The sequence below is a fragment of the Marininema halotolerans genome (assembly GCF_900116235.1).
Classification (GTDB): domain Bacteria; phylum Bacillota; class Bacilli; order Thermoactinomycetales; family DSM-45169; genus Marininema; species Marininema halotolerans.
In genome coordinates, this window is record NZ_FPAA01000006.1 from 1 (window position 1) to 115,343 (window position 115,343).

At 44.6% G+C, this 115,343-nt stretch carries 102 protein-coding genes, 3 riboswitches and 2 other annotated features (1 of these 107 running past the window's edge); of the genes, 71 read left to right on the forward strand and 31 right to left on the reverse strand.

Annotated features, from left to right (window positions below; all coding sequences use genetic code 11):
• A partial coding sequence (gene sigK, locus CHX35_RS08910) for an RNA polymerase sporulation sigma factor SigK (RefSeq protein WP_091836737.1) occupies positions 1-510 on the reverse strand: 510 nt, incomplete at its 3' end.
• Positions 511-869: 359 nt separating this feature from the next.
• On the opposite strand from sigK, the gene CHX35_RS08915 reads away from it, so the two are divergent.
• From CHX35_RS08915 to CHX35_RS08940, 6 genes are all read left to right on the forward strand, one after another.
• Positions 870-1,448, forward strand: a complete 579-nt coding sequence (locus CHX35_RS08915) for a sulfurtransferase TusA family protein (protein ID WP_091836739.1) — start codon at positions 870-872, stop codon at positions 1,446-1,448.
• Positions 1,449-1,471: 23 nt separating this feature from the next.
• Positions 1,472-2,623 carry an MBL fold metallo-hydrolase gene (locus tag CHX35_RS08920; RefSeq protein ID WP_245838714.1) on the forward strand — a complete coding sequence of 384 codons (1,152 nt, stop codon included), beginning with the start codon at positions 1,472-1,474 and terminating at the stop codon, positions 2,621-2,623.
• A 4-nt stretch (positions 2,624-2,627) separates the two neighbouring features.
• Positions 2,628-2,858 (forward strand): sulfurtransferase TusA family protein, encoded by a 231-nt coding sequence (locus CHX35_RS08925; RefSeq protein ID WP_091836743.1) that lies wholly within the window; start codon positions 2,628-2,630, stop codon positions 2,856-2,858.
• A gap of 45 nt (positions 2,859-2,903) precedes the next feature.
• On the forward strand, positions 2,904-3,380 hold the full coding sequence (locus CHX35_RS08930; protein ID WP_091836745.1) for a DsrE/DsrF/DrsH-like family protein: 477 nt from the start codon (positions 2,904-2,906) through the stop codon (positions 3,378-3,380).
• Between the two features lie 17 nt (positions 3,381-3,397).
• The gene (locus CHX35_RS08935) at positions 3,398-4,174 is read left to right on the forward strand and encodes a sulfite exporter TauE/SafE family protein (protein ID WP_091836747.1); all 777 of its coding nucleotides are present in this window, start codon (positions 3,398-3,400) and stop codon (positions 4,172-4,174) included.
• A 184-nt stretch (positions 4,175-4,358) separates the two neighbouring features.
• Positions 4,359-4,625 (forward strand): metal-sensitive transcriptional regulator, encoded by a 267-nt coding sequence (locus tag CHX35_RS08940; protein WP_091836748.1) that lies wholly within the window; start codon positions 4,359-4,361, stop codon positions 4,623-4,625.
• Positions 4,626-4,707: 82 nt separating this feature from the next.
• On the opposite strand, the gene CHX35_RS08945 is transcribed toward CHX35_RS08940, so the two are convergent.
• The 9 genes from CHX35_RS08945 to CHX35_RS08980 all read right to left on the reverse strand — a co-directional run bounded on the left by CHX35_RS08945 (position 4,708) and on the right by CHX35_RS08980 (position 12,612).
• Entirely contained in the window at positions 4,708-6,516 is a 1,809-nt protein-coding gene (locus tag CHX35_RS08945; protein ID WP_091836750.1) for a sigma 54-interacting transcriptional regulator, read from the reverse strand.
• A gap of 95 nt (positions 6,517-6,611) precedes the next feature.
• A complete protein-coding gene (locus tag CHX35_RS08950; RefSeq protein ID WP_091836752.1) occupies positions 6,612-6,824 on the reverse strand; it encodes a CbtB domain-containing protein in 213 nt (70 codons plus the stop codon).
• A gap of 13 nt (positions 6,825-6,837) precedes the next feature.
• Positions 6,838-7,422 carry a hypothetical protein gene (locus CHX35_RS08955; RefSeq protein ID WP_091836754.1) on the reverse strand — a complete coding sequence of 195 codons (585 nt, stop codon included), beginning with the start codon at positions 7,420-7,422 and terminating at the stop codon, positions 6,838-6,840.
• A complete protein-coding gene (locus tag CHX35_RS08960) occupies positions 7,419-7,976 on the reverse strand; it encodes a hypothetical protein (protein ID WP_091836756.1) in 558 nt (185 codons plus the stop codon). The genes CHX35_RS08955 and CHX35_RS08960 overlap by 4 nt, the downstream gene beginning before the upstream one ends.
• Positions 7,977-8,107: 131 nt before the next feature.
• A riboswitch (cobalamin riboswitch) is annotated at positions 8,108-8,292 on the reverse strand.
• A gap of 128 nt (positions 8,293-8,420) precedes the next feature.
• Positions 8,421-8,543, reverse strand: coding sequence for a hypothetical protein (locus CHX35_RS18015; protein ID WP_281252073.1), 123 nt, complete (start codon positions 8,541-8,543; stop codon positions 8,421-8,423).
• Positions 8,544-9,040: 497 nt separating this feature from the next.
• A complete protein-coding gene (locus CHX35_RS08965) occupies positions 9,041-10,105 on the reverse strand; it encodes an alkene reductase (RefSeq protein ID WP_091836757.1) in 1,065 nt (354 codons plus the stop codon).
• Positions 10,102-10,602: an Rrf2 family transcriptional regulator gene (locus tag CHX35_RS08970; protein WP_091836759.1), complete on the reverse strand. Its 501-nt coding sequence runs from the start codon at positions 10,600-10,602 to the stop codon at positions 10,102-10,104. The genes CHX35_RS08965 and CHX35_RS08970 overlap by 4 nt, the downstream gene beginning before the upstream one ends.
• An 84-nt stretch (positions 10,603-10,686) precedes the next feature.
• The gene (locus CHX35_RS08975; RefSeq protein ID WP_091836761.1) at positions 10,687-10,890 is read right to left on the reverse strand and encodes a hypothetical protein; all 204 of its coding nucleotides are present in this window, start codon (positions 10,888-10,890) and stop codon (positions 10,687-10,689) included.
• Between the two features lie 261 nt (positions 10,891-11,151).
• Positions 11,152-12,612: a catalase gene (locus CHX35_RS08980; protein ID WP_091836763.1), complete on the reverse strand. Its 1,461-nt coding sequence runs from the start codon at positions 12,610-12,612 to the stop codon at positions 11,152-11,154.
• A gap of 327 nt (positions 12,613-12,939) precedes the next feature.
• Here CHX35_RS08980 and CHX35_RS08985 point away from each other — a divergent pair, with 327 nt between their 5' ends.
• Complete coding sequence (locus CHX35_RS08985; protein WP_245838715.1) at positions 12,940-14,613, forward strand: serine hydrolase domain-containing protein; 1,674 nt, start codon at positions 12,940-12,942, stop codon at positions 14,611-14,613.
• A gap of 31 nt (positions 14,614-14,644) precedes the next feature.
• Here the strand turns inward: CHX35_RS08985 and CHX35_RS08990 are convergent, their stop codons facing one another.
• Positions 14,645-15,394 carry a YheC/YheD family protein gene (locus CHX35_RS08990; RefSeq protein ID WP_091836767.1) on the reverse strand — a complete coding sequence of 250 codons (750 nt, stop codon included), beginning with the start codon at positions 15,392-15,394 and terminating at the stop codon, positions 14,645-14,647.
• A 288-nt stretch (positions 15,395-15,682) separates the two neighbouring features.
• On the opposite strand from CHX35_RS08990, the gene CHX35_RS08995 reads away from it, so the two are divergent.
• From CHX35_RS08995 to leuS, 7 genes are all read left to right on the forward strand, one after another.
• A complete protein-coding gene (locus CHX35_RS08995) occupies positions 15,683-16,201 on the forward strand; it encodes a YqeG family HAD IIIA-type phosphatase (RefSeq protein ID WP_091836769.1) in 519 nt (172 codons plus the stop codon).
• A complete protein-coding gene (gene yqeH, locus CHX35_RS09000; RefSeq protein WP_091837066.1) occupies positions 16,201-17,304 on the forward strand; it encodes a ribosome biogenesis GTPase YqeH in 1,104 nt (367 codons plus the stop codon). The genes CHX35_RS08995 and yqeH overlap by 1 nt, the downstream gene beginning before the upstream one ends.
• 61 nt (positions 17,305-17,365) lie before the next feature.
• Positions 17,366-18,217, forward strand: coding sequence for a shikimate dehydrogenase (gene aroE / locus CHX35_RS09005; protein ID WP_091836770.1), 852 nt, complete (start codon positions 17,366-17,368; stop codon positions 18,215-18,217).
• Between the two features lie 13 nt (positions 18,218-18,230).
• On the forward strand, positions 18,231-18,854 hold the full coding sequence (locus tag CHX35_RS09010) for a nicotinate-nucleotide adenylyltransferase (RefSeq protein WP_091837068.1): 624 nt from the start codon (positions 18,231-18,233) through the stop codon (positions 18,852-18,854).
• Positions 18,835-19,404 carry a bis(5'-nucleosyl)-tetraphosphatase (symmetrical) YqeK gene (yqeK, locus tag CHX35_RS09015; protein WP_425435320.1) on the forward strand — a complete coding sequence of 190 codons (570 nt, stop codon included), beginning with the start codon at positions 18,835-18,837 and terminating at the stop codon, positions 19,402-19,404. Before CHX35_RS09010 ends, yqeK begins: the two co-directional genes overlap by 20 nt.
• A gap of 17 nt (positions 19,405-19,421) precedes the next feature.
• Positions 19,422-19,763 (forward strand): ribosome silencing factor, encoded by a 342-nt coding sequence (gene rsfS / locus CHX35_RS09020; protein ID WP_091836772.1) that lies wholly within the window; start codon positions 19,422-19,424, stop codon positions 19,761-19,763.
• 82 nt (positions 19,764-19,845) lie between these two features.
• Positions 19,846-20,095: a binding site (T-box leader), on the forward strand.
• A gap of 56 nt (positions 20,096-20,151) precedes the next feature.
• Positions 20,152-22,617, forward strand: a complete 2,466-nt coding sequence (gene leuS / locus CHX35_RS09025; protein WP_091836774.1) for a leucine--tRNA ligase — start codon at positions 20,152-20,154, stop codon at positions 22,615-22,617.
• Positions 22,618-22,754: 137 nt separating this feature from the next.
• On the opposite strand, the gene comER is transcribed toward leuS, so the two are convergent.
• On the reverse strand, positions 22,755-23,576 hold the full coding sequence (gene comER / locus CHX35_RS09030; RefSeq protein WP_091836776.1) for a late competence protein ComER: 822 nt from the start codon (positions 23,574-23,576) through the stop codon (positions 22,755-22,757).
• A 124-nt stretch (positions 23,577-23,700) separates the two neighbouring features.
• Between comER and CHX35_RS09035 the strand changes: the two genes are divergently transcribed.
• Both CHX35_RS09035 and cls read left to right on the forward strand, forming a co-directional pair.
• Positions 23,701-24,354 carry a helix-hairpin-helix domain-containing protein gene (locus CHX35_RS09035; protein WP_091836778.1) on the forward strand — a complete coding sequence of 218 codons (654 nt, stop codon included), beginning with the start codon at positions 23,701-23,703 and terminating at the stop codon, positions 24,352-24,354.
• A gap of 88 nt (positions 24,355-24,442) precedes the next feature.
• Positions 24,443-25,930, forward strand: coding sequence for a cardiolipin synthase (cls, locus tag CHX35_RS09040; protein ID WP_091836780.1), 1,488 nt, complete (start codon positions 24,443-24,445; stop codon positions 25,928-25,930).
• 364 nt (positions 25,931-26,294) lie between these two features.
• Here cls and CHX35_RS09045 read toward each other — a convergent pair whose 3' ends face one another.
• The gene (locus tag CHX35_RS09045; RefSeq protein WP_281252076.1) at positions 26,295-27,497 is read right to left on the reverse strand and encodes an ornithine--oxo-acid transaminase; all 1,203 of its coding nucleotides are present in this window, start codon (positions 27,495-27,497) and stop codon (positions 26,295-26,297) included.
• Positions 27,498-27,759: 262 nt separating this feature from the next.
• Positions 27,760-27,871, forward strand: a riboswitch (SAM riboswitch).
• A 187-nt stretch (positions 27,872-28,058) separates the two neighbouring features.
• On the opposite strand from CHX35_RS09045, the gene CHX35_RS09050 reads away from it, so the two are divergent.
• The 4 genes from CHX35_RS09050 (at position 28,059) to CHX35_RS09065 (ending at position 31,525) form a co-directional block, all read left to right on the forward strand.
• Positions 28,059-29,231 carry an aminotransferase class I/II-fold pyridoxal phosphate-dependent enzyme gene (locus tag CHX35_RS09050; RefSeq protein WP_091836784.1) on the forward strand — a complete coding sequence of 391 codons (1,173 nt, stop codon included), beginning with the start codon at positions 28,059-28,061 and terminating at the stop codon, positions 29,229-29,231.
• Positions 29,232-29,236: 5 nt separating this feature from the next.
• A complete protein-coding gene (locus CHX35_RS09055; protein WP_091836786.1) occupies positions 29,237-30,418 on the forward strand; it encodes an aminotransferase class I/II-fold pyridoxal phosphate-dependent enzyme in 1,182 nt (393 codons plus the stop codon).
• Between the two features lie 86 nt (positions 30,419-30,504).
• Positions 30,505-31,062 carry a dCTP deaminase gene (gene dcd, locus CHX35_RS09060; RefSeq protein WP_091836788.1) on the forward strand — a complete coding sequence of 186 codons (558 nt, stop codon included), beginning with the start codon at positions 30,505-30,507 and terminating at the stop codon, positions 31,060-31,062.
• A 214-nt stretch (positions 31,063-31,276) separates the two neighbouring features.
• Positions 31,277-31,525: a thioredoxin domain-containing protein gene (locus tag CHX35_RS09065; RefSeq protein ID WP_091836790.1), complete on the forward strand. Its 249-nt coding sequence runs from the start codon at positions 31,277-31,279 to the stop codon at positions 31,523-31,525.
• Positions 31,526-31,617: 92 nt separating this feature from the next.
• Here the strand turns inward: CHX35_RS09065 and CHX35_RS09070 are convergent, their stop codons facing one another.
• Positions 31,618-32,436 carry a YitT family protein gene (locus tag CHX35_RS09070; RefSeq protein ID WP_091837071.1) on the reverse strand — a complete coding sequence of 273 codons (819 nt, stop codon included), beginning with the start codon at positions 32,434-32,436 and terminating at the stop codon, positions 31,618-31,620.
• A 275-nt stretch (positions 32,437-32,711) separates the two neighbouring features.
• Between CHX35_RS09070 and CHX35_RS09075 the strand changes: the two genes are divergently transcribed.
• The 6 genes from CHX35_RS09075 to CHX35_RS09100 all read left to right on the forward strand — a co-directional run bounded on the left by CHX35_RS09075 (position 32,712) and on the right by CHX35_RS09100 (position 43,554).
• Positions 32,712-35,069 (forward strand): transglycosylase domain-containing protein, encoded by a 2,358-nt coding sequence (locus tag CHX35_RS09075; protein ID WP_091836791.1) that lies wholly within the window; start codon positions 32,712-32,714, stop codon positions 35,067-35,069.
• 140 nt (positions 35,070-35,209) lie between these two features.
• A complete protein-coding gene (locus tag CHX35_RS09080; protein WP_091836793.1) occupies positions 35,210-37,648 on the forward strand; it encodes a DNA internalization-related competence protein ComEC/Rec2 in 2,439 nt (812 codons plus the stop codon).
• 56 nt (positions 37,649-37,704) lie between these two features.
• Positions 37,705-38,823: a carbohydrate kinase gene (locus CHX35_RS09085; RefSeq protein WP_176391993.1), complete on the forward strand. Its 1,119-nt coding sequence runs from the start codon at positions 37,705-37,707 to the stop codon at positions 38,821-38,823.
• Entirely contained in the window at positions 38,810-39,733 is a 924-nt protein-coding gene (locus CHX35_RS09090) for a pseudouridine-5'-phosphate glycosidase (protein WP_091836797.1), read from the forward strand. Before CHX35_RS09085 ends, CHX35_RS09090 begins: the two co-directional genes overlap by 14 nt.
• A gap of 415 nt (positions 39,734-40,148) precedes the next feature.
• Positions 40,149-42,404 carry a ribonucleoside-triphosphate reductase, adenosylcobalamin-dependent gene (nrdJ, locus tag CHX35_RS09095; protein WP_176391994.1) on the forward strand — a complete coding sequence of 752 codons (2,256 nt, stop codon included), beginning with the start codon at positions 40,149-40,151 and terminating at the stop codon, positions 42,402-42,404.
• Positions 42,405-42,564: 160 nt separating this feature from the next.
• Positions 42,565-43,554, forward strand: a complete 990-nt coding sequence (locus CHX35_RS09100) for a reverse transcriptase domain-containing protein (RefSeq protein ID WP_091836800.1) — start codon at positions 42,565-42,567, stop codon at positions 43,552-43,554.
• Between the two features lie 91 nt (positions 43,555-43,645).
• Here the strand turns inward: CHX35_RS09100 and CHX35_RS09105 are convergent, their stop codons facing one another.
• The gene (locus CHX35_RS09105) at positions 43,646-44,320 is read right to left on the reverse strand and encodes an NAD(P)H-binding protein (RefSeq protein ID WP_091836801.1); all 675 of its coding nucleotides are present in this window, start codon (positions 44,318-44,320) and stop codon (positions 43,646-43,648) included.
• Positions 44,321-44,495: 175 nt separating this feature from the next.
• Between CHX35_RS09105 and CHX35_RS09110 the strand changes: the two genes are divergently transcribed.
• From CHX35_RS09110 to CHX35_RS09130, 5 genes are all read left to right on the forward strand, one after another.
• Positions 44,496-45,047, forward strand: coding sequence for an RNA polymerase sigma factor (locus tag CHX35_RS09110; RefSeq protein ID WP_091836803.1), 552 nt, complete (start codon positions 44,496-44,498; stop codon positions 45,045-45,047).
• Positions 45,044-45,817: an anti-sigma factor gene (locus CHX35_RS09115; protein ID WP_091836805.1), complete on the forward strand. Its 774-nt coding sequence runs from the start codon at positions 45,044-45,046 to the stop codon at positions 45,815-45,817. Before CHX35_RS09110 ends, CHX35_RS09115 begins: the two co-directional genes overlap by 4 nt.
• A gap of 17 nt (positions 45,818-45,834) precedes the next feature.
• A complete protein-coding gene (gene holA, locus CHX35_RS09120) occupies positions 45,835-46,863 on the forward strand; it encodes a DNA polymerase III subunit delta (RefSeq protein WP_091836806.1) in 1,029 nt (342 codons plus the stop codon).
• A 98-nt stretch (positions 46,864-46,961) separates the two neighbouring features.
• Positions 46,962-47,579: a DUF3885 domain-containing protein gene (locus tag CHX35_RS09125; RefSeq protein WP_140413584.1), complete on the forward strand. Its 618-nt coding sequence runs from the start codon at positions 46,962-46,964 to the stop codon at positions 47,577-47,579.
• A gap of 426 nt (positions 47,580-48,005) precedes the next feature.
• Entirely contained in the window at positions 48,006-49,544 is a 1,539-nt protein-coding gene (locus tag CHX35_RS09130; protein ID WP_091836810.1) for a peptidase G2 autoproteolytic cleavage domain-containing protein, read from the forward strand.
• 266 nt (positions 49,545-49,810) lie between these two features.
• Here CHX35_RS09130 and CHX35_RS09135 read toward each other — a convergent pair whose 3' ends face one another.
• Entirely contained in the window at positions 49,811-50,296 is a 486-nt protein-coding gene (locus tag CHX35_RS09135; RefSeq protein ID WP_091836811.1) for a hypothetical protein, read from the reverse strand.
• A gap of 601 nt (positions 50,297-50,897) precedes the next feature.
• Between CHX35_RS09135 and CHX35_RS09140 the strand changes: the two genes are divergently transcribed.
• The 3 genes from CHX35_RS09140 to CHX35_RS09150 all read left to right on the forward strand — a co-directional run bounded on the left by CHX35_RS09140 (position 50,898) and on the right by CHX35_RS09150 (position 52,660).
• A complete protein-coding gene (locus tag CHX35_RS09140; protein WP_091836813.1) occupies positions 50,898-51,350 on the forward strand; it encodes a VOC family protein in 453 nt (150 codons plus the stop codon).
• A gap of 205 nt (positions 51,351-51,555) precedes the next feature.
• Positions 51,556-52,089: a hypothetical protein gene (locus CHX35_RS09145; RefSeq protein WP_091836815.1), complete on the forward strand. Its 534-nt coding sequence runs from the start codon at positions 51,556-51,558 to the stop codon at positions 52,087-52,089.
• Positions 52,090-52,180: 91 nt separating this feature from the next.
• The gene (locus tag CHX35_RS09150; protein ID WP_091836817.1) at positions 52,181-52,660 is read left to right on the forward strand and encodes a 2-thiouracil desulfurase family protein; all 480 of its coding nucleotides are present in this window, start codon (positions 52,181-52,183) and stop codon (positions 52,658-52,660) included.
• A gap of 159 nt (positions 52,661-52,819) precedes the next feature.
• On the opposite strand, the gene CHX35_RS09155 is transcribed toward CHX35_RS09150, so the two are convergent.
• Both CHX35_RS09155 and CHX35_RS09160 read right to left on the reverse strand, forming a co-directional pair.
• Positions 52,820-54,886: a HelD family protein gene (locus tag CHX35_RS09155; RefSeq protein WP_245838717.1), complete on the reverse strand. Its 2,067-nt coding sequence runs from the start codon at positions 54,884-54,886 to the stop codon at positions 52,820-52,822.
• Between the two features lie 75 nt (positions 54,887-54,961).
• Positions 54,962-56,272, reverse strand: coding sequence for an alkaline phosphatase (locus tag CHX35_RS09160; RefSeq protein WP_091836820.1), 1,311 nt, complete (start codon positions 56,270-56,272; stop codon positions 54,962-54,964).
• Between the two features lie 720 nt (positions 56,273-56,992).
• On the opposite strand from CHX35_RS09160, the gene CHX35_RS09165 reads away from it, so the two are divergent.
• Positions 56,993-57,862, forward strand: coding sequence for an ETX/MTX2 family pore-forming toxin (locus CHX35_RS09165; protein ID WP_091836822.1), 870 nt, complete (start codon positions 56,993-56,995; stop codon positions 57,860-57,862).
• Between the two features lie 329 nt (positions 57,863-58,191).
• Here the strand turns inward: CHX35_RS09165 and CHX35_RS09170 are convergent, their stop codons facing one another.
• Positions 58,192-58,692 carry a CcdC family protein gene (locus CHX35_RS09170; protein WP_425435324.1) on the reverse strand — a complete coding sequence of 167 codons (501 nt, stop codon included), beginning with the start codon at positions 58,690-58,692 and terminating at the stop codon, positions 58,192-58,194.
• A gap of 208 nt (positions 58,693-58,900) precedes the next feature.
• Positions 58,901-59,125, forward strand: a binding site (T-box leader).
• Positions 59,126-59,170: 45 nt separating this feature from the next.
• On the opposite strand from CHX35_RS09170, the gene trpS reads away from it, so the two are divergent.
• Positions 59,171-60,154: a tryptophan--tRNA ligase gene (gene trpS / locus CHX35_RS09175; protein ID WP_091836825.1), complete on the forward strand. Its 984-nt coding sequence runs from the start codon at positions 59,171-59,173 to the stop codon at positions 60,152-60,154.
• 301 nt (positions 60,155-60,455) lie between these two features.
• Positions 60,456-61,841 (forward strand): esterase/lipase family protein, encoded by a 1,386-nt coding sequence (locus tag CHX35_RS09180; RefSeq protein ID WP_091836826.1) that lies wholly within the window; start codon positions 60,456-60,458, stop codon positions 61,839-61,841.
• Between the two features lie 114 nt (positions 61,842-61,955).
• On the opposite strand, the gene CHX35_RS09185 is transcribed toward CHX35_RS09180, so the two are convergent.
• A complete protein-coding gene (locus CHX35_RS09185; protein ID WP_091836828.1) occupies positions 61,956-62,402 on the reverse strand; it encodes an SRPBCC family protein in 447 nt (148 codons plus the stop codon).
• A gap of 612 nt (positions 62,403-63,014) precedes the next feature.
• On the opposite strand from CHX35_RS09185, the gene CHX35_RS09190 reads away from it, so the two are divergent.
• The 8 genes from CHX35_RS09190 to CHX35_RS09225 all read left to right on the forward strand — a co-directional run bounded on the left by CHX35_RS09190 (position 63,015) and on the right by CHX35_RS09225 (position 75,061).
• Positions 63,015-65,828, forward strand: coding sequence for a 2-oxoglutarate dehydrogenase E1 component (locus tag CHX35_RS09190; protein ID WP_091836830.1), 2,814 nt, complete (start codon positions 63,015-63,017; stop codon positions 65,826-65,828).
• Positions 65,829-65,858: 30 nt separating this feature from the next.
• Positions 65,859-67,139: a 2-oxoglutarate dehydrogenase complex dihydrolipoyllysine-residue succinyltransferase gene (odhB, locus tag CHX35_RS09195; protein ID WP_091836832.1), complete on the forward strand. Its 1,281-nt coding sequence runs from the start codon at positions 65,859-65,861 to the stop codon at positions 67,137-67,139.
• A 117-nt stretch (positions 67,140-67,256) separates the two neighbouring features.
• Positions 67,257-67,880: a LysE family translocator gene (locus tag CHX35_RS09200; RefSeq protein WP_091836833.1), complete on the forward strand. Its 624-nt coding sequence runs from the start codon at positions 67,257-67,259 to the stop codon at positions 67,878-67,880.
• Positions 67,881-67,998: 118 nt separating this feature from the next.
• Positions 67,999-69,312 (forward strand): APC family permease, encoded by a 1,314-nt coding sequence (locus tag CHX35_RS09205; protein ID WP_091836835.1) that lies wholly within the window; start codon positions 67,999-68,001, stop codon positions 69,310-69,312.
• 215 nt (positions 69,313-69,527) lie between these two features.
• A complete protein-coding gene (lepB, locus tag CHX35_RS09210) occupies positions 69,528-70,043 on the forward strand; it encodes a signal peptidase I (protein WP_091836837.1) in 516 nt (171 codons plus the stop codon).
• A gap of 108 nt (positions 70,044-70,151) precedes the next feature.
• Positions 70,152-70,778 (forward strand): NUDIX hydrolase, encoded by a 627-nt coding sequence (locus tag CHX35_RS09215; RefSeq protein ID WP_176391995.1) that lies wholly within the window; start codon positions 70,152-70,154, stop codon positions 70,776-70,778.
• 127 nt (positions 70,779-70,905) lie between these two features.
• Complete coding sequence (locus CHX35_RS09220; protein WP_091836840.1) at positions 70,906-72,135, forward strand: aminopeptidase; 1,230 nt, start codon at positions 70,906-70,908, stop codon at positions 72,133-72,135.
• A gap of 238 nt (positions 72,136-72,373) precedes the next feature.
• Entirely contained in the window at positions 72,374-75,061 is a 2,688-nt protein-coding gene (locus CHX35_RS09225) for a S8 family serine peptidase (protein ID WP_091836842.1), read from the forward strand.
• A 43-nt stretch (positions 75,062-75,104) separates the two neighbouring features.
• Here the strand turns inward: CHX35_RS09225 and fni are convergent, their stop codons facing one another.
• Positions 75,105-76,148 (reverse strand): type 2 isopentenyl-diphosphate Delta-isomerase, encoded by a 1,044-nt coding sequence (gene fni, locus CHX35_RS09230; protein ID WP_091836844.1) that lies wholly within the window; start codon positions 76,146-76,148, stop codon positions 75,105-75,107.
• Between the two features lie 185 nt (positions 76,149-76,333).
• On the opposite strand from fni, the gene CHX35_RS09235 reads away from it, so the two are divergent.
• From CHX35_RS09235 to CHX35_RS09260, 6 genes are all read left to right on the forward strand, one after another.
• Complete coding sequence (locus tag CHX35_RS09235) at positions 76,334-76,939, forward strand: TetR/AcrR family transcriptional regulator (protein WP_091836845.1); 606 nt, start codon at positions 76,334-76,336, stop codon at positions 76,937-76,939.
• A 56-nt stretch (positions 76,940-76,995) separates the two neighbouring features.
• Entirely contained in the window at positions 76,996-77,307 is a 312-nt protein-coding gene (locus CHX35_RS09240; protein WP_091837073.1) for a DMT family transporter, read from the forward strand.
• Between the two features lie 202 nt (positions 77,308-77,509).
• The gene (locus tag CHX35_RS09245) at positions 77,510-78,151 is read left to right on the forward strand and encodes an SDR family oxidoreductase (protein WP_091836847.1); all 642 of its coding nucleotides are present in this window, start codon (positions 77,510-77,512) and stop codon (positions 78,149-78,151) included.
• 180 nt (positions 78,152-78,331) lie between these two features.
• Positions 78,332-79,396: an MBL fold metallo-hydrolase gene (locus CHX35_RS09250; RefSeq protein ID WP_245838718.1), complete on the forward strand. Its 1,065-nt coding sequence runs from the start codon at positions 78,332-78,334 to the stop codon at positions 79,394-79,396.
• A 120-nt stretch (positions 79,397-79,516) separates the two neighbouring features.
• On the forward strand, positions 79,517-80,926 hold the full coding sequence (locus CHX35_RS09255; RefSeq protein WP_091836849.1) for a SpoVR family protein: 1,410 nt from the start codon (positions 79,517-79,519) through the stop codon (positions 80,924-80,926).
• An 80-nt stretch (positions 80,927-81,006) separates the two neighbouring features.
• A complete protein-coding gene (locus CHX35_RS09260; RefSeq protein ID WP_091836851.1) occupies positions 81,007-81,576 on the forward strand; it encodes a beta-class carbonic anhydrase in 570 nt (189 codons plus the stop codon).
• 55 nt (positions 81,577-81,631) lie between these two features.
• Here the strand turns inward: CHX35_RS09260 and CHX35_RS09265 are convergent, their stop codons facing one another.
• The 6 genes from CHX35_RS09265 to CHX35_RS09290 all read right to left on the reverse strand — a co-directional run bounded on the left by CHX35_RS09265 (position 81,632) and on the right by CHX35_RS09290 (position 92,563).
• Entirely contained in the window at positions 81,632-86,458 is a 4,827-nt protein-coding gene (locus tag CHX35_RS09265) for a WIAG-tail domain (RefSeq protein WP_176391996.1), read from the reverse strand.
• A 332-nt stretch (positions 86,459-86,790) separates the two neighbouring features.
• Entirely contained in the window at positions 86,791-87,264 is a 474-nt protein-coding gene (locus tag CHX35_RS09270; RefSeq protein ID WP_091836854.1) for a GNAT family N-acetyltransferase, read from the reverse strand.
• Positions 87,246-88,589 (reverse strand): YheC/YheD family endospore coat-associated protein, encoded by a 1,344-nt coding sequence (locus tag CHX35_RS09275; RefSeq protein WP_091836856.1) that lies wholly within the window; start codon positions 88,587-88,589, stop codon positions 87,246-87,248. Before CHX35_RS09275 ends, CHX35_RS09270 begins: the two co-directional genes overlap by 19 nt.
• Before the next feature lie 16 nt (positions 88,590-88,605).
• On the reverse strand, positions 88,606-89,988 hold the full coding sequence (locus CHX35_RS09280) for a YheC/YheD family endospore coat-associated protein (RefSeq protein ID WP_176391997.1): 1,383 nt from the start codon (positions 89,986-89,988) through the stop codon (positions 88,606-88,608).
• On the reverse strand, positions 89,985-91,103 hold the full coding sequence (locus CHX35_RS09285) for a YheC/YheD family endospore coat-associated protein (protein ID WP_176391998.1): 1,119 nt from the start codon (positions 91,101-91,103) through the stop codon (positions 89,985-89,987). The genes CHX35_RS09280 and CHX35_RS09285 overlap by 4 nt, the downstream gene beginning before the upstream one ends.
• A complete protein-coding gene (locus CHX35_RS09290; protein ID WP_176391999.1) occupies positions 91,103-92,563 on the reverse strand; it encodes a YheC/YheD family endospore coat-associated protein in 1,461 nt (486 codons plus the stop codon). The genes CHX35_RS09285 and CHX35_RS09290 overlap by 1 nt, the downstream gene beginning before the upstream one ends.
• Positions 92,564-92,825: 262 nt before the next feature.
• On the opposite strand from CHX35_RS09290, the gene CHX35_RS09295 reads away from it, so the two are divergent.
• From CHX35_RS09295 to ligD, 11 genes are all read left to right on the forward strand, one after another.
• Entirely contained in the window at positions 92,826-93,284 is a 459-nt protein-coding gene (locus CHX35_RS09295) for a hypothetical protein (protein ID WP_091836863.1), read from the forward strand.
• A 173-nt stretch (positions 93,285-93,457) separates the two neighbouring features.
• Entirely contained in the window at positions 93,458-93,868 is a 411-nt protein-coding gene (locus tag CHX35_RS09300) for a hypothetical protein (protein ID WP_091836865.1), read from the forward strand.
• A 365-nt stretch (positions 93,869-94,233) separates the two neighbouring features.
• The gene (locus CHX35_RS09305) at positions 94,234-94,581 is read left to right on the forward strand and encodes a YlbF/YmcA family competence regulator (protein ID WP_176392000.1); all 348 of its coding nucleotides are present in this window, start codon (positions 94,234-94,236) and stop codon (positions 94,579-94,581) included.
• 45 nt (positions 94,582-94,626) lie between these two features.
• The gene (locus CHX35_RS09310; protein WP_091836868.1) at positions 94,627-95,316 is read left to right on the forward strand and encodes a metal-dependent hydrolase; all 690 of its coding nucleotides are present in this window, start codon (positions 94,627-94,629) and stop codon (positions 95,314-95,316) included.
• Between the two features lie 182 nt (positions 95,317-95,498).
• Positions 95,499-95,774, forward strand: coding sequence for a hypothetical protein (locus CHX35_RS09315; protein WP_091836870.1), 276 nt, complete (start codon positions 95,499-95,501; stop codon positions 95,772-95,774).
• 132 nt (positions 95,775-95,906) lie between these two features.
• On the forward strand, positions 95,907-97,220 hold the full coding sequence (locus CHX35_RS09320) for a DRTGG domain-containing protein (protein ID WP_091836871.1): 1,314 nt from the start codon (positions 95,907-95,909) through the stop codon (positions 97,218-97,220).
• A gap of 184 nt (positions 97,221-97,404) precedes the next feature.
• Positions 97,405-98,619: a quaternary amine ABC transporter ATP-binding protein gene (locus tag CHX35_RS09325; RefSeq protein ID WP_091837076.1), complete on the forward strand. Its 1,215-nt coding sequence runs from the start codon at positions 97,405-97,407 to the stop codon at positions 98,617-98,619.
• Entirely contained in the window at positions 98,600-100,330 is a 1,731-nt protein-coding gene (locus CHX35_RS09330; RefSeq protein WP_091836873.1) for an ABC transporter permease/substrate binding protein, read from the forward strand. The genes CHX35_RS09325 and CHX35_RS09330 overlap by 20 nt, the downstream gene beginning before the upstream one ends.
• 236 nt (positions 100,331-100,566) lie before the next feature.
• Positions 100,567-101,394 carry a non-homologous end joining protein Ku gene (gene ku, locus CHX35_RS09335; protein WP_091836875.1) on the forward strand — a complete coding sequence of 276 codons (828 nt, stop codon included), beginning with the start codon at positions 100,567-100,569 and terminating at the stop codon, positions 101,392-101,394.
• 31 nt (positions 101,395-101,425) lie between these two features.
• A complete protein-coding gene (locus tag CHX35_RS09340; RefSeq protein ID WP_176392001.1) occupies positions 101,426-102,337 on the forward strand; it encodes an ATP-dependent DNA ligase in 912 nt (303 codons plus the stop codon).
• Between the two features lie 40 nt (positions 102,338-102,377).
• Positions 102,378-103,283, forward strand: coding sequence for a non-homologous end-joining DNA ligase (gene ligD, locus CHX35_RS09345; RefSeq protein WP_091836879.1), 906 nt, complete (start codon positions 102,378-102,380; stop codon positions 103,281-103,283).
• 47 nt (positions 103,284-103,330) lie between these two features.
• Here ligD and CHX35_RS09350 read toward each other — a convergent pair whose 3' ends face one another.
• From CHX35_RS09350 to CHX35_RS09365, 4 genes are all read right to left on the reverse strand, one after another.
• A complete protein-coding gene (locus CHX35_RS09350) occupies positions 103,331-103,648 on the reverse strand; it encodes a YtpI family protein (RefSeq protein ID WP_091836880.1) in 318 nt (105 codons plus the stop codon).
• Between the two features lie 73 nt (positions 103,649-103,721).
• Positions 103,722-103,952, reverse strand: a complete 231-nt coding sequence (locus tag CHX35_RS09355; RefSeq protein WP_091836882.1) for a YtzJ family protein — start codon at positions 103,950-103,952, stop codon at positions 103,722-103,724.
• A gap of 53 nt (positions 103,953-104,005) precedes the next feature.
• A complete protein-coding gene (locus tag CHX35_RS09360; protein WP_091836884.1) occupies positions 104,006-104,530 on the reverse strand; it encodes a hypothetical protein in 525 nt (174 codons plus the stop codon).
• A 4-nt stretch (positions 104,531-104,534) separates the two neighbouring features.
• A complete protein-coding gene (locus CHX35_RS09365) occupies positions 104,535-104,867 on the reverse strand; it encodes a YtrH family sporulation protein (RefSeq protein WP_091836885.1) in 333 nt (110 codons plus the stop codon).
• 174 nt (positions 104,868-105,041) lie between these two features.
• On the opposite strand from CHX35_RS09365, the gene CHX35_RS09370 reads away from it, so the two are divergent.
• The 9 genes from CHX35_RS09370 to cobA form a co-directional block, all read left to right on the forward strand.
• Positions 105,042-108,542: a DNA polymerase III subunit alpha gene (locus CHX35_RS09370; protein WP_091836887.1), complete on the forward strand. Its 3,501-nt coding sequence runs from the start codon at positions 105,042-105,044 to the stop codon at positions 108,540-108,542.
• Between the two features lie 52 nt (positions 108,543-108,594).
• Positions 108,595-109,107: a phosphatidylglycerophosphatase A family protein gene (locus CHX35_RS09375; RefSeq protein ID WP_245838719.1), complete on the forward strand. Its 513-nt coding sequence runs from the start codon at positions 108,595-108,597 to the stop codon at positions 109,105-109,107.
• A 134-nt stretch (positions 109,108-109,241) separates the two neighbouring features.
• Positions 109,242-109,343: riboswitch (SAM riboswitch) on the forward strand.
• 38 nt (positions 109,344-109,381) lie between these two features.
• Entirely contained in the window at positions 109,382-110,140 is a 759-nt protein-coding gene (locus CHX35_RS09380; RefSeq protein WP_091837078.1) for a phosphoadenylyl-sulfate reductase, read from the forward strand.
• A 17-nt stretch (positions 110,141-110,157) separates the two neighbouring features.
• A complete protein-coding gene (locus CHX35_RS09385) occupies positions 110,158-111,237 on the forward strand; it encodes a sulfate permease (RefSeq protein WP_091836890.1) in 1,080 nt (359 codons plus the stop codon).
• 72 nt (positions 111,238-111,309) lie between these two features.
• Complete coding sequence (sat, locus tag CHX35_RS09390) at positions 111,310-112,458, forward strand: sulfate adenylyltransferase (protein ID WP_176392013.1); 1,149 nt, start codon at positions 111,310-111,312, stop codon at positions 112,456-112,458.
• Positions 112,459-112,470: 12 nt separating this feature from the next.
• Positions 112,471-113,064 carry an adenylyl-sulfate kinase gene (gene cysC, locus CHX35_RS09395; protein WP_091836892.1) on the forward strand — a complete coding sequence of 198 codons (594 nt, stop codon included), beginning with the start codon at positions 112,471-112,473 and terminating at the stop codon, positions 113,062-113,064.
• A 36-nt stretch (positions 113,065-113,100) separates the two neighbouring features.
• Entirely contained in the window at positions 113,101-114,732 is a 1,632-nt protein-coding gene (locus CHX35_RS09400) for a nitrite/sulfite reductase (RefSeq protein ID WP_091836894.1), read from the forward strand.
• A gap of 11 nt (positions 114,733-114,743) precedes the next feature.
• Positions 114,744-114,962: a DUF3906 family protein gene (locus CHX35_RS09405; protein ID WP_091836896.1), complete on the forward strand. Its 219-nt coding sequence runs from the start codon at positions 114,744-114,746 to the stop codon at positions 114,960-114,962.
• Positions 114,963-114,995: 33 nt separating this feature from the next.
• Positions 114,996-115,343, forward strand: the 5' end (the start) of a protein-coding gene (gene cobA / locus CHX35_RS09410) for a uroporphyrinogen-III C-methyltransferase (RefSeq protein ID WP_091836897.1). 423 nt of this gene lie beyond the right edge of the window; only the first 348 of its 771 coding nucleotides appear in the window; it begins with the start codon at positions 114,996-114,998; its stop codon lies off the right edge, out of view.

Below are 115,343 nucleotides of genomic sequence, written 5' to 3' on the forward strand. Positions count from 1 at the left end.
GTATATTTTACGTTTTTCAATCTTCATTTGCACCAATTCAACAATCTCATCGCGCTCGGTACCCAGTACATCGATGAGGGTAATCTCATTTCCTTCCTTATCGGTACCAATCGGGTCATGGAGGGAGACATCTTTTCTTGCTTTCTTAAGCGAACGCAAGTGCATGAGAATTTCATTTTCAATACAACGAGCGGCATAGGTGGCGAGTTTGGTTCCTTTGTTGGGCTGATACGATTCGATGGCTTTAATCAGGCCAATGGTACCGATTGAGATGAGGTCCTCGGTGTCTTCGTTGGTGTTTTCGAATTTTTTAGTTATATGGGCGACGAGACGGAGATTATGTTCGATCAGTTTGTTCCTTGCTTGACGGTCTCCTTGGGCCATCAGTTTCAAACATTGTTCTTCATCCTTCTCATTCAGTGGCTGGGGAAAGGCGTTGTTCTTGATGTATGCGACAAAGGTCCAGACTTCACGGAACAGGATGGCAAGGGTTGTGATCAAACCAGGCACAGTTGCCGTCACCTCCGCTCTAGTTTGCCGAAAATCAGGTGTTACCAGCATATGAGCGAAAAAGGGGGCGTGTGCCTGTTCGGTAGCGAAATGAACCAACCCTAATTATTGGAGGGTGGTAACCCTCTTATTTTAATGCTGTTGAGGATTGATCCTCTTTATATAAATGGAGGATCGATGGTTGTGTACCAGAGCCCCTTTTTTAACATTCCCGTTGACAAAACCAAGTTCCCCACGTACTATATACCCATAGGGGTAATGGTAAGTTATTTTAACACAGACGTAAATGGTCCGTGTATTTTTTACCCTTCTCAATATACCTATACGGGTATATGTAAATTAAGAAAAGGAGGGACAATATGTCCATCAAAGTGGATGTGCAATTAAATTGCCAAGGCCTTTCCTGTCCCATGCCGATCCTTCGTACAAAGAAGGCGATGGATCATATGGAGCCAGGTCAAGTGCTGGAATTACAAGCGACTGACCCGGGCTCTTATGCGGATATTCAAGGATGGGCGAAGAATACCGGCCATCAATATCTAGGGACGAAACAGGAAAAAGACGTTTTAAAACATTACCTGCGCAAAGCGAAGCCGAGTGAATTCATAGCAGAACATCAACATCCCCACAGAATTGAGAATGAAGAGTTGGCACGGTTGCTTGAGCAAAAGGAAGCGCCATTGTTAATTGATGTGCGCGAACCCGCTGAATACGCGTTTGGTCATATTCCAGGAGCGATTTCTATGCCCTTTGCACAACTCGGATCGCGTCTAGAGGAACTTCCCAAAGAAAAGCGGATCTATGTGATTTGTCGTACGGGTAACCGGAGCGATATGGCGGCGAAAGAGTTCACCGAACATGGATTTGTCGATGTGGTGAATGTAGTTCCAGGGATGTCCCAATGGGATGGAGCAATCGACTCCGAAACCAACGGATAAAAATGGAGAGGAGAGCCGAGGAAATGAAAAAGATGACAGCTCAAGAGGTCGCTAGCAAGATCATTTATGGAGAATTGCTCTTCATCCTCGATGTACGGAATGAAGAGGACTACGCCAAGTGGCGTATCGAAGGGAAGCGCGTTACGTCGGTGAATATCCCCTACTTTGATCTTTTAGATGGAGTTGAACACGCACGTGATCAATTACCACAGGATGAACGAGACATCGTCGTTGTTTGTGCAAAAGAAGGTTCCTCCCGTTTTGTAGCGGAGCAACTTGAGGAAGCGGGCCTGAAGGAAGTGTATTACCTTGAAGGTGGGATGAAGACGTGGAGTGAAACGATATTCCCTGTAAAGATCGGCGATTTAACCGGAGGGGGAAGCATTTATCAGTTTAACCGGATCGGTAAAGGGTGCCTTTCCTATCTTATAGAGTCCCAAGGCGAAGCAGTGGTCATCGATGCGGGTCGGTTGACGGATGTTTTTGAGCAGTTTGCACTGGAAAAGGGATTTACTATTCACCATGTGCTGGATACGCACTTGCATGCGGATCACATTTCTGGTGGACGTGCCTTATCAGAGAAAGTAGGAGCCACTTACTATCTTCCACCACGAGATGCAGAGGAAGTCACCTATTCTTATGAACCTTTGTTAGAAGGTGAAACGATCCAAGTAGGTCAAGCACGCATTCGAATTCAATCCCTCTATTCCCCAGGCCATACCATTGGGAGCACCTCTTTTATCGTGGATGATCAGTACCTTCTGTCAGGAGACATTTTATTTGTTGATTCGATAGGCCGCCCTGATTTAGCAGGAAAAGCAGAGGACTGGGTGAGAGATTTACGTGAGACCCTCTATGAACGTTATTCCGCTCTTTCATCGGAGTTGATTGTTTTACCGGCTCATTACAGCAAGATCAGTGAAATGGGTGATGAAGGACGAGTGTTTGCCAAGCTGGGAGAACTTTATCAGAGCAATGCGGGCCTACAAGTAGCGAATCAAGAGGTGTTTCGGAAGATGGTTACCGATAATTTGCCTCCTCAACCCCATGCCTATCAGGAGGTTCGCCAGACGAATATGGGGAAAATGACGCCGAGCGCAGAGGAACAACGTGAGATGGAGATGGGACCCAACCGTTGTGCTGTACATGACTCATCAGAATCAAGGAGGAAGTGAGCGTATGAAAGTTCATCACGAAATCGATGCAACCGGACTTTCTTGTCCACTGCCCGTCGTGCGTGCGAAAAAAGCGATGGATGCACTTGAAAAAGGACAAGTACTCGAAATACACGCAACCGATGCGGGGGTAGAAAAGGATCTTCCTGCTTGGGCCAAAACGCTTGGACATGAAATTGTTGATCAGCAGAAAGACAAGGGTGTTTATATTTTTCGGATCAGAAAGGGCGAGTAAGGACAAAAAATCACGAGTGAATCAGAAAAAGGGAGGCAGATCAGAGTGAATCAGAAGAAATCAACCATGGTCGTCTTCAGTGGCGATTTAGATAAAGCGATTGCTAGCTATATTATTGCAACTGGATCCGCATCGATGGGAAACGAGGTGACGATGTTTTTCACTTTTTGGGGGCTGACTATTTTGCGCAAAGAAAATGCTGTACCTGTGCAAAAAAATAGGATGGATAAATTATTTGCTAAGATGCTCCCCCGTGGGCCGAGGAAATTGGGAATATCCAAGATGAATGTTGGTGGTCTGGGTGCCAAAATGATGAAATACACGATGAAGAAGAAAAACATCGTGACTTTACAAGAACTGATCGAATTAGCACAAGAGCTCGATATTAAAATGGTTGCCTGTACCATGTCGATGGATGTATTAGGGATTAAAAAAGAAGAGTTGATCGATGGGATCGAATATGCAGGCGTTGCCTCTTATTTAGCAGAGGCCAATGAAGCCAATCACAATCTATTTGTGTAAGAAAGAAGGACGCGACAATGGATATCTCGTTCATGCTTCTTCTGTTTCTCATTGGCTTTAGTGGTTCATTTATTTCAGGGATGATGGGCATCGGGGGCTCGATTGTCAAGTTTCCGATGCTCCTTTATATCCCCCCACTACTGGGGTTTATGGGTTTTACCACTCATGAAGTTGCTGGGATTAGTGCGGTCGAAGTCTTCTTTACCACACTGGCAGGGATTTTTTCCTACCGAAAAGGGGGCTACTTAAATCGATCATTAATTGTCTATATGGGGACAAGTATCCTGGTGGGTAGTTTCATTGGTGGTTATGGATCGCAGATGCTCAGTGCGGGACAAATCAATGTGGTGTATGCAATCTTAGCGACGGTTGGGGCAATGATGATGTTGTTGCCCAAAAAGGTGGGCGAGGAAAGCTCGAAGGCCCCAGTTGTTTTCCATCCATGGGTGGCAACGAGCTCAGCGGCGATTGTTGGTATTGCCTCTGGAATTGTAGGGGCGGCGGGTGCGTTCCTCCTGGTCCCGATCATGTTAGTTATTTTAAAAATTCCCACCCGTATGACGATTGCTTCTTCCCTTGCAATCACCTTTCTGTCAGCAGTTGGATCAGCAGGAGGTAAGATTCTAACGGGACAAGTCCTCTTTCTGCCCGCGCTTGTCATGATTATCGCTGGTATTTTTGCAGCACCGCTTGGTGCCATGGTGGGGAAAAAGACGCAGGTGAAGACGTTGCAGTGGATGTTAGCCACACTCATTATAGCGACTTCCATTAAAATATGGACTGAAATATTCTAGCGTTAGTATCTTGATGGATCAATCTGACTACGTGCATAATAACATTAGCAGGCGATTCATTGGTAACTAGTACAGTGAGGTTCAGTCAAAGCCCTCAAGAGATTTCCTAGGAAATTGAAAGGGTCTTGTATCATACAGGAAAACATGGAAATTAGGGGATTCTCATAGAAAGGTGGGGTTTACCATGGAATATAACGACGATGTAAAAAAACGTCTACGCCGCATAGAGGGTCAGGTACGTGGCGTACTACGCATGATCGAAGAAGAGAAAGACTGTAAAGACGTTGTTTCTCAACTATCCGCCATTCGTTCCGCTGTTGATCGATCCCTTACGTACATCGTAACGCATAACTTAGAGCAATGCTTACGTGAGGAATTAGCCAAGGGGGAGGATGCACAAACCGAAAAATTATTACAAGAAGCGATGAGCTTAATGGTGCGAAGTGGCTAATGAAATATCAGTTAGATGCCCCTTTCTTTTTCGAAAGGGGCATTTTTTGTATGAATGAAGGGTTAGAGGAAAAAATCCAACCCTAATTCATCGTGGGTTGGATGGTAGCTGTTTTTTGTTCTTCAATCGTACGGGTTTCTGTCAATGCATCGGTAACATCATGATGAGTGACTTCCGTCGCGCCCCGTTCCACAGCGATGTCGCCTGCTGCCCGGATTAAACCACCGAGTTCACGGAATCGGGTAGTCATTGATTCTTTTCTTTCCGATCGCCGTTTGGCTTCTTCGATAACCCTTTCAACAGCTTTGCGCTGAAAGGGAGGGATTTTCCCATCCCTTTTCACCTCTTGTGCAACAAATTGAGCCACTTTTAAGCGATTCTCTTTCGTATCCGGCATGAAATTCTTCATATAAATCTCATACCCATTTCCTTGGATGCGGGAGCGAAGAGCAGGGTGCATGCCTTCGATATCTTGATCATTGCCTGCAAGAACAAGAATAAAATTGCAAGGGACTGCTTGGGTACGAATCATGGTACCACTGGAATTGGAGTTGCGGCCAGTGATGGCAAGTTTCTTTTCTTGGAAGGCAGAGAGTAAACTTTGTTGGGATTCCATTCCTAAAGTGGAGACCTCGTCGATATAAAGTACCCCTTGATGGGCGAGGTGTATAGCGCCGGCTTCGATTAATTCATGGGGGGGTGTTTCATTACCTCCCGATTGATAGGGATCGTGGCGAATGTCCCCCAATAGCCCCCCGGCTTGCATTCCGGTGGCATCGACAAAAGGTACATGATTTCCCTGGGAATTGTCCACAAGTAGTTTGATAGAACGATGCGAGGGTTGGCGCCACATTCGATAGAGAAAAGGGAGCGCTATCAAGGGGCCCAATCCCCAAAGCAGGGTAAGTGGTTGTTGCTGTGTAAAGGCGTAAAAAAGAATGGAGCCCATCAAGGTGATGCCGGAAAACCCGAGAAGGAAAAGAAGTCGTTGTTTTTGGGAGGACGCTTGTTTACTTATCTGATCAAGGTGTGTAAGTCCTTCCCCAGCAGTCAATGTTTTTACCATTGGATGATACGGTTGTTGGGTGTTTTGTTCGATTAGAATGTCTTCCAATGGATAGAAGGACAGTTCGTTGGTCATTGCTTTGGCAAGTAAACTCTTTCCTGTCCCCGGTTCACCAATGAGGAGTACCGATCGGTGCTGACGGGATGCCCGTCGAATCAATCGTACGGCGTCATCCTGTCCAATGATCTGATCGATTAGCGAATCAGGAATAGGGAGATCTGCTGTGGTTTCCCAATTTTTCTCATCTTCCTTGAGTAGTTGATTCCACAGCAAGGGGTGATGAGTGGAAATGACAGGGGTACAGAAGGTGACGAAATGATGTGTGATAGCCGGAAAGTTTGTCTTCTTTAATCCATTGAACCAAGAGGCGATCTGGTTATATTGATCACAGGAAAGGTTTGCTGCAGAGGATGCCTGCAAAAACTGTAGGATCGAAAGCAGCAGAGAGAGGCTGAGTAGTTTCTCTTTTTTTTCTAATCCGTTAGTAATCAAGCTTGACCACGCAAAAAAATCCTGTTGTAAAAGAGTGGCGAGCCCCTGTGCCCCACCTTCCCGTACTTTGCGATCCGGGTCACGCAAAAGAGAGATCAATTCGTTCTCGATGGATACACGATCGTGCAATTGAGCGATGTTCTTTCCTGCGATGAATCGGAACAGCCAGTAATCGTGATCAAGGTAGCTCGTTAATACTCGAGCATTATCTTCACGACGACTCGATAAAGAGCGCTCAATTAAGTGAACAAAAAGAAGTTGCAGATCAAGTGGTTTTTTCTGATAAAAACGGGTCGCGATCCACTCGTAAAATTTTAGGGGTAACTGAGCCATGGATTGACCGTCCTTCAATAAGACATCATGAGGTGAAATTTTTTGTTACATAGGTCGTTCTCAAATGAACGGAGAATGTTAACGTTGCGAATCAATTAATGACAAGGGATAATCCACAGGGAATGGCGCAATTCATGAACGGCATCGTGAATGGGTGGATAGGTAGAGAATAAAAAAGTATATAAGAAAATGCCTAACAGTAGAAAAAAAGCGGTGCTTTGTACATACGTATTAGTCAACCAATGGTGATATCGATGCACATGATTGGTTTTTGTTGGGTGTTCTTTTTTAAAGATGGGCGTACTCATTGGATAAACCTCCTTAAGCGATTGGTTGTTGGTGAAGGTTAAACTTTTTGGAGGATTTTGCGAACAAAAATCCAGGTAGGAACCCGATAAAGGCGAGAAAAACTAAAAACAACAGGGTCTTGACAACAACGGAAGTCGGTGGTTGGATGGGGGTTACTTTGATATCAAAGGAATGTGTTAAGGGTTGAAAGGATGCTCCTTCGCCTTTTAATGGTGTAACAGTCACGTTCATTTGTTGGGGGGCACCATCAAAAAAGTGATAGTTGAGAAAAAAGGTGCCGTTATCAGCGATTTGAGAGAGTTTTAGTAACGGGGTGGGTTGATCCTCCACATCCATTACTTGAATGGTTGCCTTCGCTGCGTCGATTGGTTTTTTTGTGTGACGATCGATAAGGTGAAAGGAGAGATGGCTGATCTTACCGACTTCAGGGTGGGCAGGCATCTCTACTGTCAATTGGATATCTTCATTACTGGTTGTCAGATTTTTTAGCGTAGAGGGTGGATGCGCTTCATTTCCATGAGCATTGGCAAAGGAAGGGAGCGCGCTAATCCCAATTAAAAATAGAAGAAGAATCACCGCTGTTTTAATACGGTTCATGGAAGCACACTCCTTTTATGGCCACGACCGATAATGATTCCAGCGACCGCGCCAAGTAGTACGAGTCCCATGAAGAGAGTGGATCCTTTCATTACCTTGGTGGGTTTTTCGTGAATGGTAAAATGATTTGTTTGAGAAAATGACTGAAAGGAAGGATCCTTCGGATTCGTTGGTCGTACATGAAAGGTGGCTGTATACGTTCCACGAATGGGGAGAGTTTCTGAAAATTGGAGCGTACCATTCGTTATAAGGGTCTCTCCCTCGATCATTGTTTTGTTTTCGACGAGAGGAAAGTCCGTTGAAAAAAGCGGGTTGCCTGATGGATGATGAAGACGATAACGGACGCGAGCGTTCTTAATAGGATTCCCTTTTTTATTGGTAAAGTGGAAGGTGAGTTGGGTTGGTTGATCGTGTGGAATAACATTAGATAGTTTGGGTTTTGTAGAAAGGTGAACTTGGTCATCTGCGAAGGTTTTCACAGGCAAGAGAAGAAAAGATCCTGCAAGAAACCATAGTAAAAGGTGTAAGCAGATGGTAATCATTGATGGTTTCATCGTTTTATCCCCCCATACATTCAAAAACACATCCATGAATGGATGTGTTGGTATCGATTAAAGAACAGAAGACGACAATATAAATAAGCCTCTGTGTCAAAAATCACCTCCCCATCCTCGTAGGTTAAACGCGGTAATTTACGGTTCAGGCAGGTCTCCTGGCTTATGGTCATCGCTTCCTGCGCCTTCCCATCTCATAACAGTGGCTTCAAGCAGGTTGCTCGCATATACAGTGGCGGGACCGCGTCGGCATTTCACCGAACTTCCCTTTTAAGTGAAGAAGCCAGCTTCTTCACACCTGTCCGCATCACTATGAAGTTTTTTATCCTCGTATTGACTATAATGAAAAGTTGGATATTTGTCTACTACGCTTATCATTCATCTTTCTTTAAGGAAGGATAAATAAAAAAGCCTTCTCTAATTAATGAGAAGGCTTGTCCCACTTTAATTTTCGGAACTCCATAAATCTTCGTTGGCTTCACCTTCAGAACTTTTACCAGCAAATTTAAGGGTGATGGCCATCAAACTGATGATCGCCAGCACAGAAGTAATGATCCAAGTAAACATACATAATCATCCCTTTCGAGTTGGTAGGTTTCCAATCTAAGCGAATAAGTTAAAATCATATGGGGATAATTGTCTCCTCTTTATTATGACGTATCAGGGGCCAAAAAGTATTCATTTTTCATAAAAAAAATTTCTTTTTTTCTTGGCACGGGAAGGGATAGAAAAAGGTTGATTGAAAAGCATCTTTCGCTTTTCAATCAACCTTTTTTCAGTCTTTAACCAAATGCCCTAGAGAAAAATCCCATCATGGGTCGTACTTGCTTCCATAACCGATGCATCGAACGTAGGGGTCTCCACCAGGTCCAAAGGGCACGAAGGCGTCCAATTCCACCCAATCGGGTGAATACTTGAGCTAATCGCGCTATCCACATAGTTGTGACACCTCCACGGATAATATTCCTTTTCATTGTATTCCCAACCTGGAAAAGGGGATGGGCAAATAGGACAACGATTAAAAAGAGAGGACCTCGGTGAGAGGTCCTCTTGGAAAGGGATAATTATTTTAGTGTGAGTAAATGCTTTTCTGCTTCATAGGTTTCAAGGGGTGTACCTGCTTTTACTCGATGGAGATAATCAGGGTTGGCAATGAGCGGACGTCCAATAGCAGCGAGGTCGATGGTTCCTTCTGCAAGTGCCTGCTCAGCTGTTTCAGGATCCAGGGAGCCTACACCAATGATCAGTCCATCCCAATACTTCCGCACTAATTGATGCAGGGTTTTGCCATCAGCCAGCACTTGTGTGAAGTTCATGGTAGAAGGGTGAATCATTTTCACACCCACTTCACGGAAAGCTTCGACGAAGGTACGAATGGCCGCTTCGGGATCCTCCCATATATAGTCGAGATTATCTCCCTTGAAAGCAGAGAAGCGAATGATGGTGCGATCAACACCAACAGCATCAATGACGGCTCGAAGAACTTCCTTCATGAAGGTGAGTCGTTGGGCGAGATCGCCACCATATTCATCGGTGCGTTGGTTGGATACATCCGAGTTAAACTGATCAACTAAGTAGCCATGAGCACCATGAATTTCTACACCATCAAAGCCAGCTTTGATGGCATTTCGTGCCGCTTGGGCATATTGATTGACGACTTCATGAATCTCCTCTTTGCTCATCGCTTCGGGTTGATCAAAGGGTTTACGGAAACGGGGAACGTACCCTTTCGCTTGAATGGCCGAGGCGGATTGGGGTTGTTGTCCACCGCTGAGTTCGTGATGAGACAAACGTCCCACGTGCCAGATTTGTGCAATAATTGTACCGCCTTCTTGGTGAACGGCTTCCGTAACGGGTTTCCAGGATTCAACCTGTTCTTCGGTATAGAGGCCGGGTACACCAGGATTCCCTTTTGCCCGAGGGCTGATGACGGTGCCTTCTGAAATGATTAAGCCAATTCCATCTTGGGCGCGTTTGCGATAATATTCCACCGCTTGTGGGTTAACAACCCCCGTTTCATCATCAGCAAAACAACGGGTCATTGGAGCCATGGCTACCCGTGACTGCAACTTCCAAGCACCGACTTGAACGGGTTCAAACAGTTTATGAAGCGATGTGTTGGTTGTCATGATGGATGTTCTCCCTTCTCAATGTGCAATTGAATCCAATCATTCATCGTTTCCATACAAGCTTGGTGGGAATCTCTGATTTCTTCCAGCATCGAAGCTAAAGTCACCTTCGATAACTCTTCCTTCCATGCTAATTCGGCTCGATTCATGAATTTGGATAGGATACATCGATCATTGGGCACTGTTGGATCAGCAACCAGCATCCGATGATAGATGCCGCCCTCTTGATAAAGAGAACCGCGTCCCTCCACCGCTAAAAAGATATCAAGAAGCGAGATCATTGCCGGATCACGAGACAGCGAAAAGCCCCCTCGAGTTCCTGTCGATGATCGAACGAGCCCAGCCTGAACGAGGGTTCGCATTCCTTTCTTAAAATAAGAAGGGGATGCGCCCATACGCTCGCTAAGGGCTTCCGCTGTCAAGCTTGTGTGCGCGGGTAGTTGGGCGAGTAGAAGGAGAGTATAGACGGATTGTTCCATGCTGGATTTGATACGCATCCGATTGCACCACCTGTTAAATGCTTATTATGGATAATCAATGTCTACAATGAGTCTAAATTGGTTGTATGGAATTGTCAAGGACTATTCTTCTTCTGAAAAAATAGCTAACAATCCAATCTGATCAACCAGCCGTTCCCATTCGAGACGCCAAAATGTACAATCGGCAGTGAGTTGCATCAATTTTTCAACGTCCCCATTTTTGTGGGCTTCTTGCAAGTCTTTTTCCCCTTGACAGAGGTGTTTCCATAAAAAATAGGCCTGGCGTTGGGAGTCTGTGATGTTCATATATTCCTCCTTTGGGAATTGACTGATACATTGTAAGACGAATGAGGTGGCTGGGAGTGGACAATCGTGACGACCGATCGCTAGCTCGAGTATCGTAGGAAAAACGATCATGCTTAGTGATTGTACGAACCACAAAGGAGAAATTCTATCCGCCAAGCGACCTATTTTCCTTAATAAATAAAAAAACAACGCCGTTGGGTTACGGCGTTGCACGATTAACAATCTATTTTCAATGAGCGAAATGGAGGATCAGCGTCATGGTTAAACTTGTTGCAAGTATTTGTTGATATCGAGGCCGAGTGCATCGGCTAAGGTACGACCATAATCCTCATCAGCACGATAGAAATTACAGATAGCAAGAAAGCGGGTTTTTTCATTGACTTGCTTCAGATCATTCACCATATTCTTAATCAGATTGGCCCGTTCTGCTTCCGTAAACTTCTTCCATTGTAATCCTGCTTGAGAGAAGTCATCGGTTTTATAGATTTTTTGCCGACCAGCTACACCAGAAAGCGGGGTTTCGCTTTCCAAATACGCTGCATCCTCCTGGGGATTACCTTCATGACGGGAAGGTTCATAGTTGATAATGGGTTGTTTGCGATTAAATTGCATATTTCCATCTTGTTGGTGGTTATGCACATTGGCATAAGGGCAATTAATTGGCAATTGGAGATAGTTTGGCCCGATGCGATGACGTTGTGTGTCTGGGTAGGAGAAGAGACGTCCTTGGAGAAGTTTATCCTCGGAAGGCTCAATTCCTGGTACGACGGCACTGGGGGTAAAGGCAGATTGTTCTGTTTCAGCAAAGAAGTTTTGTGGATTTTGATTTAATGTCATTCTCCCGACAGGATGTAAAGGGTAGAGATCCTCTGGCCATACCTTAGTCGGATCAAGGGGATCCCAATCAAAGTTATCCATGTCGTCAACATCCATCATTTGCACAAAGAGATCCCACTCGGGGTAATCGCCTTTTTCAATATGATCAAATAGATCCCGCGTCGCATGCTGGAAGTCTTCCCCCTGCACTTTTTGAACCTCTTCAGCAGTGAAGTTTTTTACTCCCTGTAGTGGTTTCCAGTGATACTTCACATAGATTACTTTGCCTTCAGCATTTACCCATTTAAAAGCGTGGACACCAAAGCCCTCCATCTGACGGTAGTTAGCAGGAGTTCCATAGTCAGAGAATAGCCAGGTCATCATATGGGTGGACTCTGGTGAGAGGGTCATAAAATCCCAATAACGATCAGGGTCTTGGATATTGGTATCGGGTGCAGGTTTTAACGAATGCACCATATCCGGGAACTTGATCGCGTCTCGGATGAAGAACACGGGAAGATGATTGCCGACAATATCATAATTTCCTTCCTCTGTATAAAATTTCACAGCAAATCCACGGGGATCCCGAGCCGTTTCGGGGGAGCCTGCAGGGTGAATAACTGTGGAGAAACGAACGAAAACCGGAGTTTCCTGGCCTTCTTTTTGTAGGAAGTTTGCTTTCGTGTGTTTCGACATGGGGTGGGTTACACGGAAGGTTCCATGTGCGCCTGCACCACGCGCGTGTACGACGCGCTCGGGGACACGCTCCCGATCAAAATGGGCGATTTTTTCAATTAAATGGTAATCCTCAAGTAGCGTTGGACCACGACGACCCGCGGTACGGGAATTTTGATTATCCCCAACAGGGGCCCCTTGGTTCGTCGTCAGGTTTTTCTTTTTATCCATGCTGACGATCACTCTCCCTTATATCGTCTTTTACCTAGTAATGATTCGTTAATAATAATAATTATAATTTAAAGTGGAGTCAACCTTTTTTTCATCAGGATCATATGATGATACCTACCCTTCCTTTCTAATGGCCAATCATCATTTTATATGCACAGATTGGGAAAAAATTCGGCGATCCAAGGGTTTTTGTATGGAAGGGGAAGGAAGAAGGAATAATGGTAGCGGATACGGTAAATAGTAGGTACTTTCTTTGCCTTTATGATGAAGAGAAAGGGGAGACGTGGGATGAGGACAGGATGTCTGTCGCTGAGAAGGATAGTGATCATGACGCTAGGTCTGAGTTTGGTCTTTCCAAGTACCCTATGGGCAAAACAATCAAATTCATTGGTAGAAAATAAGTACCCAGTCGATAAAGTAGGAAAGGAGAGGATTCCAACGAAACGAAGCTGGAGTCCATGGGATCATCCTGCTCCCCTTTTATCGACATTGCATGAGGGGAAAGCAAGGGAGGTTGGCATGGTAAAGCAGTCTCTCGATGCAATTGATCCCTACATGGATCGTGAAGTGGAACGGGGAATAATCCCAGGGGCGGTAGTATTCGTTGCCCGAAGTGGGGTTGTGGTCAAAGAAAAAGCATATGGGGATGCAGTGAAATATACAGAGGATGCAGAACCACTTGATCAACCCATTAAAATGAAAAAGGATACCATTTTTGATCTGGCATCCATTAGCAAAATTTATACGGCGACGTTAGTACTAAAACTCTATGAACAGGGATCCCTTCGACTGGACGATCCTGTAGCTACCTATTTACCTGATTTTGCGCAAAACGGCAAAGAAAAAGTGACCATTCGGCAGTTATTAACCCATACGTCAGGCTTTGAAGCAGGCATTCCCTTGTGGAAATATGAGGGGAGTAGGAAGGATCGTATTCAGCGGGTGATGCAACATCCGTTGCAAAATCAACCGGGAACTACGTACCTATACAGTGATTTAAATATGATTACCCTCGGAGCGCTTGTGGAGAAGGTAACAAAAAAGCGCCTCGATGTAGTACTTGCGGAGTTAATCACCGGACCCCTCGGATTAAAGGATACGAGTTATAATCCTTCTCCTAACCTGAAAAACCGAATTGCGGCGACAGAATTCCAGCCGCTATTGAATCGAGGAATGATTTGGGGAGAGGTTCATGATGAAAATGCGTGGGCGCTGGATGGTGTAGCTGGACATGCAGGAATTTTTTCCACGGCACAGGATGTTGCTGTTTTTCTCCATATGCTATTAAACCACGGGAAATACGGTAACGTACGCATATTAAAGCCGAAGACCGTTGCCATCATGGAAAAAAATCAAAATATTGATTTTCCAGGGCATGACCATGGTTTGGGGTGGGAATTAAATCAACCTTGGTATATGGATGGCCTTTCGGGCACCGATAGCATGGGTCATACAGGGTTTACCGGAACGTCCATTGTGGTGAGCCGGAGCAATGCACTCCTTGCCATCACGTTAACGAATCGTGTGCATCCCACGCGTCAAACTCCGTCGATTAACCCCTTACGAAGACAAGTAAGTCGAATGATTGCGGATGCGATTCCTGTCCAGAAGCCTGGAAGGAGTACGTCGTGGTTTTCTAGCTATGGGGATGAATTAAATCGTATCCTTCAATCAGAAGAGTTACCCAAAGGAAAAAACCGAACGCTCTCCTTTGATACATGGTATCGCATCGACCCATCGGGAGATTTTGGTATTGTGGAAGGATCAGTCGATGGAGAGCGATGGATTTCTCTTAGTTCTTCCTATAGCGGTGATAGTGAAGGGTGGGGAAGGCAGAGGTTAACCTTACCTGAGGATATTCGATATGTTCGATTCCGTTATCATACCGATGAAAGTGGGAATGGGCGGGGTTGGTATGTGAAGCAACCGATTATTCAAGGAAGTGGTAACATCGTTCCTTGTACGCTGATGGGGGATGATTGGGAACAAGGGCATTGGTAGAAAGGCTATTCACCTTGAATTTACGAATGTGTTAGCGTAGGATCAGGTTCTTTTTTCGAAGAGACAAGATTCGTTTGATCGGGCCACGATCAGAAAGTTTGGCAAATACCATAATGCCGGGGCTGGTATTCACTTCATAAACCCAAAATTGTTTTTTATCAATACCGATGTCCAAACCATATTCAGGTCTTCTGGGAAAATGTTTTTCCATCACACGGGCAATTCGGATTGCGATATTTTTAATATCATTGAGCAAGATTTTTTGTTGATGGGGATCCCCTTTTAAATGATTCGAAAAAAGAGATTGGATAGAGATCGGGAGTCCACCACGATGGCGATTGGTAATAATGCTTTTTTTACGACCCAGTTTTCCAACACTTCCCCCATAAAGCCAACTTCCATTGACCCGTTGGACATGTACTCGGACATCGAAGGGGAGTCCTTTATGGGTAACGCTCTCAATGCCTTGTTGCAAGAGGTAGGGCTTTTTGCTACACAATCGTGTGACTGCCTGGCCAATTTCTCCACTGGGTCCCTTTACAATGGTGGCACCTTCCTTGCGTAAACAAAATTCATTGGATGCGATTCGGTCAATACGATAGATCCCATAGCCTAAACTACCCACGTCGGGTTTAAGGTAGATGATTGGGTAGCGATTGAGCATGAGCTGAAGGTTAACTAGATTCATGGGTAGCGTATGTGGAAGATAACGAGCGATGACAGGGTCACTTAACAAGTGGTCATTCTTACAACTCTTACTTCGAATACATATCTTAACCAACGAATATCCCTCTCCTTCATGACTACTAAACTAATCTACGTAACAAGGAAGCTTATAGTGTGGGTATTTTAAGAGAAAGGGCACACTATTAAACAAAGAAACATCAGCTTCCTTTCAAGGGAGGGAGAAACTAGCTCTTTATGCTGTTTTAACCATTACATTTCTAAAGTTGTTTTTACAAGTGACGAATGAAGAATTTTCTTATAATTAATCTCAGGCTCTTTTGCAAGGGGATTTCATGATGTGGTATAGTTAGGCTCGAAAAGTATGCGCTAAGTAGGTGGAGCTGTGAAACGGATCATTCCCGATGAATTTGTACAATCGATTTATGAAATCGATTTTAACCAGTTGCAACGCCGGGGTGTGAAGGGAGCCATCGTCGATCTAGATAATACGTTGGTAGAATCGACGCGCCCGGATGCCACCCCTGAATTGGTTCAATGGCTGGATCAGTTGCAAGGATTGGGTTTTAAAGTGATGATTGTTTCAAACAATAACCGGACACGTGTTTCTAAATTTGCTTTGCCCCTGCAGGTGCCTTATATTCATCGGGCAAAGAAACCACTCTCTTCTGCCTTTCGACGGGCGATGAGGAAGATGGAAATTCAGCCGGAACAAACCGTTGTCATTGGCGATCAATTGTTTACCGATGTTCTTGGGGGCAATACGTTAGGACTTCATACGATTCTCGTCGTACCGGTGTCTCGATCAGAAGGGATGTTTACCAAGTTCAATCGTGTCGCTGAACGATTGGTCTTTCGTTGGATGAAGCAAAAGGGCTTGTTGGGCTGGGAGGAAAAGAAGTGATTGAACGAGAGCAATGGTGTGAAGGGTGTGGAGTCACTCTTCAAACAGAGAATCCCGAGGAGCAAGGATATGTGCCAGCTTCTGCTTTAGAGAGGGAGCATATTATATGTCGTAGGTGTTATCGGATTCGGCACTACAATGAGTTGGCTCCAGTGGAACAAGATCCGAGTGCTACATTACGTCTGTTAGAGCAAATTGCGCAAGCAGATGCCTTAGTGGTTCAGGTTATTGATTTATTTGACATTTCGGGCAGCTGGATTCCCGGTATTCATCGCCATATTGGGAATAACCCGCTGCTGATTTTAGGAAATAAAGTTGATCTTTTTCCAAAATCAATTAAGCATCAACGATTAAAGGAATGGGTGCAGGGAGCGGCGAAGGATTTGGGAGTTAAACCTGTGGATGTAGTTTTGACGAGTGCTGCAAAGGGGACTCGCATTGATGTTGTGGCAGAAGCGATCGAGAAATTTCGCGACGGGCGCGACGTTTTTGTCATCGGGACTGCGAATGCAGGCAAATCCACGTTCATCAATCGCTTGTTAAAGGAATTTGGAGATGAGGGGGAAGAGGCGGTTACGACATCCCCTTATCCTGGCACCACATTAGATGCGATCAGTATTCCCCTTGGTGATGGCAAACATATCATCGATATGCCAGGGGTGGTGCGAAAGGATCGCATGAGTGAGTGGGTTGACCCAAAAGAACTGAAACAAATTACACCGGATGGCGAAATCAAGCCGAAAGTGTATCAATTGAGTGAGGGTCAGACGCTCTTTTTTGGTGGATTAGCCCGAATTGATTTTGTGGAAGGAAAGCGGCAATCCTTCATTTGTTACCTAGCGAATGGGTTATACATTCATCGAACGAAGTTGGAAAAGGCAACAGAGATTTGGGAGCGACATCGCGGCGAATTACTTTCTCCACCCAAAAACCCTGATTCGTTACCCAAAATGGTGCGACATTCTTTTGTAATTAATGCAACCATGAAAGAAGATATTGTGATCTCGGGTCTTGGATGGATTAGTGTCGGTAGTGAGAAGGCAAAAGTGGATGTTTGGGCGCCTGAAGGTGTACGAGTAGAACTTCGCTCTGCGGTGATTTGACTACAACATACGTTAGGTATACGGGTATGGCAATAGAATATGGACAATCATGGGGGGACGTATGGTAATCACCGGAACGGTTGGAAAGGTGGGGTTGATCGGTCATCCTGTAGGTCACTCCAAATCACCGGAAATATGGAATGATGCGTTTGAAAATCAAGAAATCCCCTATATTTATCTTCCCTTTGATGTGTCCACAGGTGATTTAGGATCAGCGGTATCGGGTTTGAAATCCCTAGGTTTTCGCGGATTTAATGTAACCATTCCACACAAAGTCTCAGTGATGAATTTTCTTGATGAAATCGAAGAAGAAGCAGTGGAGATTGGGGCGGTAAACACCGTCATCAATGATGGTGGACGATTGATTGGAACGAATACAGATGGGGAAGGCTATATTCAATCTTTGCAGAGTGAGACAGGGTTGACGCTCGCAGGACAACACATCGTATTGCTTGGAGCAGGCGGGGCTGCGCGTGCAGTGGGAACGGCACTTGCTAAAGCGGGGGCTGCACAGATTACCATAGCCAACCGAACGATGGATAAAGCAGAAGCATTGGCTTCACGGTTACAAAGATGGACTCGGACGAATGCGATTTTGCTGGAACAGATCGCGTCACCGTTACAGGATGCATCGTTACTTGTACAAACGACATCCGTAGGGATGTCACCCAATAAAGAAGCCTGTCCAATTGATCCCGAACTTTTACATTCGGACCTTTTGGTTAGTGATTTGATTTATCATCCTCGGCAAACTCGACTCCTAAAGGAAGCAAAAATACGGGGCGCTCGTGTTCATAGTGGATTGGGAATGCTTGTTCACCAAGCGGCACTTGCCTACCAACGATGGATAGGCAAAGATGCACCCATCAAGCAAATGATGGAAACCTTAGATCAGTCTTTAAAAAATGAGTGATATGAGTGATGGGATGGGAAAGGTAAGGAACAATGAAGGAAAGCGGATAGGAATATTCGGAGGAACCTTTGATCCGATTCATATTGGCCATCTTATCATGGCCGAGCAAGCTCGGGTCGCAGAGGATCTAGAGGAAATATGGTTTGTTCCAGCAAATATTCCTCCGCACAAACAAGGACCCATGGTGGATGCAAAACATCGGTTGGCCATGGTTGAAAAGGCTGTTATGGATCACCCGTTCTTTTTTGTTTCACGAGTGGAATTCAATCGAGATGGCCCTTCTTATACAGTGGATACTTTGATATCCTTAGGGGACACCTATCCTAACGATGAGTTTTACTTGATTATGGGGGCCGATATGGTACTCCATTTATCTAAATGGCATCGGGTAGAGGAGATCCTTAACAGAGTATCCATCATTGGGCTTTTACGCCCTGGATACGCGTTAGATCAACGTCAACTCTCTTCCAATATTAAAAACCGTCTCACGCTGGTTAATGAGGGTGTGAAGGTGGATATATCCTCTTCCCACTTGCGCGAACGATTGATTCAAGGAAAATCGGTACGGTATCTTATCCCTGATTCTGTGCGATTGTATTTGGAGGAGAATCATCTTTATGGATGGAATGAATCTTAAACAAATCGTCAAGGATGAACTTAATCGGAGTCGCTTTGAGCATACGGAAAGGGTAGTGGATACGGCTCTGATCTTGGCAAAACGATTCGGTGCCGATCCAGTAAAAGCAGAACAAGCCGCCCTTCTCCATGACATTTGTAAATGTTGGTCGGAAGAAAAATTGAAGGAACACATTGTTAGAGGGGATTATCCTAACGATTTACTTCAGTATAATAAAGAATTATGGCATGCTCCTGTGGGAGCTTATGTGGTGCAAAAAGATTTAGGAATTGTGGACAAGGAAGTTTTGGATGCAATCTGTTATCATACCTCGGGTCGGCCGCATATGACTTTATTAGACAAAGTGATTTTTGTGGCCGATTATATGGAGCCAGCCCGACGTTTCCCAGGCGTGGAAGAAGTAAGGCAATTGGCTGAGTCAGATCTTGACCGAGCCCTTTTAAAGTCCTTGGACAATACATTGTTGTTTCTCATTCAGAAGGGGATGACTGTATATCCACTCACCTTGTCCGCCCGAAATAATATGGTGGAACAAGTCCATCAATCTTAACCTGAGGAGGAATCTCTTTGAACCTGGTGGAAATCGCACAATCAGCGGCCGCTGCTGCCGAAGAGAAAAAAGCCCAACGGGTCACGATCCTCGATATTCGAGGCATATCTGCTTTTGCGGATTACTTCGTCGTCTGCCATGGAAATTCACAAAAGCAGGTGCAGGCGATTGCTGATGCTGTGAAGGAGCGTATGGCAGAGGAAAATGTGACACTGAAAGGGATGGAAGGTTTTCGTGAAGCACGGTGGGTGCTAATCGATATCGGTGATGTGGTGGTCCATGTCTTCCACAAGGATGAGCGGGATTTCTACGATTTAGAAAGACTATGGGGCGATGCAGCGGAAGTGACGGCTCAATAGGAAGATTGTGGACCAAAAGATGATAAAAGTCGTTGACACATGGTTATACTGTTTCATATAATGTAAATTAAATTATTGAACCATAACGGCGATGGTGGGGAGTAGTACCTTGATCCATTCTGAAACCAGAGAGTCAGTGATTGGGTGAAAGCTGACCGGAATCTTAAGGGAACTCGCCTCACCGCTTTGCAGAGGAACAAGCGTGTCGCCTTCAGTACTCTGTAACGATTCATCCTCGATATCGGATTCTCCAAGAGCGAGCATTTTTTCAAATGCTAATCAGGGTGGTACCGCGGGAATTAGATCATGTGATCCAACCTCTCGTCCCTAGTGAACATAAGCTGGGGGCGGGAGGTTTTATATTTGTCAAAGCAATGGAGGATTTTCTATGAAAAAGTATACACCGTCTGCGATTGAGCCCCACTGGCAAGCAGTGTGGGCGGAAAATAAGGCCTATCAAGCCTCAGAAGCGAAGGATAAGCCAACGTTTTACGCTTTAGAGATGTTTCCTTATCCCTCGGGTGAAGGTCTGCACATGGGACATGTTCGTAACTATGCCATCGGCGATGTATTGGCTCGTTTTAAAGGGATGAGTGGCTATCGGGTACTGCATCCCATGGGAGCAGATGCTTTTGGGCTTCCAGCGGAAAATGCTGCAATTCAACGGGGAGTTAACCCCAGAGAATGGACCCTTAAGAATATGGAACGAATTCGCACAGAACAGTCCCGTTTAGGGAATGCCTATGACTGGGATCGCTATGTAGGGACCTGTACCCCTGAATACTATCAATTTACCCAATGGTTATTTTTGCTCTTTTACGAGCGTGGATTGGCCTATCGTAAAAAAGGGGCAGTAAATTGGTGTCCACAATGTGCCACCGTACTTGCTAATGAACAGGTTGAGGATGGTTTATGTTGGCGCTGTGATTCAGAGGTCGTAAAAAAGGACCTGGAACAGTGGTACTTAAAAATAACGGACTATGCTGATCGCTTGCTTTCCGGGATCGATGAGTTGACCGAATGGCCAGATAAAGTACGTGCTATGCAACGAAATTGGATTGGAAAGAGTGAGGGAGCACGTGTTACCTTTACCATCCCGGAATTAGAGAATGAATCGGTCCCCGTCTTTACAACGCGTCCAGACACTTTGTATGGTGTTAGTTATATGGTGTTGGCTCCAGAACATCCTTTGGTCCCGCAATTAATTGCTGGTAAACCCAATGAGGCAGTGATTCACGAATTTATTGGTCAAATGAAGATGGAAAATGAGCTTTCTCGAACCGGTTCTGATGTGGAGAAAATCGGATATGATACGGGTGCCGTTGCAACACACCCTTTAACTGGAGAAGCGATTCCGATTTGGGTAGCCAACTATGTATTAATGGATTATGGGACGGGTGCGGTCATGGGTGTACCTGCGCATGATGAGCGCGACTTCCAGTTTGCATCCAAATACGCATTGCCCATTCTGCCGGTCATCCTCCCACCGGATCAAACAGAAGTACTCGAAGGAGAATGGAAGGAAGCCTTTGCAGAGGAAGGAACACTGGTTCACTCCGGTCCCTTTGATGGCATGAATAACCGTAAAGCGATTTCAGCGATTGCGGATCATCTTGAGGAAATCGGGAAGGGTGGAAAAACAACCTCTTATCGCCTGCGCGATTGGCTCATCTCTCGCCAACGGTACTGGGGATGCCCGATTCCTATCGTTTATTGTGATACCTGTGGTGTTGTCCCCATCCCCAAAGAAGATCTTCCTGTTGTTTTACCTGAGGATGTTACTTTTGATGGGAAATCCAACCCACTAGCGACATCGGAGAGCTTCCGTTACACTCCTTGCCCTTCATGTGGAAAAGAAGCCCGGCGGGAGACGGATACCATGGATACCTTCATCGATTCTTCATGGTATTTCCTCCGTTATACGGATCCAAATAACAAAGAGCTCCCTTTTTCACCCGAGAAAGCAAACGAATGGATGGCAGTGGACGATTATATTGGAGGAGTCGAACATGCGGTTCTCCATCTGTTGTATTCCCGCTTTGTGACAAAGGTGCTCCATGATGCAGAGATGTTAAAAGTCGATGAACCCTTTAAACGGTTGTTTACGCTCGGCATGGTGTTAAAAGACGGCTCGAAAATGTCTAAATCCAAAGGGAATGTGGTTTCTCCAATAGAAATCATCGAAAAGTATGGTGCAGATACGGCACGGTTGTTTGTTCTCTTTGCTGCACCAGCAGATGGTGAATTGGATTGGAACGATGCAGGTGTCGATGGAATTTTTCGCTTCTTGAATCGGGTATGGCGGATGGCTCAGCAACACGCGGACCTTGTCCGAGAAAAGCCCGAGGGTAAACTAGAGGATCGTGTTGCCCAAGGGTTAAATCGCCTTCTTCATCAAACGGTAAAAAAAGTAACAACGGATGCAGGCGATCGTTATCAATTTAACACGGCAATCAGTGCAATTATGGAATTAGTGAATGGCATCTATGCTTACCCAGCTGAAGGCGATCGTGGTGTCTTAGCAGAAGCTGTGGAAAAAACGATTCTGATGCTTGCTCCATTTGTTCCTCACATCGCGGAAGAACTGTGGCATGACTTTGGGTATCAAGGAAGTATCCATGATGGCTCATGGCCAACGTATGATGAAAAGGCACTTGTTCTGGATGAGGTAGAAATTGTTGTGCAGATCAATGGGAAAGTGCGCCATAAAGCGGTGCTAGCTGCCTCGTTAGATAAAACGAGTATTGAAAAAACCATTCTCGCCGAAGAAAAAGTTCAAGATTTAATTGAAGGGAAAACGATTCGCAAAGTTATCGTCGTTCCTGGTAAATTAGTCAATATCGTTGTGCAATAACATCCAAGAAGCCTTCCCCAATCATTCGGGGAGGCTTCTTGTTTTTTTACTAGACATTTTCGATATTTTTCGATACGATTTCTACATAATTGGTAAGTTTATGGAAATGGTTTTTGGGAAGGTACACAGGAATTGACTCAGTGCTCAAAGGATTCCTTTACTTTGACCACGTCATCTTCATATTTGGCATGGGTGAGGCGAATTAAACGATTAAACACGGGGCCGATATCCTCATCAAGTAAATCCAACCCCTCTCGGGTAATTCCACCTGGGACAGCGACACGCTGCTGTAAGCTTTCAAGGGTAAAACCACCATCGGTTAATAATCGACCGAGTCCAAAGGCCATCTGGGTGACAAGAGATCGGGCGGATTCTAGTGGAATTTGAGTCTCTTCGACGGCTGCGTTCGCTAATTTTTCTAACAACTTTGCTACAAAAGCAGGTGAGCAACTGGCAAGATCAGAGGCGATTCGTGTGTGATGTTCTTCAATAACTAAGGGACGGCTAATTGCAGAAAAAAGATCCCATAATTGCTCTCGGTCATCGGTGGTGAGTCGAGAGCCAGGAATAAATAGGGAGTTCCCTGCTTGAACAGCCTGGGTAATGCTGGGGATGATTTTAGCGATTTTACCAGGGAGCCATTCTTCGAGATCGCGTATCATGACGGGACTGGTGATGGAGACAATAATTTGATCCGCTCGTACCTCCTCTTTAATTTCATCCAAGACGGCTCTAAATTCCTTCGGTTTGATGCAAAGAAAAAAACAATGGGTTTGCGAAACTAATTCGCGATTGCAAGAGGCGATTGAAAGGCCGGGGTATTTGTTTGCTAAATATTCCGCTTTTGATCGCGTGCGATTACTGATGAGAATGTCGCTGGGTAATAGACGGCCGGATTGAATAAATGACTCAACAAGTGTGCCTCCCATACTTCCAGTGCCGATAAAGCCCACCGTCATCGATTTTCCCTCCTTAGCCAGTCGTAAGGATCCTTCATCTGCATTTATGGTTATGGTTCATCGTTAAAGAATATGATGACGGAGGTTTCTCTTTTTATATCGGACATGGAGAGGAGAAAGAACGATGTGGGACAATCAATGGACTTCCCGAGAGAAAAAATTGGCCGGGGTTATGGGTGTGCTCGTTCTAATCATGGTAGGCTTTTTCGTAATGAGGGATTGGACAGGAACGAAGTCAACTGAGGGAGAATGGAAAACGTATGAGGGGCAGTTAGCAAAGAAAAAATCAGAGAAAGAGTCAAGTCCTCCCGTAAAACAATCATCACCTTCCTCGGCTGAATTGGTTGTGGATGTAAAGGGTGCCGTGAAAAAGCCGGGTGTCTATCATTTGCAAGCCGGTTCCCGAGTGGAGGATGCGGTTAAAATCGCAGGAGGTGAAGGTGCTAAAGCAGATATGATACAAGTCAATTTAGCACAGCCATTGACGGATGGCATGGCATTGATTATCCCTCATAAAGGAGAGGATTTGTCACAGTCCTTCCTCAACGCAGAAACTAAGAAGAGTAAAACTTCCTCAGGGAACGTGCCCGTTGACTTAAATCAAGCGAGTGTGGAGGATCTTGATTCCTTAAATGGGATTGGTCCCGCAAAAGCGGAGGCGATCCTGCGTTATCGTGAAGAACATGGTCCTTTTACTTCGGTGGATCAGCTAAAGGAAGTGCAGGGAATAGGAGAAAAAACGATCGCATTGTTTAAGAGTCAAGTGACGGTTCATTAAAGAGCGATTGAAATCATGTTCATGATTTCAATCGCTCTTTTTCGGATATAGATAAAGAACGAGGAAATTAAAAGAAAGGTGGAAGAATATGAATCGTTCGGTTCAATTAGTGATCGTGTTTGGTATGGCAGGATGTCTCTTTCTTTTTTTTGAGAGTGAACAATCTTGGAGCAATGGGGTCGCAATAGGGTGTTACATCTTACTTTTTCTGATCATCGGGATCGCCATCTTATTAGAAAATCGAGAGCCTTCTAAAACGATTGCCTGGTGGTTGGCTCTCTTTTTCCTGCCAATAGTGGGTGTACTGCTTTACCTATATACGGGAATCCTCTCTTCGCGTCACTCTAGTTTCCTGAAAAAGAGACGGGAAGTGATGAGGGCGTTTCAAGAGGATGTGCATCAAAAGGATATCCGTTCCCATGAGTCCGATGATGAAACCTATGGATCCCTTCAGAAGATGGTGGAAGGCATCGCGGAAGCTCCGTATCGGAGGCGAGTGTCTGAGTCCGTTTTGGTTAATGGGGATGAAGCCTATGATTGTATTCTAGAAAATATAAAAAAAGCAAAGCGTTATATTCATATTGAATATTTTGAGTTTAAACCCGATGAGATTGGCGAGAAATGGGCGAATATTCTACAGCAAAAGGCTGAAGAGGGGGTTGAGGTTCGTTTTATATACGATGCGGTCGGGAGCTTTTCGCTAACGGATCAATTTTTGAAGAAGTTGGAGCGTGCCGGAGCCAAAATTTCTCCCTTTTTAACGGTGAAAAAAGGGTTGTTTAGTCAAAAGATCAATTATCGTAACCACCGGAAAATTATCGTGATTGACGGTGAAGTGGGATATATGGGAGGGCTAAATGTGGGGGAGGAGTACCTCCTACATTGGCGGGATACCCATATCCGTTTAGAAGGGGAAGCTGTTTTTGATTTGCATCGTGTGTTTATGGAGGATTGGTATTTTTGTAGTGGAGAATCGCTATTAAAAAGCACTTATGATGAGTTTGCCCAGCAATTACCTGAGGAAGGCACAGGTGGTATGCAAATCATTGCTGGTGGACCGGATCGTTCTCAACCCGTTATGCAGGAGCTTTACTTTAAGATGATTACAACAGCACGCCAGAGAGTATGGATTGCAACGCCGTATTTTGTACCGACAGCCGATATACGTAGAGCGTTACGGACCGCAGCATTAAGTGGAGTGGACGTGCGTATTCTCTTACCAAAATCCTCAGATAGTCAGATGGTTTATTGGGCGTCATTTTCTTTTATGGAAGAGTTGCTCGAGGCCGGTGTTGCAATTTATCAGTATGAACCAAGTTTTATGCATCATAAAATTGTCATAATCGATGATGATGTCGCCTCGATTGGATCCGCTAATCTGGATGTCCGTAGCTTTCAGTTAAACTTTGAAGTGAATGCACTGATGTACCACCGAGAGGGGGTCAAGGATCTCCAAAGGAATTTTCAAGAGGATCTGAAACAAAGCAGGGTGCTAGAAAAGGATGCTTTCAACCGTCGTCCATGGAGAAATCGTATTCGTGAGTCCGTTGCACGTTTGTTTACGCCCATCCTGTAAGAGAAAGTTGAAAATAGAGGTTTAAAGGAGAGTGATTACGGATATTTAATAAGTAACAAGATAGAAGAAAAAAATAGTTAAATATCAATAATAAATTAATAATGATGAAAGGATGAGTGTGTATGTTGAGAAATATATTGGTAATCATAGGAATTGTAGTTGTTGTAATATTTGTAATAAACAATATTTAATCGAAGAAAGGTGAGGAGTACCCTTGATGCGAACAATTCTAATGGTCATTGGTGCCGTAGCGCTCATTATTGCGATTGTCAACGCTTTGTAAAACACGCAAACCCATACATAAAACCACGGTGATGCATCACCGTGGTTTTGCTTGTTTCTTCTTCTTTATAAAAAATGTGTCTTAGGGTTGAAGAACCGTACGTACTTTATCCAGGGCCCATTCTAACTCCTTTTTTGTAATGACCAAGGGAGGAGCGAAGCGAATGGTATTTTCGTGGGTTTCTTTACATAGTAAACCCGCATCGGCGAGTGCTTCACAATAGGGGCGTGCCGCTTCATTTAATTCCATGCCAATAAAGAGGCCTTTTCCTCGCACTTCTTTAATGATGGGGTTGTTAATCTTTCTTAATTCAGCAGCAAACCAAGCCCCTAGTTCACGAGAACGAGTCACCAAATCTTCTTCTTCAAGAACATCAAGGGCCGCGATGGAGACCGCACACGCGAGAGGGTTCCCACCAAAGGTAGAACCATGGGAACCAGGCTCAAATACACCCAAAATCTCTTCATTTGCAGCAACAGCTGAGATCGGAAGTACACCACCCCCTAGTGCTTTCCCCATAATATACATATCGGGATGAACCCCTTCCCAATCACAAGCAAAACGTTGCCCTGTGCGTCCAAAACCGGTTTGAATTTCATCAGCGACAAAAAGAACTCGATTATCTCGACAGATGGCAGCAGCTTCCCGGAGATACCCTTCAGGGGGAACAATTACCCCTGCTTCCCCTTGAATGGGTTCCAGGATGAACGCTGCAGTATTGGGTTGAATGGCTTTACGTAGCGCATCGGTGTCCCCATAAGGAATGATGCGAATGCCGGGAAGAAGCGGACCGAAACCACGCTTGTATTCCTCACTGGAGGACAGGGAGACCGCGGCTAAGGTGCGCCCATGGAAATTATTCGTGCATACAATGATTTCTGCTTGGTCTGTGGGGACCTTTTTTACATCATAAGCCCAACGCCGGACGGCCTTGATCGCAGTTTCGACGGCTTCTGCCCCTGTATTCATGGGAAGCACCATCTCTTTGCCAGTTAACTGAGCCACTTTTTCGTAGAAGATACCAAGCTGGTCATTATGAAAAGCACGTGACGTAAGGGTTACCTTATCTGCCTGGTCTTTTAAGGCCTGGATTAGTTTAGGATGGCGGTGACCATGGTTCAGTGCCGAATAAGCACTTAACATATCCATATAACGATTGCCATCAGCATCTTCAATCCAAACGCCCTCTGCTTGAGAGATAACGATGGGTAGAGGATGATAATTTCGAGCGCCATGCTGATCGGTAAGTTCGATGAGTGCACGGTTTTGAGACATGGTGTCCACTCCTTTTTTATAGTTCACCCGATGTCATCAAAGAGATCTTCGGGCCGTTTAATTCCCACTATAACACCGCTTGCATCCACTTCATAGCTTTCCCCACAAAACGGATCAAGATGAAGGAATCTGCATAAAAATTAACGGATCACTTCAGGGGATACGTGCGCTTTTTGTTGATCGTGCGAGAATTATTCTTGACGGATACCTTCACCCAAGATATAATCATACACAAGTTTTTAGACCGTTCAATTTCATATTGATGAACAAACTCTTATCAAGAGTGGTGGAGGGACTAGCCCGATGAAGCCCGGCAACCCCGGTTAACCGACCGGAAGGTGCCAAATCTTGCAAGAGCCTTAATGGCTGTTGAGAGATAAGAGGAGAGACTCTTTTAAACCAACCTCTTCTCTTATCCTTAGAGAAGAGGTTTTTCCTTTGAGATGGCAACGAGAGGCCAGAGAATGAAACGTTGAGAAGTGATCCGTTTTGTTGACTTAACCATTTGAAAGATCGAAATAATCGAAAATAACATAGGTGATCACATTAACGATTGTGGAGGGGTCCGTCATGCACCCAGAGACCAAATTAGTACAAATGGGAAAAGGGCGATGTCAAAGCACTGGTGCAATTAGCTGTCCTGTCTATCATGCCACGGCTTACGAACATCCTGCCTTAGGACAATCAACGGGGTACGATTATACGCGTACAGGAAATCCCACACGGCATGCATTGGAAGAAGCCATTGCTGCGTTAGAGGGAGGAGAAGCGGGTTTTGCTTGTAGTTCAGGTATGGCAGCGATTCAGACGGTGATGGGTCTGTTTTCGGTCGGGGACCATTTAATCGTATCACTGGATCTATATGGCGGGACCTATCGTTTGTTTGAAGAGATCTTCACCCGGTACGGACTTTCCTTTAGTTATGTGGACCTACGCGATTTCGAGGCGATTCGAAGCGCCTCACGGCCAGAAACTCGCGGCATCTTTATTGAATCGCCTACCAATCCATTGATGCGTGTAACCCACATTGGAAAGGTCTGTTCGTTAGCCAAGGAAAAAGGCTGGCTTTCGATTGTGGATAACACCTTTATGACGCCTTGGTTTCAACGTCCTCTGGAACATGGAGCCGACGTGGTGGTTCATTCCGCGACGAAGTATTTAGGGGGACATAACGATGTGCTGGCGGGCCTCATTATTTCCCGGGGAAGAGAACTTTCGCAAAGGGTGGCTACCCTGCATAATTCAATGGGTGCTGTGCTTGGTCCGCAAGATGCCTGGTTACTGATGCGTGGGATGAAAACTCTGGCATTGCGTATGGAGAAACACCAGGAAAACGCGCTGCTCCTTACCCAATTTCTGAATGGACATCCAGCAGTGGAAAGGGTGTACTATCCAACAACGGACACGGCTGACCGCAGCATTCAGGAGAATCAAGCAAGTGGTTATGGGGGGATGCTTTCTTTTCGAGTAAAGGATCCTGATAGGATTCCTATACTGTTATCCTCTTTAAGGGTGATCGCTTTTGCAGAAAGTCTGGGTGGGGTAGAGAGCTTGATAACCTATCCATGGACACAAACCCATGCGGATATTCCAGAAGAAATACGAAGGAAAGTTGGCGTTTGTGATAAACTATTACGCCTCTCTGTGGGGATTGAAAATATCGAGGATTTAATTGGTGATCTCTCCCATGCCTTAAATGTATCGCGAGATTCTACTTCCAAAACGATAAAGGAAAGGGTGTAACAAAGATGAAATTTGGAACAAAGCTTTTGCATAATGGCAACGAAATTGATCCCATTACGGGTGCAGCCAGCATCCCGCTTTATCAAGCCTCCACATTTCATCAAGCAGACATTGATCACCCTGGTGAGTTTGATTATGCCCGTTCGGGGAATCCGACAAGAAAAGCGTTAGAACAAACCATTGCGGAACTAGAAGGAGGGATTGCAGGTTTCGCCTGTGCATCAGGGATGGCCGCCATCTCTACCGCCTTTTTTCTTTTTTCAGCGGGGGATCATCTGGTTGTGTCGAAGGACCTATATGGGGGTACCTTTCGAGTATTGACAGAGGTCCTTCCCCGCTTAGGTATTGAAGCCACCTTCGTCGATACAACAGATCTTCACAAGGTGGAGATGGCGATTCAAAGAAATACCAAGGCGCTCTATATTGAAACCCCTTCGAATCCAACACTGAAGGTTACTGATTTACGAGGGGTTACTCGAATGGCAAGGGATCGGGGATTACTGACGATGGTTGATAATACCTTTATGACGCCTTGTTATCAACGTCCTTTAGAGTTGGGGGCAGATCTGGTGATTCATTCTGCCACCAAGTTTATTAGTGGCCATAGTGATGTCGTTGCTGGGTTAATTGCTACCCAGGATCGGGAAATTGCGTCACGTCTAGGTGGTCTTCAAAATGCATTGGGCTCGATATTAGGTGTGCAGGATGCATGGTTGACTATGAGGGGGTTAAAAACGTTAAAAGCGAGGATGGATACGTCATCCGTAGCTGCGATGAAGATTGCAGAGGGGTTAAAGCGGATCCCGAGTGTTGAGAACGTGTTTTATACAGGCTTAGCTGAGCATCCTGGCCATGCGTTACAGGCTTCCCAAGCAAGTAGTCATGGGGCGGTCCTTTCCTTTGATCTTGGAAGTGCAGAACGAGTACGCCAGATGCTTAGCCAAGTACGGTTACCCATCGTTGCGGTCAGTTTAGGTGCTGTTGAAAGTATCCTCTCCTATCCTGCCAAAATGTCCCATGCGGCAATGCCAGCAGAAGAACGAGTGGCGCGTGGAGTGACGAATGGATTGCTTCGATTATCAGTCGGACTGGAAGATGCGGATGATTTATTGAATGATCTGGAACAATCGATCGCTGGTCGACGCTTATATTCCGTTGGTGAAGAGTGGCGTGCCTCGATTGTCTGATGAATCTTCCTAGACGAAGATGGTTTTTTGTCGGTCCAACCTGTTGTAAAATAGGGAGTAGACTTTAGTAAAGGGAGCGCACTGGAATGACGATTAAATCAGATAAATGGATTCGTAGAATGGCTGAGGAACATGGGATGATTGCGCCTTTTGTTGATCGTAATGTAGGCAAAGGGGAAGCTATAAGCTTCGGTTTATCTAGCTATGGTTATGATTTGCGCGTAGGTACCCAGTTTAAAATCTTTCATAATGCTTTAATGCCAGTGATCGACCCGAAAGAGATTAGTGGAAACTCTTTTATGGATTTTGAAGGGGAGGTCGCGATCATTCCACCCAATTCCTTCGCATTGGCTACTTCGGTTGAATATTTTCGTATTCCGAACAATGTATTAGCCATGTGTGTAGGAAAATCGACCTATGCACGCTGTGGAATTATTACCAATGTCACTCCTTTTGAACCGGGTTGGGAAGGGCATGTAACCTTGGAAATCTCTAATACTACACCCTTGCCGGCTAAAATTTATGCAAATGAAGGGCTATGCCAAGTCGTTTTCTTTGAAAGTGACGAGGAATGTGAAGTTTCTTATCGTAGCAAACAAGGGAAATACCAGAATCAACGTGGGATTACATTACCCCGCATATAAAAAGTCAAATAAATAGAATGATGGAGCGACAAAAATCGCTTCGTCTTTTTTTTATATTTTTTTTACAGCAACGGTTAACAAACTGTTCAAGATTTAGTCACGAATGCTTGTTGTAGATGGGGTATAAGGGAACTAGGATAGTTCAACGTGTGAGGTGGAGAGGAAGGCTTCTAAAGAAAAGAATTGTCCGAATGTTCAATATGGAGGGATATACATGGCAGACTATCATGGTAAGTTAATCATGGATGGGGTTTCACAAGGCCCGATCCTCGATCGAATGGAGACAGGAGATGAATTGCGTCTCATCCATTCATTTGGAAAAGTAACAAGGCTTTATATTGAAGAGGCTTACACCTATCAACAGCGCAGGGTCTATGTAACAGATAAGATGGGGATTCTTTATGGAGATGAGTTAGTTCCCACGCATAGAAATTTTCTTAAAACAGATGAGGGTAATTGGTGAATGAAGGGAAGGCCTTATCTTATTTATAGGGATTCCATTGATTAATTATAAAACAACCACCTAATGGTGGTTGTTTTATAATTATCTATTTATTAGGTGCGTCTGAAATATCCCATTACTTCGATGGTTTGTGTGATATTAATAAAACTGTGTGGATCGACTTCGGCAACCATATGTTTTACACGGGTAAGTTCATAACGAGAGATGACCGTAATCAGTACCCGTCGTTTCTCCTTTGTATAAGCTCCTTCACCATCAAGTACCGTAATCCCCCGCACCAAGTTCGAAAGCAGTTTTTCCTTTACTTCATCACCATTTGAGGTGATGATCATTAACGTCAATTTAATATGGCGCGTATGGATTGCGTCGATTACTCTACCGGTTACATAGATGGAAGCCATTGTGTATAGGGCAAGATCCCATGTGAAGATAAAACCAGAAACAAATACGACAATGGCATTCATTCCAAAAAGCAAGGTTCCTAGAGGAAGTTCTTTTTTTTGTGTGAGAACCATACTTACGATATCAAATCCTCCAGTAGAACCTCCTGCACGAAAAATTAACCCTGTACCGATTCCCACAAGAACGCCACCAAAAATGGAGGAAAGAATAGGATCTTCCGAAATCTTTGCGATTGGAATAATCCCCATCGATATCGATGTAACGGCGACAGAGAAGAGGCTGATTGTCACAAATCGTTTACCTAATTTCATCCACCCTAAAATAAAGATGGGGATGTTGAGGAGGAAGATTAAGGTACCCGAATTGATGGAGGTGAGAAGGCCGAGGATCATGGCAATACCCGATACGCCTCCACTCAACACCTTATGAGAGAGTAGGAACATATTAAAAGCAAAACCGATCAAAATTGAGGAAATAAAAATGGTGGTGATGCGTGCAACTCGATTCACCAAACCAATTGCCTCCTTTCAAGTTCATTGTTTAGCATCCAACAAATGGATGCCTAATCAAAAAGTCGGATATCTTCGGTCGTAAGAACTGTTTTAATAACTTATGTAGATGTTTTTTCCCAAAACAGATATTATGCTAACACGGATGGGGCAAGGATGGCAATCAAATCAGTACTCTTTTAAAGTATTCCACAAATTTTTTTTTCAAGAACTAACTGACCAGTTTTTCCAACCTATGATACAATATTTCCCGAGACACAAGGAGGGTTGGAGCGGTGGCAGATCAACAATCACCTTTTCCCCGTTTCAAGAAACAGAATCCAGAACAAAAAACAAAACGTTCTCGTCCATGGTTAAGAGGAATCCTATTTACCGGATTAGTTTTTCTTTCTCTTGTCATGGTAGGAACAATGGCTTCAGTAGGAGCGGCTACGGGGTATGTCGCATCACTGGTCAAGAAAGAGCCGGTTCGGGATAAGAGTGAGCTAAAAGAGAAGATCTCAAAATGGAGTCAGACAAGTTCTGCTTACTTTGATGATGGAAAGCCCATCGGGAGGCTGCGTGCTGATGCCGATCGGCATGTCGTTACGATGGATGAAGTAAGTCCTCATTTGATTGATGCTCTTGTTTCAACAGAGGATCGAGAATTCTTCAATCATAACGGGGTAGTGCCTCATTCCATCCTGCGGGCAGTCTGGCAGAAAATCAGTAATTCCGATGATCAAACCGGTGGGAGTACACTTACGCAGCAATTGGTGAAAAACTCGGTGCTCGATAACCGAGATAAAACGGTTGCTCGGAAAGCAAAGGAAATCTTTTTAGCGGTTCGAATGGAAAATTTCTTTTCTAAAAAAGAAATTATGAATGCTTATCTTAACAGTGTGTATTTTGGTAAAGGTGTAAATAACCGGAATATGCTAGGTGTTCAAGCAGCGGCGAAAGGAATGTTTGGCGTAAAAGCCAAAGATCTCAATCTTCCTCAAGCAGCTTATATTGCAGGAATGGTGCAACGACCAAATGAGTACAATCCCTTCCGTGGGAAGAAATACTTGAAGAATGGTGAAAGTCGAATGAAGGAAGTTCTCTACAATATGGTGGAGAACAAAAAGATAACCAAAGAGGAATTTAAAGAAGCTAGAGAGTTTGATATCGGGAAGTCGTTAACAAAAACCGGGGAGCAAAATGCCTATTCAAAGTATCCCTATATCACCATGGCGTTAGAAGATGAAGCCGCATATCTTCTCCTCAAAGCGGATGGACATGATCCGAAGAAATTGAGCAAAGAAGGGAAATATGGGGCGACATTACAAGAGTATAAAACAGAAGTCCTCACAGGTGGATATAAAATTCATACCACGATCAATAAAGACGCCAACCGATTGATGAATCAGGTAGCACAAAACGATAGTTATTATGCAGCTCCATTAACGTATTCGGTCAATGGGCATCTGATAAAAAATGCAAAGGAACAGGTAGGCGCTGCCCTGCTTGATTCCAAAACCGGTGCGACTTTAGGGTTTGTTGGCGGACGGGATTTTGAAGAGAACCAGAAAAACCATGCACTTGGAAACGATGCTCCCAGGCAACCTGGATCGTCGATTAAGCCGCTGTTAGACTTTGGCCCCGCATTGGATAAGGGGATTATCTCACCCGAGTCCGTGTTTATTGATGAGCCCTTGTCCCATGTGGGTGGTGTCTATAAAAACTACACCCATCGTTATGATGGGGCCATAACAGCCCGATCCGCATTGATGAAATCGATCAATATTCCAGCAATTAAAGCGCTACGTGCGGTGGGTGTGCAGACGGGCCTCGATTATCTGCGCAAAATGAACTTCCCAATACATGATCATGACGGAGAAGCATCTGCGATTGGTGGATTTACCTATGGTTTTACACCCCAACGGATGGCGGGTGGCTATGCGATGCTTGCCAATCAGGGGCAATTTAATGAGCCATACATGGTTGATCGAATTGAGGATGCCAGTGGCAAAGTGATCTATCAGCATAAAAAGGATCCCATCCAAGTGTTGAGCCCCCAAGCAGCGTATTGGACCACAGATATGTTGCGGGATGTGATTCGTAGAGGGACAGGAACCTATGTAGGGGCTCGAACAGGTGGGTATGATCTAGCGGGAAAAACGGGAACGACTAACCAAACAGCAGATATCTGGTTTATGGGCTACACCCCAGATATTACCCTGGGTGTTTGGGTAGGGTATGAATATAGTCACCGACTAACCAATGATCAACGGGCTCGTATCATTTGGGCTGCGATTTTTAATGCGATTACCAAGGATAACCCTGATTTATCACCAAAGGGTCATCGTTTTGAAAGTGAATCGAAAATGCCTTACAAATGTTTTGAATGCCATAAGGTGAAGAAAAAAGAGAAAAAGGAAGATCCAGGTGGGGGGGATAACGGCAATAATAATGGGAATACAAGGCCCCCACGCCCGCCTGGTAATACGGATAACCCTCCGCCTACAACGACAGGGGGGGATCCGGGTGACCAGACAGGAACACCTACTGATCCAGGCACAGGCACTGGTCAGGGGGGAGACGGTCAAGGGAACGGGGATGAAAATGGTGCTGGACCCAATATTGTACCAAGACCCCCTGGTAGACCATAAGAATTGGATACGAACATCCTTCGCATTGATGCGAAGGATGTTTTTTTGTTTGGAAAATGATCAATCCACCAAAAAGGTTTTTGTCGAAAAATATCGAATATCTTATTATTTCAATTGATACCAATTAATAGGAGGATGGAATGAAACGACCGATTGTTGTCTTAGCAAGTGGCTGGATCCTAGGGGTCATAGTGAGTAGTGGATGGTCTCTACCATTCCAATGGATGATTGCTCTCACACCATGGGTATGGTTGGTTGGAGGATGGATGGTTTATTTCCAACGTCGCTATCCTGTAATCATTTTATTGGTATGTGCATGTACGACAGGGATGGTTCACTTCGCCTGGGTGGATCAACATAATCGAACCTTATTAACGGACGAGGTGGAGGAAGGGAGGATCATGGGTAGAATTGTTTCATCGCCGAAGATCGATGGTGGGTGGATACAGGCAGAAATCGAAGTATATCAGCTTCACACGTCCAAGGGTTGGGTTCAGATGAAGGGGGAGAAAATGCTCCTCCGTGTTTCTTTGCAATCACGAAAGGAAAAAGAGTCCGCCCAGCGGCTTGAAAGAGGAGCAGGTGTCTTAGCAAGTTCAGTATCCCTTTCTCGCCCGAGCCTTGCCCGGAATCCAGGCGCTTTTAACATGCGTCAATACCTCTATCGAGAAGGGATTCATTGGGTGGGGGATGTGAAGGGGTGGGGAAACCTTCACCAAATCGATTCGCCGAGAGGGATCGATCGTTCTGTGGATCGGCTACGGTTGATCGTGATGCAAAAAATTGAAGAAATCTATCCTCCAGAAACAGCTGGGGTAATGAGTGGGATGCTTTTAGGGATAAGGGAGGCTGTCCCATCCACAATTGAAGAAGAATTTATTCACCTCGGTCTCGTGCATCTCTTGGCAGTTTCCGGTTTGCATGTCGCAATTGTGGTCGCCATGATGTATGGAGGACTTACTTTTATGAGGGTGACACGAGAGAAGGCGGTGATGGTGACCCTCTGTGCAATTCCTATCTACGTTTTCCTTACGGGCGCAGCGCCTTCTACAGTAAGGGCAGGCGTGATGGCGATCCTGGGTTTGATGACCCTGTGGTGGAGGCGTGCACCCGACCGCCTCTCCTTTCTTGCTTTGGCTGCATTGCTTCTTTTGTGGTGGGATCCCTATATACTATTTTCGGTAGGGTTTCAACTTTCCTTTGGGGTCACTTTTGCCTTGTTAGTCGCAACGGGACCGGTTGTTGAGGTTCTTCCGTTTCGATGGGTGGCCTTCAATCAGGTGGTAGCAGTCACTACCATTGCTCAACTGGCTTCATTTCCGATTATTCTCTATCATTTTCATGTCATCTCATGGCTATCTTGGGGCGTTAATTTGATCATCGTGCCGATCTTCAGCTTGATGATAACGCCTCTCGGATATGGCGCCTTGTTCCTATCTTTTTTTAATGAGACATTGGCTTCGCTACCTGCCTGGCTATCCTCCCAGGTGTTGTCAGGGGTACTCTATGGAATGAAATGGTTAACTTCATTGAATGGATTTGAGCAATCATGGGAGCCGCCATCATGGTGGTGGATTTTTTTGTATGCTGGAAGCGTGGCTTACTTACTGTGGAGCTACACAGGGGGGCCTCTTCGTCCTTGGCGACATCGGCTGACTGCGCTTGTTCTTCTGTTTGGTAGTATCGTTTTTTTGCATCTACCATGGGTAATTCAGCCTGGCAAAGAATTAACGATTACCTTTCTTGATGTAGGTCAAGGTGATTGTACCGTGATCGAAACGCCAACAGGGAAAGTGATTCTCGTTGATGGTGGGGGCCAGTTACCCTTTGCCAAGAAAGAATGGCAAAGGAAACGCAAGGAGTACGATGTAGGAAAAAGCGTGATTATTCCTTACTTACACTATCAAGGCATCGATAAAATTGATTGGCTCGTGATCACTCATGGTGATGCGGATCATATCGGGGGGTTAGGAGCCGTGGTCAAACGGTTCCCTGTGGGCAAGGTGATCCGTAATCACCACCCGCCAGGATCAGAGATGGAAAGAGCGCTGATAAAGTTATTAAACCAAAAGCAAGTCCCTCTTCTTTTACCACCATTGGATCGTCCATACATCATCGATCAAGGAATTACCTGGCAGTTTCTGCATCCGAACACAACCGGACAAACCCCAGGAAAATTGGAAAGTTCGAATGATGATTCTGTTGTCTTTCTCTTGGAGGCGGGTGGGAGTCGCATCCTGTTTACAGGGGATATTGAGGCGCATGGAGAGGAGGAAATTCGCAAGCGATGGGAACTTCCTTCCATTGATGTTCTGAAGGTAGCCCATCATGGAAGCAAGACTTCTACAGAGCAAGAGTTACTCAATAAGCTTCATCCACGGGAAGCGGTAATTTCCGTGGGAAAAAATAATCGTTACGGTCATCCCTCCCCCGTTGTGATCAAACGATTGCAACAGGATGGCAGCCGGATCTGGCGTACAGACCATCAGGGGGCGATCACCTTACGAATTTCTCCAGGAAAAAGAGAGATGAAAGCGATGCTTGAGTCGGTTCCTTCATTGCAACCATTCAAGGATTGACGGTCGGTTAACAAAAGTTTAAATTAGAAACATAAGTTTGAAAGGTGGGCAGGAGTGTGGATGCCAAAGGGAAGGGTAAGGAAGGATTAATCCTTAATAAAATTCGCCAGAATCCTTTTATTTCACAGCAAGAACTTGCGGATCAATTAAATATTTCTCGCTCAGCGGTAGCGGGCATGATTGCAGGCCTTGTGAAGAAGGGGCAAATTCTTGGCCGAGCTTATGTGATGGCAGAGAAGGAGCGAGTGATGTGCATTGGCGGTGCAAATATTGATCGCAAGGCACGCATGGATGCGCCCCTCGCAATGGGGACTTCTAATCCTGTCTGTGTCAGTCGCTCCTTTGGTGGGGTGGCTCGTAATGTTGCAGAAAACCTTGCTCGAGTTGGCGTATCTTCGTCGTTGATGACGGTTGTCGGGGAAGATGCAGATGGAAAAGCGATGGTGGAGAATGCAAGCAAGCATGGGATTGATGTGAATCTTTCTCGAGAATTGCCTGGGTGTCGAACTGGGAATTACACGGCGGTACTCAATTCAGACGGGGAGATGTTGTTTGCGTTAGCGGATATGGACATTTATGAACACATCAGCATCCCCATGCTGGAAGCGAGCTGGCCGCAGATTAGAGCCTCACAAATGGTTGTCGTCGATACCAACTTACCGAAAGATGTACTTTATTGGATACTGCAGCAGGGGAGTTGTGAATCACTAACGATTTGTCTCTTGCCGGTTTCCGTTCCGAAAGCCAAGCGGTTACCCATGGATCTCTCTGGAATGGATCTTTTCGTTGGCAATCGAGATGAGATTGGGGCCATCGTGAATCAAGGCGTTACGACTTCTGCGGAGGTAGAGAGGGCCATTCAGAGGCTGATCGATAAAGGCGTGAATCGAGCGGTAGTGACGCTCGGGGCTGAGGGCGCCATTTATCTAGAAGCAGGGGGTGCTGTTGGATGGGTTCCCGCAATCGAAGCGAAGGTAGTGGATGTGACAGGGGCGGGAGATGCCTTTGCTACGGGTGTAATCACAGGATGTGCTCGTGGTGTCGATTTAAAAGAGGCGTGTCAATTGGGTGCGTTGTTAGCAAAGGCCACGTTAGAATCGGAGACGAGTGTTGCGCCTTCGATGATATCAGAACGTTTAGTAAAACAGTGGGAGGTTGAACATGTTGTTCACTAAAGAAACGATTATTTTGTCCCAAGAAGTGCGAGAAGCGAAGGAGAAAGGTCTTCCGCTGGTTGCTCTGGAATCAACCATTATCTCTCATGGCATGCCCTGGCCTGAAAATGTGGAGACGGCACTTGAGTTGGAGGCTGAGATTCGAGGGCGAGGAGCAGTACCAGCAACAATCGCCATCTTAGATGGTCAAGTACGTGTCGGTTTGACAGAGGAAGAAATTCAACGCCTGGCAAAGAGTAATGAAGTGATGAAGGTGAGCCGTCGTGATCTACCCTATGTGATTGCCTCAGGAAAAGATGGAGCAACAACCGTTGCAGCAACCATGATTATTGCGGAGTGGGCGGGAATCGCTATCTTTGCAACAGGGGGAATTGGTGGGGTTCACCGTGAGGGGGAGAATACGCTAGATATCTCAGCTGATTTAGAAGAATTGGCACGTACCAATGTAGCGGTGGTTTGTGCGGGAGCCAAGTCCATTTTGGATATTGGACTGACACTGGAAGTATTGGAAACACGAGGGGTACCTGTTGTAGGAATCGATACAAAGGAATTTCCTGCCTTTTACTCACGTAGGAGTGGTCATCCTGTTAACCTTACTCTTAAGGATCCTGTAGAGATTGCTCGTATGCTACAAGTGAAATGGGATATGAATTTGACAGGGGGGGTTGTATTGGCGCAGCCTGTGCCCGAAAAAGATGCATTGGATGAAAGTGAAATGGATACAATCATTTCGCAGGCCTTGCAAAAAGCAAAGGACAAAGGAATTCGTGGGAAAGAGGTTACTCCCTTTTTGTTAAGTGATGTGAAGGAGCGAACCACTGGAAAAAGCTTATCCACCAACATTGCCTTGGTTAAAAATAATGCGCGGCTAGCTGCAGATGTTGCGGTAGCGCTTCATCAGTTATCATAAAACATGAATCCCCACTTAATGACAAGTGGGGATTCATGTTTTAACCCTGTCCTTTTTTAGAAGGAGCCCACACTATCATTTCTCTCCTTACATAACTTAGTAATTATAAAGAAAGAAAGTTTGCGATTTTGACTCGATGACCTGTAATGATTCCCAACGCCTTCGTTACCCTTCATGATAGGTCCGCTAGGCGTGTGGAGTAACGGAAGAAGGTAGCGAGAGGTGAGTGAGAGAAACGCGTAACAGGGTAGGTTCTCGTATGCTTTCACTCGTTCCATCTTGTCAATGTAGGGTCTTTTAACCTGACTGACCTCTATGATATCGATCAAACGAGAGATCGAAAGCGAATCAAAAATTACTCCTTATCGATCATATCAAACGCTCGATTGCAATCGTGTGAAAGGCTGGAATTTGGATGCAATTGCTTACAGACAGCTTTATCAAAAAATATCCAGAGGCGCCTACTCATATGAATGAGTTGTCGTCTTTTGTTTACTATCGAACGTATTCTCGGTACTTACCAAAGATGAAGCGTCACGAGAATTGGAAGGAAACGGTACGGCGTGCAGTTGAGTACAATGTAGGTTTAAGTGCTAAGCACTTGAAAAAAATTGGTTTTTCTGTCGAAATGGAATCGCTCCGGAAGGAGGCAGAGGAGCTTTTCGATTCCATGTTTCACTTACGGCAGTTTCTTTCCGGAAGGACGATGTGGATTGGTGGTGCTGAATCGGGGGTCGCGGAAAAGTATCCATTGGCCAACTTCAATTGTGCCTTTTTAAATATTACAAAATGGGATGACATTGGCGATTTATTTTATCTACTGATGGTAGGATCAGGGGTCGGATTTAAGTGCACGCAGGAAATGGCTCGTAACATGCCACCCATACGAAATCATGTGAAGTTGGAACACCTCGAATACCAACCCATTGCAAAACATCAAAGGTTCGAGGAGACCCAACTTGTGATACAGCCCAATGGAATCGCCAAAATGGATATTGGCGATTCAAAAGAAGGATGGACCCAAGGGCTTAAAACGTATTTTGAAGTGTTAACCCACCCAAAATATGACCCAATTCATACCATCCAAATCTCATATAATTCCGTTCGACCAAAGGGAGAGCGTTTAAAGACGTTTGGTGGAACGTCATCGGGCTATGATTCTTTTCGTGAGATGTTAATTGGGATTGATAAGGTTCTGAGAAACCAAATTGATGCTCATTTACATCCACTAGAGCCGGTTGGGAATGGGTATGTACGTGTCCGTCCGATTCACATACTTGATATCGGCAACATTGTAGGAAATAACGTAGTTGCTGGAGGCGTTCGTCGCACGGCGGAGATCTTTTTATTTGAACCTGACGACTACGAGTCAATGTTTGCGAAATATGGAATTAACGGACTTTGGAGTGAGCAGCAATTCCAGCAGCATGAGAAAATGGGTCGCATTCTTGATCGTTTAACGGTTCCTAAACCTGGTTGGTGGGAGGAAATCGGTAAACGGAACTATGAAGGCAGAATCAATGGGACCTCCCCCTTTAACTATGGCCGTCCCATACACCATCGCCGGGTGTCCAATAACTCCATTGTTTTTGATAAGAAACCACCGCGCGAGCGTCTAAACCTTGCTTTTGAAATGATGCAGATGGAAGGGGAACCGGGGTTTATTAACCTGGAGGAGGCGCAGCGTAGGCGGCCGAATGCTGAGGGATTTAATCCATGTGCAGAAATTCTATTAGATTCCTACGGGGTCTGCAATCTCACGACACTCAACATGGTTGCCTTTGTGAAAAAGGGGCAGCTTGATATCAAGGGGCTTATTGAAGCGCAAAAAAGAAGTGTACGTGCAGGCCTTAGAATGACATTGGCTGATCTGGAGTTGCCTCATTGGGATAGCATTCAGAAACGTGATCGCTTGTTAGGTCCTTCGTTGACAGGGGTGAAAGATGCCTTCGCTTTATGTGAAGATCTGCAAAACGAAGCCAGGATCCTAGCACAACTAAAAAAAGTGGCTAGACAAGAAGCTGACCGATATGCAAAGGAACTTCGCGTTACGTCACCGCTCTTAGTGACAACGATTAAACCGGAGGGAACGCTGTCACAAGTAGCAGGTGGGGTGTCGTCTGGGCTTCATTGGAGTCATTCACCTTACTATATCCGCCGCATTCGCATCAATGCCTCAGACCCGCTTGCTCAAGTGGCATTAGCGCTAGGTTGGACCGTTCACCCAGACATCGGAACCCCTGGTGAGACACACGAAGAACAGATGAAGAATGCCCGTACCCTCGTGATTGATTTTCCTGTAGCCTCCGGTGCGGTGGAGACAAAGGAAGATGTATCCGCGGTTCGTCAACTGGATAGCTATTTTTGTTTCCAAAAAAATTATACCGAGCATAACTCCTCCAATACGATCACGGTCCGTCTTCATGAGTGGGGAGATGTAGAGAGGGTCATTTGGGATCGCTGGAATGAGTTTACAGCCGTATCTTTTCTTGCCCAGGATGGAGGTACCTATCAACTTGCTCCATATGAAGCAATTACAAAGGAACAGTATGAGGCTATAAAAGCAAAAATGAAGCCCTTTGATGCCTCGTTGTTGTTGAAATATGCCACTGGAGAAGACTTTGATCTAGGGAATGACGGATGCCATAGCGGGAATTGCCCAGTTCGCTAGAGGAGATGCATGATGGTTGCGCTAACAATTCTATCTTTCTCGATGTTTAGTAATTCGCATATTTTTATAGAAGATGGATATCGTCTAATCAGACGATATCCTCACTACATAGATTGGTGGTAAGGCTGATAAAAATTAGGTTAGAGGAGTAGAATGTGGCATGATCAAACGTAAGTCTCTCGTTAAGAGAAATCAACGAGTATTGAAAATACCCAAACGCTATCTCAGGGAAGCCTATTACCAACTGAAAAATACAAAAGAAGTCGGAATAGACAAGATGACGATTGAGGACTTTCAATCCAACTATCAACGTAACATGCACAATATATGGAACAAACTATCAACGGGTAACTATCATCCACCTTCCTATAAGAGAGTGACTAGAGGAAAAAGAGAGATGTCGATACCGACAGTCGCAGATAATATCGCACAGTATACCGTTCGCCTTTATCTAAAGGAGAAACTAAAGTCGGTTTTTTATCCCGAGTTGTATGCAAGAGAAGAGAGAGACTTCTATCAAGCCGTGTTAGAGGCTGTAAATTCAGCCAATCAAAACTGTAAAGAATATGACTGGGTCCTTCGTCTCGATGTAAAAGATTTTTTTAGTTCTATTAATCGGCCATTGTTGCTCAAATTGGTAAGCAATCATTTAAAACCGAAGTGGATCGTACTCATTAATCGATGGATAAAAAATAAGGAAATCGATAATAAAGGCCAACGGCATCAGCATACAAAAGGGATTCCGACAGGCACCAGTATCAGTCCTCTACTGGCTGACCTCTATTTACATTATGCATTTGATAGCTGGATGAAAAAAATTTTTTCTGATGTCCCATTTGAAAGATATGTGGATGACATCGTTTGTCATTGTAAGAGTGAGACCCAGGCACAAAATCTATTGCTTAGAACTCAGAAAAGGCTGAGTATTTATCGATTACAATTAAATAAGGAAAAAACTAACATTGCCTACTGCAAAGATAACAAGCGAACGGCAACTTATCACACAACCTCCTTCGATTTTTTAAGATTCCGATTTCAAGCAAGAAAAGTGAAAAGTCATGAAGGAAAAGAAAAACTCATTTTCTCTCCGCAGAAAATGAGTCAACGAAACGATTACAAAGCAATGAAAAATGGGTTGACGAAGCTATAGAAAATTTTTTCTGTATGCGAGAATTATGATTGTGGAAAAAGAGCGGGAATTTCTTCCCCAATGGACTAAGGCGGATTCCCCCTTGGTCTTTTTACTTTGTCTCGTCACTGCCAATCTTGGCAATCTCATCGGATAAATAAATGCGTTCACCTGTTTCTTCGCCCTGAGCAATGGTATACATCGCCTTGGCAACGGTGTGGGCATGGATCGCGCGATATTTTTTTAAGGGTCCTTGTAGTAGAAAGGATAATCGCGGCATCCATTGACCAGCAAAGTTTTCACCAGGGCGCTTTTCTTTCCTTTCTCCTAGAAGAAGAGAGGGCTGAAGGATATGAAGAGACGAGAGGTGCAACTGATGAAGGCCCGTCTCCAGCTCTCCTTTGATGCGATTGTAGAAAAAGGAGGATTTTGAGTCGGCTCCTAAGGAGCTAATGATCAAAAATCGCTTAGATTGATGTTCTTTCGCTAATTGAGCGAGAGCGAGCGGATACTCAAGATCCACTTTACGAAAGGCTTCTTTTGTTTTAGCTACTCTGATGGTAGTACCTAAACAACAGAAGATATCCTCTGCGGGGAAGGGGATGTCTTCTTGTTCTATCCGATTAAAATCAATCACGCGTTGGACAAGTTTTTCATGTTGGATGGGTAATGGACGACGAAGCAAGAGAGTGACTTGATGATAGGCCGGTGAGTTTAATAACAATGGGACAAGGGAGCTACCGATCAATCCACTCGCTCCTACGACAATGGCATGTTTTTGCGTCATAAGCTTCCCCCTATAGGTAGTCAAGGGGCAGGGAACCCGCCCGGTGGTTAGTTTCTCTATGATACAATGGATTTGGACTGATGGAAAGCCAAGAGGCCTTCTTACTATACGGAATGTTTTTTTATCGTTAGGTGCAACTTTTCAGATGGAATGACCGTCTGATATGACAGGAGGGATGGTCGTGGTCGAAGCGGGTTGGGTGGAAGATGCTCGGCGGGGTAACCGGGTGGCCTTGGCTCGATTGCTGAAGGAAGTAGAGGGCCCTGTCTACCGTACCGCTTACTATATGCTAGGAAATGAACAGGATGCATTAGATGCTTCACAGGAGGCCCTATTACGTATTTATCGTAAGCTTTCCAGCTTTCGAGGAGAAGCCCGATTCGAGACGTGGGCACAACGAATTGCCATCCATGCGGCTATCGACATCTCACGTAAACGAAAACAAACACTCCCCTATAAAGATGAGATTGAACCAAGTGGGAGTTCAGGGATAAACAGTACTGTGGAACGAAGGGGTACGGCAGCCGATGTTCATACAGCAATCAATCGTTTGCAAGAAGCAGAACGTACTGCTGTCGTGCTCCGCTATCTACAGGATTACACCTATGATCAAATAGCGGAAGCGATGGAAATGCCAGTAGGAACGGTAAAGTCCCATCTATTTCGTGGGCGAAAAAAGCTAAAAGGTTGGTTGGCTGATTACAAAGAAGGGGGGGTGCTATCATGACGTGCGAAGAGTTTCGGGAGTGGATCCAACGAGAGTTAGATCATGATTTAACTCAAAGCGAAGCCCAGGAATTAGATCAACATGTGCGCTCCTGTCCAAATTGTGCTGAGGAAAAGGCTGCACTCCTGGATGTCTCTTCTCGACTGGATGACCTCCCTTATGTAACGCCTCGCTTTTCATTGACAGAAGAAGTGATGAAGAAAATTGATGCAGAAGATCAAAGGGACGAAAGAACCAAGCAGGATCCAGAAGCGGATCGACCACCGATTCGAATCAAAGAAGCTTCTTTTCATAGGAAGCGACGGTGGTGGCTCGGTGGAAGTACCGTGGCTGCAGGAATTGCAATCCTAATGATTCCCTTGTTAAGTTCTATTACTCAGGATCATTCCACACAAGTACAACCACAGAAGCCTTCTATTTCAACCAAAGATCCAAGGGATCAACCTTCAATGGGGATTCAAAGTAAGGGAGATGGCCCGCAAAAAATGGGACCTGGGGGTCATGCATCAAGGAATCAAGCTACCTCACCGAATGGGACGTATCAAGCAACCGTACAAAATCAAGCCATCGTCATTGATAATCAATCAGGGGAAGAAGTATATCGGTCGAAGGACTTATCCTCTAGTGCAGATGTTGCCCAGATGAAATGGCAAGATGAAGGTCATTTATCCGTTTGGTTGCGCCCCAAGGATGATAAAAAAGAACAGGGTGGAGACATTATCATCATCGATGTATCCTCTAAAACAGAGACAAAACGTCCTTGGAAATAAGGGAAGGAGGAGGGGAGATGGATTTAAAACTGATGCAGGAATTGAAGGCGGGGCAAATTGCTCCCGTCTATCTTTTTTACGGAACGGAAACCTTTTTGATAGAAGAGGGATGTACAGCAATCGAGAAGGTGGCCCTTCAGGGAGAAAGCTCAGAATGGAATCGTACGGTGTTGGATCTAGAAGAAGTCCCAATACAGGATTTGGTGCGTGAAGCAGAGACAGCCTCCTTTTTTGGGGGTCGGCGCGTGGTTATCGGGAAGAATGCCTGGTTCCTAACTACAACACGGGTGAAGGATAAGATGGATCACCGACCAGAGGAGCTTCTCCATTATGTTTCTGATCCATTAACGGAGAATGTGTTGATTTTGACGGTACCTGCGGAGAAGTTGGATGCTCGTAAAAAAGTGGTCAAGGAGATGAGAAAACGGGTTCGAGAAGTAAATTGTCAACCACTTGCACCCAAGCCCCTATACCAATGGGTAAATGATCGTTTGCATCAAACAGGAGTCAAGGTTCATCCGCAAACGGTTGAGCGCTTAATTCAACAAGTGGGGGGCGATTTGCGCTTGTTGGCGATGGAGATCACAAAATTGACCACCTATGTTGGTGCAGAGCGAACCATTACCCCTGATATTGTGGAAGAATTGGTACCACGAACCTTGGAGCAAGATGTTTTTAAATTAATCGATCGCGTATCTCGACGAAGAGTTGGAGAGGCTTTAGCAATCTTCTATGATCTGGTTCATCATCGTGAAGAACCGATTCGTATTCTCTCCTTGATCATTCGTCAATTTCGTCTATTGCTTCAAGTTAAGGTATTAGCAGCGGAAGGGAAAAGTGAAGGGGAGATCGCTTCCCTTTTAAAGGTCCACCCCTATCCTGTCAAGTTGGCACTTCAACAATCCCATTCCTTTCCTGAAAATCGGCTACGTCACCTTCTTTTTTACGCAATTGATACCGACGAAGCCATTAAATCCGGTCGAATGGATAAACACTTAGCAATGGAGCGTTTGCTATTGTCGGTTGCTGAGACCCGCACTTCTTAATTGAATGAATGGATGACGATCCCCTCATGAATTTTAGGCGTGATGGTCATTTTTTTTTGATTTTTAAGGGCAAAGTGAAGAAAACGAGGTGCTAACTTTTGAATATTGATGAATATATGATGAAGCACTTCCCGGGCTTATCTCTTGAGCCTCCATTATTTTATAATTGGAATATCGGCATTCGATTTGAGTTGGGAGATCCTCATGAGGAAGATGAAAAAAAATACATGGAGCGTGTCTTAAAAAGGGGACTCACGCTATTGAAAGCCTTGCACCAAAATCATGATGAACTATTCATTGTATGCTATTATGACAAACTCAAAAGGGAACCGTATAAGAAAGTAAACGCCTTCAATCGATCGATGAGAAATAAACACGTCAAATACCAAATGCACCATCAGGTCTTTCCGTTTCGTGAGCCGGAAGAGGATGAAGACGATGAGTACGAAACCCACAGGCTATTATTAAAATGTGAGGTGCAAGACGTCAATCTCCCAAAAATGATACGTAGATTTTTTTATAGAAATGATATGCCCCGTCTTTATTTTGTTAATATTAAAAGGGGGACGATTTTTAGTATCTATGACGACCGAGGCTGTGATTTAGTGTCAACTAAAAAAGAAAACATAGAAGAAATTTATTATACTTTTAATGAATGGATCTTGGATTGGGACCGGTCTCGCATCGATGGGTTGTTTCAAAATAATTTGAGCTAACGAAGCAGTAACGTTTCAAAACAAGCTCAATGAATATGGTAACGCTAAAGCTATTACCTAAAAAATTTCGGGACCCGTATTGACTGTGTTTGTAGCCAAAGAATAACGAGTTTAACTCAACGTAGCTGTGTAAAAGTCGGTGAAAGCCGCTGTCCAATGGTACAGCGGCTATTTTAATAGTTAATATCCTAAATGTATCCAAGAACATTTTTCAAGAAGGACTAAAGATTCTTGCCGTTGGAACAACGGTCTATGCTTGAAATTATCCTGTCAGTCGATGGGAGTTCCCAAGACTCACCTCTTCTCATTAGCGTTGGTGAGGGAGGTTCAATGGCCTAATACCAAACTAATACAAGTTATTAGCTCTTTCAATTAAAAATTTACCGAATATGCATAGGAGGATATTACTCTTAAGGAGAGAGAGCGATGTCTAACGGATGTAACCGAAAAGCGAGTGGTCGTTGTTCTAATGCAGTAGGGTCCAATACCGTTGCTAGCGGCACATCCTCTCATGCGGAGGGAAATAAAACTACAGCAAGTGGTCCAGTAGCTCATTCTGAAGGATTTAATACGCAGGCTCTGAATAGTTCCTCCCATGCGGAGGGAAACACAACCATCGCTTTAGGTGCTGCTTCTCATACTGAAGGTTTTCAAACTGTGGCATATATGAATACCGCCCATGCGGAAGGGACATCGACCATAGCGGGTGGGGCTGCTTCTCATGCGGAAGGATATTTAACAAAAGCTATGGGAAGTCAATCTCATGCGGAGGGGGGAGGCACCGCAGCTTTAGGGACGAATTGCCATGCAGAAGGAGCAAACACGGTTGCTTCAGGAAATGATTCTCATGCTGAAGGAGACTCTACAACAGCCATGGGCAATGCATCTCACGCAGAGGGGTTTAATACAATGGCCGAGGGACAATTTTCTCATGCCGAAGGCCAATTGACAAAAGCTATAGGAGAAAGATCCCATGCCGAAGGAGACTCTACGACAGCCATGGGCAATGTATCTCACGCGGAGGGATTTAATACAATGGCCAAGGGGCAATTTTCTCATGCCGAAGGCCAATTGACAAAAGCTATAGGAGAAAGGTCCCATGCCGAAGGAGACTCTACGACAGCCATGGGCAATGTATCTCACGCAGAGGGATTTAGAACAGTGGCGGAGGGACAATTTTCTCATGCTGAAGGTGAAAGTACGCTAGCTTCTGGAATGAGATCCCATGCTCAAGGAGATAGTACAACGGCTTCGGGAGAAAATTCCTTTTCAGTTGGACAAAATACTATAGCTGCAGCGTTAAATTCTTTTGCTGGGGGTTTTAGTACTAATGTTCCATCTACGATGGTAGGTGCCTATATTATGGGAGAAAAAGGGACTGCTGTCTATACAAGTTCCTTCCATGTAGCAAATGGCATGGAGACTGGCCTATCATTAAATTCTATTATCTTACAAGGGCCAACAGGCAATATATTAATCGACGGCACGGTCATAGGACCTGCAGCAGCTGATTATGCGGAAATGTTTGAATCTTTGGACGGGAAAGAGATAGAACCTGGTTTTTTTGTTACAATTGATGGGAAAAAGATCCGAAAAGCTACAAGTAACAATCAATATATTGTAGGGGTCACCTCGGCTACCCCAATGGTCCTTGGAAATGCTTCAGAACTACGATGGCATGATTTGTATGTAACGGACCATTGGGGGCGTATTCAATATGATGAAAATGGAAACCGAATACTAAATCCAAAGTATGATCCCCAGCAGACCTATGTTCCTCGTAGAGAACGTAAAGAATGGATAGCTGTTGGTATAACAGGTCAACTTAGGGTGAGGGATGATGGTTCCTCTGTCGTCAATGGTTACTGTATACCGAACCATGAAGGCATGGCTACTTCTTCAGAGACTGGTTTCCGAGTGATCGATAGAGTTTCAGAAAATATTATAACTATTTTAAAAATATAAATATACCCTAAGAAAAAACGTGCTCTTTCAATAATACTATCTGTACCCTATATTATTTTTTGCCTGGCAAAGCAACTCGGCCAGTAATCCCACCGAAACATAACAAACCCCGTTAACCCTAAACATACAGGATCACGGGGTTTCTGCAGCTGACGAGTTCCTAGCGTACAATTTTCTTTTTTTGGTACGGTGTTTCCCATATGAACGAAAATTCGCCTTTTGCACCAAACCTTTTTGTTTCACTCTTCTTTCTGCACCAGAAACCCCTATGGGATACGAGTAAGAGTTCCTGACCATACAGTTTGTTTTTGATCGGGAAGTTGATTTTGATAAGAGAAACCAGATTCAGTATACGAGAACATCAACTGTACAGGTTTTTGAAATCGATCTCTTTTTAGAACGGATATAAAACTGATTCCGTTGTCCGTGTCAGCAGCGGTAATTAATTGCCAATCAATTACTCTTCCTTTAAAAATGATCGGTTGCCATACCCCGATTAATGTTTCCTCACCTTCAATGTTAGATATTATTCTTACTGTTACAAATCGATTATTCTGACAGATATCATACGTCCCGAATGCAGCCTTTAAGCTATATGGAGTCACTTTTTGTTGAGGGGTTTGTCTTCGGATTCCCAATACTTGTAGACGCCAAGACCCCTGGATATTAGGTGGTTTGGACCCTAATATGGAAAAGTTGTCTTTTAGTTTGCCAGGGGGACAAGTGATGTTTGTTTTTCTTAATTTCTTCATAGTTAAGACTCCTTTGATAATGGATATAAAACAAATATGGATCCATTTATCATATGTCATGTGAATCTTGATGCAACGGCCATTTACTTATATCATCCTTTTTTGGGTGGAAAAGTATGACGATGAAACATCATTACTCTGTGGTTGATTTCATGGATGAATTTTATTTTCTATTTACTGGGCTAATGATACAAAAATCCCCACAGAGGAACTTTTAGAAAAGATAGTCCAGATGTACATAAGGAAACAAGGGAAGTTTGTATCAACAGGACGCAGGTATCGTTTTAAATAAATATATTGAACTACCTAAAAAGCAGGCAATTCACGAATGGCTCAAGAATGATAGCTAGTGTAATGGAGTAGCCAGGGGGGCTATCTCTGATCACTCCTTAGGGAATGGAGTTAAAAACAAATTCAGTCAATTAAGAAATTTCTGTTGACGCATCTGCACGGGACTGACATCCAATAGTTTCGAAAAAGGGATTGGATGACTGATCGTTAGAAACCGAAGCCTTACTATGAGCTACGAGAGCAATTGGAAATCTCTGAGTCGCGACGAAGAGGATCATATAATCACTGTTTACACAAAGGAGATAAAACCATGACAAAAAACAAATTACTAAGAATGGACAATGTCGGCATCGTTGTGGAATCCCTGGATGACGCAATCGCTTTCTTCGAGGAGATTGGTTTAAAACTCGAAGGGCGAACCACTGTCGAAGGTGAATGGGCAGGTCGCGTAACCGGACTGGGTACTCAGTGCGTAGAGATTGCTATGATGGTTACCCCAGATGGCCACAGCCGACTTGAACTTTCGCGATTTCTCACCCCGCCTACTATATCAGATCACCGGATGGCTCCTGTAAACGCCCTCGGTTATCTACGCGTGATGTTCGCCGTTGAAGACATTGACGAAATGGTATCCAGACTTACTAAGTATGGTGCAGAGCTCGTTGGCGAAGTGGTTCAGTACCAGGATTCGTATCGGCTGTGCTACATTCGTGGAACCGAAGGACTTCTAATCGGTTTGGCTGAACAACTCGGCAACAAATAAGTAAGTGACGTTATAAAAAGTTATTATTACTGAAATACTGAGACCCAAGGTTTTAGCTCCCTTGGGTCTCAGCTGAATTCCCGAGCGAAAAAACAATGGTCATCGATCTAATAAAATTAACTTTACTCAATAGTGGGTTGTCCTATAATTAAACTAACGGGGCAGAGCTTTGTTTAATAGCGACACAATTAGGATGTGAACTCAAATGTTAGATACGGTATATGTAGATATTCGCCATATGAATTTTTGGTTTGGAGTTTATGGATTTCAAGATAAAAGTTGTAATGATGAGATTACAATTTATTCAGATGCCAATATGACCAATACATTAGGGTATTTTGAAATTACAACCCATGAAAGTTTAACTCATTTAATTAAATATCAATTAGATGATGAAGAAGATGGGAGTTTTAAGAGAGAAATTGAAAAGTTCCTAAATGATGATTCTCAAATATTTTATAGTTATATTTATCCGAGAGATGATGAGGATTTATTGCATCAAGTTAGCCATTTTGCACCTTTAAACAGAAAAAATCATAAACCCATTTATATCGATATGTGGACCAAACTTTCGGATGAATTAGACATAAATGAAATTAAAAAATGCGCAAAAATATTAGTTAAAGAATTTTTGCATGAAAATATTTTAAATATAAAAATAGTTGATATTCCAACATACGATGAAACAAAAGAATCTTATGAGAAAGATTATGGTCCTATCAACGCACCAAAGCAATGATAGGGATATTGCAAAAGGTTGTGAAGTAATCTTCTTAAAGTAAAGGGACTTTACTTTAAGAAGATATATTAAACTACGAGGGGTGAGTGTGGTGAAGGTGGTCAGCGGATGTTTTGCAGGAATTCATTGCACCTATAAGAAGGGGCATAATCGGGTAGATGAAATTCAGCGTCTTGTGAGAGAGGGAGAAGCAATTCCTGTCTGTCCAGAACAGTTGGGAGGGTTATCAACCCCTCGTCCCCCAGCAGAAATTGTTGGGGGGAGTGGAGAAGATGTCTTGGATGGGAAAGCAAAAGTGATTGACATTCACGGAAAGGATGTGACAGAGGAATTTATCTCTGGAGCAGAAGAAGCGCTGCAAGTAGCCCTTTCCATCGGAGCTACCGAGGCGATTTTGAAGGAGAGTAGCCCATCTTGTGGGAGCTGTACCATTTACGATGGCTCACATACAGGGGTGAAAAAAGAGGGCGTCGGTGTGACAACTGCTCTCTTCCGCCGTCATGGAATTAAAGTACTTTCAGAAGAAACTTGGGAAGAGGGGCTTGGTGAAGAAGAGAATCATTCTGAATGAATCCGATGGTGAGAGCAGGTTGTGAAGACATGGAGTGGGTACATAAGCGACCGATGAGAGATTCATATATTGTTGAATCAAATAAAACCTCCCCTTTTCAGGGAGGTTTTATTTGATGGGAATCCTTTAACTAAAAGGCGAGAGTGATCTCCTACTCTTTCATTCCTTCGTATGGTTAATCGCCTTAGCTAGTAAAGGCGAAGACTCCTCTCGGTAAAAGAGCCTTAAGTGATGAAGAGCACGGGTACAACCCACATAAAGAAGACGTGCATGAAAGGCATCTTCGGGATAGCGATCAGGATCGACATCGGTCAGAATCGCGCCATCAAATTCGAGCCCTTTTACTAAGTAAATAGGAACGATGGAGAGACCTCCTTGGTAAGAAGACTCGCCAGGGGTAAGCAGGTGAGTTGCAAGACCTTGATTCAAGAGACCTTGATGAAGGATTCGGGCATCCTCTTCTGTACGGGTGATGACAGCGACGGTACGACAGTCTAGCGATTGAAGTTCATGAAGGGATTGGATGGTTTGTTGTACAGAATCTTGACGTAAGGGGGTGACTTTCACTGGGGATCCGCTGCGAAAGACGGGTTCTGCGGGTTTCACATTGCCACGAAAAGGGTGGATGATGTCATTAGCAAAGTGGATAATTTCCATGGTTGAGCGATAACTGCGATCCAATTGGTAAAACCCTTGCTGGTGTTCTGAAAATTGATCGAGAATCTCTTCCCAGCCTGTAATGCCTCGTCCGGGTACGATATTTTGCAAGAGGTCCCCGAGGATTGTAAAGGAATTAGATGGGCAGTGTTGTTGTAATATTGCGGTTTGGATAGGAGAAAAGTCTTGTGCCTCGTCAATGACAATATGGTCGAACCGGGAATCAGAGGTCATCCCTGATAAACGATGATAAATAAGGAGAAGCGGAGCTAAGTCTTCGTTACTGGCTTGCCAGCGACGAGGCGTTTCCTTGATTAAAGTAGATAAAAATTGTTTGTATAACTGAAGCGGAGTCGGTCGTTTCCAGGATTTCATAAAGGCTTGGAGTTGTTTATTTGCTTGTTTTTTTCGTTCGTTGCGAGGGTCCATTTCACGAATGGAATGATGTTCGGTTTCAATCCATCGTTTCATCCGCTTATGCACACGCTCTCGCCGCTTAAGTAAAGGGTAGTGGCGGTATTCTCGCTCATACCAATCCCGTATAGTTTCCTTGCTTAAGTGAGTGCCTTCCCATGCACGTAGGTCTTTATCCGGAAGGTGAGTGTTCTCGTAATCATCGAGCAAACCTTCTAGATCGTGGAAAAATTGGATTGATTCTTTATAACGTGATCCGGTGTGGGCCTTTGTTTCATGATCGCTCTCAAACCGTTGCTGGATCGCTCGAGATGGATCAGGGAGTTTGATACTCGCGTCATCCAATAGGTCCAAGGCCCAATCCCTGAAAGTGGTTTGCTGGATATCGCCGACACCAAGCTCAGGTAATACCTCGGAAATATAATCGAGGAACATTTGGTTGGGTGCAAAGACCACCATTTTCTCTGGTTTGATTTGATCCTGGTAGTGATAAAGAAGGTAGGCGAGGCGGTGAAGAGCGACAGTGGTTTTACCACTGCCGGGGACCCCTTGGATGACTAAAGCTTTCTCGCGTTCTGCACGAATAATTGCATCCTGTTCTGATTGAATGGTGGAGACAATATCGCGTAAGCGGTGATCTTTACTTTCTTCGAGACGATAGAGGAGGAAATCGTCACTCGCGCCTTCAGATGCTGTGTCCCCCTCAACATAACTATCCACGACGCGTTCTAACACTTGTTCGTGAATAGCGATGTTTCGTTTGAGATGAACCGTACCCGTAATCGTCTCCTCTGGGGCTTCATAAGAAGCGGTCCCTGACTGTCCTGTGAAGGAGTAAAAAAGGCTGGCAATGGGAGCTCGCCAATCGATCACCAAAGGATCTTTTCCATCAGCGCCCTCCACACCCGCCTTCCCTATATAGAGTGGGACCGTCGATTTAGATGCTTCTGGAGAAAAATCCAGCCGTCCGAAATAAGGGGAAGGAGCGGCTTTCTCCAAGCGCTTTCGCTGCTGTTGGCGTTGGTCATCGAGGGCTTGTTCCACGATATCCTTCCCATAATAACGAGGGATTTGTGCAAGCGCCTGTTGTTGTTCGTTGATGGTGGTAATCGTTTCGGTTAATTTTCGACTCTCGTGTTGTTTCACGTCATCCACTATGAAATCCCTCCCTTCTCAGTCAAAAAGCGAAAAGAAATTATATTGCTTTTCGTATGAGCTGTCAATAGGGAATTACCTTGCTACAGGGAAGGGAATGTTCATCGCTTTTGCCATCAACTTGGGCAGGTCTGTGTTATCGTGTAATCCGTAAAAGAGATGGGAACCTGTACCAAAGGCGTACACAGGAACATCTCCCCCGGTGTGGACACGAGTCGTCCAACCGATAAGGGCGTGGTTACTGATGATGTCATTAATGGTGAGTTCAGGGTGTGAAGAACGATGGATTCGCTTGATCTCATCGGTGGTGAGATCAAGACCTGTATAGGTATGCGTCAGTTGTTTAGCATTGGTTTGTGGAGAGGCTAATTTTTTTGCTAAGGATTTTCCTGTAAGGGTGACTTTTTTAAGAAGTTCAATGCGAGAGTGGTATTGATTATAGCCACCGACGGACATTCCACCGGTTTCATGATCACCTGCAATGACAACAAGGGTGTTACCATCCTTTTTAGCAAAGTGAATCGCTACTTGTACCGCCTTTTCGAAGGCGGCGATATCATGCATCGACCAGGCGGCATCATGGACATGGCCAGCAAAATCAATTTGAGATCCCTCAACCATCAGAAAAAAGCCCTTTTTATGTGGGGAAAGTGTTTGAATCGCATGGGTCGTCATTTCAGATAAACTCGGTTCCTGAGTGTTGGAACGTTCCAGCTCAGGAGATAGGGGTCCATTGGCAAAAAGACCGAGTACGCGGGGGTGATGGGAATGTATTAATTGATTCCTCGTAGCGATATATTGATACCCTTTATTTTTTGCTTCTTGAATTAGGTTTCTGTGGGATTGCTTTCCTCCGGATGACTGGGGTAAGAAATATTGCCTACCACCCCCTAGAAGAAGGTCTACCTTGGGAATGAGTTGCTGCGCAATTTCCTGCTCCATTTGTCTGGAGCGAATGTGTGCGGCAAAACTAGCGGGTGTGGCATGGGTAATGGTTGAGGTACTGACTAACCCTGTCGCTTTCCCTTGCTGGCGAGCAGCTTCAAGAATGGTCGAGAGAGGATGACCTTGGGGATTTACACCAATCATGCCATTGCGGGTTTTACTACCGGTAGCCATTGCCGTTGCGGCAGCAGCGGAATCAGTTACCTTGGAGCTAGCAGAATGTGTGCGGTGCATACCGACTAAGAGGGAGTCAAAGAGAGTGTTCTTCCCTTTAAACCAACGGTAGCTTGTTGCTTGGGAAGAGGAGAAACCATCCGGAATGAGAAAAATAACATTTTGCGCAAGAGCATGATCCGCGATCGCTTGTGATGGAGAGGGAGCGATCAGGGAGACCATTAGGAGAGAAATACAAAGAACCAATCTTTTTTTTTGATGAACCATGGTTTCCTCCATGCTGTAAGAAGTGTTCTTAGAACGACCTTCTTACCATGCCCCGACTCTATAACATGTATGATAGAACCTTTAAAGGGAAAATAAAAATTCCTCCATATAATGTTTAAATGAACGGCTTATTTACTCCTTCATCAAAGGGAACATGATGAAGTGGTTTATATTTTATATTTATATAAACCATTAAATTAATTTATTTTCTTATACAAATATAATGATATAACTTTCCTAGATAACTAGCTATAGTAGTTATCTTTTTTCCTTTGGATTCATCGATTTTCCTCCATTCAAAATTGTTTATGCTTGCCTCCATACATCAAATGCGCCTCCTTTATATAGTTTTATCATATATAATAAAATTATATAATAGAACAGAAGAACGACATCACCGCGTCTTTGGAAGAAGAACTCACAAATTCCCTTACTCCGACCAACAATTGTCCTAAAAATGTCTGGGTTGAAAAAATCGCTCGCAAATCTATGACAATCTGTCTAGTAAAAAAAATAAATCAGAAGATAAAAAAGGAATTAGTGAAATTTAAAATGTAATTATTAAATCGTTAAACAAAAACGACATTACAATAGAATGATAAAATGTATAATTATTGGTTATTTCATACCTTAAATAATATAAATATGTTTTGACTTATATTTGTTTTTGATATAATTTTTTCGATGTAGAAAAAATTTTTCTGAAAAGGGGTTCTCAACATGAAAAGTGCATCAAAAATATTTTTGACAGCAATTCTCTCAGCATCTCTACTTTTTGGGGGCATTCCACATGCCGAAGCGGCCTCGTCCTTTGTAAACTTGGATGAGGAAATTAAAAAAGCAGTGATGGCAACTAATGATGCGGAGTTAGTCTGGATCCATAGCAAAAGCTTGTCCGAGAAAAACACAGAAATTAGCCAAATTGGCGACATCACTTATTCCGATTCGGATGATAGCACTTACGTAGGAACTGCAAAACTTGTAAATAATACAGATGATGAGCAGACCCTAACGTCTCATTCTTTCAGTGAAACGACATCCGATACACTGGAAACTTCTGTGGAAGAAGGCATCTCGATCGGCCAAGAAATTACAGCATCGGGTGAACTTTTAGGAATCGGTGCAGAAACCACTTTTTCAGCTGAGTATTCATATGGTTCATCAAAAACGACATCCACATCAAAAGAACAAACATATGTTGCTGAAGCGCAATCGGTTCTTGTACCTGCTCATTCCACACGGTATGTAGATGTTTATATGCGAAAAACGATAGCTTCTGGAAAAGTAGCCTTAAAAACAACCTTAAGTGGTACGGTCCACTTTGAATGGACACAAGATTTTGATGATGATGGTTTTGCATCGGTTGATGAAACTCGTTCACTGTACGATATTTTTAATGATGGAGTTAAAGCAGGCTATACACTACCTTCCAATTTAAGTTTAAACCACTCCAATCATACGGTAGAGTTTCAAGGTGTAGGTACGTATACCTCGAAATATGGGGCGGATTTTTATGTTGAAGTATCAAGTGATGAAGACATTGATACTCCTTCAGGTGTTCAATCAAGGAAGATAATTACAGAGAATTAAGAATAGTGATGCCTCCAAAGAGGCGCTATTTGAAAGATAAAGGTAAAGGAATCCCCATCGCTGGTCAGATGGGGATTCCTTTACACGTGAACAACGATGGGGAACCCGGTAGATAACGACGGGTAGGATGCGTGACCATGGGAAGAGCTGATTCAATCATTCATTAGCGAAATCCAGATGGGGTAGCCTCTCATTCTCCTTTTACTGGCAAAGGAGAATGATTCCCAGGGTGAGTAGCATCAACCATGCCGTGAGCCTGCTTTGTAGCAGTCATGAAAAGTAATGGTTTTTACCGTTGGCAATTTAAAGTTTGTGATCGAAGAAATCACCTACACTTTATCAAGTGTGGCCTTTTGTTGGAGTAACCGTTGGTATTGTAAATACATGGCGACACGCCAAGGTAGAAGCATCCCGAAAGCAAGGCAAAAAAAGATACCAGCAGTTTGTGGGATGGTGATAAAGCTTTGAATATACTCGTGAGCTAGCATGCGAATAGCAAAGAGCGCTAAAAGAATCCAAATAAACGCTTTGGATCGTTTGAGATAGACATCCCCATCGATTACCTCAAAGCGTGAGGTGCGAATCAAAGGGGTTGCAAAGAAAAGTGCACCTAAGGAAAATGCAATCATTGCCCAGCTAATTGGGATATGGCAGGGCGGATAGACAAACATGAAGAATCCTGTGCTCATTCCTAGAGGAGGAATCAGTATTTTCTTGGCGTCAGTCGGTCGTTTGGATGCACGAAGGCGGATGAAAATAAAGGATAGGGCAATGATGAGGGTGCCCAGGGTAACCAGCCAATGTAATTTTAAAGGGATCGTGGGTCCCATCATCGAGGACTCCCTTCGCACTAAATTAAGTACCATCCAATGGAGAGTCAATTCCCTGTCAAAAGGGATAAGGAATGATAGTCTAACGTTTATTATACCACTTGAAATCATAAAGATTAAGTTGGGCTGGAGTCTGTGAATTTTGGGCAAAATAGGATTGCATCTACAAAATGTTGAGGGTACAATGAATAAAATATTGATTCCATAGGTATAAGCGATGAAGGAGAAAAGTAACGTAGATGAGTTGCCCAGAGAATCGGCGGGTGGTGTGAGCCGATGAACTCGTCCACGTGAATGGGCTCTGGAGTTTGTCATCCCGAAGAACCCGTAGTGGTTAAGGGAAGACCGGCAGCTGGCCGATAACCAGTTTAAGTGTGCTCCGTTGATACGGAGTGAATGTTGGGTGGTACCGCGAGTAAAACTCGTCCCGATCTTGGGATGGGTTTTTTTATGTGACAAAATAAGGAGTGGATGAGCGATGGCTCGTGTATTTTCTGGGATGCAACCGACAGGAGACCTTCATTTGGGTAACTACTTAGGTGCACTGAAACATTTTATCCCGTATCAAGAAAAGGATGACTGTTATTTTTGTGTAGTGGATTTGCATGCATTGACGGTGCCAGGTGACCCGGAAGCGTTACGTAAAAAAAGTTTGGAATTGGCGATGTTATATGTTGCTGCAGGAGTCGATCCGAATAAAGCGACGTTATTTTTACAATCGAACAATTCTGCTCATGCGGAAGCTGCTTGGTTAATGCAATGTGTTGCGAAGTTTGGAGAGTTAGGGCGGATGACGCAATTTAAGGATAAGGGTCAAGGGTCCGAGTCAGTGACAACTGGATTGTTTACGTATCCCGTGTTAATGGCGGTGGATATCCTTCTGTATAATACGGACGAAGTCCCCGTCGGGGAAGATCAGAAACAACACCTTGAGCTCGCGCGCAATTTAGCGGAGCGTTTTAATCGTCAGTATGAGGAAATTTTTACGATTCCAGAGCCTCGAATCCCAGATACAGGTGCTAGAATTATGGGGCTGGATAACCCAGAGAAAAAAATGAGTAAAAGTGCAGCCAGTCCAGCAAATTATGTGATGTTGCTTGAAGATGAAAAAACCATTATGAAAAAATTTAAGCGGGCTGTGACGGATTCGGATACAGAAATCCGTTTTGACCCCGAGCAAAAAGCGGGAATTAGTAATTTGCTTTCCATCATGAGTGTTGTGACAGGAAAGTCGATTCCCGCATTGATTGAGGAATATCAAGGACGGGGCTATGGTCACTTAAAGGTGGATACAGGAGAAGCTGTCATCGAAGCACTACGACCGATTCAACAACGCTATCAAGCATTGGCAAAAAGTAACGAGATTGAAGCGATCTTAACCCAAGGAGCGATAAAGGCTCGCGAAGCTACGAGTGAAACGTTAGCAAAGATGAAGCATGCGATGGGGTTAGTCACCTTCTGAATAATACCCACAGGAAAAATCCTTCGATCCTCTTGATCGAGGGATTTTTTTACCAGAACGGAAATTGGATAAAATTAAATACCTGGTTAACATGATGATAAATTCTTGTAACCAAGGTCACCACTTGATTCTAGGCAAAATCATAGGGGAAATGTGAGAAAAAAAGTTTTCTTTTTTGTAGAGGAAGGATTAAAATAATATTGAATATTGGTTATGGAGAACGTTTTCTGCCATATTCGTTGTGAGGAGGGTGGATACGCTCTTATATCACGTTCTATTATTCTCAAGGGGGTTTGAAAACATGATTTTAAAACGCTTTTTGTTCACAGGTCTTGCCTCACTGGTAGTGGCAGCTTGCTCGGTTGCACCTGCCTATGCAGCAGATTCGACCTTAGCAGCTAAAATGCCGCCTCAGGGGGTTGAAAAGGCAGAAAAGATGAAAAAGTTAGAAAAATTAGAACGTAAAATCAAAGCAAGTGTGGATGTGAACCCGCTCGCTGGGGGGAAAAAGAACGACGAGCCGATCATTTTAGTTCATGGTTTGGGTGGATTTGATGAGATTTATGGTCTGAACTACTGGGGTGGGTTGACCGATATCGAGAAAGATCTTCGGAATAAAGGATATCGTGTCTATACCGCAGATGTAGGAACCTTCTCGAGTAACTGGGACCGTGCGGTGGAATTGTTTGCGCAAATCAAGGGTGGTCGTGCTGACTATGGAACCGCTCATTCAGAAAAATATGGACATGCACGCTATGGTCGAAGCTACTCAGGATTGTATCCAGAGTGGGGAGAAATCAATGCAAAAACTGGGAAAGTGAACAAGGTTCATCTGATCGGTCACAGTATGGGAGGGCAGACCATACGCACACTCATTCAATTATTGGAAGAAGGGGACAAAGGTGTAAGCGCTTACAAAGGAAATGAAAGCGCTTACACAAAAGATGGAAGTTTATCTCCTCTATTTAATGGCCAGCGCAAATCATGGGTCTCGAGTGCCTTCACCATATCCACTCCTCATGATGGTTCGTCGTTGACCAGTCAAGTGGATACAGTGACTGGAAGCCATGCCCAACAATTAATCGGTGCTTTTGCAGCAGCAGCAGGGAATAAAGAGCTCTTGGACTATGACTTTAAATTGGATCAATGGGGACTGAAACGGGAACCCGGCGAATCCTTCAAAAGTTATATGAAAAGGGTATGTGAAAGTAGCATTTGGAAGAGGAGCAAAGACACCAGTGAATGGGATTTAAATCCACTGGGGGCAAGGGAATTAAACCGCTGGGTAAAGGCGCAACCCGATGTATACTACTTTTCGGTAGGGACTGAACAAACACGCAAAAGTCTCTTTACAGGGCATGAAGTACCCGAGTTATTGATGAATCCTGCTATGTACGCCAGTGCAGTCTATATGGGTAAACACAAAGAAGTGACGGATGGGATTGTTGTGGATAGCAAGTGGTTTAAAAATGATGGATTATCCAATACCAACTCGATGGATGGTCCTACCCTTGGTTCCACCGATGGAATTGTTTCCTTCCATGGTAATCCTCAGATCGGAAAATGGAACTTCCTTGGGGACATGAATTCCTATGACCACTTGGATATCGTTGGATTGGGTGTTAGGGATATGCGGCCCTGGTATCGCGATGTGGCTTCACTACTCTCTTCCCTCGATGTAAAATAAGGAAACGTAAGTGACGAACTAACGATTATAAAAGGAAGTAAAAAAAGCGTCTATGATAGACGCTTTTTTATTTCTGTCAATTTTGCGACCCGTGAATGCTTTACTTGATATCAATTACTGATGGAGTAACCCCTGTCTGATTAATGCTTGTTCCATCAATTTCATTCCTCTTTGATACATCTGCTTAGTATACTCGATGGCTTCTATCTCTGTGATTCCCTTGGGTTCAAAGGTTGAAGACCACGTCAATTGCGACTGGGTTCCATCAAGCTCCTTTACCGCCATCGTGGCTTGGTAGGATTGATATGGGAGGGGGGAAGAGACGATTGAATAAGTATAGGAGCGTTCCGTTTCCGCGTCCAAACGATCCACAATGACAATGTCTTTCCCGCTATCATGGATGGTAATGGTTCGAATGGATCCGATTCCTGTTCCTTCTTGCACACAACTTGTAAGGTTACTCGAACCCCAAGACTTCATATCTCCGAAATCACCAATTAGATTCCAGAGCGTATTTGCTGGACATTGAAAAATATGGTCTACTTCGGCAGAAGAGGGCATGGCGATTCTCCTTTATAGGTATTTAAGGGTGGTGGACCCATAATTCATTGTAGCAAATATCGATATACGGGACCCGTAAACAAGCATACTCCTATACTTAATAAGGAGTACCCCTTCGTTGTTGAGAGGATCCCCTTTTAAGAGAAAGTGTATCCAGAGGCGCTTTTTTTTGTGGCTTCGATTATTAATTGATATATAGATGAAGATAAGCAAGTGAAAACAAGCAGGTGTCACTCATGGAATTCCCTACTTTTGAAAATGATAAATCGAGATAGCACTTTTTTTACATGTCTTACCTGAGTGCGGTTGCTTTAGTGGTTCTGATAATAAAAAGAGTATTCAAACAGGGTAATTCGCCGATTTTCACCGTTATGGATGCAAAAGCGCCCGTATGGATGCTTTTGCATGCGTTTTGGGCATGAAAGTAATCAAATCTTGGGATAGAGAGGGCGATTACCCTAAATTCCACTGTTGCAACGCCCCCATTGAGTATGTGTATAATGAAGGCGGTTTCCGATTAGACATTCGCATCGATAATAGGTGGTGCGAGTCGCTCTGATATATAATGAGGATAGTAGACTATAAACGAGTCGCAGTTGGAGGGAGCGCGGAATGGCAGTAGAATCGGGGAATCCATGGCAACGATTCCATGGACCCAACCTGGGTTATGCTCAGGAAATGTATGAAAAATATTTAGAAGATCCGGCTTCAGTTGAAAAGCCGATGCAGGAGTGGTTTCAAACATACGGAGCACCTCCTGGGATGGGGGAAGATAGTCGCGAGCCGGTGACTGGTCTTTCACCAGCAGCTGAAATGATCGGGAATGCTTCGTATTTACAAAAAGTTGTCGCCACTGAAAAATTGGTGAACAGCATTCGGATTCATGGTCATATGGGGGCTAAATTAGATCCACTGGATTACCATCAACCCGATACTCGGTTACTACAACCGGAAGCATTTGGTTTAACAAATGAGGACTTGGAAATGATTCCCGCAGAGGTGATTTTGACGGATCCACCGAAGGGCTTGAAAACGGCCAAGGATGTCGTTTGTCATCTGCGGGATCTATATACTCGTACCATTGCTTTTCAATTTAGCCATGTTCATGATCCAATTGAACGTGAATGGTTGTATAAGCGAGTTGAATCCGGTCTGATTCCTCCAGTTATGGCAAAGAAGAAGGCCGAAGTTCTAAAACAACTGATCGCTGTTGAGGAATTTGAGAAATTCCTACATCGTACCTTTGTCGGTCAAAAGCGCTTCTCGGTAGAAGGTCTAGATATGCTTGTACCCTTGATGGACGAGATCATCCATTGCTCAGTCAATTCCGGGGTGCGTTCGATTAACATTGGGATGGCCCACCGTGGGCGGTTAAATGTTTTGGCCCATATATTAGGGAAGCCCTATGCTGCGATCTTCTCTGAGTTCCATCATGCTCCGAATAAAGATCTTGTCCCATCGGAAGGGTCGATGGGTATTAATAGTGGATACACAGGGGATGTGAAATACCACCTGGGTGCTGATCGCACCGTTGATACTGACAAGGTATCTGCACGGGTTGCTTTGGCCAATAACCCAAGTCACTTGGAGTACGTCAACCCTGTTGTAGAAGGCTTTACACGGGCGGCGCAAGAGGATCGAGATACACGGGGTTATCCAGATCAGGATGTTAGCCGAGCATTGGCGATTTTAGTTCATGGGGATGCCGCATTCCCAGGTGAAGGGGTTGTGGCGGAAACCTTAAACTTTGATCGTCTACCTGCTTACCAGACAGGTGGTTCTATTCACATCATCGCCAACAATTTACTCGGGTTTACCACTGACAGCAGTGATTCACGTTCGACCCGATATGCTAGTGATTTGGCAAAGGGATATGAGATTCCCATTGTGCATGTGAATGCGGATGATCCGGAAGCATGTCTTGCTGCTGTAAGACTGGCATGTGAGTATCGGACCAAATTCCAAAAAGATTTCTTGATCGATCTAATCGGGTACCGCCGTTTTGGTCACAATGAGATGGACGACCCTGCTGCAACGCAACCTCTGCTATACAAAAAAGTAACCAACCATCCAACACTACGTACTTCCTATGCCAAAACGTTGATTACTGATGGCGTGATGACAGAAGAAGAAGTGAAGGAAGCAGATAATGAGGTCTTAAAGCAATTGCAGGAAGCCTATAAAATCGCGAAGGAAAAGCGGAAAAATGGCAATGGGGATGCAAAAGCGCCTCAGTTAATAGGGGAAGTAAAGACCGGTGTGAAATTGGATGTCCTGCGAGAGATCAATGGGGAATTGTTGAAACGCCCGGATGAATTCCAATCCTATCCCAAGTTGGAGAAGGTCTTACAACGGCGTAAAAATACCCTGGACGGGGAAGGCGCTATTGATTGGCCTTTGGCAGAAAGCCTAGCAATCGCCTCGATCTTGGCGGATGGGACGCCCATTCGTTTTACCGGTCAAGATTCAGAACGTGGAACGTTTGCGCAACGTCATTTGGTTTTGCATGATCGTGAAACGGGGAAAAAGTTCTGTCCCTTGCATCAACTTCCCCAAGCCAAAGCTTCCTTTGCGCTATACAACAGTCCATTGACTGAAGCGGCGGTGATCGGATTTGAATACGGTTATAATGTGTATTCCCCGGAAACGCTGGTGATATGGGAAGCGCAGTTTGGTGACTTTGCAAACGCTGGACAAGTTATTATGGATCAATTCATTTCTGCGGGTCGTGCAAAATGGGGACAATTATCGAGCATGGTGATGTTATTACCCCATGGCTATGAAGGCCAAGGGCCAGAGCATTCCAGTGGTCGACTTGAGCGTTTTCTTCAGATGGCGGCGGAAAATAACTGGACGGTCGCCAATGTCACCAATGCAGCCCAATATTTTCATCTGCTTCGTCGTCAAGCCGCAATCGTCAATACGGAGGATGCGCGTCCATTGATCCTGATGACGCCAAAAAGTTTGCTTCGCAACAAACGAACGATTGTCCAAGGAACAGCGCTTGAAAAAGATAGCTTCCAGTTTGTAATGGAACAACCTTGGAAAACAAAAGCCAGCGATGTGAAACGTCTTATCCTCGCCAGCGGGAAAGTGGCTGTAGACTTGGAAGAGATGGCTGAGAAGGAAGGAAAGGCTGATGATGTGCAGGTATTGCGTGTCGAACAGCTGTATCCCTTCCCTGATAAAGAGATCAAAGCAGTACTGAAGAAATATTCCCAAGCGAAGGACCTGGTTTGGGTACAAGAAGAACCCCGTAACATGGGTGCCTGGACTTATATGGAATCTCGTATTCGTGCGATCGCTCCACGAGGTGCAAAAGTAAATTATATAGGTCGCCCAGATCGTTCGAGTACAGCAGAGGGTAAACCCGATGTACATGAGGCAGAACAAAAACGTATCCTACGGGAAGCGCTAAAAATCTAAAGGTATATCGAGACTCAGGAGGGAATTGACGTGAAGGAGATTAAGGTCCCTGAACTGGCGGAATCAATTACAGAAGGAACGATCGCCAATTGGATGAAAGCAGCGGGGGACTCCGTGGAAGAAGGAGAGATCCTCCTCGAGCTGGAGACCGATAAGGTGAACTTGGAAATTAACGCTGAGGAATCTGGGGTATTAAAAGAGATTCTTAAGCAAGAAGGAGATACCGTCGAAGTCGGTGAAACGATTGCGACCCTCGAAGTAGGCGGTCAAGCTTCTGAGAAAAAAGAAGAGCCGAAAGAAGAAAAGAAAGAAGAGAAAAAGGAAGAGAAGAAAGAAGAGACTACTGACACAAAAGCAGCAAACGAGGAGAAAAAAGAAGAATCCTCGACAAGTGAAGAGTCTCGTTCCTCTCGGATTGCGTCTCCTGCAGTACGGAAGTTGGCTCGTGAAAAAGGGATTGATCTGGATAAGGTTCAAACTGCAGACCCCTCGGGACGTATTACTGTAGAAGATGTGAACAACTACCGGGAAGAGAAAGAAGCAAAACCAGCAGCGAAGAAAGAGGCACCATCCAAAGCGCCTGCTGCAGCGAACAATGAGGAATCAGGGCGTCCGGTTGAACGTGTACGGATGTCCCGTCGTCGGCAAACCATTGCCAACCGTTTGGTGCAAGTACAGCATGAATCTGCGATGTTGACGACCTTTAATGAAGTTGATTTGTCCCGGGTCATGGAAATCCGGAAACGTCGCAAGGAAGCTTTTAAGGAACAACATGAAGTCAACCTTGGCTTTATGTCCTTCTTTACCAAAGCAGCAACCGCTGCCTTAAAAGCAATCCCGCGCCTGAATGCAGAAATCCAGGGACAAGAAATGCTCTTGAAAAAATACTATGATATTGGTATCGCAGTTTCTGCCGAGGAAGGTCTTGTTGTTCCAGTGGTTCGGGATGCAGACAAGCTGTCCTTTGGTGAAATTGAAAAAGAAATTGTACGTCTTGCAGGCAAGGCCCGTAGCAATTCTCTCACCCTTAATGAATTGCAAGGGGGAACCTTCACGATTACCAATGGTGGTGTTTTTGGCTCCCTTTTATCAACGCCAATTTTGAATGCACCTCAAGTTGGGATTTTGGGCATGCACAAAATTCAACAGCGTCCGATTACCCTTGAAGATGGTAGTATTGAGAGTCGCCCGATGATGTATCTGGCCCTTTCTTATGACCACCGGATTGTGGATGGATCCGAAGCAGTTACCTTCTTAGTGAAAATCAAGCAACTCTTGGAAGATCCGGAACTTCTCATGCTAGAAGGTTAATGAAGGAAGGTATAGAAGGACACCTCTTTCCAGGATGGAGAGAGGTGTCTTTTTGATATGATTCGAGTATGATCAAAACAACAATGTACGCTGGAAGAGAAGAAGGAGTGAATAGACATGGCATGGGAGACGATTATTCAATTTTTAGGTGTCGCTATTTTACTCACGATTATGCCAGGGCCTGATAATTTATTTGTCATTGCACAAAGCATTTCTCATGGTAAAAAGGCAGGAGTCACGATTGCTCTTGGTCTGTGCTCAGGAGTGATTGTGCATACGTTGGCGGCTGCGCTAGGAATATCGGCGATTTTATATTCTTCGGCTTTTGCTTTTCAGGTGATTAAATATGCGGGAGCGGCCTATCTACTTTACCTAGCATGGCAAGCATGGAGGGAGCCTTCAGGAGCATTCATCACAGGGGAGGCTCCGGCTCTTCAATCCGGTGCGTTATTTCGAAGGGGAATCTTGATGAATGTGCTTAATCCTAAGGTATCATTGTTTTTCTTAGCATTATTGCCTCAGTTTGTCACACCAGGAACCCCTGATGCTCCACTACACATGATCATATTAGGATTGGTATTTATGATACAAGCGATTATCATTTTTAGTGGGTTTGCCTTGTTTGCTGGAAGTCTACGAAAATGGTTGCTAAATCGTCCACAGGCCGGCGTCGTAGTCAAAGTGGGAAAAGTAATGTTATACGCTGTGCTTGGTTTACGGTTAGCATTTGTCGAACGATAACATGTACAACACCATAAATTGGATGTTGATTCATCTTATTAAAGGATCGAAGCGGTGTCGTGATCCTGTTATACTAGTCAAGTGTGAAAAATGAATTGCAGTTAGGGTGGGCAAATTGATGCAGTCGTCGGCAGAACAACAGTTGAAAAGAGAAATTGGATTTATCGTTGCGTTATCCCTTGTCGTCGGTACCGTGATTGGTTCAGGAGTCTTTGTTGCTCCTGGGGCAGTGATAACAGAGGCAGGCGGCTCTACCATGGCCTTACTAGCCTGGCTGTTGGCAGGACTTCTAACCATGGCAGGTGGGTTAACCATAGCGGAAGTGAGTACGCAGATTTATAAAACAGGGGGGCTCTATGTCTACCTTGAGGAAGTATATGGGAAAACAGTCGGCTATCTCAGTGGTTGGATGCAGACCGTTATCTATAGCCCTGCTGTGATCGGTGCACTGGGTCTCTATTTGGGATCGTTGGTTGCAGGGCTTTTTAAATGGCCACAACATTGGAGTGCCTGGATTGGCATCGGAACCGTTGTTTTCCTTGCTGTAGTAAACAGTTTTGGTACGCGTTTGGGCGGGATCTTACAAGCGGTATTGACGGCGGCTAAACTGATTCCGATTGCGCTGATTATTGTATTTGGAATCTGGCAAGGGGATGCGCCTGTATGGGGGGTACCGAGTGGTGCGCCTGCTGGAAGTGGTATGGGCGCTGCAATTCTAGCTTGTCTTTTTGCTTACGATGGTTGGATCCTGATTGGAACTGTTGCGGGTGAAATGAAAAACCCAGCAAAATTACTACCAAAGGCTATTTTTGTAGGATTAACGCTAGTCACAGCTGTGTATTTGTTGGTCAACCTGGCATTATTTCATGTGTTATCACCAAATCAAGTGGCTGCACTTGGTGCGAATGCAGGTGGTACTGCAGCCCAGATGTTGTTAGGGAACTTTGGTGGTAAGTTGGTGGGTGTGGGCATTATTGTTTCAATCTTTGCAGCCCTTAATGGTCTAATCCTTGGTTTTTCCCGAGTCCCCTTTGCGATGGCAGAACGGGGTCAACTTCCATTCTCCAAATTTTTTGTTCGTGTTCATCCGGTTTCTCGTGCACCTGTAGCAGCCATTGCTCTGCAAGTCGTGATTGCAATCGGGTTGATGTTCGTTAGCCATCCGGATAAACTTGCGCAAATATCGGTTTTTGCAATTTTTATCTTTTATATCCTTGCGTTTTTTGCGGTTTTCCTTCTCCGCCGTCGTAATGGTTCTGCGGATCGACCCTATAGTGTACCCTTATACCCGTGGGTTCCTTCGATAGCGATTGTAGGATCTGGATTTGTGGTCGTGAGTACGTTAATCAATCAGCCCTCGGATAGTTTCATGGCGATTGGTATTATGCTTGTTGGTTTACCGGTCCTATGGTGGCTGGAACGGAAAAAATAACTCATTTTTAATCAGTCATCATCAAAACACCGATTGGGGTCATCATTGACCCCAATCGGTGTTTTTTGAATGAGCGAAGGGTGGCAAATCAAAGGTGAGTCCCTATCGCCTGATAGGAGGAGCAGGAAAGAAGAGAAGGGGTGTGGTAATTTTACACAGATCGAATAATTATGTTAGGCGATCGATCTTGAACACAAGAGAGATGGGGTGTCAGGGTGGGTAAATGGTTACGGAAAAATGGTGTGACAATGTGTTTATTGGTCACGGTCCTACTTCTTTTAATCATTAGAAGTTTCGTTCTCGCTCCCTATATTGTTCATGGTCAGTCCATGCTCCCGCTATTAAACACCGAAGAACGAATTTTGGTAAACACATGGGTCTATCAGGTTGATCAGCCTCATTACGGGGATGTGATCGTTTTTCAAGCAACAAAGAAGGAGAAATATATTAAACGTGTCATTGGTTTACCTGGTGATACCGTTGAAATTAAACATGGTTTTGTATACCGGAATGGGAAAAGAGTAAAGGAACCTTATCTCGTTGGAAAAATTATGGGGGTGACTCCCCCCACACACGTTTCACTGGGTCACCTATATGTCCTAGGCGATAATCGTAACAACAGTAAGGATAGCCGCCAACTGGGTCCAATTAGTGTTCACTCAGTGGTTGGGCGAGCGGATTGGGTGATCACCCCATTCAATCGTTTTGGCGAGTTGACAACAGCGCGATAAATTGTTTTGATGGATCGAATAGTAGCGACTGCTTTTGCTGTATGAGAACATACAATGAAAATTAAATGGATACAGAAGCGATATAGAAGCGTAAGGGGACAACCATGGATGATTAAAGAATGGATCGATGTAGTGGATGAACAGATGAGAGTAATTGGAACCCAAACTCGACTGGAAGTGCATCGACAGGGATTATGGCACCAGACTTTTCACTGTTGGGTACTAAGAAGAGGGGAGAAGGGTGCGCAAAAGATCGTATTTCAATTGCGTGCGGAAAATAAGAGTGCCTTTCCTGGGAAAATGGATGCCTCAGCGGCAGGGCATCTATCTGCAGGAGAAACCCCTCTTGATGGTGTTCGGGAGGTAAATGAAGAATTAGGAGTGAATGTAGAAAGGGATCAGCTCGTGTTTTTAGGTGTTGTACAATGGGAAGATGATCGAGGGGAGGGAGAGAAAGATCGAGAGTTTTGCCATCTGTATTTATGGGAGACTACACTTGCGCTCGATGAGTTTCACCCCGATCCGAAAGAAGTAGCGGGTTTATTTGAAGCCGATGTCAGTGACATGGTTGATTTTTTGCGAGGCGAGCGGGCTCATTTACCTGCAACTGGCTTTACATTGAGGGAAAAGCAACGAATTGTTGAGCAACGACTCCTTACAGAAGAAGATTTTTGTCCTTTTTCACCCGAATATCACCAATATCTTGGGGACGCATTGTGCAGGCGTACAGTGTAGGGGAACCTAATTCCTTTGATGTGAGGGAGAAGGCCACAGTAATTCATGATAGAATAAAAAGAGAAAGTGACGCACTTCCATGCAAGTGTGAAATGAATGGAAAATCGATTGTAAATGAGGGAATGCAATGTCTTTTCAAAAAAATCTTGAAAAATATGCCAAATTAGTTGTCGAGGTAGGGATCAATGTTCAACCTGGCCAGACCATGGTGATAAACGCATCGATCCAAGTGGCGGATTTTGTGAGAAAGATTGTCAAACGGGCCTATGAAGTGGGTGCAAAGCATGTATATGTCGAATGGCAGGATGAAATTTGCACCCGTCTTAAATATGATCTTGCCCCTGATGAAGCGTTTAATGAATACCCGATGTGGAAGGCAGAGGGCATGACTACCATTGCAGAAGAAGGAGGGGCTTATCTATACATTGAATCGACCGATCCTGAACTATTAAAGGGTGTGAACCCTGAGCGGATTGGTAATGCCTCACGAGTAGCGGGGAGTGCATTACAGAAGTTTAGAGAGTATACGCTTGCAGATAAAATTAGCTGGTCCATCGTTGCAGCTCCAGGTCCTGCTTGGGCGAAAAAAGTATTTCCTGATAAAAATGAAGAGGATGCGATGAATGCTCTCTGGAATGCCATCTTCTATGCAACCAGAGTGGATCAAGAAGATCCAGTAGCCATCTGGAAAAAGCATAATGCAAACTTACACGAGAAAGTTGCCTTCTTAAATAAGAAACGATATAAAAAGCTACACTATCGTGCGCCAGGAACGGAATTAACTGTTGAGTTACCGGACACCCATATTTGGTGTGGGGGTTCTACAGTAAATAGTGATGGCGCCGAATTTAATCCCAACCTCCCAACGGAGGAGGTTTTTACTTCACCGATTAGTGGTCGAACCCAGGGAGTGGTTCGTAGTACCAAACCGTTAAGTTACAAAGGAAATCTGATTGAAAACTTTATGTTGGAGTTTCAAGATGGGCGTGTTGTGAATTATGAAGCAGAAATCGGTCATGAGTCCTTGAAACAGATGATTGAATTGGATGAAGGTGCCCATTACCTTGGTGAAATCGCGCTGGTTCCTCATGATTCGCCAATTTCAAATTCAAACTTGACTTTTTTCAGCACGCTTTTTGATGAGAATGCTTCCAATCATTTAGCGATCGGAGCAGGCTTCTCTTCGAGTATTGAAGGGGGGACTGAAATGTCAAAGGAAGAATTAAAGGAAGCTGGAATTAACGATAGTATGACCCATGTAGACTTTATGATTGGTTCCGCTGAGATGGATATCGATGGTGAGACGGCTGATGGCACCAAAGAACCTGTTTTCCGTAAAGGAAATTGGGCCTTTTAACCATCTTCGCCAAGGGCAAGTCTCTTGTGTTGCCATAAATCAAAGTGTAGTTCACGAAAACGCTCCTTCAAATCGAAGGGGCGTTTTCTTGTGAAAGTATTCAATAGACGTATATTTTTATTACGATCTATCTCGATGGTACAAAAATTTATAATTTAAGGAGGATTTTTCAAGTGAATTGCGAATTGTATTCGATGAGCATGGTTCATGACTCATAGAAAGAATAGGGGGAGTTGGAGTGAAGAGAGTAAGTGCCGTAATATTGTCAACAGTACTCATTGCGGGTGGTGCGATGAGTATCACGTCTGGGGATTCTGTACTGAATGCGAAGGGCGTGTCAGGAAAAGTTGCGATCAAGGAATGGACGAAAAATAAAATAGCAAAAGGGGTAAAAACAAAGGGGAGCGAGCGAACCACGGTGTTAGTGGAGTTGGCAGCGCCGCCGAGTGGAATTGCATCGATTAATAAAAAGCTATCGGCAACTCAATTAAATAAACAAGCGGCTTCACAGCGACAAAAAGTTCTTAAAGTGGCAAAGGAAAAAGTGGCTAACCTGAGTACAGGGTATCAATATGATACTGTATTTTCTGGGTTTTCTGTCACGCTTAAAGGACAGGATGTTAATAAATTAGCAGGGCTACCTGGTGTGAAACGAATTTGGCCGAACAATCACTATAAAGCCAATTTAAAAGAGAGCGTTCCCTTGGTAGGTGCGCCTGATGTGTGGAAAAAGAAAAATGCCAGTGGTCTGTCTGTGAATGGAAAAGGGATTCGGGTAGCAGTCGTTGATACAGGTGTTGACGCGACCCACCCTGATCTAAAGGGGAAAGTAATTGGTGGATACGATTATGTCGATCATGATAAAAGCCCCCAAGATGAAAACGGTCATGGCACCCATGTTGCGGGAACCATTGCAGCCAATGGGAAGTTAAAAGGGGTTGCACCTGGTGCTTCCATTTTGGCGTATCGGGTGTTAGATGAAGATGGTGGTGGTACCTTAGAAGGCGTGTTGGCAGGCGTAGAAGGCGCTGTGAAAGGAAAAGCCGATGTGATGAACCTCTCACTCGGGGCACCGATTAACTCGCCAGAAGACCCACTTGCGATTGCGATGGATGTCGCAGCATTAAAAGGGACGATTCCTGTTGTTGCAAACGGTAATGAGGGAGAGTGGGGGGATTACTGGACAGTAGGGTCACCTGCTTCTTCCCGCGAAGCGATATCCGTAGGTGCTTCAACGAAGAAAATTGAAGAACCCGATTTCAAATTTACAGGTGACCAACAGACATTGAAGATGATGATGGTCGAGGGATCCCCTTCATTTCCAGCGGGCAACGTCCAGTTGGTTAACCTGGGAAATGGAAATGCATCGGACTATAAAGGAAAAGATGTAAAGGGAAAAGTAGTCGTAGCGAAGCATGGAAATGGGGACATGCAAATAAAGTCCACCCTTGCCAAGGAAAATGGTGCGGCTGGCTTGATTTTGATTGACTCCTATGAAGGTGAATACTTGCCAAACACCGGGAAATTTGCAGCTACCGCAATTGTTCCAGATGAGCGCATGGATTGGTTTATGAAAAAAGTGAAAGCTGGGAAATTGGATGGGACTGTCACCCTGACCAAACAAGAACTAGTTGCAGACTTTAGCTCTCGAGGACCGGTTGCAGGAAGCTGGGCGATTAAACCGGATGTGACTGCACCTGGTGTCAATATAACCAGTACAGTTCTTCATGGCCAATATGATTCCTATAGTGGGACAAGCATGGCGACCCCTCATGTCGCAGGTGCTGTGGCATTGGTTAAACAAGCGCACCCCAGTTGGAGTGTACGCGAAGTGAAAGCGGCTTTAGCCAATACGGCGGATACCCTCTATAACCGTGAAGGAAAGATGTATCCTGCCAATACCCAAGGTTCTGGACGAATTAATATCCCACAAGCGATTGATACGAAGACACTGATCGTGCCTTCCAACTTAAGCTTTGGGAAATTGGATCATCAGGTAGGGAAGGTCCATGTCACCCGACTCGCAGAAGTGAAAAATTTAACGAAATCAAATAAGACCTATAAAGTACAGGCTCAGTTGACGAATGGGAAAAATAAAATCAAGGTGAAGGTTCCCCATTCTCTCCACATCAAAGCAAGCGGAAAAGCCGATTTGAAAGTGGATTTAAAAGTAGATACCAATCTACGTCGAGGGGTCTACACCGGTCAAATTCAATTACTCGATGGCAAAAACGTGTTGAAATTACCTTTCAACGTGTTAATTGATCCAAAGGACTATCCCTTAGTCAATTCCTTTGCGATTAGTCCAAATGCGTTTTCTCCAAATGGAGATGGGAAATTGGATCAGACAACCCTTTCTTGGTATCTACCTGCAACGTTAGAAAGCCTTGATTTATATGCAACCAAGCTGAATGATGAATGGGAGCCTGATGGGCAGTATACTGTATTTAGTGAATCCAATCCGCTAGAAGGGGTTACCCAACGTTCTTGGGATGGAAAAAATGTAAAGGGAAAAACAATGCCCGATGGTGTATATACGATGCAATTGATTGCAAGCCACCTTCATGAGGAGTACAGTGAGGGATTTGTTGCCGTGCTTGATCGAAAAGCACCTACGTTGAAGATGGCTAGTTCCTTTACCTCCGGCAAAATTAAAGGAAGTATTCAAGATAAAATGTTGGATTCGTTGTCCACCTATAACATCATGGATGAGCCAGTGAAGGTATTGTGGAAGAAGAAAGGATCCAAGTACAAAACATGGAAGTCGATTCCGGTCATGGAGTTCTATCAAGAGGAAAGTGTTCTTCCATTCTCCTATAGTTTTAAGAAGGGGACCTTTAGTAAAGGGAAGACTTCTTTTTGGATCAAGGTCATCGATGCAGCAGGAAATCAAACGTTAAAAGAGTTTAAGATGACCATGAAATAATTGTATAAAAAACGTCCTCTGGAGATCTTCAGAGGACGTTTTTTTATGGGTGAATCAAAGCGATGCGATTGGTTCCTTTAAGTGAAGGGATATCTTTGCAGCCAATGCCAAACATGGCGACTTTTAATTCCCATTCAATTCGCTTTAGTTGCGATATTAACGTGTCCGGTGTGGAAGCGGATGAGGCATTATGCAGTAGCGATCTTCCAATACCAACCAAATCAGCCCCAAGGGCAAGTGATTTTGCCCCCTCTACCCCGGTATTTATTCCCCCACTGGCAATTAAATGCTGATGAGGAGCATGTTTGCGAACATCGATAATGCAATCTGACGTGGGAATTCCCCATTCGGTAAAGGCTTCTGCGGCATGACGGATTTGATTATCTGGAGAACGGTATTTTTCAACTTGGCTCCATGAAGTACCCCCAGCTCCAGCCACATCAATAAATGCCACCCCGATACTATAAAGGCGTGTGGCTAACTCCCCGTGAATGCCCCAGCCCACTTCCTTTACCCCAACAGGAACATCCAGGGCAGAGCAAAGTGCTTCGATGCGGGAAAATAAGTGTTGAAAATTGGTATTTCCCTCTGGTTGAAATACTTCTTGTAGGCTATTTAAATGGAGTATGAGTGCATCTGCCTCGGTAAGATCAATGATTTGCTTGCACTCATCTACCCCATAACCATAGTTCAACTGAACCGCTCCGAGGTTAGCAAAGAGTAAGATGTCAGGTGCATATTTTCGTATACGGAATGTCTCAGCTACCTCAGGATGTTCTAACGCGGCGCGTACAGAACCTAAACCCATAGCCCAACCCCGCTCTTGGGCTGCCAGAGCAAGATTTTGATTGATATATAGAGCGGAGTCCGTGCCACCTGTCATCGAACTTACTGCAAAGGGGGCTAAAAGGGTTTTATTGAGGAATTTCGTTCCTATATCAATGTGGGAAAAATTAATCTCGGGTAAGGCTTCATGGCGGAAACGATAGCGTTCCAATCCATTCGTAATTTGGTGGCTCGTTACCTTCTGATGAAGGACGATATCCAGATGTTCTGATTTCCGTTGTTCCGTTTCGTGGTTGTCCATCAATGTTATGTCCTTTCTAAAAGGCGGTTACAATGATCCGGAGTGCGAGTGGCATATTTACCTTACCCATAGGGCCATTTGCCATACCAATCTCATCGGTTCATGGTGAGGGGGTGCACTTATCATTGCATCTGATGAACGAGATGTCTACCTTTATGAAAAAACAAAGGGTGAAGTAGGAAGGGTTGCATTTTAAATCGAACGTTTGTTATAATAAGAACATGCCTAAAGTCATCAATCACGATGAAGTGCGTGGGAAGCTGTTAAGTCAATGTCTCAATTTGTTTTCCCATGAGGGATATGGTTCTCTTACCATGCGCAAGATTGCGAAGGCCCTCAATGTCTCGACAGGAACTCTTTATCATTACTTTGATAGTAAAGAGGACTTGTTTCGACAGCTGGTGGAGTATATTACCCATCAAGACCTTTTCGACGTAGAAAAAGCCCTTCAAGGAGCGGATACCTTCTCAGAGAGAGTCGATGCCCTACTTCGATTTTTTATCGACCGGGAGGATTACTTTCTGAACCAGGTAATTATTTGGATGGACTATACCCGTCAACAGGGTGAAGGAACTGAAGCGGAGCCAGGGCCAAGAGAAGCACTTGTTCAGTATGAGCAGGGAATCATTCGTCTGTTGGGAATTGAGAAGGAGGTTGCTCGTTTTATCCTGGCAGCGATTAATGGTCTTGTCATCCAACGATATATTGACGGAGGACGGACCTCCCTAGCCACTCAGTCAATCCTTATTCGTCAATATCTCCTTGGTCAAGAGGAGCAAGGGTCCCTGTAATGGGGGCTTTTTTCGCGGGAAAAGGGGCATTTGTAATGTTCAAGGAGGTATTTATTATGGCATGGTTGTTCCTTGCGCTTGCGATTGTCTCTGAAGCGGCTGGCACCATCTCGATGAAATTTTCTGCAGGATTTAGTAAACCGGGTTATGCAGTCGTCATGATCATATGCTATGGGGTCAGTTTTACTTTTCTGACCATTGCAGTAAAGCAACTTGACTTAAGTCTTTCCTACGCGATATGGTCAGGTATTGGTACTGCGTTGGTGACAGTGGCAGGCGTTTTTTGGTTTCAAGAACCGGTGAGTATGGCCAAACTCTTTTCCATCGGATTGATCCTTGCTGGCGTCATTGGGCTGAAAATCGCCTAAGAAAAGGAGGAGATGATCATCGATACCGTACATCCAACTAACGATGACGGTCGTAACGCCATAAAAACATAAAACCGCTTCGACCACTCATGGTTGAAGCGGTTTTATGTTTTTAAGGAGAGGACATGTTTAAAAGGGCTATTTTGCGTTAATAGATAAAGAGATCCATTATCTTTTGTTAAGTGGAAAGGGGCTTTTTCTTATGCAAGTACTACTTATTGGAGCTAACGGCAAAACCGGTCGGTTCGTCGTTGAATATTTAAGTAAACATCCTGGACACCGTGTGCGGGCAATGGTTCGTGACAAGATTCAGGCTCCAGAACTTGAAGCACTCGGAGCAGAAGTAGTTGAGGGTGATTTGGAAAAGGATTTTGGCCACGCTTACGAGGGAATTGATGCGGTAATCTTTGCGGCGGGATCGGGTTCCAAAACGGGTTCGGATAAGACCGAACTGGTGGATCGATTAGGTGCGATTCGGTCGATTGACGAAGCCATCAAACAGGATACGAAACGTTACATTATGTTAAGCTCCATGGGAGCAGATGAGCCTCAATTGGCAAGCGATAGCATGCGGTATTATCTACAGGCGAAAAAAGATGCGGATGATCATTTATCACAAAGTGGCTTAAATTATACAATTGTGCGGCCTGGAGCACTTTCGGACGACCCACCAGCAGGTACGATTGAAGCGGCGGATCGTATTGAAGATCGTTCAAGGAGAATCAGCCGTGGGGATGTTGCACAGGTATTAATTCAATGCCTGGACGAGGAAAATACCTATGGAAAGACCTTTGAGATGCTTTCAGGTTCTGTACCAGTTCCAAAAGCTCTTCAGTCAATTTAATAGCCCTTGTAAAAAACCGCCTTTATGGGAAGGGCGGTTTTTTACAAGGGCAAAGGGCACACCTTTAGATGAATGGTGTATTATCTAATTATGTGAAGCGGTGACAGTGGACCCTATCCATCATAAAACCAAGGGTTATCGCCCTCATCACCTTCCCCAGAACGGAGAGGAGTTCAGTTGATGGTAATTCTGTATGGTTTTTTATTCTTTGTAAGTATGTGTGTGTTACTCTTCTTGATCGCTGGTGTTCTACGCTATGAGCGTCTTAGGCGATTAATGCCTCGACCTACTTTTCGTGAGGTTGGTGAGCGACCAGAAATTGAAAAGTGGGATCATGAAGATGTTACAGTCACATGGATTGGGCATTCTACGTTGTATATTAATTTTTATGGTACCAAAATTCTTACCGACCCTGTTTTTGATGGTAAGATAGGCGTTACCCTTGCCCCAGGAGTAAAAATTGGAATGAAACGCTATACGCCACCCGCCCTCAGGATTGAGGATGTGAAAGATGTTGATGTCATTTTATTGTCCCATGCACACATGGATCATTTTGATATGTCATCCCTGAAGGCATTAGGGGCGCCTCATATCCATGTGGTGACGGCGACGAATACAAAACGATTGTTACGCCGGTTTTCCTTTGGAGCTGTCACCGAATTAGGGAGCCGTGAAGAAGTAGAACCAGTCCCTGGGTTACGTGTAAAGGCATTTCCAGTGAAACACTGGGGAAATCGTTTCCCTTGGAATACGGATTATGGTTTTAATGGCTATATGATTGAAAAGAAAGGGCGTCGATTAGTTTTCTCGGGAGATACCGCTTGGACAGACAGTTTTAAAACCTTGCGCGATGAAGGCCCAATTGACTGGATTGCAGTACCGATTGGGGCATACTCCCCAGATTCTTTCCAAGGAGCACATTGTACGCCGGAGCAAGCTTGGCAGATGGCTCAAGATAGTGGTGCACATCAAGTGACTCCCATTCATTGGAATACCTTTGTCTTATCACAAGAGCCGGTGGATGAACCGATTCAACGTTTTATTGCTGCCGCTGGGGAAGAGGCGGACAGAATTGTCATACGGGAACAGGGTCAAGTTTTACGCTTGGATCAACCCCCTACCTTGACCGGCGGTCAAAGTGAGGATGAACGGTATCCAACAGCAACGAAGAAGGTCTCGCCTTCCGTCAAGATGGTGGCGCGAAGTTCTCAACGCTCTTCATCACGCCGGACGATTTTAGATTAGTAAACACAAAAGGGGAGAAGTCCTTCATTGGGACTTCTCCCCTTTTGTCCATTTTTGCACAACGTTTCCTACCCGGGTGCGTATGCTGATAGAGAGCGGCCATGGGGTGAGGAGGAGATAATGGTGTCTGATGAAATGGAACAGCTAAACCATGCGATTGCAGAGATCACCGAAATTGCTAAGGGGTTTGGTCTGGATTTTTATCCCATGAGATATGAAATTTGTCCAGCCGACATTATTTATACGTTTGGAGCGTATGGAATGCCAACGCGTTTTTCCCACTGGAGTTTTGGAAAAATGTTCCACAAAATGAAGTTGCAATACGATTTGAATTTAAGTCGCATCTACGAATTGGTAATTAATTCGAATCCTTGTTATGCTTTTTTGTTGAAGGGGAATAGTTTGATTCAAAATAAGTTAATTGCAGCCCATGTGCTTGCACACTGTGATTTCTTTAAAAATAATGTCCGTTTTTCGAATACGTCCCGGGATATGGTAGAGAGTATGGCGGCGAGCGCTGAACGAATTCGCCAATACGAACGAGAGCATGGGAAAGAGACGGTGGAAAGTTTCCTCGATAGTGTGCTTGCCATCCAAGAACATGTGGATCCTAGCTTGATAAAAAGACCTCGGCGCAAAAAAGAGAAGAAAGCAGAGGTGCCATTTACACAAAGGTCACCCTATGACGATTTATGGGGACTGGATCAGCGAGAAAAAGAAGAAACGTCATCAGAAAAGCAACGCATCCGCGTGCCTGAGGAGCCTGAAAAAGACTTGCTACTCTTCCTGATGAATCATAGCCAAGAGCTAGAGGATTGGCAACAAGACATTATGACGGTAATGAGAGAAGAGATGCTCTATTTTTGGCCCCAGATGGAAACAAAAATTATGAATGAAGGGTGGGCATCTTATTGGCATATTCGGATTTTACGAGAAATGGATCTAAGTGAGGAAGAAACCCTCGAATTTGCAAAGTTGAATGCTTCGGTGATACAGCCTTCCCAAACCTCCATTAACCCCTACTTTCTCGGATTAAAAATGTTTGAGGATATTGAAAAACGTTGGGATCATCCTACACAGGAAGAACAGGAACGCTATGGTCGGGAAATAGGAAAAGGTAGGGAGAAGATGTTTGAAATACGGGAGGTGGATTTGGATACATCCTTTATACGCAATTATCTAACGAAAGAACTCGTCGAAGATTTGGATCTTTATATCTTTCAAAGAAATGGAAATGAGTGGGCGATTTCGGATAAGGATTGGAGAAATATTCGAGAACAATTGATCACCTCACGGGTAAATGGTGGTCATCCAACGATATGGGTCATGAATGGAGATTATCTTAACAACGGGGAACTATATTTAAAACATTCCTTTGAAGGTGTAGAGCTCGATGTGAAGTATATTGAAAAAACACTTCCCCATGTGCACAATCTCTGGGGTAAGACCATTCATATCGAAACGGAAATTGAAAAGAAACCAGTACTATTCACATTCAACGGTAAGAAATGCCATCGCAGATTTTTATGATAAACCTCCCCCTGCTGGTCAGGGGGAGGTTTATCAATTTATAATGGAAGGGAGATACATATCGTAAAGGAGTGGATAGGATGAGTTTGCTAGCCAATATATTGGAACACAATCGCGAGTTTGTTCAGGAAAAGAAATATGTGGAGTATCAAACCACCAAATTTCCAAACAAAAAACTGGTAATACTTTCCTGCATGGATACTCGACTCACTTATTTGTTACCCCAAGCGATGAATATAAAAAACGGGGACACCAAAATTATCAAAAATGCGGGTGCAATTGTTTCGCATCCCTTTGGAAGTGTGATGCGAAGCCTAGTCGTTGCGATCTATGAACTCGGTGCCAAAGAGGTATGTGTTGTGGGTCATCATGGTTGTGGCATGGGAGGCATTCGCCCGGAAGAGACGATTGATAAGATGCTAAACCAAGGAATATCAAGCATTACCATTGATACATTAGAGCGTGCAGGCATTGATATACATGGCTGGTTGAAGGGATTCTCATCAGTAGAAGAGAGTATTAAGGAGAGTGTTACGTTAATTCGCCAGCATCCCTTAATTCCAAAAGAAATACCCGTCCATGGAATGGTCATTGATCCGGAAACAGGAAAGCTAGATGTAGTCACCAGTGGATATGGCAGCAACGAATAATAAAGAAAGGCGGTGCCAAATTTGGCACCGCCTTTCTTTATTACGTTAAAAGCAGTTATCGATCTTTGTTTAGTTTCCGTTTTCTTATGGTCTTCCCGTATTTTCCGCTTAGGGTAGTGAAGGGTTTTTGTTCATTCAACAGGGGTTCATTGGACTCTGTTGATCTAAGTGATGGTTCCTGATATTGAGAAGAGATTTCTGGAGTCGAAGACTCATTGGTCTGTGAAGGGAGTGTTTTAGATGACGGCTCCTGATGTTGAGAAGAGGTTTCTGAAGTCGAAGACTCATTGGACTCCGAAGGAAGTTCCTTAGATGACGACTCCTGATGTTGAGAAGAGGTTTCTGGAGTCGATGGCTCATTGGACTCCGAAGGAAGTTCCTTAGATGATGACTCCTTGTGATGCGGATTGGCAGATGTGATTTCTTGTTCGTTTAGTAAGGGAGGCGATTCTTCGATCTCATTCCACCAAGCTGATTGGACGGGTTCCCAATGATACTTGTCTGGATCCTTTGGCGGAGGATCTTGGTTGATCGAGTGTACGCCAATCAGATCATGATCGACGGTCTCTTCGGTGGAAGAACTGTTCTTTGATGCATCCACGGCGGCCTGGTTCTCTTCAGAAAAAGGTTGTTGAGAAACGGAGTTGGTTAGCGCAGTGGCAATCCAGAACAAGGTTCCAGAAAGCGCATGATTGGTATGTGTCCACCGAGAGATTCGTAGATGAAAGCCAGATTCGGAGGGACCTTCCAAACAGACGGTGCAGGTTGGTTGATTGGTCATGGCGATAGGAATTGCGCCTTGATCGATCAGAGCTGGATCTAAGTTTACAGTGATCATGGTTTCTTTTTCATTGGCCTTGAGATGAAAGGAGGTAGTTCCGTTTTGGATATAGGGAATATTTTTGGATAACTTTTCTGGTTGAATGGATTGATCTTCAAGATGTTCATTTTGTATCGCGTTTCGGGCAATGTGATGAGAGTGGATGGTGGCATCTTTTATATGACGGGGAGAAATGGTGTTTGTATTGAGGTGACGCGTATCGATTACTTTATCAGTCAAGTGATTTCCTTGAATTGAGTTTTTTTGTAAATGTTGAGAGGAGATGACCTCGTAGGAGAGGTGTTGGTTTTTTATTAATTTATCAGTGAGATGGGTAGATAAGATGCTATTTTCACTTAGATGGGGGGATTGAATAATGTCATTTTGTAAGTGTGTGGAGAAAATTGCGTTTTTCGAAATATGATTTTTTTTGATGGAGTCGGATGCAAGATGGATTGAGCGAATGGAATCCTTTTGTATATGTTTGCTTGTGATTGCGTTTTTCGTGATATGTTTTGCGGTGATGGCTTGATCCGCAAGGTGATCTTCATGAATCGAGTTATTTTGTAAATGATTCGATGAGATGGAGTCAATTCTTATATGGTGTTCTTGGACGGCGTTGTCCGCAAGGTGATCCCCTTGAATCGAATCTTTTTGGAGATGGTGAGAGGCGATCGAATCTTCCGCAAGGTGAGGCTCATGAACCGAACCTTCCGCGATGTGTTGGGGGAGAACGGATTTGTTTTGTAAATGGTGTTGAGCAATGGAATTCTCCCTAATGTGGTAATCATTAATTGATCCCTCTTCAATGTGATCCTTGTGAATCGCATTCACTTGGAGGTGTTCGGAGGCAATACACTCGGTGGTTAGGTGTTGAGGCAGAATGGCTCCTTTGGCAATATGAGATTGGTCGACGATATGATTTCGCAAGTGGTGGGAATCGATCGAACCCTTTGATAGTTTTAAGGCATGAATGGATTCGTCCGATAGGTGAGAAAGTTGAATGGAACCTTCTTGAAGATGCTTCGAGGTGATCGCACCTTCAGTAAGATGTTGCTCTTGAACGGTATCCTCTGTGATATGGGAAGCGTGAATGGCATTTTCTTTGATATGATGCGTATCGATGGAATCCTTGGCTAGATGAGTTGAATGAACAGAAGCCTCCTGTAAGTGATGAGGAGCAATGGATTCCCCTTGCAGATGTCGTTCGCCGATGCAATTGTCGGCTAAATGGGAGAGTTGAATGGAACCTTCTTGAAGATGCTTAGAGGTGACTGCACCTTCGGCAAGATGTTGCTCTTGAACGGTATCCTCTGTGATATGGGAAGCGTGAATCGCATTTTCTTTGATATGATGCGTATCGATGGAATCCTTGGCTAGATGAGTCGAGTGAACGGAAGCCTCCTGTAAGTGATGGGGAGCAATGGATTTATTGGTGAGATGATAGTCGTAAATGGTTCGATCTTGAATATGCCGTGATGCAATGGATTCCACTTGCAGATGTTGTTCGCTGATGCAATTGTCGGCTAAATGGGAAAGTTGAATGGAACCTTCTTGAAGGTGCTTCGAGGTGATCGCACCTTCGGCAAGATGTTGCTCTTGAATCGTATCCTCTGTGATATGGGAAGCGTGAATGGCATTTTCTTTGATATGATGCGTATCGACCGAATCCTTGGCTAGATGAGTCGAATGAATGGAAGCCTCCTGTAAGTGGTGGGGGGCAATGGATTTATTGGTGAGATGATAGTCGTAAATGGTGTGATCTTGTATATGCCGCGAAGCAACGGATTCCACTTGCAGATGCTGTTCACTGATGCAATTGTCGGCTAAATGGGAGAGTTGTATGGCGTTTTCTTGAAGGTGTTTTGAGGTGATGGTACCTTCAGCAAGGTGTTGCTCCCGAATGGCATGATCGGCGAGATGGGAAGTATGGATTGTATGATCTTGAATATGATGGGCGCCAATCGCATCGTTGGTCAGATGATGGGGTTTGATCGAGTTTTTTTGCAGGTGCTGTGAAGCAACAGACTCTTTTGTAAGGTGGTTTTCATGAATTACATCATTGGTTAGATGAGGGGTTTGAATGGATCCCTCTTTGATATGCTGAGGGGCGATGGAATTAGAGTCTAGGTGGTGCTCACGGATTGAAAAATTGCCAATATGGGAACTGTGAATGACTTCATCTTGAATATGGCGTGAGCATACCGCATCGTCAGCGATGTGAGGGGATTGGATAGAAGTATGCTGCAAGTGGTAGGAAGTAATCGCTCCTTTGGTCAAGTGTTTTGTGCCGATGATGTTGTCAGTCAGGTGGGCAATTTGGATGGAGCCCTCTTGAATATGATGGGCCGATACGGAATCAGAGGATAAATGATGGTCACGGATAGCATGATGGGTAATATGAGGGGTTTGAATGGCGTTCTCCTGCAAATGTTCTTCACCAATAGCCTCATGAGCGATATGAGAAGATTGGACAGCGTTTTTTTGCAGATGGCGTGAGGCAACGGTACCCTTTGTTAAATGACGCTCCATAATGGCATCATTATCAATTTTTTCATCGTTAATCGATAAATCACTTACTTTGGAACGTGTGACAGCGTAGTCAATCAGTTTGTCAGTGGAGATGGATTCAGCGTCAATTTTGGCGGTGGTCACAACTCGATTGGCTAATTTGTTGGGGGTGATTGTCCCATCGAGTATATGATGTTCCGCTACCGAGTTGTCTGCGAGGTGGTAGTATTGGACACAGCCTTCATCAAGCAACTCTGCATCAATGGATCGTGGAACGATCTTTGATTTGGAGATGGATTCATTTTCAAGGTGTGATTCTTTAATGGCTCCCTTGGTGAGATGGAGACTGTTGACAGAATAGGGCCTAATGATATCGCTATCAACGGAGTGGGGCGCTATTTTCGATTGTGTGACAATGCCATCTTCTAAGTGATCAGTTTGAACACTTCCTGTTTGAAGATGCTCTTTTCGAATAATTCCTTTAGATAAATGAGGTGATCTTATAGAATGATCCTTAATATTTTCACTTCCCACAGAGGAGTGGGCTAATTTACTGTTTTCGATGCATTTATCTGTTAAATGGTGGCTCTTAACGGTATCCCTTTGCAAATGATGTTCAGCAATCGCATTTTCAGCCAGTTTGGCTGTGTTTACCGATTCATTGGCAAGATGGTTGGTCGTAATGGTCCCTTGTTTCAAATTGGATGCGTTAATCGATTCATCGGCAAAATGGTCACTATGGATGGTTTTTGCAGCGATATGTTTTGAAAGAATAGCGCCATCTTGAATTTTTGTGCTTCCGATGGATTGATCCGCCAGACGATTCTCGGTGATGGTGTTTTCTTGGATATGATGGACGCTGATCGATTCTCTTTGTAAATGGTCAGAAGTGATAATTTGGGGAGAAAGGTGCTGTCCTTTGATGGATTGGGATATGAGCTTAGTGGAGGAAATGGATCCATCAGCTAGTTTTGAACTGTCTATCCCATGATCTTGTAAGTGCTTTGTTGCTATTGCTCCCATACGGATGTGTTGTTCATCGATGCTATTTTGCGCAATTTTTTCAGAGGTGATCGCTCCGTCGACAATATCATCCGTGTAGATAAATGTTCGAGAAGGACTACTTTTACTACGGGTATTTTTTAATTTTTTCACTTGATCTTCTGATTGTGGATCGGTGTTGGTACTCGTATGCGGCTTGTTGATCTTATTGGACATGGTTTCTAAAATAGGGGGTTCTGGGGTTGTGTTTTTAGGTGAAGGATCTTTTGCAAAAGCCGATTCTTTCGGAAGATTCTCTGTAGTGGTTTTTTTTGTATCCAAGGGGTCTTTGGAGGTTGTCGCTTTTTTTTGTGATTTGGGAGAGGCTGAATTGGTGGAAGATGTAGTGGATTGGGTTGGCTGAGATGGGACCGAAGTCTGGGGGCGAGGAGGGGGCTGTTTTTTAATGTTTTCCATCTCTTGTTGGATGATCTGTTCCAGCACCCATTCGTCTTCCAATCGCAGAGAACGATTTTGGTTGCGGTTGCCTGGCTTTTTTTTGCGGCTCACACATATCATCCCTTTCTTTTCCACACTCACCTATAGGTATATTCATTAGCAACGAATGCCGGGACACTTAGATGAAAACTGGGCGGAAGAAAATATATTTCGTGAGGGTGTTCATGTATCTATGGATAACCTTGAGCTTAAAGGTTCCTAAGTGATGAATTCATTCGCATGAATTCTCTATGTATGTTGAGTAATACGCAGGAGCAGTAAATAACATTCTCAGGTTATTAAATTGAAATGAAGGGGTTATTTTGACGATCATCTGGATCATCAAAATAACCCCTCTCTAATCCGTAGAGAGCGGTTATTTAATGGGGAAAATGCCCTTGGTTTTAATGGATCAGTTCGTAGGAATTAAATTCCTGCTCGCTCCATTCGCCACCACCTAAACAGAGCGTCGGTTTGCCTGTGGGACCCGTCGTGAAATGGAAGGCTCTTAGGCCCAGTGCGAAGCAAAGCTTCAGGCTCGGGGTATTGTCACAAGCGACTCGTACATAAACACGACCCAGCGAGTGGATGCTCTGTTTAAATAACTCTTCTCCTACATGACGCTTCCGAAAGTCTGGATGGACGACAATATAGGCTTCATCTAGACCATAATTGCCAAAGAGGATAAACCCAGCGAGTCGTTTTTCTTCCCTGGCAATCGCGAGGTACGTACCATCTGGGAAGGACGAGGCATTTAGTTTCTTTAACCAACGAAGGGCTTTGTGTGTGATTCGTTTATCCCCATGACGATAGGAAAATCGAATGAGACGATCACGATAACGGTGAAGTTGTTCAGGGGTTAACTCCTGAGTGAGCATATATCCGCCTCTTTCTGCATAGGAAGTTGAAATCCGCTCAGAAAGATACAGTATTGTAAGAGCCTTCGAAGGGAAAGTTCTCTAATTTTTGGTTCATCAAACTTCATAGGTTTGGCATTGGCTTCAAAAAACCATAGTCGACCGTTGGTTTCAATTCCCATGTCCATCGACATTTCACCAAGGGTTGCTTGTTTATGAGATTCAATTTTCCGAGCGACTTTTACCCCTGTTTTTTCAATTTCATGCATGATGGCGGGGGCCTTTTCTCCAAATAATTGGGTCAGTACCGCCTTCGCCTCAGCAATCGAACCTCCCATAGGAACATGGGTACTAATGGCAGTTGTTCCAGCTACTCGAACACCGAGTCCTGTTTTGGCCCACTCGCCTTTCTCATCACGTTGAAGAAGCAGGCGGAGATCAAAGGGACGGCCTTGGTACCTAGCCAGAGGAATTCCTTGTTGTACAATGTATTCGCGACCTTGGGTTAATTTATTGAGTTTTAGATAGAGATTTTTCCAATCGCTAGCATGGTACACATATCGCTTTTCCATCGTTTGTAAAACGATCTCGTAGCCTTCCTCCACTTTACGGGCTCTCATCATCCCATTACCTGCTTTACCATGGACTGCTTTTAGATACAAGGTATCATGGTTTGTAATTAATTGATGAAAGTGTTCAACGCTCCCCCATTCATAGGTTTCAGGGAGAAGGTGTTGAAAATCATTAGTGCTTTGTAAACATTGATGAAGATTCCACTTGTCAAAGAAACTAGGGTTAAAAAGGTGGATATTGGGATTCGCATCAATTGAACGCAAGAGGGATTGTTCCTTGTCACGACGCTCAGCTTTCCGTGTGGGAATGCGATTGTAAACGACATGGGGGGTGGGTAGGACGGATTTTATCCATCGTTTTCCCGAAGGTGTATTTTTAAGTAACCACCCTTGTACGGTGGAGGAGTTCGGATCAAAACCATCCGCTGTGATCACGTAAACGGTCACACCAATCCGTCTACCCATTCGAATAATATCAGCAAAATTGGAACGGTTGCCTCCGAAGGGATTGGAACTTGCTGAGGTAAGAATGGCAATGAAGGGGCCAGCTTCCCATTCACCCTGGCTATTTAAAACGAGACGCGTAGGCAGCATGCGTGGTGAAGTTCTTTTCTTCGTGCTGTTACGAACCCGTACCTTTTTTTTCAGGTTTGACCCAATGGAAATAGGAAGGTATTCGGGCATGGGTTGAGTAGAGAAGCGTGGATGTGGGGTGAAAGAAATCACCGATGAACCAGGTTGTATGGTCAACCAACCTGCAGCAGAGTGAGACATCAGAAACACTCCTCTCTCAAATGAACTGCGCCAACTTTAATCCATATTCCGTAATGCATCGTGCGGATTTTTGTCCCGCTTGATGGAGTGTAGGATGATGGAAAATATGACGACCCGGTTTAGAGTTGACTTCAAATAACCATACCTTGTGGTGATGATCCACACCGATATCTAAACCAAGTTCTCCAAGGGGACCAGGCATTGTGCTCTCCATTGCTAAAGCGATACGAATGGATGTTTCCGCAATTTTCTCTTCGATCTCAGTTTCCTGTCCAGGAAAGGCAAGGGATAGCAGTTCAGAAACGGCGATAATGGATCCACCAGTTCTTCCGTGGGTGGTGACACACCCTGCGCCGGCTACCTTGGCACCGATGCCGATTACTTTCCATTGTCCGGTTTTGTCTTTATGAAGGTGCACACGAAAATCGACGGGTCGATCTTTGTATTTGACTAATCGAATTCCCTGTTGAACTAAATATCGCCGAAGTGGTGCGAGTTCTGGCCCGAAATGATTGACAAGGAGGGCTTCGAGGGAGTTATAGTGGCGCAGGATATTTTTTTCGTTATTACGAAAGCGGCAATAGTAGCCGTTTTTAGGGTCCCGTGTAATCCGTAAAATCCCAAGCCCGAGGCTACCTCCTGTCGGTTTTAAATAAACCATTTTATGACGTTCAATCAGATCACGAATGGAATGCTCATCGAGGTCATGAACGGTTTCGGGGATATTTTCGGATACCAGTTCATGGGTGAACAGTTTTTCGTGTACGGACCATTTATTGAAAAAACCTTGGTTAAACATTTTGCAATTTCCTAGTGTTTGTAAGCGGAGGCGACACTCCTCTACATGAGGCAATGCCTCGGCCCTGCGATTAGGAACTCGTTCGTAAATGACATCAGGCAAGGGGGCAATGTGGCGGAACCAACGATTTTGGCCCGACTCATCTTTGCGAATAAACCATCCTTGCACAGTGCGCTGTCTCCAATTGACCATATTTGGGGTAAAGACATAGAAAAAGGGCTTATTATCTTGACCGGCTGTGAGAAAATGGCGAAAAAGATTGGATCGGTCCCCAAAGGGAGAAGCAGGGGAATTGGATGCGCCTGTGGTTAGAATCGCAAGGACGGGACCGATCCGAAGTTCACGGTTATTGTATGTGGCCCTAACTTCACCAAAGTGTGGGATACAGAGTTGGCGGCTGATGGGTCGAGGTAGCAGAATCGTTGCATCTTCAGATTTCCCCTCAATGACACGGACATTCATGGATTTATTGCCCACAGATATCTGAATAGTCTGCCTGGTACGGCAATTCCATTCACGGAAGAGGCTGCGTGATACGACGATAGTTTGTGAAGGATTTGAAACAGAAACAGGGTGAATTTGGCAAAGTATAGAGCTCATACAGAACCTCCTATCAGACCTTGGGCTAAACTTCGAGCGTAGAGGATAGGACGACGAACCGATTGAATGCGGATCTCCTTTTCTCCCGTAAGGAGAAATACGGATCGTCCTGGCTTTGAGTTGGCTTCGAGTAACCATACCTGTCCCTGGCGATCAATTCCGGTATCCAGTCCAAGTTCAATTAAACGACCATGTTCTCGTTCAATTTGCAACGGAACTTCTTTGGATAGGAATTGAAGAGTGGCAAGGATCTGATTGGCTTGTTGTGGGAAATGTTCGTGAACAAAGGGGATTGCACGCTCGGCCTTTCCTCCGCCATGAATATTGGATGTTAGACTGCCTATAGAACCTAAGCGGACAGCCATTCCAGTCGTTGCCCATTGACCCAGACCATCTTTTTGTACGAGAATGCGTAAGTCGAAGGGGCGTCTGTCAGAGGTATCAAGGTGTAAAAAGGGCTGAATCACGTAACGAACCCCTTTGGTAAATCGATTGATCCAATTGCGTAGCGAAGTCTCTTTGTGAAGTCGAATCTGAAAGGGTTGATTTTTTGGGGATCGTCCGCGCACCACATATCCTTTGCTATGAGGGAGGATGGCAGCGACTCCACGCCCATGACTCCCGCCGTTTGGTTTAATTAATACTGAATCGTGTTGTTCAATAAAGGAGCGTACATCTTTGAAGGCGGTTAGACGTAACGTTTGTGGCAAATAGGGAAGGAGGCTTGAATTTTTTACAAGCATTTCATGGTTGGGTAATTTTCCGCCAAGGGGTCGACCCAGGAACTGAATATTGGGGTCATTAGAAAGGCTCATCACGTAGGGTTTATACATCTGATACTGCCGGCTATCAGAGTATCCACATCGATCGTATATGAGAGAGGGAAGAGGGTACCGATCAGAGCTCCATTGCCCAGTGTTCGGGTTGTAGCGCCACCCATTTACGCTACGTGTTTGCCAATCGACGTCCATCGGACAAAATACCATGACGTGGATGCCGAGGGGAATTCCCTCCTGGGTGAGCTGTTGATAATAACTTTTTTCTTGAAATGGAGGCGTCTGGTGATTCGACCGGCAGACGATGACGCCCATCCCGTATTGGTTGGTGCCATTCATCATTTTTTCCTCCCGGAGGGCTTTTGCTTGGGACGTGGGGACTTTTTAGCTGGCATTTTCTTTTGAGGTGTTTTTTTAGTTGACATAAATGGAGTCCAGCCCGTGCAATATGTGACATAATCGATCAAACGGATGACAGAGGGGCGTGTTGTAAGTTTTGTATTGGTGACCGTGTCACTCGTTTTCGATGGTTTTGAATTAAGTTCAATCAACCATAACTGCCCCCTCTGATCGAGTACAAGATCGATCCCCAATTCCGCATAATGACCCTGGACCAATTTCTCAAAGGAATTCGCAATGGCCAGGGCTGTGTCCCGCAATTCGTAAATGGTTGGTTTTGTACCGATCGTTTTTGCTTCGGTAAGGACCTCCGCGGTTTTACGTAGCGTACCTCCTTTTGCGAGGTTGGAGACAATGTGAGAGTCATTGGCAATTCGGGCAACTGAAGAAGTAATGGCCCAAACACCGGTAGAATTACGCTGTACAAGTACGCGAAAATCGACAGAGCGTCCATCGATGGTTATTAGATCGAGGCCCTTTTGGATAATGTAGCGAGTACGGGAGGTTTTTCGTCGGAGCTTTCGAATCGCTTCTTTAAATTGTGAAAAAATATGTGTTTCTGTGCCTGACTCCTCAGCGTATTGACAGATCCATTTGTTGTTTTCTAAGCTCACACGAATAATTCCCTGGCCAAGACTACCATGAATGGGTTTTAAAAATACGGTGCGATAGCGTTGAACCATCGCGCGCAAATGGGTAGGATCCCAGGGGATGGTGTCCGGGAGGAACCGTCTCATGGATTCATCCTGAGATAAAATCTCATGAACTTGACGCTTATCAAGAAATCCTTCGTTAAAAATGACAACCTGATGGTCTGTGCGAAGCTTCTCCATCTTTTGTTGGAGTCCTTGATCCTTTTCAATCCGTCGTGTCGTTATGCGATTGTAGATGACGTCTGGAAGGGGTCCATCACAACTTTTCCAAGCTTTGCTATCCCAAAGCCACCCCTGCGTAAGTCCCTTATCCGGTCGAATTCCTTCTGGGGAAAATACATTGAAGAAGATTCCTCGATTCGCAGCAGCACGAGCGCATTCTTCTAAAAAGCCACTTAAATCACCGAACAGTTGGTTTTCGCTACCTTGTACGTCTTGGTTTAATAAAACACCGAAACAAGGTCCCAGAGTGAGACGACGAGATGGAGGGTCAAAATGGGCATTTAAGGTTTTGATGTCACCATGTAGCTTTAGTTGAGAAGCTAATCGTGAACTAATACGAATTAGCGGAGTATTGGTTTCTGAGTAGAATATGGTTGCGATATCGGATGATGAGCCGAAGGTGACCCAAATGGGATGGCGAGGGATATTTAACCGTTTGGCGATGGAGTGACTCATAATAATGTTTGCTTTTTCGGGGAAGAGTAGCTCTGATACAACTTGGATACATAATCGTGCATGCCCCATGCCGATCCCCTTTCGCATGAAGTGACTGATATAAAGTATGTGGGCATGTTTTTTCGGGTGAATAAAAGGGGCTTGGGCAGGAAGCCAGTTGGCAGGGAAGAGGTTAATTGGTGTAATTTTTTTGTTTTTATTATTTTTTTAATGACATCGGACTGTTTACTGTATATAATAGATGTAGGAATTTGGTGATCTTACCAAGTGACTAAAATAATAAAAAGCCAAGTTTTGTGGAAACACGCTTGGCGGGAGGTAGATGTTCAGAATGAGTAAGCTGAATTTTATTAAGATTTCGATTTCCTTTTGTTTGATGGTAGTTGTTAGCTTATTTTCTATTTCCAATGCTTTTGCTGCTCCGGCAAATGTTGAATCGAAGATCGCTGATAGTCGTAGTGAAATCAGTAGTAATATCTTATGGTATAATTTTGCGACAGGTTCAAGTAAAGATACCTATTTCCATTTGAAACTTAATGGGGATTTGTATACATCAATGACATTCAACATTAATAACTACCAAGATTTAGCTGGATTACAAGTTTCTTTGTACGATGCTAATGAAGCCGATGAGAATGCTACTCTTATACAGACTAAAGTGTTAGACGGGACTTCACCTACCGTAACATTGGATGGTTTTGAAGTAGGTAAAGTTTATAACATAAAGATGACGAAGGCGGTTGTTACTGGAAAGGGTATCACGGGGAAATATAGTTTTATTTATCGTTAACGTATGATTTGATTAATCGGCTTGTGAAAGTTTGTAAATTGAGCTTTGTCATTGGCCTTACCGAGATTTAGATGAGGTCGAGCACTTAGGGGTAAGAAATCCCTGAATTCGCTTCTTGTAAGGGGTTTGCTTGCCCCTGCTCGTCCTCAAATATATCAAATGGAGTGATTTGTATGAATGTTAAAAAAATTATAGTGTTATTTGTTGCCTTGTTTGCTCTGATGATGGTAAGTACCTTGCCCACTTATGCGTCTGATACATGGATACCCTTTAATACCCATACCACAGAGGGGGGATACGAAGATGTCGTCGAAACTACGAGTGCTAAATCATCTGTATGGGTCGGTGTCACTTCGATTTACAAAATTGACCGAATAACGGGTTCTAAATCATTAGCTGGACCCGAATATTTATTAGTAAATTTGTGTAATACTGCCACCAATAAGTGTACTTCGGTCAAAAGTCTAGATTTTTACCACGCAGAATTTACTAATTTGGAGCCGGGAAAATATTATGTGGATATCCTAGATGATGAAGTATCTTATTTTACCGGTGATATGTATAGTTTCTCGCATACCCCGTAATTGGATGGGTCGCTAACACTTTTGGTTGTTAGAGACCTTGTTTAGTGGTTTGGATCGAGTGATTCAGTTCTAATTAGAGCGTTCTTCGTTACTCCACAGCTAACGCGATTTGGAGTCCCCACTTGGTAAGACTCCTTTCAGGTTCCTCTAGAAGTAATTGAGGAGCCTGTTTTTTATATTTTTAACGATCTACCATTAATTTTATATGATTTTACAGAGGCGGAACTCACAAGGTATAATGCAATTACCTTACAGGTCATATAATGACGTAGTTTTGCATCGAATGCTCTGTCAAACAGGCGAAATGGTTGACATTTATGTTTGCGTTTATTTTACTGAGTGAAAATTGGAAGAGGAGGCTCCATATGAATCCCTATGATAAAGCGCATGAGCTAGCGCGAGCGTTGACGAACTCAGAAGAATTAACATCCTTGATTGAGGCAAAGAACTTGATTGATCAAAGCCCGGATGATCGCCTTTTGATTGAACATTTTCGGCAAAAGCAAATGGAAATGTCCTCTCATCAGATGCAAGGGACTGAGCCCAATGATGATCAGAAAGCGGAATGGGCGAAATTGGTGACTGAAGTTAATGGGAAACCGAATCTTACGCGTTATTTAGAAGCAGAAGGTCGGGTTGGACAACTCATGCAAGATATTAATCGTATCTTGGCAACCCCCTTTGAAGCGTTAAATGATACGAATAATGAGTAACCGTATCGATTTGTAACGCAGAAAGAAAGGACGGGAGATTTTCCAATGAAAATTACTTTTCATGGTCAGAGCTGTTTTGAACTTCATTATGAGAACCATCAATTAATTATTGATCCCTTTCTTAATGGGAATCCGTTAGCGAAGGCGAAACCAGAAGAAATTCAAGCAAAGTGGATACTTCTTACCCATGGACATGATGATCATGTGGGCGATACTGTCGAGATTGCCAAACGAAACGAGGCGACGGTAATTGCTCCCTTTGAACTAGCGAATTGGATCAGCTGGCAAGGGGTTGATGTACATCCAATGCATATCGGGGGTTCTCATCACTTTGAATTTGGCCGTGTAAAGCTTACCCAAGCCTTTCATGGATCAGCTCATATTGATGAATCGAAACAACAAATTGTCTATACAGGCATGCCGGCAGGCTTATTGCTCACTTTAGGTGAAAAAACCATCTATCATGCCGGGGATACCGGGTTGTTTTCCGATATGAAAATCATCGGGATGCAAAATGATGTAGCGCTTGCCTTGCTCCCTATTGGAGATAATTTTACAATGGGACCCGAAGATGCATTATTGGCCGCTGAATGGGTGGGTGCAAAGCAGGTTGTACCGATGCACTATAATACCTTTCCTGTTATTGAGCAGAATCCAGAGGCGTTTGTTCAACGATTGGAAGGAAAGAAAATCCAAGGTACGGTACTATCTCCTGGTGAATCAATGCAAATTTGAGAAAAAATACCCAAGACAATCAACTTGTAATTCTTGTGTAATGATTCTGTAATATCAAAGGACTACCATAATCATAGGATGAAAACCCCCAATGAGAGTCGGTGAATAGCCACCGTCTCTTTTTTTTTGCATGTTGACGGAGCTTGACCCGTAAACTGTAGCAAGGAGGGGGCCTTTAGCGGATGAAAAGTAAACATCATATCGCTTTATTTCTAGCGTTGTTTATGTTGATCTTTGCCATTCCTCGACTGCCTGTGCCAGGGATTGATCAGACTAGCAAACTATTTACATTCCTTTGGTTGGGATTTGCCTATCTTGTAATTGCTGCAAACTGGCGCAAGGTTCTTCAATTGGATCGTGAGGGACGACGTCAAGAAGAACAAGACCGTCGCAAACGATGGTTGGAAGTGCAACGATCAAATAAAGTTGCACAACGAAAAGTTCGTCGACTTTATTAATTAATCAAGTAATGAACAGATTCACAGAGATAAGGAGACCGCTTCCGCGTCTCCTTATTTTCTTTTGGTATCCGTTAGTACCTAGTGTATAATTGTGGAAGAGCGATTTTAGGACGAAGGGAGTTCATTAACGTGGCCACGAAACATGAACGGATCTTAGAATACATAGAGAATCTTGAAATCGGCCACAAGATTTCAGTGCGACAGATTGCCCGGGAGCTGGGTTTTTCTGAAGGGACTGCTTATCGGGCAATTAAAGATGCGGAGGTACAAGGGTTAGTTACAACCGTTGAACGTGTGGGAACGGTACGAATAGAGAAGAAAAACCGATCAGAAATAGAACGCCTTACCTTTGGCGAAGTGGTTAACATTGTGGACGGACAAGTACTAGGTGGTAAAGAGGGACTGCATAAAACCCTCAATCGCTTTGTCATCGGGGCCATGAAGTTAGAAGCAATGATCCGCTATGTGGAACCGGGAAACCTTCTCATTGTTGGGAATCGGGATAATGCCCATCAAATCTCTCTTGAACGAGGGGCTGCTGTGTTGATCACAGGTGGATTTGATGCGACAGAAGAAGTGAAATTAATGGCAGATCGCTTGGAATTGCCAGTGATCTCATGTTCCTATGACACATTTACGGTAGCAGCAATGATTAATCGAGCCATATATGATCGCCTCATCAAGAAAGAGATCCTACTGGTGGAAGATATGTTGTCACCCGACCATCTGCCAGAATTTCTTACGTTGCATAACAGCATTGCAGATTTTCATCAGTTGGTACAGGAAACCAGTCATAGCCGGTACCCTGTTGTCGATAATGAAGGAAAATTATATGGAATGGTTACTGCAAAGGATGTGGTAGGGCACTCTTCGGAGGAGACGGTTGAGAGCGTCATGACGAAAAATCCAATTACGGTAACGCCAATGACCTCTTTAGCCGCAGCGGCTCATGAGATGGTTTGGGAAGGAATCGAATTGCTACCGGTTGTCAGTCCACAACACCAACTGTTAGGTGTGATTAGCCGCCAGGATGTGATTAAGTCCCTCCAATATATGCAAAAGCAACCCCAGGTGGGTGAAACCATCGATGATTTGATCTTCCGAGGGTTTGAAGAAGTCCGGGAAGGGAATGGGGAGATGGTTTATAAAGGGATGATAACGCCTCAAATGACCGACCCCTTAGGTACCTTATCCATCGGGGTTCTTACCTCTCTTTTAACAGAAGCAGCGTATCGACGTTTACGTCGACAACATCGAGGGGATATGGTAACGGATAACTTAACGCTTTATTTCTTGAAACCGGTTCAGCTTGAGCAAGAAGTTATTATCATTCCTCGACTCATCGATATTGGGAGAAAGACGGGGAAAGTCGATTTGGAAGTGTATCATGGGGAACATGTTGTTGCCAAAGCGTTAGTGACAGCTCAGTTAATTGAACGCTGACAAATAACGAATCTAATAGGAAATTAAGGTTGTTTCCTTGGTGTTTCTACCGGAATGTGCTATCATTATGCACCATGTGGGTTCTTTTTTGACCTCATTGGTGTTTTTTTATACACTCGAGGGGATTCTATATAGGGAAACCATGGAATTGCCTTCGGATGAAAAAGCTTGCAGGGGGAAGAAAATGAAGAAAATCGAAGTGAAGGACCTCACGAAAATTTTCGGACGCACCCCAGCAAAAGGTGTGGAGATGGTTCGACAAGGAAAAAGCAAGGAAGAGATTCTCAAAAACACAGGGATGACTGTGGGTGTGAATCAGGCTAATTTTCATGTCGACTCAGGGGAAATTTTCGTCATTATGGGCTTATCAGGGAGTGGGAAGTCTACGTTGGTTCGTCTATTTAATCGACTGATTAATCCAACGGATGGCTCGATTATGGTGGACGGAGAAGATGTAACAAAGATGAATGCCGAGGCGTTGCGGCGCCTTCGGCGTACGAAGATGGGGATGGTATTTCAGCGCTTTGCTCTGTTTCCCCATCGGACCGTAAAGGAAAATGTGGAATACGGTCTTGAAATCCAGGGCATGGTTCGTGAGGAACGTGAGAACAAAGCACAGGAAGCACTCAAATTGGTCGGTCTTGAAGATTATGCAAATAGCCTTCCGGATCAATTATCAGGCGGGATGCAACAACGGGTCGGTCTTGCTCGGGCGTTAGCAAATGATCCGGATATTCTCTTGATGGACGAGGCCTTTAGTGCGCTTGACCCTTTGATTCGTAAGGATATGCAGGATGAACTGCTCGATTTACAAGGCAACATGCAAAAGACGATTGTTTTTATTACCCACGATTTGGACGAAGCCCTTCGCATAGGGGATCGGATTGCTCTGATGAAAGATGGAGCAATTGTGCAAGTGGGTACGCCTGAGGAAATATTGACGAAACCTGCAAATGATTATGTGGAACGATTCGTCGAGGACGTTAATCTAACAAAAGTACTTACCGCCGGTTCCATCATGAAACGGTCAGAAGTTCTCGTATTAGAAAAAGATGGCCCAAGGGTTGCCTTGAAACGGATGCGTGAACAAGGCACCTCCACTTTGATGGTTGTCGGACGTGATCGTAAATTTCTTGGCATTCTTACTGCAGAAGAAGCGAAAAAAGCAGTCGAGGCCAAGGAGGAAGCAAAAGCACTTGAAATGGCCTTGGAAACCGATGTCGTGACGGCAACAGAAGAGATGCCTGTCCATGAATTATTGCAGATGATGGCGGAAAAAGAATTTAAGCAACCCGCAGTGATTGTTGATGATCAAGGTAAATTACGTGGGATGGTTGTCCGGGGTGCTATTTTCGCCGCCCTCGCTGGAAATGGGGTGAATGAACTTGAAACTTCCTAAAATACCGTTAGATCACTGGGTGGATATGGCAGTGGAATGGTTTCAGGCCAATCTTAAGCCTCTGTTTGTTCTCATTTCTGGGATTATCCAGCCTACAGTCCATTTCTTTCAGACGATATTTGATTCAGCGCCTCCCCTTGTGGTTGCCCTTGTGATCGCTTTTTTAGCATTTTTAGCAAGTCGGCTCTCCATTGCCGTGTTTACCTTTATCGGTTTGCTCTTGATCGATAGTTTGGGGTACTGGAGTGAAAGTGCGGAGACCATTGCTTTGGTTCTCACAGCTACGATTATTTCGATTATCATTGGTATTCCCTTAGGAATATGGTCCGCAAGAAGTCAACGGGTGCAAAAGGTCATGAATCCCATTTTGGATTTCATGCAGACCATGCCCGCCTTTGTCTATCTAATTCCTGCCGTATTCTTTTTCTCTCTGGGAGCTGTGCCCGGTGTGATTGCTTCGGTGATCTTTTCGATGCCGCCAACCATTCGCCTGACCAATCTTGGCATTCGACAAGTTGCAAAAGATTTAATTGAGGCAGCGGATGCGTTTGGCTCGACGCCGCGTCAAAAATTACTGAAGGTACAACTTCCCCTTGCACGTCCCACGATTCTTGCAGGGATTAACCAGACGATTATGCTTTCCTTATCCATGGTTGTTATCTCAGCCATGATTGGAGCAGGTGGGCTTGGATCTATTGTGTTGCAGTCAATTACGCGTCTTCAAGTGGGGAGAGGGTTTGAAGGTGGAGTGGCGATTGTGATCATCGCCATCATTCTCGATCGAATCACGCAAAACATGGGGAAACAAAAAACCTCGACTGCTGTTCCCCGAAGCCAACAAGGCTTTTTTGGGCGTTTGGGTAAACCAATTGCAGCGGTTGTTGCAATAGCGATCCTCGCTACCTTTGCCCTCTTGAACCAACCCCCTGGAGGATTGGCTAGCAAGAAAACGATTACCCTTGCCTACGTGAACTGGGAGTCAGAAGTTGCCAGTACCAATGTGGTAAAAACGGTATTGGAGGGTGAAGGGTATCAGGTTGAAATGAAACAAGTAGAGGCAGGACCGATGTGGTCTGGGGTTGCTACCGGTAGCGCAGATGCAATGGTAGCGGCTTGGCTTCCGTTGACTCACAAAGACTTTTATAACCGGTACAAGGACCAAGTCGATGATTTGGGCCCCAACTTGAAGGGGACACGTATCGGACTGGTTGTGCCGAAGTATGTCAAAGCAAACACGATCGATGAGTTAAAGAAAGATAAAAGTCAGTTTGAAAATCAAATTATTGGAATCGATGCAGGTGCAGGGATCATGCAAGCATCTGAAAAGGCCATTAAGGACTATCAGCTTGATATGAAACTGGTCGAAGGTTCTGACGCGGCAATGACTGCATCGTTAAAAAAGGCCATCGACGCCAAAAAACCCATTGTTATCACGGGCTGGGTTCCCCATTGGATGTTTAAGGAATACGACTTAAAGTTTCTTGAGGATCCTAAAAAGATCTATGGTGGAAAAGAAAATATCAACACCATTACCAGTAAGGATCTTAAAGGGAAGGATCCTCAGGCATATAAGATTCTGGATCAATTCAATTGGTCCGCTGATGATATGCAACAAGTCATGCTGGAAATTCATAATGGGAAAATGCCAGAAGATGCTGCTGCTGATTGGGTAAAAGAGCATCCTGAAAAAGTGAAGGAATGGACGAAGTAAATCTTCAATGGAAACTCTCCACCATGCTGTGGAGAGTTTTTTATATGGTAACGGTCGATGGGGCTTTCTGCGCTGGAAACGTTCTTATTTTCGCATAACGTTTAGCTTCCATTATTAGGTTGATCGACAGTTCTGATACTGTTGGTGAATGAAGTGAATGTTAGAGAATGTATCGCTCCGATAAGCTTAAGGGACTCCATTCATTTGGATGAAGAGTAGAAGGGGGAGTATGTACTATGCATACGGTATGGAAGGGAGCCATTAGCTTCGGGCTAGTGAATATCCCGGTAAAGATGTTTTCGGCAACGAAGGACAAGGGAATCAGCTTTCGGAATTTGCACCGTAAATGCAAAACCCCGATTGAGTATCACCGAACGTGTCCGACATGTAAGGAGGAAGTACCCTGGGAGGACATTGTCAAAGGATTTGAATACGCCGACAATCAATTTGTATTGATGGAAAAAGAAGAGATTGAAGCGGTCATGCCTGAAAATAGAAAGTCGATTGAGATTCTTGATTTTGTAAAGTTAGAAGAGATTGATCCCATTTATTTTGATAAAACTTATTACTTAGGACCTGGGGACCATGGAGATCGCGGGTATGCACTGCTGCGAGATGCGATGAATGAAAGTGGAAAGATTGGTGTGGCAAAGGTGACAATCCGCTCCAAACAGTCCTTAGCGGTTGTAAGAGTTTACCATAATAGCTTAGTCATTGAAACGATTTTTTACCCTGACGAAGTACGGGATGCTGGGCAAATACCCGATGTTCCGCAAACAGTCGATCTCCCTGAAAAGGAGAAAAAAATGGCGATCCAATTGATCGACCAATTAACGGTATCCTTTGATCCGACGCAGTATCAAGATGACTATCGGGAAGCTCTGGAGGGGGCGATCGAGAAGAAAGTGAAGGGAGAAGATATTGTGGAAGCGCCAGAGAAGCAACCTGAGCGCGTGGTGGATCTCATGGAAGCACTGAAGGCAAGCCTCAATCAGTCCTCCCCAACCACGGGGAAGAAAGGTCGCAAGAAAACCACCCCCTCGAAGAAAAAAGCGGCTAAATAATCGTTGGTTGAAGGAAATGGGGCTTTTATTCATGCTGGATACAATCGCACCGATGCAACCACTGCTTCGGGAAGCTGTGTTCCAATCAACGGAATGGCTTTATCAAGTCAAGTGGGATGGAGTACGTATGTTGACTTATATTGATCAGGGAAGGATTCGGTTGGTCAATCGGAAGGGGGCGGATCGAACGGAGCGTTATCCAGATATGGTGCAGGCATTGGCGCGAATTCCCATAAGGACAGGGATTCTGGATGGAGAATTGGTTGTGATTCACCAAGGGCGTTCCGATTTTTTCCAAATACTAAAAAGAGACTTGGCATCCGATCCCTACCGTATTCAGACACTAGCACGCCAAATCCCTGTCCATTATATGGTATTTGATTTTCTTTATGAAGAGGATCAGACGTTGATCCACCAACCCATATCCCATCGCCAAACACGGCTACGCGATTTATTTTCACAGATGAAGGAAGAGAGAATTCAGCATACGGATAGCTTTGATGACGGGCTTGCTCTTTGGGAGGAAACCCGTCGTAGAGGATGGGAAGGAATTGTGATGAAAGAGCGCGAGGGGTTGTATCATCCAGGGAATAAGCATTCGACCTGGCAAAAAGTAAAACATTTTCGTCAACTGATTGCGACGGTAAGTGGCGTGGTATTGGGCACAGGTGGCGTCCATTCGTTGGCGTTAGCGTTATTAGAGGAGGGCAATCGATGGCGATATATTGGAAGGGCAGGGTCGGGTCTAAGCAGTGAGGAGAGGAGAATTCTTTCGGAATGGTACCTATCCCAGGAACAAACCAAACCTACTGTAGTGAATCCGCCGCCTGATCGAGATATCCATTGGGTAGCACCAACCCTGCAGGTGAAGGTTCGTTTCTTAGAGTGGACCCCGGTCGGGAGCCTTCGTTCTCCGCGAATCGAAGGATTTATATCCTCATGATCATTTGAGAAAGCGGTCATCAGTCATGGGAGGAAAAGTAATGAGCAATGGGAGAACCGTGCAAATTGAAGGACAAGAAATTCGTATTTCGAATCCTGATAAAATCTTATTTCCTGATCGATCGTTAACCAAATGGGAGTGGATACTACACCTGACACGACTCGCCCCGTATATACTCCCCTATGCCCATAGGCGATACCTTACTACAATCCGATGGCCGGATGGTATAGAAAAGGAAAGCTTTTATCAGAAAAATGCGCCTCCCCATTGTCCGGATTGGATCTCAACAGCGCGATCGGGGAATGTAAACTATGTTCTCTTGGCGGATACACCCACTCTTGTATGGCTAGCGAATCTTGCTTGCCTTGAATTTCATCTGTCCTTTGACCGGGTGGATGATCCTGGCGTGCCGACGGAAATGGTTTTTGATATCGATCCTTCTGTGGAGGACTTCAATCGTGTGATAGAAACCGCCCTTCTCACACGTGAAGCGCTACAAGAATTGGAGCTAGATGGCGTCGTGAAAACTTCTGGGGCGACGGGATTGCAAATTTATGTACCGATTGAGCCAGCTTACACCTTTAAACAAACCCGCCGGATCAGCCATTTTTTAGCCAATTATCTGGTGAGTCGCCGCCCTGATTTAATCACAATCGAGCGCAAGGTAGATAAACGGGGGGAGAAAGTATATTTTGATTACCTCCAGCATTGGGAGGGAAAATCTCTGATTGCTCCCTATAGTACACGTGCTCGAGCTGGCGCACCTGTCTCCACACCACTTACCTGGGATGAGCTTCAGCCAGGTTTGACACCGCGAGCCTTTACAGTTGAAACCATACATAAGCGTTTAGCATTAAATGGAGATCCATTTCAAAGGGTTAATCGATCAAAGACTCCTTATCGATTGGATGCGATATTAGCATTTCTGGATAAGGAAAAAAAGTAGCCAGCTCATTGGGCTGGCTACTGGATACCGTCTCTGCAAAATAAAAATTATGTATCGCTCGTTTTTTTCTCCTGCTCTTCCTCCATGCGACGGACTCGTAATCGATTACTCCAGCCCGCAAAGAGGTTAATAAAACCGAGAGCCGCGATGATTAACAAAAGGATGGTACGCACCCAGTTACCAGAGAAGGAGAGAGCCTGTAATAAGGAAACGGCTAAAAACATGGTCCCCATCCACATATTCATCTTGGCGCGCAGTTTCATGCGTGGCAGACCATCGGTGCGATGGGAGGCCATACTGAGGGTAAATGTGCGCAACGCTGTGAGGATGATGATGATCACTAAGCTCAAGAGGAGGATTTTCACTGGAAAACCACCTTTCATATGTACGAAAAAGCGCTTCCGCCAGCAGGCGGAAGCGCTTGCGTGAGAGAATGAGTTAACGGGGTGACTCCATGTGATCTGGGGGGCATTGCTGATAGGAGTCTCCCTGTTCTTTGGGGATAAACCAATAGCCGATCGCCGTTCGATCAATGAATACGGGAAGGTTGAGGCGGTCAAGTTCCTTCTCAATTAATTGAGCAACTGCCTTACTCTCTGCATAAGCGGAGTACCCTAACTTTAATTTTTCGATCTTTGCCCTTACCAGTTCTTTGCGATTAATTATCAACAGGATCCCCCCCTTTCTCTCTTTATCATACACATTAAAGGGAAGTTTGGCGATTATTCTCCACGCATGGTCACATCTTTGTCAGAAATTTCCCGGGCAGAGACCCACACTTTTAACTCTGAATCGAAGAAAGCGAGGTACTTTAGACGAATTTCCACTGTATTTTTATCCGGTAGTTTGACAATCCTTTTTTTCAGCATGGTATCCAATAGGGCGGGGTCGCTACTTACCCAACGAACAGATTTGTTAAGGAAGGGTTTAAGGATGGTTTCAACTTCTGCCTTGACTAAGCTTTGGTTAAATTTGACCGGGGAATCAACTTCAACCTGGATTTGTTTAATGATTTGGGAACCTTCCCGTTGTCGAGCGTTTTGTGCGGCACGTTTGTCAAGGTCTTGTTGAAGAAGTTTTATCTTCTTCACGCGTTGGTTGTATTCATAGTAAAGGGTCTCTCGTTCTGCGTATAGTCCTTCTAACTTGCTACCATAGGTGAAAGTCATCGTGACGAAGCCGATTAGAATACCCAAGAGGAAAGCAACGATGAGTCGGATGTGACGGATATGCCTACCCCTAACCATATGTTCACCATTCTCCGTTGATGAGCCAACGAACCAGAGTGGTACCGACATGTGCTCCAAAAAATGCACTTAAAATAAAGATGAGTTGTTGAAAGACCTGATCGAGTTCTCCACCGAGAATATGGAGCTCAAAGGACTTGATGGTATCGAAGGTTCCGCCAAGGGCAGCGACCAGTGCCCAGATTTTTAATTGATCGGCTAAGTTATCCATGACATAAAGTGGGGGTTGATTGGTAAAGAAGGCTCCGACGCCACCCATAGTCGAACCTCCAAGTACAACACCGAGTGCGATACAAAAATTGAGAACGGATGTTGACCAAAATTCACCTGCTGACAAGTTGGCGCCCCCTTTTGCAGATCATTTGCGTTGATACATCATTATGAGTGGAAAATGGGGTTTATGTGGACAGGCGCATAAAGTCATCATTGGGAATGGATGGGGTCGTATGTTCGCATCTAGGGAGATGGGGTATAATGAGGGTAATCATTTCGCAAAAACAAGGTGGTTGGCATGAGCGACTTTGTTCATCTACATGTACATACCGAGTATAGTCTCTTGGATGGAGCGGCACGGATTCGTGAGTTAGTAAAAAAGGCAAAAAGGACAGGTTTTGATAGCTTAGCGATCACGGATCATGGGGCCATGTATGGTGTCATTCCTTTCTATAAAGCATGTCAAGAAGAAGGGATTCAACCGATCATTGGCTGTGAAATGTACGTGACTGGAGGAAGCATGGAGGAACGTCCTTCGCAACGAGAGGGGCAGATTTACCACCTCTTGCTCTTGGCTGAAACGGATGAAGGGTACCGCAATTTGATGAAATTGGTGACGGAGGCTCATCTTCGAGGGTTCCACTATAAACCTCGGATCGATAAGAAAACGCTTCGACAGTATTGCAAGGGGTTAATTGCGACGAGTTCCTGCCTTGCAGGGGAGGTTCCCCAAGCGATCCTTGATGGGGACATCATGAAGGCGCGACGATTAGCAGAGGAGTATCGTGAAATTTTTGGTTCGGATAACTTCTTTTTCGAGTTGCAAGATCATGGGATTCCAGAACAGCAACAGGTGAATCGGCAATTGATTGGTCTTTCGCAAGGGATGGGTATTCCCCTTGTCGCGACGAATGACCTTCATTACATTGAACAGCAAGATGCTGAGGTGCAAGATTGTCTCCTTTGTATTGGGACAAACAGTAAGTTAGAGGATACCGAGCGACTGCGCTTTCCAACGGAAGAGTTTTACCTAAAGTCTGCGGAGGAGATGGCCCGTTTGTTTGCTCATATGCCAGAGGCAGTGGCAAATACACGCCGGATTGCCGATCGATGTCGGGTGACCATACCGTTAGGCGGCAGGTTATTACCTGCTTTTCCAATCCCAGAAGAAGAGGATGCAGCCAATTATCTACGCGACCGATGTTTGGAAGGGGCTCGAGAGCGGTACCCTGAGCAAACCACAGAGGTGATGGAACGACTTGATTATGAACTTTCGATCATTGCGACCATGGGATTTGCAGATTATTTTTTGATTGTGTGGGACTTTGTTCGGTTTGCAAGGGAAGCAGGGATTGCTGTAGGTCCTGGTCGTGGATCTGCTGCAGGGAGCCTTGTTGCTTATGTATTGCACATTACCGATATCGATCCGATCCGTTATCAACTTTTGTTTGAGCGGTTTTTAAATCCAGAACGAATCAACATGCCGGATATCGATATTGATTTTAATTACGAACGGCGCGATGAGGTTATCGAATATGTGACCCGAAAATATGGGGATCATCGTGTGGCGCAAATTATTACCTTTGGTACCATGGCGCCTCGTGCAGCGGTCCGTGATGTGGGAAGAGTGATGGAACTTCCCTATCGGGATGTGGACAAAGTGGCAAAAATGATTCCAGCTCAGCCAGGTGTCCGTTTAGAGGATGTGATGAAGCCAGAATCGGAACTCGCCAAGTGGTGTCAGCAAGATCCGCGACTGATCCGGCTGATGCAGACAGTGAAGAAAGTGGAGGGAATTCCTCGTCATGCTTCCACCCATGCGGCAGGGGTCGTTATTTCTAAAGGGGATTTGACGGATTTTGTACCCTTGGAAGAGGGGAACGATGGGGTTTCTTTGACACAATATCCGATGGAAGCGTTGGAAGAGATCGGCTTATTAAAAGCCGATTTTCTAGGATTACGAAACTTAACCGTAATTGAGCGGACAGTGGCAGCAATCGCAGAAAATGAGGCGGAGCATATTGATTTTCAGGGCGATGATTATGACGATTTGACGACGTATACGCTGTTAAGTCAAGGTGTGACAATGGGTGTTTTCCAACTGGAATCAGCCGGCATGCGAAAGGTTTTACGTGAGCTGAAGCCATCAACCTTTGAGGATCTCATCGCGGTGTTAGCCCTCTATCGACCGGGACCGATGGCACAAATCCCTCGATTTATTCGTGCCAAACATGGGTTGGAGAAGGTGGATTACCCCCATAAAGACCTCGCACCCATTTTGCAAAATACCTATGGAATCATCGTTTATCAAGAACAGATTATGCGAATTGCGAGTACGATGGCAGGCTTTAGCCTAGGACAAGCAGACATTCTTAGAAGAGCCGTTTCTAAGAAAAAACGGGCGGTTTTGGATGAACAACGGGAAGCTTTTGTGAATGGGGCGATTGCCAAAGGATACAGTGTGGGGACGGGGAAGAAGGTATATGACCTGATTGTGCAATTTGCTGATTATGGATTTAATCGAAGTCACTCAGCGGCATATGCGGTACTGGCTTATCAGACGGCATACCTTAAAGCAAATTACCCTCAGCACTTTATGTCAGCTTTACTCACGACTGTGATGGGAAACCACACCAAGATGGCAGAGTACATCGAAGATTGCCAGCGGATGGGTATTTCGATCGCTCACCCTGATGTTAATAAGAGTGAACGTGCTTTTGCGGTAAAGAAAAGTGGCATTCAAATGGGATTAGGCGCGATTAAAAATGTGGGTACCCAAGCGATTACTTCCATTTTGTCCGAAAGAAAGAAGCGGGAGTTTCGTAATCTCTTCGACTTTTGTGAGCGAGTGGATCTGCGGGTTTGCAATCGTCGTGTGATGGAGTCCTTGATTCAGTGTGGAGCAATGGATGGTTTTCCTGAGCATCGCGCTCAAGCGTTAGCCATGTTGGATGAAGCGATAGAGCATGGTCTGGAGTGCCAGCGTAGGGCAAACGAGAATCAGTTACAACTCTTTAATGATCCTGGGGAGGGCGTGTCAGTAAAGTTTGATTATAACCATGTGAAACCCTTTAGCCAAAGCGAAAAATTAGAAATGGAAAGAGAACTGCTCGGTCTTTATTTATCGGGACATCCTCTCGATGATTGGCAAGATATGATCTCCCAAACAACGGATCATCGATTGGGTGATTTAGAGGCGGTTCCAGAAGAGAAGAACGTGAAGGTAGCAGGGCTAGTTCGCAGCGTTAAAGGGATCACGACGAAAAAGGGAGACGGAATGGCATTTGTAACCATTGAAGACTTTTCCCATCAGGTGGAGATGGTCGTTTTTCCCACAGCGTTGCGTCAATATCGCTCTCTTTTGCAACTGGATCGTCCGATCTTGGTGACTGGAAGGATCAATCACCATGAAAAAGGAGTAAAATTGATTCCTGGAACCATTGAGGATCTGGAGCGAGTGGCCGCCAAGATTAAAAATCCCACTGCCGATCAACAGACAACGGAACCGAATAAGAAGGATCGGAGCGCCAAAAGTCGAGTCCCTCACGTGGAGGCTTATATTCGGATTCCTACGGAAAAGGAAGGGACTTCAGCAATGGCTTCCTTACATCAGGTATTGGCGGAATACAAAGGTCATGTAGCCGTCCGGCTTTACTATCAATCGACAGGGAAAGTGCTAGCCTTACCAGTTGCAAAGTATGGAATTCACCCCTCGGAATCATGTAAAAGGCGTGTTGAAGACATCTTGGGTGAGCATTCCTTCCGTTTAAAAGAGGTTTTTTCCTCCGGCACCCGATAGGTGTAAACGACATAATATGAACCACGACTGTCCGAAAAGTGGGTGGATTCCCTTGTTATACGATCATACCCTCCGTCTTCTCACACAGCGGGGTGTTACGCTGATGGATATCGCAGAGATTGCTTATGAATTACAGCGTCCCTTTAATAGGCATTTACAGAAAGAGCAGTGCTTAGCGAGCGTTGAACAAGTATTGAAAAAACGAGAAGTTCAACATGCTCTGATCACAGGGATCGCCCTTGATACGTTAGCAGAAGAAAAGTGTCTACCCCATCCTTTGCAATTGATGTTAGAGAATGATGAGCCGTTGTATGGATTGGATGAGATTCTTGCGTTATCCATTACCAATGTATATGGAACCATCGGTTTAACGAGCTTTGGCTACCTCGATAAAATTAAAGTTGGAGTTCTTCGCGAACTGAATAATCACACGGGGAACGTTCATGTTTTCTTAGATGATTTAGTGGCAGGTGTAGCCGCTGCGGCTTCCGCGCGGATCGCCCATGAAAACCCAGATTTGGAGCAGTACCGTGAAAGTGAGATTGAACCCTTGGATAAAGCATGAGAGTAAGATCGTAGGGGATACCGGGCGGAAAATGCCCGGTATTTTTGTGTTTTCTTAAATAAATATAATTCCGATCTTAAAACTAGGAAAAAAGGGTTGACTTATTTTGGGTCACTCACTAAAATGAGACTAAAATCTTATCGGTGGAGGGAAATGACCCGATGAAGCCTGGCGACTTGTGAAGGAACATAAGGCGCTTAGTCCAGCAAAATGATTTTCATTTTGGAAGATGGGGTTGATGGGGAATAGTTCCTTCAACCGAGTTCTATCCATTATGGAGGAGCTTTTTTATATTATCACTTTGGAGGTGGTCTGCTTGGGGACACCATTAACGTATGAAAATTGGGGAAGTGACCTTCCAGTCTTCCCGATTGGGGATTCATTAAAGGGGAGTATGCGGGTCCTGGAGTGGGCTTATCGTGAATACGGTGATGATTTAGTCTACGCTTGTAGCTTTGGCGCTGAAGGCATGGTTTTGATCGACCTGATCTCTAAAGTGAAGCCAGATGCCTCCATTGTTTTTCTTGATACGGACCTTCATTTTAAAGAGACCTATGATGTGATTCGCCAAGTGGAAGCAAGGTATCCACAATTGCAAATTGAGCTTGTAAAGCCAGAATTGACCCTTGCTGAGCAAGCCGATGCCTATGGTGATGCGTTGTGGGAACGTCAACCCAACCTTTGTTGTCAATTGCGCAAAATCAAGCCTTTAGAACGAGCGTTAGCGCCAGCGACGGCCTGGTTATCTGGCCTTCGACGGGATCAGTCGCCATCACGTCAATTTACCCAGTTTGTCAATAAGGATGATCGATTCCAATCGATTAAGGTTTGTCCCTTGATTCACTGGACGTGGGATGATGTATGGGACTATATCCGTTCTGAGGACCTTCCTTACAATGTCCTCCATGATCAAGGCTATCCCAGTATTGGCTGTGACAAATGTACGAGACCGGTAGAAGATGGGCAAGATTACCGAGATGGGCGTTGGGCAGGAATGCAAAAGACTGAATGTGGCCTACATGTTCAACCATAATGGGAGATTAAAACACGATGACGATTATATATATCGGCTATATCGTCGCTTTCTTTTTTGCTATGAACATTGGTGCGAGTGGTGCCGCGGCATCCATGGGTGTGGCCTATGGGGCGGGTGCCATTAAGCGACCAGTCATTGCTTTGCTGATTAGTGGAGTGGGGGTATTTCTTGGTGCAGCCATCGGTGGTGGAGAAGTCGTAAAAACCATTGGCTCTGGCATTGTCCCGGGTTCCATTATGACAATTAAACTTGCCTTAATTGTTCTTACATCAGCTTGTCTATCGTTATTTATCGCTAATTTGCTAGGAATTCCCCTATCGACAAGTGAAGTGACTGTGGGGGCAGTGGTTGGGGCGGGAGTTGCGTATAAAGCCGTTGCATGGTCAAAAATGGGCATGATTTTATCATTTTGGGTACTCATTCCTGGGATTGCTTTTTTACTCGCATGGTTGGCAGGAAAGGGAATTTTGGCGGCAAAGGGACGTTTTCCTCTCCTGATTTCTCCTCGTATACGAAGGCCCCTCGCTTGGTTACTGGTTTTTACTGGATTTTTAGAGGCTTTTTCAGCAGGGATGAACAATGTGGCAAACGCGGTTGGCCCTCTTGTCGGTGCGAAAATTCTTTCAACTTCCGCAGGAATCCTTTATGGAGGGATCTTTGTTGCTTTGGGAGCGATTCTTCTAGGGCGACGGGTGTTGGAGACCAATGGGAAGCGCATTACAAACATCTCCTTATTGGAAGGGAGTGCAGTCTCGGGCACAGGGGCAGGGCTAGTCATTGGAGCTTCTCTGCTTGGGATTCCTGTACCGCTTACCCAGATTACCTCCTCAGCCATCATTGGAATTGGTACGGCGAAACAAGGCTTTTCTAAACAGCAAAAGAACGTGATCGCCCAGATGGTGAAGGTATGGTTGGTATCGCCTGTATTTTCCCTTGTTATCGCTTATGCCCTAGTCAAAATATTTATCCAGGGAGAGCTCTATACGATCCTAGTTCTTCTCAGTGTATTTTTAGCAACAGCAGGTTCAATCAGTCTGATGCGATCGGTACGAGAAGATCGACGTTCTTATCATGAGCATGGGGGCGGAATTTAAACGGTCATAGGATGCTAGTAAACATAAAAATCCGACTAAATCTATCAGAAAAATAAGAGGAGTGGAGTGGAATTGATAACAAGTATTCCTCATGGTGGTACACTAATCCAGCGTTTTGAACCGAATTACTCGGTCAATAATCTTACTCATGAAATTGAGCTCGATGCAATTGCCATTAGTGATCTAGAACTGATTGGGATCGGGGCGTATAGTCCATTAACGGGCTTTCTCAATCGTGATAATTACCTTTCTGTGGTAGAACATATGCGATTAACAGACGGGAACCCATGGAGCATTCCCATTACACTTCCTGTCACACGTGAACAGGCAGATCGGCTTCAATTAGGAGATCAAGTGAAGCTGGTGAAAGAGGGAATGGTATACGGCGTTCTTACATTGGAGGAGAAGTTTGTCCCTGATAAAAACCTGGAAGCAGAGAAGGTGTACCGCACGCTCGATGTGGCTCACCCTGGCGTGAAAAAGCTCTTTGAACGCGGAGAGGTGTATCTTGGGGGAGACGTTGTGTTGATCAAGCGCCCTAACAAATCCTTTGCTACCTATCATCTGGATCCAGTAGAAACACGCCAGGCCTTTGCTGATCGTGGTTGGAAAACGATTGTAGGGTTTCAGACACGGAATCCTGTTCATCGAGCCCATGAGTATATTCAAAAAACCGCGTTAGAGACGGTAGACGGTCTTTTTCTTAATCCATTGGTGGGGGAAACCAAATCCGATGATATTCCAGCGGATGTAAGAATGGAAAGCTACGAGGTCTTATTGGATCGATATTACCCAAAGGAGCGGGTATTCCTCGCAGTTTTCCCAGCAGCCATGCGATATGCTGGGCCTCGAGAGGCCATCTTCCATGCGCTCGTCCGTAAAAACTATGGGTGTACCCACTTTATTGTGGGGCGTGATCATGCCGGTGTAGGAAATTATTATGGCACCTACGATGCCCAAAAAATATTTTCCGAATTTGATCCAGGGGAACTCGGCATACAACCGTTGTTCTTTGAACACGCCTTCTTCTGTGAAGCATGCGGGAATATGGCGACACCAAAGTCATGTCCCCATAATTCAGAGCATCATGTTGCCCTATCAGGAACGAAGGTGAGAGAAATGCTTCGAAATGGGGATCGCCCCCCTGCTACCTTTAGCCGTAGGGAAGTAGCCGATGTCTTGATTAAAGGATTTAGTAAATCATCAGTTACTACGAGTTGAGGGGGCACTTGGATGAGTACCAATATTGTTTGGCATCAAGCTACAGTGAATAAAGAAGAACGGCGGAAGAAAAATCATCATAGCAGTGCTGTTCTATGGTTTACGGGGTTATCGGGTTCAGGAAAATCCACGTTGGCCAATGCGGTTGATCGTGCATTATTGGATCGTGATGTGCGGAGTTATGTGTTAGATGGTGATAATATACGACATGGCCTCAATAAGGGACTTGGGTTTTCGGCAGCGGATCGTACTGAAAACATCCGCCGTATTGGAGAGGTTGCCAAACTATTTGTCGATAGTGGGCAGTTTGCATTGACAGCTTTTATCTCGCCTTTCCGAGAAGATCGGGACAATGTGCGTGCATTACTTACCGAAGAAGAATTTATTGAAATCCATGTTCGCTGCTCCTTAGAGGAGTGTGAACGCCGGGATCCGAAAGGGCTTTACGAAAAAGCACGTCAAGGGGTGATTCCTGAGTTTACAGGGATCAGCTCACCTTATGAAGAGCCACTTACACCCGAACTCGTGATTGATACGGATCGGGAAACCATTGAAGAATCAGTGATGAAAGTGATTAATTTTTTGGAAGAGCGAGGGCTCCTCTAATCAAAGCGGATGTTCATTTAGGAAGGAGAGAGATGAATGGCTTACGTGAAGAAATGGGAACATGATGAGAAGTTGAATGAGACGGAAAAAGAGAAACTGGAGTATGATGGCCTGGAAATCTTAAAGGACATTCCTACCTATGCGGCGGGGGGATTTGAGTCGATTCCAAAAGAGCGGTGGGCCATGTTTAAATGGGCGGGTTTGTATTTGCAAAAGCCCAAGGAAGATGGCTACTTTATGATGCGGGTGAATGTGCCTTCAGGTATTCTCACTTATGAACAGGCAGTCACTCTTGCTCACATCGCTCGAGATTATGGACGAGATGTCTTTGACATTACTACAAGACAAGCGGTGCAATTTCATTGGTTACGAATCGAAGAGATTCCAGACATCTTTGATCGTTTAGAGAAAGTAGGTCTCTCGAGTACGGGAGCTTGTGGCGATATTACCCGGAACATTATGGGGAATCCGTTGGCAGGAATTGACCCTCATGAGACCTTCGATACGCGTCCAATTGTAGAAAAGGTCTATCAGTTTTTCCAAAATAATGAGGATTTTTCAAACCTCCCACGGAAGTTTAAAATGTCCATCAGCTCCAATGTGCATAACCCTGGTCATGCAGAGATCAATGATATTGCTTTTGTCCCTGCAATGAAAGAAATCGATGGCGAACGCGTAACGGGTTTTCACCTCAAGGTCGGAGGCGGTCTCTCCGCACGTCCATTCTTAGCAGAAGAGCTGGATGTATTCGTACGACCGGAAGAAGTATTGGATGTCTCGATCGCAGTGACTACAATCTTTCGAGATTATGGATACCGACAAAAGCGAACCCGAGCGCGCTTGAAATTTTTGATGGCAGATTGGGGACCGGAAGTGTTTAAGGAGAAACTCTTAGCCTATACAGGTCCCTTACCTACACGGGGTGAAAGCCAGCTCGTTGGTTGGAACGCGGGGTACTTTTATGGCGTTCACGCACAGAAGCAGGCCGGCCTTAATTATGTCGGATTAAATGTACCGGTTGGAAGGCTCTCAGCGGATGAGGTACTGGAATTAGCTCGAATTTCTCGTCAATACGGAAACGGTGAACTCCGTAATTGTAACTCACAAAACCTACTCATTCCCCATGTGCCCGATGAAAAGGTAGAAGGGTTACTCAAAGAAAGCATTTTTGATCGTATTCGTACAAATCCACCGAAATTTATTGGATATGCGGTTTCTTGCACAGGGATTGAGTATTGTAACCTTGCTTTGACAGAAACCAAGGAACGTATGCGTCGGATCGCTGACTACCTTGATCAAGAAATTAATTTGGATGTGCCTGTGCGGATGCATATGGTGGGTTGCCCGAACTCTTGTGGTCAACGACAAATTGCCGATATTGGTTTGCAGGGGATTAAAATGAAATCCAAAGAGAAAAATGGGATGGTTGAAGCCTTTGAGATTTATGTGGGTGGAACCCTCCAAGATGGTGGCAAGTTTAATGAAAAGCTAAAGGGAAAGATTGATGGGGATTATTTACCGGATGTATTACGGGAATTACTCCAGTATTTTAAGGATCATAAAGAAAGTGAAGAAACCTTTTTCGCTTTTGTTGAGCGTGTTGGAAAAGATCCATTGCAAGATGCCTTGGACCGCATCTTGTTGCAAGTAGTTCCTCAGGTGTCATAAGGAGGGTGCTCATGCAACTCTATCGTTTTGAAGCAGTGATTGAAGGCGAAGTGATTCATATCATCATTGCTGCACAAAGTGATGAAGAAGCCTTTCAATATGTGGATATTGAATTAGAGAAACATTACTTGCGCATGCCAGAAGTAGAGGAATTGTCACTGTACGAAAAACGGCGCATCCAAAAAGGCGGCGGGTATGTCTTACAGGGACAGGAGACCTTTGTTGATTAACAAAGGAAAGTAGATGATGGGGAGGATACTGTGATGGGTAAAGTCTATCTGGTGGGTGCGGGTCCAGGAGACCCCGAATTGATCACCTTAAAAGGGTTACGAGCGATTCAAGAGGCGGATGTGATCCTATATGATCGATTGATTAATCAGGAACTGTTAGAGTACGCTCGTCCGGGGGCGGATCTCATCTATTGTGGCAAACTTCCCCATTATCATACGATGAAACAAGAAACGATTAATAAGTTTCTGGTGAAGCATGCTGCCGCTGGAAAGGTGGTTACCCGCTTAAAAGGAGGCGACCCTTTTGTTTTTGGGCGAGGGGGTGAAGAGGCACAGGCACTCGTCAAACATGGCCTCAATTTTGAAGTCGTTCCAGGAATC

Coding starts and splice junctions, on each gene's coding strand:
- CHX35_RS08915 (WP_091836739.1), top strand. CDS start 870: ATGTCCATCAAAGTGGATGTGCAATTAAATTGCCAAGGCCTTTCCTGT.
- CHX35_RS08920 (WP_245838714.1), top strand. CDS start 1,472: ATGAAAAAGATGACAGCTCAAGAGGTCGCTAGCAAGATCATTTATGGA.
- CHX35_RS08925 (WP_091836743.1), top strand. CDS start 2,628: ATGAAAGTTCATCACGAAATCGATGCAACCGGACTTTCTTGTCCACTG.
- CHX35_RS08935 (WP_091836747.1), top strand. CDS start 3,398: ATGGATATCTCGTTCATGCTTCTTCTGTTTCTCATTGGCTTTAGTGGT.
- CHX35_RS08940 (WP_091836748.1), top strand. CDS start 4,359: ATGGAATATAACGACGATGTAAAAAAACGTCTACGCCGCATAGAGGGT.
- CHX35_RS08945 (WP_091836750.1), bottom strand. CDS start 6,516: ATGGCTCAGTTACCCCTAAAATTTTACGAGTGGATCGCGACCCGTTTT.
- CHX35_RS08950 (WP_091836752.1), bottom strand. CDS start 6,824: ATGAGTACGCCCATCTTTAAAAAAGAACACCCAACAAAAACCAATCAT.
- CHX35_RS08955 (WP_091836754.1), bottom strand. CDS start 7,422: ATGAACCGTATTAAAACAGCGGTGATTCTTCTTCTATTTTTAATTGGG.
- CHX35_RS08960 (WP_091836756.1), bottom strand. CDS start 7,976: ATGAAACCATCAATGATTACCATCTGCTTACACCTTTTACTATGGTTT.
- CHX35_RS18015 (WP_281252073.1), bottom strand. CDS start 8,543: ATGTTTACTTGGATCATTACTTCTGTGCTGGCGATCATCAGTTTGATG.
- CHX35_RS08965 (WP_091836757.1), bottom strand. CDS start 10,105: ATGACAACCAACACATCGCTTCATAAACTGTTTGAACCCGTTCAAGTC.
- CHX35_RS08970 (WP_091836759.1), bottom strand. CDS start 10,602: ATGCGTATCAAATCCAGCATGGAACAATCCGTCTATACTCTCCTTCTA.
- CHX35_RS08975 (WP_091836761.1), bottom strand. CDS start 10,890: ATGAACATCACAGACTCCCAACGCCAGGCCTATTTTTTATGGAAACAC.
- CHX35_RS08980 (WP_091836763.1), bottom strand. CDS start 12,612: ATGGATAAAAAGAAAAACCTGACGACGAACCAAGGGGCCCCTGTTGGG.
- CHX35_RS08985 (WP_245838715.1), top strand. CDS start 12,940: ATGACGCTAGGTCTGAGTTTGGTCTTTCCAAGTACCCTATGGGCAAAA.
- aroE (WP_091836770.1), top strand. CDS start 17,366: ATGGTAATCACCGGAACGGTTGGAAAGGTGGGGTTGATCGGTCATCCT.
- CHX35_RS09010 (WP_091837068.1), top strand. CDS start 18,231: ATGGGAAAGGTAAGGAACAATGAAGGAAAGCGGATAGGAATATTCGGA.
- yqeK (WP_425435320.1), top strand. CDS start 18,835: ATGGATGGAATGAATCTTAAACAAATCGTCAAGGATGAACTTAATCGG.
- leuS (WP_091836774.1), top strand. CDS start 20,152: ATGAAAAAGTATACACCGTCTGCGATTGAGCCCCACTGGCAAGCAGTG.
- comER (WP_091836776.1), bottom strand. CDS start 23,576: ATGACGGTGGGCTTTATCGGCACTGGAAGTATGGGAGGCACACTTGTT.
- CHX35_RS09035 (WP_091836778.1), top strand. CDS start 23,701: ATGTGGGACAATCAATGGACTTCCCGAGAGAAAAAATTGGCCGGGGTT.
- cls (WP_091836780.1), top strand. CDS start 24,443: ATGAATCGTTCGGTTCAATTAGTGATCGTGTTTGGTATGGCAGGATGT.
- CHX35_RS09050 (WP_091836784.1), top strand. CDS start 28,059: ATGCACCCAGAGACCAAATTAGTACAAATGGGAAAAGGGCGATGTCAA.
- CHX35_RS09055 (WP_091836786.1), top strand. CDS start 29,237: ATGAAATTTGGAACAAAGCTTTTGCATAATGGCAACGAAATTGATCCC.
- dcd (WP_091836788.1), top strand. CDS start 30,505: ATGACGATTAAATCAGATAAATGGATTCGTAGAATGGCTGAGGAACAT.
- CHX35_RS09065 (WP_091836790.1), top strand. CDS start 31,277: ATGGCAGACTATCATGGTAAGTTAATCATGGATGGGGTTTCACAAGGC.
- CHX35_RS09080 (WP_091836793.1), top strand. CDS start 35,210: ATGAAACGACCGATTGTTGTCTTAGCAAGTGGCTGGATCCTAGGGGTC.
- CHX35_RS09090 (WP_091836797.1), top strand. CDS start 38,810: ATGTTGTTCACTAAAGAAACGATTATTTTGTCCCAAGAAGTGCGAGAA.
- nrdJ (WP_176391994.1), top strand. CDS start 40,149: ATGCAATTGCTTACAGACAGCTTTATCAAAAAATATCCAGAGGCGCCT.
- CHX35_RS09100 (WP_091836800.1), top strand. CDS start 42,565: ATGATCAAACGTAAGTCTCTCGTTAAGAGAAATCAACGAGTATTGAAA.
- CHX35_RS09105 (WP_091836801.1), bottom strand. CDS start 44,320: ATGACGCAAAAACATGCCATTGTCGTAGGAGCGAGTGGATTGATCGGT.
- CHX35_RS09110 (WP_091836803.1), top strand. CDS start 44,496: ATGGTCGTGGTCGAAGCGGGTTGGGTGGAAGATGCTCGGCGGGGTAAC.
- CHX35_RS09115 (WP_091836805.1), top strand. CDS start 45,044: ATGACGTGCGAAGAGTTTCGGGAGTGGATCCAACGAGAGTTAGATCAT.
- holA (WP_091836806.1), top strand. CDS start 45,835: ATGGATTTAAAACTGATGCAGGAATTGAAGGCGGGGCAAATTGCTCCC.
- CHX35_RS09130 (WP_091836810.1), top strand. CDS start 48,006: ATGTCTAACGGATGTAACCGAAAAGCGAGTGGTCGTTGTTCTAATGCA.
- CHX35_RS09135 (WP_091836811.1), bottom strand. CDS start 50,296: ATGAAGAAATTAAGAAAAACAAACATCACTTGTCCCCCTGGCAAACTA.
- CHX35_RS09140 (WP_091836813.1), top strand. CDS start 50,898: ATGACAAAAAACAAATTACTAAGAATGGACAATGTCGGCATCGTTGTG.
- CHX35_RS09145 (WP_091836815.1), top strand. CDS start 51,556: ATGTTAGATACGGTATATGTAGATATTCGCCATATGAATTTTTGGTTT.
- CHX35_RS09160 (WP_091836820.1), bottom strand. CDS start 56,272: ATGGTTCATCAAAAAAAAAGATTGGTTCTTTGTATTTCTCTCCTAATG.
- CHX35_RS09165 (WP_091836822.1), top strand. CDS start 56,993: ATGAAAAGTGCATCAAAAATATTTTTGACAGCAATTCTCTCAGCATCT.
- CHX35_RS09170 (WP_425435324.1), bottom strand. CDS start 58,692: ATGGGACCCACGATCCCTTTAAAATTACATTGGCTGGTTACCCTGGGC.
- trpS (WP_091836825.1), top strand. CDS start 59,171: ATGGCTCGTGTATTTTCTGGGATGCAACCGACAGGAGACCTTCATTTG.
- CHX35_RS09180 (WP_091836826.1), top strand. CDS start 60,456: ATGATTTTAAAACGCTTTTTGTTCACAGGTCTTGCCTCACTGGTAGTG.
- CHX35_RS09185 (WP_091836828.1), bottom strand. CDS start 62,402: ATGCCCTCTTCTGCCGAAGTAGACCATATTTTTCAATGTCCAGCAAAT.
- CHX35_RS09190 (WP_091836830.1), top strand. CDS start 63,015: ATGGCAGTAGAATCGGGGAATCCATGGCAACGATTCCATGGACCCAAC.
- CHX35_RS09200 (WP_091836833.1), top strand. CDS start 67,257: ATGGCATGGGAGACGATTATTCAATTTTTAGGTGTCGCTATTTTACTC.
- CHX35_RS09205 (WP_091836835.1), top strand. CDS start 67,999: ATGCAGTCGTCGGCAGAACAACAGTTGAAAAGAGAAATTGGATTTATC.
- CHX35_RS09215 (WP_176391995.1), top strand. CDS start 70,152: ATGATTAAAGAATGGATCGATGTAGTGGATGAACAGATGAGAGTAATT.
- CHX35_RS09220 (WP_091836840.1), top strand. CDS start 70,906: ATGTCTTTTCAAAAAAATCTTGAAAAATATGCCAAATTAGTTGTCGAG.
- fni (WP_091836844.1), bottom strand. CDS start 76,148: ATGGACAACCACGAAACGGAACAACGGAAATCAGAACATCTGGATATC.
- CHX35_RS09240 (WP_091837073.1), top strand. CDS start 76,996: ATGGCATGGTTGTTCCTTGCGCTTGCGATTGTCTCTGAAGCGGCTGGC.
- CHX35_RS09245 (WP_091836847.1), top strand. CDS start 77,510: ATGCAAGTACTACTTATTGGAGCTAACGGCAAAACCGGTCGGTTCGTC.
- CHX35_RS09250 (WP_245838718.1), top strand. CDS start 78,332: ATGGTAATTCTGTATGGTTTTTTATTCTTTGTAAGTATGTGTGTGTTA.
- CHX35_RS09255 (WP_091836849.1), top strand. CDS start 79,517: ATGGTGTCTGATGAAATGGAACAGCTAAACCATGCGATTGCAGAGATC.
- CHX35_RS09260 (WP_091836851.1), top strand. CDS start 81,007: ATGAGTTTGCTAGCCAATATATTGGAACACAATCGCGAGTTTGTTCAG.
- CHX35_RS09270 (WP_091836854.1), bottom strand. CDS start 87,264: ATGCTCACTCAGGAGTTAACCCCTGAACAACTTCACCGTTATCGTGAT.
- CHX35_RS09275 (WP_091836856.1), bottom strand. CDS start 88,589: ATGTCTCACTCTGCTGCAGGTTGGTTGACCATACAACCTGGTTCATCG.
- CHX35_RS09280 (WP_176391997.1), bottom strand. CDS start 89,988: ATGAGCTCTATACTTTGCCAAATTCACCCTGTTTCTGTTTCAAATCCT.
- CHX35_RS09285 (WP_176391998.1), bottom strand. CDS start 91,103: ATGAATGGCACCAACCAATACGGGATGGGCGTCATCGTCTGCCGGTCG.
- CHX35_RS09290 (WP_176391999.1), bottom strand. CDS start 92,563: ATGGGGCATGCACGATTATGTATCCAAGTTGTATCAGAGCTACTCTTC.
- CHX35_RS09295 (WP_091836863.1), top strand. CDS start 92,826: ATGAGTAAGCTGAATTTTATTAAGATTTCGATTTCCTTTTGTTTGATG.
- CHX35_RS09300 (WP_091836865.1), top strand. CDS start 93,458: ATGAATGTTAAAAAAATTATAGTGTTATTTGTTGCCTTGTTTGCTCTG.
- CHX35_RS09305 (WP_176392000.1), top strand. CDS start 94,234: ATGAATCCCTATGATAAAGCGCATGAGCTAGCGCGAGCGTTGACGAAC.
- CHX35_RS09310 (WP_091836868.1), top strand. CDS start 94,627: ATGAAAATTACTTTTCATGGTCAGAGCTGTTTTGAACTTCATTATGAG.
- CHX35_RS09315 (WP_091836870.1), top strand. CDS start 95,499: ATGAAAAGTAAACATCATATCGCTTTATTTCTAGCGTTGTTTATGTTG.
- CHX35_RS09325 (WP_091837076.1), top strand. CDS start 97,405: ATGAAGAAAATCGAAGTGAAGGACCTCACGAAAATTTTCGGACGCACC.
- CHX35_RS09330 (WP_091836873.1), top strand. CDS start 98,600: ATGAACTTGAAACTTCCTAAAATACCGTTAGATCACTGGGTGGATATG.
- ku (WP_091836875.1), top strand. CDS start 100,567: ATGCATACGGTATGGAAGGGAGCCATTAGCTTCGGGCTAGTGAATATC.
- CHX35_RS09340 (WP_176392001.1), top strand. CDS start 101,426: ATGCTGGATACAATCGCACCGATGCAACCACTGCTTCGGGAAGCTGTG.
- ligD (WP_091836879.1), top strand. CDS start 102,378: ATGAGCAATGGGAGAACCGTGCAAATTGAAGGACAAGAAATTCGTATT.
- CHX35_RS09360 (WP_091836884.1), bottom strand. CDS start 104,530: ATGGTTAGGGGTAGGCATATCCGTCACATCCGACTCATCGTTGCTTTC.
- CHX35_RS09370 (WP_091836887.1), top strand. CDS start 105,042: ATGAGCGACTTTGTTCATCTACATGTACATACCGAGTATAGTCTCTTG.
- CHX35_RS09380 (WP_091837078.1), top strand. CDS start 109,382: ATGGAGGAGCTTTTTTATATTATCACTTTGGAGGTGGTCTGCTTGGGG.
- CHX35_RS09385 (WP_091836890.1), top strand. CDS start 110,158: ATGACGATTATATATATCGGCTATATCGTCGCTTTCTTTTTTGCTATG.
- cysC (WP_091836892.1), top strand. CDS start 112,471: ATGAGTACCAATATTGTTTGGCATCAAGCTACAGTGAATAAAGAAGAA.
- CHX35_RS09400 (WP_091836894.1), top strand. CDS start 113,101: ATGGCTTACGTGAAGAAATGGGAACATGATGAGAAGTTGAATGAGACG.
- CHX35_RS09405 (WP_091836896.1), top strand. CDS start 114,744: ATGCAACTCTATCGTTTTGAAGCAGTGATTGAAGGCGAAGTGATTCAT.